The organism is Gordonia sp. VNK1 (genome assembly GCF_040049135.1).
In the GTDB taxonomy this organism is placed as follows: domain Bacteria; phylum Actinomycetota; class Actinomycetes; order Mycobacteriales; family Mycobacteriaceae; genus Gordonia; species Gordonia oleivorans.
Genome location: NZ_JBDZDJ010000002.1, coordinates 1 through 115,343, shown reverse-complemented (window position 1 = coordinate 115,343; position 115,343 = coordinate 1). Strand labels below are relative to the sequence as shown.

The window sequence follows — 115,343 nt, the reverse complement described above, 5'->3', positions numbered from 1 at the left end:
TTACCCGGCTTGTCGACGACGTGCTCCCCCTCGATCGGGGCGAGTTCGTCGATGATGTCATGGCCGTACTCCCCGCGAATGAGGATGCGTCCGAACGCTCCGGGATCACCGATGCGTTTGCTCGGCGCACCGCGATGGAGTTTGGCCGGTGGACAATCCGACAGATCGGGAAGGTGGCCCTCCCGGGTGTGGACGATGACCATGCCGGCCGCCCGGGCGGCCGCCAGCAACTCCATCAGGGGCGGCACCACCTTCTGCAGTTGACCGACGTCATTGCCCAGGGTTTCACCAAAACCCCCTGGCAACAGAAAGTCTCGTTGCATGTCGATGATGACCAGCGCGGTGTGGTCGAGGTCGAGATCGATGGGGGCGGGTTGTGCGGTGATGGACACCATGAGAATCCTCTCGGGGGTGGGTACGACGTCGGGAGTTGGCGGAGGGTCGGCGGTCAGGACGGGATGGGCGCACCGGTCGCGGTGTCGACGCCGACGGGCGCATGCGGCCGTGGCTCATCGAGTAACGCCGCAGCCAGACCCAGGGCGGCATCGTCGGTGAGCGCGTTGCCCAGGAGCATCGCACTGTGCGGCCGCCCGTCGGCCGTATGGCCCTGTGGCACCGCCACTCCCATCAGATCCAGGAGGTTGCCGAAATGGGTGTAGTGGCCGAGTGCGGTATTCGCCGCGATCGGCTCGGCGAGTACCTCCTCGACGGTGAAGGTGCGGCCGATGGTCGGGACCACGAGCACGTCGATCCCCCGCCACGTCTGCGCTGCAACACCTTTGAGGTCTTGCAGCCGCTGCATCGCGGTGAAGGCATCGACGGCGGTGTAGTCGAGTCCGCTGCGCAGGATGTCGCGGACGACCGGATGGATGGAGTCGGGATGTTCGGCCAGGAACGTCCCGAACACCACCAGCCGTTCGGCCACCCACGGTCCGGCGTAGAGTAACTCCCCCGCCGCGAGAAACGGCCCCAAAGAGACGTCGACGACGTCGATGGGGGTCGGCATTTCCATGTGCGACAACCGATTCCGGAACGCCAGGTGCGCTTCGCGCATCTGCTCGTCGCCGAAGAACTCCAGCTCGTCGACCGGGGGCAATCCGACCCGCAGCCGATCCCCTCCCCAGGCCGGACCGGCCGGCCGCGACCAGGGATCGGCGTCGTCGACGGCGGCCAGCACCGCCATCACACGATCGACATCGTCCACGCAACCGGCCATCAGGGTGATGCAGTCCAACGACTTGCATGCCGGCACCAGTCCGACCGCACTGATGAGACCGCGCGACGGTTTGTAACCGACGACGCCGTTGAGGGCGGCGGGCACCCGGCCCGAGCCGGCGGTGTCGGTGGCCACCGCGAACGGCACCTGCCCCAGCGCCACCGCCAGCGCGGAGCCGGAACTCGAACCGCCGGAGATCATTTCGTTCCCGTACACGCTGCGGGGAATGGTGTACGGAGTGCGGGTTCCGTTGAGGCCGGTCGCGAACTGATCGAGGTTGGTCTTGCCGACATACAGCGCACCGGCGTCGAGGAGACGCTGCACCGCGGGCGCGGTCTTCTCGGCGACGTAGGCGAAGTCCGGACACGACAACGTGGTCGGCACCCCCGCCACGTCGATGCTGTCCTTGACCCCGAACGGCACGCCGTACAGCGGTAGCCCACGAGCCCCCGGTCGAGACTCCAATTCTGCTGCCGCCGCGAGTAATTGATCGCGTGGAACGGTGGAGAGCCAGACTCCGTCGTCGCCACGTGCGTCGATGGCGTCGGCCACCCGACCGGCCGTTCGCGTCGGCGATCCGCTTCCACTGATGTGACTGTCGATGATCTCGGCCACGGATGGCCCCGATTGGGGCCCCTGACGCGTCGGTGAAATTCTCATAACGTCGATTGTCGACAGAATCATGGCGCCTGAGGAACGGTTATGTGTCGTTTGTGTTAGCGACTGTCCGCCGCGTCACGCACTGATCTGGTAGCTCTCAGGCGGACACGTCGGCGTCGTCGCCGGTCGCCGCCACGAGATCCAGATACCGGAGGTGCCCGTGATCGTGCATTGCCGCGACCACGGCGTCGGGATCATTGGATTCCAGCGCCTCGAGAATGGTCCGATGCCTGCGCAGTCCGTCGTCGGACCCGTGGTCGTCGGCCTCGGACCGAAGATTGACCGCCATCGGCAGTTGCAGTTTCAGCAGGATCGGCGCCAGGGCGATGTCGAGTTGCCGATTGTCGGCCAGCGCCACCACCGCCGCGTGGAATCGGCGGTGCGCATCGTCGCGTTCCAGGTCGTCCGACGCCCGCCGCAACTGTTCGTAGGCCTCGCGGACGGCCGCGAGCTGGGTGTCGGGGTCGCGCAACGGCAACGCCGACTCGATCGCGAAACGCTCGAGCAGCGCCCGGAGTTCGAACAGTTGCAGGATGTCACGCGGCGACCATTCCGCCACCCGCACACCCCGCCGCGGCAGGTGTTCGACCAGTCCCTGCTGCGCGAGGAGACGAAGCGCCTCACGGACCGGCGCACGGCTGAACCCGAGATCGGCGCACAGGTTCTCCTCGACGACCTTCTCACCGGGCTCGAGTTCCCCGGACAGGATCGCGTCGCGGATACGGCGGGCGGCGACGTCGACGAGGCTCTCCGGAAGCCCGCGTGTCCGCTCCGCCCCGTCGTGCCCCGCCATCGTCGAAACCGCTCCCTGGTGTCGGCGCCCGTCGGATTCGACGGCGCTCTCGTGCAAACTCCCGTCGAGTCTAGTCATGGACGATCGCGCCCAGCGGCCACGACGTCGCAGGCATCCGCCAATCGGGATGCACGGTGCGGTAATCTCGCTGCCCGGGCATGTTTCACGCCCCACGGGGCGGTAGCTCAGTCGGTTAGAGCCGCGGACTCATAATCCGTAGGTCGCGGGTTCGAGCCCCGCCCGCCCCACCATCGAGGCCGCAACAGGCCGGCGCACCGCCGTCTCGTCCGGAACCTCATCCGGGCGGTCCGGTCGACGACGCCGAAACCACGCGCGAAACGGCCGAGACATTGGCCGGCTCAAGCACATTCGCGGGTCGGCCGTCCACCACAGGTGTGGACGATCGCAGTCACCGGCGAGACCAAAGACCCCAATCCGCCATCGGAGGTCCCGACCTCGCCGAAAGCACTCCCAGCACCACATGTCCGGGCGTAGCGTCGCCGCCATGAACGCAATGTGGGTGATGCCGGCAGTGGCATTCGTGTCGTGTGTGATCATCGGGATCGGGTTCGCAATCGGAATCCCGGGCAACAAAGACTGACGACGACACGACGAGCCCGCGCCCGATCGCCGCGTCGGGTGAGGGCTCGGGTGCCGTCGCCGATCACGCAGCCGTCTCACTTCTGGACAGCCGCTCCCCCGTTGCACTCTGCTACAGTGGCGCATGTAGCAGAATGCAACACCGACAGTGGGAGTCCGTGATGGCCGATACGGCAGACAAGGTCACGCGTTTTTCGGCCGCCCTGGTCGAGGAGGCCGGCACCGAGGGAGCCCGCGAACACCGCTCGGCCCGTCAGCAACTCGAGCACTGGGCCCGCGTCGGTCGTGGCGTGTCGCTGCGCACCAGCGCCGCGCGACGACGGGTCGAGGCCGCATTGGCCGGCGCACTCCCGATCGGCGAACTCACCCCGGAGGAGTCGGTCGTCTTCGACGCCGAGATCGACGCGCATCTCGAAGAACGACTCGCCCGGACCGACGTGGTGACAGATCGTGCCGCACAGGGATTTTCGTCGGTGGCGCTCGATGAGCTCGGCCGGATGGTCGAGTACCGGCCGGACGGGTCGATGGTCATCCTGGAGTGAGTCCTCGCCTCGATCTGGTCATCGGATGTAACGGCGCGGGTAAATCGACTCTGGCGCAACGACATCTGATGCCGCTGCTGCACACGCCGTTCGTCAATGCCGACGAGATCGCACGCCTGCGCTGGCCCACCGCACCCGCCGAGCATTCCTACGAGGCGGCGCAGGTCGCCGCCCGCACACGCACGACGCTCATCGGGCTGCATAAATCGTTCATCGCCGAGACCGTCTTCTCCCACCCGTCGAAACTCGACGTCATCGACGCCGCCCACGAGCACGGGTTTCGCGTGATGCTGCACGTCGTCATGGTTCCCGAGGAACTCGCCGTTCACCGCGTTCGACTGCGCGTGACCAGTGGCGGCCATACCGTCCCGGAGGACAAGATCCGCGCTCGCTACGCCCGTGTCTGGCCGCTGGCGGCCGAGGCCGTACGCCGCGCCGACCAGGTCACCGTCTACGACAACAGCATGTCGCGACCCCGCATCGTGGCGCGCTTCGTCGACGGCACCCCGGTGGGCGCGCAGGACTGGCCCGAGTGGACGCCGCATGCTCTCCTACCGTCCCCGTCATCTGCCGAGTGATATACCCCACACCGGTCACGACGAGTGAAACGCTGCGCTCACTGCCCATCCGGACAGGTCACGCCCCATACTTTCTGGCAATCGAGGAGGAGCAGCGCCGACAGGCGATCAGGGGGCGAGGACACTCATGCGGAGTATCGATCACATCTGGGGACGGCCCGCGCCGATCCCCGATCGCTGCGGCACCATCCACACCTACGCCGGCGGATGCACCTACAACGCCGACGACCCGCACCGGCCCCTGTATCCGCCGGAACTGCGCCCGGGTAGTCGTCTCGACGACGCCGCCTGAAGGGTCCCGGTACGCCGCGTCCACGGCGGCCCGATGATCTCGAGGTCAGCCGGCGTCGGCGGCACCCGGGTCGACGGCCTGCTCCAACAGACTGCGGCGGTAGGCCTCGAGTGCCACGAGATCCCCGAAGACCGCGTTGTAGGCGTCGGGATCCTCACTGGGCGCCATGCGACGTAGCCGCGACTTGATGTCGGCGATCTGCGCGCCGACCCACACTTCCTGGAGCCGGGCCAGCACACTGTTGATGTAGCGCGGAATGTTCTCCTCCACCACCGGCATCGGCTCGACCGCGAGTTCGGTGACCAACGGTGAGAGCACCGGATCGTCGACCTCGTGATTGACCGCGTCCACCCATTGGGCGCCCCCCATGCCCGACGACGTGCCGCCGAGGTCGGCCATCACCTGACGCATGCGCGCGTACGCGGGATCGGTGAAGCATTCGCCGGGCAGCGAGTCGAACACGGTGCCGGCGATCGCCGGATACTGCAACGCCGCCTTGAGCGCCTCGCGCTGCGGCCACAGTCGCGGGTCGTCGGCGCGGGGCTTGCCCGGTCCGGGCGCCTTGGCGGCCTCGGGTCGCTCACGACGATTCGTCCGGATGCCCGTGGGCGGCGTCCGGCCGCTGGCTCTGGCATGCCGGGCCCCCTCCTCGCGGACCCGTGCGAGGACTTGCGGCACTTCTTCCCAGCCCACCCAGCCGGCCAGCTGACGAGCGTATTCGTCGCGCAGCGCAACGTCTTTGATGCGTGCGACGACGGGTACCGCCTCACGCAGCGCGTGTACGCGACCTTCGGCGGTGTCGAGGTCGTAGGCCGCGATCAGTGTTTTGATGGCGAACTCGAACATCGGTACCCGGCGGGCGATGAGATCGCGGACGGCGGCATCACCGCGTTCTTGACGCAGTTCGCACGGGTCCATCCCGTCGGGTGCGATGGCCACGAAGGTCTGGCCGGCGATCGACTGCTCACCCTCGAATGCCTTGAGTGCCGCGGCCTTTCCGGCGTCGTCGCCGTCGAAGGTGTAGATGACCTCGCCGCGGAAGTACGTGTCGTCCATCATCAGTCGCCGCACCAGCGCCAGGTGGTCCTCGCCGAAGGCCGTCCCGCAGGACGCCACCGCGGTGGTGACACCGGACAGATGCATCGCCATGACGTCGGTGTAGCCCTCGACGATCACCACCTGATGTCCCTTGGCGATGTTCTTCTTCGCCAGGTCCAGGCCGAAGAGCACCTGAGACTTCTTGTACAGCATGGTTTCCGGCGTGTTCATGTACTTGCCGAGGTTGTCGTCGTCGAAGAGTTTGCGAGCCCCGAATCCGATGATGTCGCCACCGAGATTGCGGATCGGCCACAGCAGGCGTCGATGGAACCGGTCGATGGGCCCCTTACGCCCCTGCTTCGACAACCCGGCCGCCTCCAGCTCGGAGAACTCGAATCCCTGCGACAGCAGGTGCTTGGTCATCGTGTCCCACCCGCCGGGGGCGTAACCGCACCCGAACTGGGCCGCCGCGGCCGCATCGAAATTACGGTCGGTCAGGTAGTCACGCGCCGTCTGCGCCTCGGGTGATTTCAGCTGCTCGACGTAGTACGCGTGCGCCGCGGCATTGGCCGCGGCCAGCCGGGCCCGCGTCCCCCGATCACGTTGGACGCTGGTGCCGCCACCCTCATAGTGGATCTGGTATCCGAGCCGGTCGGCGAGTTGCTCGACGGCCTCGACGAAGCCGATATGCTCCTGTTTCTGAAGGAAGCTGTAGACGTCGCCACCCTCACCGCATCCGAAGCAGTGAAAGTGCCCGTGATGCGGGCGGACATGAAACGACGGGGTCTTCTCGTCGTGGAAGGGACACAGTCCCTTGAGTCGATCCGGACCGGCTTGCCGCAACGCCACGTACTCGCCGATGACGTCCTCGATGCGGGTCTGCTCACGGATTGCCGTGATGTCGCGATCGGGGATTCGGCCTGCCACTTTGACCAGTGTAGTGACCGCCGTCGCGAGCGTCGGCGCGGTGTGCACAGCGCCCGAATGGGACGGGGCGACCCGGGATCGGGGCTACCGTCGGATGCGGAGCGACCGACCATCCTGGTCGCCGATCGACAAGGAGCACCATGACATCGCCGTCACCGACCGATGACCCGCCCGTCGACGCGCAGGCCCGCCTGACCAGCGGACACGACTTCTGGACGACCAAGCCCGAGGGTTCGTTGCCGTCGATCCTGATGACCGACGGCCCGCACGGTCTGCGTCGACAGTCCGGGGCCACCGACAACCTCGGGGTCTCCGGCAGCGAACCGGCGACGTGTTTCCCGCCCGCGGCCGGGTTGGCGCAGTCGTGGGATCGGTCGCTGGCGCGGCGGGTCGGTGCGGCCATCGCCGACGAGGCCCGCGCGCAGGGCGTCAGCGTCGTGCTCGGACCCGGCATCAACCTGAAACGCTCACCCCGCGGTGGACGCAACTTCGAGTACTACTCCGAGGATCCCCACCTGACCGCCGCGCTCGGCGGCTCCTGGGTGCACGGGCTGCAGAGTCGCGGGATCGGGGCATCGCTGAAGCACTTCGCGGTCAACAATCAGGAAACCGATCGGATGCGGATCAGCGCCGACGTCGACGAACGGTCCCTGCACGAACTGTATCTGCGGGCGTTTCGCCAGATCGTCATCGACGAGCAACCGTGGACGGTGATGTGTTCCTACAACCGCATCAACGGCGTGCACGCCACCCACAACCGTGAACTGCTGACCGAGATCCTGCGCGAGAGTTGGGGTTTCGACGGTGCAGTGGTCAGCGACTGGGGTGCGGTGGTCGACCGTGTGCGTTCGATCGCCGCCGGCCTCGATCTGACCATGCCGTTCCCCGGGCCACAGTCCGACGAGCGGGTCGCCGCGGCCGTCGCCGACGGCACCCTGGACGCCGACGCGCTGCGTGCCGCCGCGCATCGCGTGGTCGCGTTGGTCGGCAGGGCCACCGCGTCGACAGCCACTGGGTCGACAGCCACTGGGTCGACAGCCACTGGGTCGACAGCCACTGGGTCGACAGCCACGGATGCCCCGACCGCCCCCGTCGACCTCGATGCCCATCATGCTCTCGCCCGGGAGGCCGCCGCCGCGTCGATCGTGTTGCTGCGCAACGACGATGCCCTGCTGCCACTGTCGACCTCCGAACGCATCGGCGTCATCGGCGCCCTGGCGTCGCAGCCCCGGTATCAGGGTGGCGGCTCGTCGCATGTCAACGCCACCCGCGTCGATATGCCGCTCGACGAGATCGGTCACCGCGCCGACGGGGACGTGCCGTTCGCCGAGGGGTATCGACTCGACGGCACCGGCGATCCCGGTCTCTCCGAGGAGGCGGTGACGCTGGCACGGTCGGTCGATACGGTGCTGCTGTTCCTCGGTCTCGCCGACCGTCAGGAGTCGGAGGGTTTCGACCGCACCGACATCGACCTGCCCGCCGATCAGATCGCCCTCGCCGCCGCGGTGACGGCCGCCAATCCTCGCACGGTGATCGTGCTCGCCCACGGCGGTGTGCTGGCGGTGGCCCCGCTGGAGGCGCCGGCCATTCTCGACGGCGCACTGCTCGGGCAGGCGGTCGGTTCCGCTGTCGCCGACGTCGTGTTCGGCGAGGTGAATCCCTCGGGGCGACTCGCCGAAACCATTCCGATGCGGATCGAGGACACCGCCGACTTCCTGAACTTCCCCGGCGAGTCCGGGCACGTCCACTACGGCGAAGGACTGTTCATCGGATACCGCTGGTACGACGCCCGCGACCTGGACGTCGCCTTCCCCTTCGGACACGGGTTGTCCTACACCAGTTTTGACTACGCCGACCTGCGCGTGTCGGTCGACGCGGAGGCGACGATCGAGGCCAGGGTGACCGTCACCAACACCGGTCGCAGGCGCGGCCGCGAGGTCGTGCAGCTCTACATCGGTGTGCCCGGATCGGCGGTGAGCCGACCGATCCGAGAGCTGCGGGGATTCGCCGACATCGTCCTCGACCCCGGCCAGAGCGGCGACGCGACCATCGTCGTGGAGCCGGATGAACTGGCGTACTGGGATATTCGCGCCCACCGATTCGTGGTGGAGTCGGCAACTCACACCGTTTCGGTGGGAGCGTCGAGCCGCGACATCCGGGTGACCGCCACGGTGGATATCGTCGGCGATCAACCCCGCATCCCACTGACCATGGAATCCAGTGTGGCCGAGGTCCTCGCCGACCCGGTGGCCGCCGAGGGCATGGCACCGATCGTCGGCGCCATGTTCGACGGCGCCGACGCCGGTGAGGGCTTGGACCTGGTGACGATCATGGGATCGGTGCCGGTAGGTCGCATCGTCGACTTCTCGGCCGGCCTGCTGCCACCAGAGGTCTTGCGCGACATCCTCGATCGTGCCAACGCGGCACACTGAGCGGCGCACCGACCCGCCCGGCGACTACCCGAGGTGCGCTTGCGCCCCGGAGTTCTGCTTGTCCATCCGTTCCAGACGGCCCTCGGTCATCGACGCGATCTGATCGACGATGACCCGCTTGCGGGCCACGTCGTCGGCGGCCTGTTCCCAACTCGGCACGAACACTGGGTCAAGACCGCCGGGGGCCGCGGCGGTGAGCCACTCCCCCACCCGGTGAATCCGTTCCCGCTGCCGCGCCTGATGCGCCTTGTGCCGCGCGTTGGAGAAGATGAACCGTAGCGCAAGGGTTTTCAGGATCGCGACCTCGGCGGCGATCAGCGGCGGCACCGCCAGATCGGCGTCGTAGCGGGAGATCGAGCGCCCCCCGACGACCTCTCGGGTGCCGGTGATCGCGGCCGAGGCGAACCGGCCGATGAGCTCGCTGGTGAGACGCTTGAGTTTCACCGACGCATCCAGGCTGCCGTCGAACACGCCCACCGCCGCCACGATGTCCATCTGGGAAAGGCGTTGGGCCGCATCGATCAACGGCTCGGGTTCGAGTTCGGGAAACTCCTTCACGCCGATTTCGGCGAGGGTGCGCTGATCATCCGGGTCGGCCAGGGTCCGCAGATCGATGCGGTTGGCGATCACACCGTCCTCGAGGTCGTGCACGGAATAGGCGACGTCGTCGGCCCAGTCCATCACCTGCGCCTCGACACATTTGCGGTCCCCGGGTGCGCCACGCCGAATCCAGTCCAGCGCGGCGGCGTCGTCGGCGTAGGCACCGAACTTCACCTTCGGTGGCCGCCGCGTCCACGGATACTTCAGCGTCGCATCGAGCGATGCGCGGGTCAGGTTCAGCCCGGCGCTACGACCCTGATCGTCGAGGAGTTTCGGTTCGAGCCGGGTCAGGATGCGCAGATTCTGCGCGTTGCCCTCGAATCCGCCGATGTCGGAAGCGAAGTCGTTGAGCGCACGTTCGCCGTTGTGACCGTACGGCGGATGCCCGATGTCGTGGGCCAGACCGGCGAGCTCCACCAGGTCGGGTTCACATCCCAACCCGATTCCCACGCCGCGGCCGATCTGGCCGACCTCCAGCGAGTGTGTCAGCCGGGTTCGCGGCGTATCACCCTCGCGCGGCCCGACCACCTGCGTCTTGTCGGCGAGCCGACGAAGGGCAGCCGAATGCAGTACGCGCGCACGGTCGCGCGCGTACTCACTGCGGTGATCGGTCCGCGTCCCCGGGAGACTGGCCACCTTGGCACCCTCGGGCACCATCCGTTCGGTGGCCTCATCGCCGTAGAACGCGGTGGGCGGAATACCGGACCGCCCCGCGATGGGGGTACTAGTCAAGCACCCAGCCCCGGCCGACGGCGAAATCGGTGACGCGACGACGGATGGCGACGATCTGTGCGGCGGTCAGGTCGTCGGCGGAGTCGAGGAGCAGTTCGGTGAGTTCCTCGGTGAACGCCGCCGCGTCCAGGGAGCCGCTACCGCCGCGGGGACGGCGCGGGCGTTCGTTGCCGTGCCGGTCACCGCCGTGGCGATCGTTGTGCGAACGTCCACCGTGGTGATCGTCGCGGCGATGCGGGCGTGCACCGGCGGGCGCGTCGTCGGCCGGGGCACCCTCGGTTACGGCGACGTTGACCGCCTTGGCGCCGCGGTCGGTCTCCTCCACGTCGAAGGACACCTTGGCGCCCGGCTTCAACTCGTTCTCGTCGATGTCGATGTCGTTGATGTGCAAGAACACATCGGCCCCACCGGATTCCGGTGCCAGGAATCCGAATCCCCGATTCGCGTCGTAATGAACGACCTTGCCACTGACTGCCACGACTCTCCCACTCACTCTCTCACTCCGCGCACCACGGACCCCTTGCCCGTGCGGCGGTATGGACTCCAATTGTGACAGACAGCCGCAGGTCAGGCCCAGTCGGGAAATCCATGCCCGGTCCGGGCCCCGGTCAGGCGCCGAGCAGCTTGCCGCCGAGGTACTCCGCCACGCGATCCAGAGCGACACGTTCCTGGCTCATGGTGTCGCGCTCGCGCACGGTGACGGCCTGGTCGTCGAGGGTGTCGAAGTCGACGGTCACGCAGAACGGCGTACCGATCTCGTCCTGACGGCGATAGCGCTTGCCGATGCCCTGCGCGTCGTCGAACTCCACGTTCCAGTTCTTGCGGAGTTCGGCGGCGAGGTCCTTGGCCTTGGGCGAGAGTTTCTCGTTACGCGACAGCGGCAGCACCGCCACCTTGACCGGCGCGAGTCGCCGGTCCAGGCGCAGCACGGTGCGGGTGTCGGTGCCGCCCTTGGCGTTCGGCACCTCCTCCTCGGTCAGCGCGTCGCACAGGAAGGCCATCACCGAGCGGGTCAGGCCGGCCGCGGGCTCGATGACGTACGGGGTGTAGCGCTCACCGGTGGCCTGGTCGAAGAACGACAGGTCCTCGCCGGAGGCCTTCGAGTGCGTCGACAGGTCGAAGTCGGTGCGGTTGGCCACACCTTCGAGTTCACCCCACGGGTTGCCGGAGAACCCGAACTTGTACTCCACATCGACGGTCCGCTTGGAGTAGTGCGAGAGCTTCTCCTGGGCGTGCTCGTAGAGCCGCAGGTTCTCCGGATCGATACCGAGATCGACGTACCAGTCGAACCGCTGATCGATCCAGTACTGATGCCACTGCTCGTCCTCACCGGGCTTGACGAAGAACTCCATCTCCATCTGCTCGAACTCGCGGGTGCGGAAGATGAAGTTCCCTGGGGTGATCTCGTTGCGGAAGCTCTTGCCGATCTGGGCGATGCCGAACGGAGGCTTCTTACGCGCGGTGGTCATCACGTTCTTGAAGTTCACGAAGATGCCCTGCGCGGTCTCCGGACGCAGGTAGTGCAGACCCTCTTCGTCGTCGACCGGACCGAGGAAGGTCTTCATCAGGCCCGAGAACGCCTTGGGTTCGGTCCACTTGCCGGGCTGCCCGGTGTCCGGATCGTTGATGTCGGCCAGGCCGTTCTCCGGCGGGTGACCGTGCTTGATCTCGTACGCCTCGATCAGGTGATCGGCACGGTAACGCTTGTGTGTGTAGAGCGATTCGACCAGCGGGTCGGTGAACACCTCGACGTGCCCGGAGGCCTCCCACACCTGCCGCGGCAGGATCACCGACGAGTCGAGACCGACGACATCCTCACGAGAGGTGACCATGGTGCGCCACCACTGCCGCTTGATGTTCTCCTTGAGTTCGACGCCGAGCGGACCGTAATCCCACGCCGACCGGGTGCCGCCGTAGATCTCCCCACTGGGGTAGACCAGACCGCGCCGCTTGGCGAGGTTGACGACGGCTTCGACTTTGGACGGGGCGGCGGCCACGATGAATCGCACTCCAGGTGACGTTGGGACAGGTCACGGCCGATTCGCTGGTGATACCCACCGGCGATCGGCAACCCTTACAGGGTAGCCGCCGGGGTTGCGGCGGAAGAATCGTCGTCGGCGTTACCATCCCGGCATGGGGCGGACACCGTCGCGGCAGGCCTTTCCCGACGTCCTCGAGGCGGTGCAGGGCGGCGACACCGTCACCGTGCTCCGCCGGCTGCGCACCCTCGACGACACCACCATGATCGACGCGCGACGCTGGTATCGCGCGGTCGGACGCAAGACCGCACGCTCGGGGTGTTCACCAGGCGATTCAGGTGGGGTTGGCGATCGGCCTGTCCGAATGTTGGCGGTGCGGATGACGACCCGAGTCGACACATAGGGACACGCAGGAACGTGTCCCGACGGATCAGACCAGCGGCTTACCCAGCCGGTGCCGCACTCGGGTGTCGGCCAGCAGCAGCCGAAAGCCCAACTGCGACAACCACCGTGGCTTTCGCCGTTCCCGCGCGACGCATCCGGCGATGTACTCGTCGAACCACTGCTGGTCGTCGTCGGTCCAGTCCACCCGCATCGCGTCCCGGAACTCGGGCGGCAGATAGCCGACGGTGCGCCGGTACTTGACCGGGCCGAACCGCTTCTGCACCCATTCCGGCGCGTAGCCGAATCGCGCGATGCCGAGCAGGAAGTCGCGCACCTCGTCGCTGACCGAGATCCGGGAGACCCCCTCGGCCCAGTACTCGTCAAAGGCATCGCGGTCGGCCGGCCACATCTCGGCCGGCATCTGCAGGGTGGTACCCAGCACCTTGCCCTGCTGATAGAAGGTGTCCCGCAGTTCGCCGGCCAGGGGACCATGCACGCGTTCGTAGATGTCCTCGAGGCCGACATAGAGGCATGCGGCGACCCACAGCTGCAGGTCGGTGTTCATGGCGTTGTACTCGACCGGACTGTCCTCGGTGGAGCGGACCTGCGCGTGTTGCCGGTTGACCGCGTGACGAAAGCGACGTCGGTCGTCGGCGTTGCCGAGGATGGCCACGGCGAGATACGACGCGGTGGTGCGGGCCCGCTTGACCGGATGGCGATCCAGGCGGCCGCCCTCGACGGTGCTGCGTGCCACTCCGTACCCGACGGCCGGATTGGCGAGCTGCATGATGACGTTGGCGGTGCTCATCGTGTTGCCCATCGACATCAGCGATCGCGCGAAGACGTCGGAGGACAGGTTGTCGAGTTCGGTACGCGATAGACGAGCAGGTGCGGCCACAAGCATTCCCCATTCTGATAACGGACGTTTCCAGAATAACAGAGTCGGCGGTCATCGGGGCCGCGTCCGCAAATGACAACGACTTCCTTTAGCATGGACCCATGGAGCACCCCCCTCGGCCGTGCGATTCCGCGACTGAGCGCCGCGACGCCGCGGCCCGTGAAGCCGCCAGCGAACTCCTTCGCGCCCTGGCCGCCCCCACTCGCATCGCGATCGTGCTGTCGCTGCAGCAGGGCGCCAAGTGCGTTCACGAACTCGTCGGCAGCCTGGAGCTGAGCCAGCCGCTGGTGAGCCAGCACCTGCGTGTTCTCAAGGACGCCGGCGTGGTCCGTGGGCACCGCAACGGCCGGGAGATCATGTACGAACTCATCGACGACCACCTGGCCCACATCGTCACCGACGCGCTGGTGCATGCCACCGAGTCGCACGTCGCGTCCGCCGACCCCGATGTGGAGGCCGCCTCATGAGCGCCGACAGTTCCACTGCGCCCTCGCGCCCGGTCACCGGGGTGCGGTCCACCCGCCAGCGTGCGGCCATCGCCGATGCACTGGCCGCCAGCGATGACTTCCAATCCGCGCAAGAACTCCACGAGCGACTCAAGTCGCGTGGCGAGTCCATCGGCCTCACGACCGTCTATCGCAATCTGCAGGCACTCTCGCAGGCCGGCCAGATCGATTCCCTGTGGGACGGTTCCGGCGAAACCCGCTATCGACACTGCTCGAATGGACATCACCACCACCTGGTGTGCCGGGAATGCGGAACCACCGTGGAACTGCAGGCCGATACCGTCGAGCGGTGGGCCGCCGCCATCGCCAAGAAGCACGGATTCACCGACATCCACCACACCGTGGAGGTCTTCGGCGTGTGCGAGCGGTGTCAGGCCTTGGCGGCCCGGGAGTAGGGCACGCCTCACCGATCAGGCCGGTGTCACGTACCGACCAGCGCACCGGCGATGTCAGCACCGGTCACCAGCACCACATGCAGCACGGTGAGCAGCGCGACGTCGGAGATCCCGCCGATCGGGAAGGTGTAGTACAGCAGCACATCGGTGGTCACGCCGGTGGGATCGGAACGGCGTAGGCTCCCGAAACTCAGTGTGGCATCGTGACTTTCGACGTCATCGCGGAGATCGGAGGTGTTCGGGAGATTCACCGCGACAAGCTGGGTGACGCTGAGGACCTCGAGTTGCTCACCGAGTTCGACCACCCGGATCGACGCACGCGTCAGTCCCACCTGCACCACCACCGAGTCCGCGTCCCCCTCGACGACGTCACCCACCTCGGCCAGCAGGGCGGATATCCGCCCGATCGAGGTGCCACCGGTAGTACCCGCCGATGTCGAATCGTCGTGGCTCACCGGGGCTTCACTCCGCCGAAACGACGATCACGCGAGGCGTACTCGAGGCAGGCATCCCACAGATCACGGCGATCGAAATCGGGAAACAGCTTCTCCTGATACACCATCTCGGCATAGGCCGATTGCCAGAGCAGAAAATTGGAGGTGCGCCGCTCCCCGGAGGGACGCAAGAAGAGATCGACGTCGGGCATATCCGGCTCGTCGAGGTAGCGTGCGAACGACTGCTCGGTGATACGTTCCGGATCGATCTCGCCCGCCGCCGCACGACGAGCGATTTCCTTTGCGGCGTCCGCGATCTCGGCACGACCCCCGTAATTGACGCACATGGTCAGCGTCATCACGTCATTGTCCTTCGTGAGCTCCTCGGCCACCTCGAGTTCCTTGATGACGCTGCGCCACAACCGGGGTCGGCGTCCGGCCCATCGCACCCGCACCCCCATCTCGTTCATCTCGTCGCGGCGACGGCGGATCACGTCACGGTTGAACCCCATCAGGAAGCGGACCTCGTCAGGGCTGCGCGACCAGTTCTCGGTGGAAAAAGCATATGCCGACAGCCATTTCACGCCGATCTCGATGCACCCGCACACCGAGTCCATCAGCACGGCCTCACCGCGTTTGTGTCCCTCGGTGCGCGGCAACCCACGATCGGTGGCCCAGCGACCGTTGCCGTCCATCACCAGGGCGACATGATTGGGGACGAATTCGGCCGGGATCGCCGGCGGAATGGCTCCGCTGGGATGCGGGTCCGGTGGTCGTACCTCTGTCCGCGCCTCGGCGGTCTGCCGTTTGGCGGAGCTACCCGGCCGCAGCGCCATCGTCGACTCCTCTCGCACCCGATTCCACCAGCCTATGGGGAGCGGTGCGTTCGATGAGCGGCAGGGTGCGCAGCTGACGTTCCAGATGCCACTGCAGATGGGCTGCGGTGAGACCACTGGCCTGTCGCCGCAACGAATCACTGACCTCGACGGTGTGTTCCCACTGCCCACGGAACAAGGAATCCATCAGATCGAGCACGCCCGGCGACGGGGTGGCAGCGCCGGGCGGGCGGCAGTGCAGGCACACCGCGCCGCCGGCCGCGACGTGGAAGGCACGATGCGGGCCGGGCTGTGCACATCGCGCGCACACCTCCAGTGCCGGCATCCACCCGGCACAGTGCATGGCCCGCAGGAGGAAGGCATCGAGGATGAGTTGCCCGGGACGTCGGTTGTCGGCCAATGCCTCCAACGCGCCGACGGTCAGGCGCTGAAGTTGTGGGGCGGGTGCGCGTTCTTCGCCGGCCAGCCGTTCGGCGGTCTCGAGCACCGCGCAGGCGGTGGTGTAGCGGCCGTAGTCGGCGACGATCGCGTCGGTGAAGGCGTGCAGACTGTGCACCTGGGTGATGACGTCCAGGTTGCGACCCGGGTAGAGGTGGACGTCGATGTGGGCGAACGGCTCCAGCCTGGCCCCGAACTTCGACCGGGTCCGCCGCACGCCTTTGGCGACCGCGCGCACCAGACCGTGTTCGGCGGTGAGCATGGTGATGATGCGGTCGGCCTCGCCCAGCTTGTGCTGGCGGAGCACCACACCCTCATCCCGGTAGAACCTCACCGCGACATTCTGTCACCGACGGACGACAGGCACCGACGGTGACACACCCGAAGTCGACACACCCGAAGTCGACACACCCGAAGTCGACACACCCGAGTCGACACACCACGGCCCACCGGGATCCGCATCAGGTCCGCTCGACCGGCGAGTGATACGGCGCGGGTGAGGTGATGGTCGGTGTACCGGTCTTGTCCAGCTGCGCGGCGAGCCGCGTCGGCAGTGTCATCCCACCCGGATAGCGATGCCAGCCCTTCCGGTCGTACAGCCGGGTGCCCGCCCAGCCCAACAGCGCACCGATCGCCAGTCCGATGAATGTCTGGATGATCGACCGGCCCAGTCCCGCCGACCAGTCGGCATCGAAATAGAGGATGGCGCGCACCCCGAGGTAGATCAGATGCATCGGTTCGACCGCGGCGATCCAGGTGAACACGCGTGGACTGGCCTCGAGCGGCACCGTGCCACCCGAGGAGGGCAACCCCAGGATGACGAAGAAGATGAGGTTGAGGATGAGTCCGGGATTGCCGAATACGGCCATCATCGAACTCGCCGACACGCCCACCGCGAAGATGGCCAGGACCGAGAACGCCCACAGGCTGAAGGCATTGGGCAACGATGTGCCGACAAGCGTGCACACCCCGATGAACAGCGCCGACTGCACGAACGCGATGAGCGCCATGATGATCCACTTGGCGGCCAGTGTGCCCCACCGCGAGATCGCCAGCCGTACGCGCAGTTGGTAGAACGGCCCGAACTCGATGGGCGTCTGGCCCAGGATGGCGTCGACGACGATGCTCACCATCATCGCCCCGGTGAATCCGGCCAGGACGAGCAGCAGGGTGAAGTAGAACGCGGACAACCCGTTGGCCGACCCGGACGGCAGCGGCGACGGTTCGATGACCGACACCTCGACCGGTTTCCACAGGGCGAGTTGTGCCGCACCGGAGAAGGCCACGTCGGCCTTGGCAAGTTGTTCCCGCACGGTGTCGGTGAGTTGCCCGCCCATCTGGTCGTTGACCGCCGTCGACACCCGCTCGGCGAAGGTCGTGGTGACCGCCGAGGCGAAGGTTCCCGAGCCGCGGTTGATGAAGACGTCGATGGCCACCGGTTCCGGCCTGGCCTGCAGCACGGCCGCCTTGCCGAGCGCGATGGTCGAGTTGGTGAAGTTGGGACCGATGACGACCACGCCGTACACCCGCCCGCTGTTGAGTTCGTTCAGCGCGGTGGTGCGGTCGGTGCGGTGGACCGCGATCCCACTCTCGGCGGCACTGGTCACGATGCCGTCGGCCACCTGGTCGCCGTAGTTGACCTTCGCGGAGGTGCCGTCACCGTTGTCGAGAGTGCCGCCGGTGTCCTCGGCGACCATCGCGATCGGGAAGTCGTGCAGGTTCTTCTCGGGATCGGCGATGGCGCCCATGTACAGCGCCGCCATGAACGACATGATGACCACCACCAGCAGGAGCGGCAGCAGCCAGAATCGGGGTGATCCGAGTACTTCGGCGATCGTGGTGGCCGCCGACGCGTCCCGTTCGACCCCGGCGTGATCACCGAGGGCCGACGTGTCATCGACCTCATCTGATTCGTGCCTGCCCATCGACCGCCCTCCCTGTAGAACCGTGGTGCGCCGGCCCGAGGCTCCTCAGAAGCCCATGCGGCCCAACTGTTTCGGATCGCGTTGCCAGTCCTTGGCCACCTTCACATGAAGGTCGAGGTAGACCTTCACCCCCAGCAGCGCCTCGATCTGGCGGCGCGCCACGGTGCCGACCTCTTTGAGTCGCGCACCCTTGCGGCCGATGATGATGCCCTTCTGACTGTCACGCTCGACGTACAGAATGGCATGGACGTCAACCATCTCCGGCTGATCGGGGCCCCGATCGTCGCGCGGGATGATCTCCTCGATGACCACCGCCAGCGAATGCGGCAGTTCGTCGTGAACTCCCTCGAGCGCGGCCTCGCGGATGAACTCCGCCATCAGCACCTGCTCGGGCTCGTCGGTGAGTTCGCCCTCCGGGTAGAACGCGGGCCCCGGTTCCATCAGCGACACCAGCACATCGGTGAGCACGTCGACCTGCTTTCCCGACTTCGCCGAGACCGGGACCACCTCGGATTCCGGCCCTAGCAGTTCCGAGAGCGCCATCAACTGGGAGGCGACCTGCTCTCGTCCCACCCGGTCGATCTTGGTGACGATGCCGATCACGGTGGTGCGCGGCGCCATCTCCCGGACCTGGGTGATGATCCACCGGTCCCCCGGTCCGATCTTCTCGTCGGCGGGTACGCAGATGCCGATCACGTCGACCTCGGAGTAGGTGTCGCGGACGAGGTCGTTGAGCCGTTGCCCGAGCAGTGTGCGCGGTCGGTGCAGACCCGGGGTGTCGACGAGGATGAGTTGCGCGTCGGGACGATTGACGATGCCCCGGATGGTGTGGCGGGTGGTCTGCGGCCGGTTGGAGGTGATCGCGACCTTCTGGCCGACCAGCGCATTGGTCAGCGTCGACTTGCCGGTGTTGGGTCGTCCCACGAAACAGACGAAGCCGGAACGGAATTCGGTCATCGGCCGGCACCCAGCCGGTCCTGCACGCCGCCGGCGGCGTCGGTGATGATGAGATCCGCCGACGGGCTGATCTCGGCCAGCGTCGCCCGGCCCGGATCGTCGGGACCGCCACCGATCACGACGGCCGCCTCGAACGACTCGGCGCCACTGGACAGTGCGGTGGCCACGGCGACCTGCAACGCCGACAGCGACAGTGTCGTCGCCGCGACGTCCGCCCCGGCATAAGTGCGACCGTCGCCGTCCCGAACCGCCGCGCCGGTGGCCGATTGCGCCCGGCCGCGGGCTCCGCGGGCCAGCACGACCAGCTTCTGGTCCTCGTCGCTCAGTGGTTCGTGGGTGCGCGCTTCGGTCACATCGCCTCCTTGCGTTGTCTCGACGACCCGGCGTATTCGTCACGACGGTGGCCGTTGCCACCCGATCGCGACCGATCGGCGCCGCGGGCCTCGGCCTCCTCGGATCGGGTCACCAGCACCGTCGTGATGCGTTGGCGTCCCTGTCGATTAGGTCCGCCCTCGGCCACCAGGTCCAATCCGTGGGAACTCACCCGCGCACCGGGCAGCGGTACCCGGCCCAGCTCGAGGCCGACGAGCCCGCCCACGGTTTCCACATCCAGTTCGTCATCGTCGATGTCGATGTCGAAGAGCTCACCGAGGTCTTCGACGGGCAGTCGCGCCGACACCCGGTAGGTGCCGCCACCGAGATCCTCGATGGGGGCGACCTCACCGGAGTCGTATTCGTCGGTGATCTCCCCGACGATCTCCTCGAGGACGTCCTCGATGGTGACCAGGCCGGCGATACCGCCGTACTCATCGACCAGTAACGCCATGTGATTGTGGGTGCGGCGCATGTCCTCCAGCACCCGATCGAGCGGTTTGGAGTCCGGGATGAATTCGGCCGGGCGCATCACCTCGGCGACCGAGAACGCCCGCGCGTCATCACCGGCCAGCGACCGCTCCACGAGGTCCTTGAGGTACACCACACCGAGCACGTCGTCGGGGTTCTCGCCGATGACCGGGATTCGCGAATGTCCGCTGCGCACCGCGAGACTCGTCGCCTGCATCGCGCTCTTGTCCTGTTCGATCCACACCATCTCCGGACGCGGCACCATCACCTCACGGGCATTGGTGTCGCCGAGTTCGAACACGGACTGGATCATCCGGCGTTCATCGGCGGCCACCACTCCGCTCGCCTCGGCGAGATCGACGACCTCGCGGAGTTCGACCTCGGTGGCGAACGGTCCGTTGCGGAATCCCTTACCGGGGGTCAGTGCGTTGCCGATGAGGATCAGCAGTCGGGTGACCGGCCGCAGCAACACACCGGCGATCTGCAGCAGCGGCGCGGCGGCCAGCGCGATCGTGTACGCGTGCTGACGTCCCAGGGTGCGCGGGCCGACCCCGGCGGCGACGTAGGAGACCACGGCCATGCCCGCGATGGTGGCCACCAATCCCCAGCCGATGTCGAGTTCCTCGACGAGGACGACGGCGATCAGCGCGACCGCCGCGGTCTCGCACACCACCCGCAGCAGCACCGCCAGGCCCACATAGGTGGCGCGCGACGACAGCACACTCATCAGCCGTACCGCACCGGCGCGGCGTTCCTTGACCATGTCCTCGACGCGGGCGATCGACACCGTCGACACCGCCGTGTCGACGGCGGCGAACAGACCACTGATACCGACGAGGACGACCGCGCCGATGACGAACCAGGTGTACTGCGAGGCGGTCACTGCTTGTCCGGGCCCGTGTGCGGTCCACGCACCGAACCCTCGTCACCCCCCGCGTCGGTGAAGCCGATGTTGGTCAGGAGTCGGGTGTCGCGGTCGGATTGCCGCTGCTGCTGCGCCTGACGGTGCCGTTCGTCGTAGAAGCGCTCGAGCAGTTGGTTTTGCAGCCCGAACATCTCCTTCTCCTCCTCGGGTTCGGCGTGGTCGTAGCCGAGGAGGTGCAGGACACCGTGGATGGTGAGCATCGCCAGTTCGTGATCGAGTGAGCGCCGCGCCTCGCGGGCCTGCTTGGCGGCGAACTCCGGGCACAGCACGATGTCGCCGAGGATCGCCGGGCCGGGGTCGGCGGCGTCGGGACGTCCGCCCGGCACCAACTCGTCCATCGGGAAGCTCATCACATCGGTCGGTCCGGGCAGATCCATCCACTGCACGTGCATGTCGGCCATCGTCGACTCGTCGACGCACAGCACCGACAGTTCGGCGCCGGGATGCACATCCATTGCCTCCACGGCGAAACGTGCTGCGGCAAGGACCAATTCGGCGGGAACGTCGACGCCCGACTCGTTGGCGAATTCGATGGTCATGACCGCCGCCCCTGGTTGGCCGCCCGTCGGGCGGCCCGGTTACCGCCTCCGATCCGGTCGGAATCACGAAGTCTGCCACCGCGTTCGGCCTCCTCGGCGCGGCCGTAGGCGTCGACGATGTCGGCGACGAGCCGGTGGCGCACCACGTCGGCGCTGGTGAGGGTGGCGAAGTGGATGTCGTCGATACCGTCGAGGATCTGCGACGCGGCCACCAGGCCGCTGCGCGCACCGCCGGGCAGATCGACCTGGGTGGTATCACCGGTGACGACCACCTTGGAACCAAAACCCAAGCGCGTCAGGAACATCTTCATCTGTTCGCCGGTGGTGTTCTGCGCCTCGTCGAGGATGATGAAGGCATCATTGAGGGTGTTGTGCGTGAGCAGGAAGTCTTCGGTGACATATAGCGAATCCTCGGCGGCGACACGGATACAGACGGCCTCCTCGGTACCTGCGGGCTCGATGCTCTCGATGTAGCGCCTCGGCTGTTTATGGCCGGCACGTGCGTACTCCGCTGCCCTGTCCGGCGAACGGAATGGCGCAAGTTGCTCGGGCAACCCGATGTCAAGAACGTCACCCTTGACCCCGTCGAGGTCACGGGTATGTCGATCGACGACTCCGCCGAGGGACCGGACCAGGAATGCCATGTGATCGAGCCGTTGTGCCGACCGGCCGCGATACCGCACCACGACCGAGTCCGCCGACGCCTCCACCGACCCGTCACGGTCGAGCATTCCCTGCAGCACGCCCAACCTGACGGCGGGGCTGTTGAGGAGATACTCGTCGGGAATGCCGCGCTCGCCCGGCGCCAGGCCGAGCTGATAGGGATCGGTCATGACCGGCCGCGCATCGAATTCGACCGGGGCATCGAGTACCGGCAGCTCGTATCGATGACCGTGCGCCGCATGGAGATTGCCGATCATCTCCTTGGTCTCCAGAACCCGGGGGCCCTTGCCGCGGCGTCGATCCGATCGTGTGTACACCGACCAGAGGTGATCGGTGGAGCACAGTGTCGACGATCCGTCCTGAGTCGTCACGCGGACGATGTCCTTGAATCCCTGCGGGTACACACCGAGGACCTCGGTGGGTGTGCCGTTCGAGCCGATCACCTGGTCGCCCACCACCAACTCGCCGATGGCGCGGAAACCGTGCGGGGTCGCAACCTTGGTGGTCAACGGTTGTGCGCGACCACGCATATATGCCAGCGGTGCCACCTCGATGACCCCCGCAGCCATCAGCTTCGGGATCGACTCGGGATCCATCATGTCGTGCAGCGCGTCGTACAAGGGCCGCAGATACGGATCGATCTTCTCGCTGAGCGTGCCGGGCAGGAAGCCGAGTCGTTCGCCCGCCTCGACCGCCGGCCGGGTGAGGATGATCCGGTTGACGCTCTTGGACTGCAAAGCCTGGACGGCCTTGGCCATCGCGAGATAGGTCTTGCCGGTACCGGCCGGGCCGAGGCCGAACACGATGGTGTTGTTGTCGATGGCGTCGACGTAGCGTTTCTGGTTGAGCGTCTTGGGCCGAATGGTCTTGCCGCGCCGCGACAAGATATCGAGCGACAACACGTCCGCGGGCGACTCGCCCGATCCCTGCGACATCATCGAGACACTGTGGCGGACCAGATCCGGGGTCAGCGGCGTGCCACGACCGACGAGATCGACCAACTCGGCCAGGACTCTCTCGGAAACCGCGACGTCGGCGGAGGTACCGCGCAGGGTCACCTGATTACCGCGCACGTGGATGTCGGCAGGCAGAAGTTGCTCCAGCGTCCGCAGGTTGACATCGCTGGTGCCGAGAAGCCCGAACACCACCTCGGAGGGGACGTCGATGTTGGAGGTGACCACAGGTCTGCCCGTTGCGTTGCCACGCGTCGTCGCGCTCACGTCGGGGTTGTCGTCACTCACGTATCAGATCACTCCTGGTTGTCGGGTCTGCGATGTCGGTTCTGCCATGCGGCAATGCCCTAGTGTATCCCGCGTCAACCGCTGATCAGCGACCCATTATTCCGATCGCGGACGCTCGATGAGGACATGAGCGCCGTCAACGGAGTGGCGAGCGCCGTCAGTGACGTGGGAGGCGCTGTCAACGTGCAGCCGAGCGCTGTCGGGGACGGTCAGAGCCCGAGAGCACGGATCGTCTGGCGATTGCACACGCTGCGCGGATCGACGAAGGCGTCGTGGCCTTCATCGGCGACCACCACCAGTTCCACCGACTGACCACGCTCCCCGACGGCGCGGACGTACTCGCGGGCCAACTCGACGGGGATGGCGGTGTCCTTGTCGCCGTGGATCACCACGACGTGGGCGTCGAACGGCTCCTGATGCATGGGCGACGCCGCCCGGTAGCGGTCCGGGGCCTGATCGAAGGGTCGTCCCATCAATGCGCACACCGATTCGCGGCCGACCTGCCCGGCCGCCACCAGATCGAGCGCGGCACCCTGGGCGACGACGGTGGTGATCCGAGCCTTCTGCGTGTGCGCCCGCAGCTGGACCGTGGCCCAGATCGCGAGTTGCCCACCGGCCGAATGTCCCACCACCGCAACCGAATTCCAATCCACCCGATGCGCCACCGCTTCTGGGAGCCGATCGCGGACCGCGTCGTCGAACGCCCGGATCGCGGCGACGACGTCACGGCCGGTGTTGGGCCAGCCGCCACCGTCCTCGCCGACGCGGCGGTATTCGATGTTCCAGACCAGCGCGCCGCGTTCGGCGTACTGCCGGGCGATCGCCGACTCGATGGTCAGACCGAATTCCGTCGTCCAGTAACCACCGTGGATCAGCACGACCGGACGCATCACCGCGGGGAGGTCGGCCTCCTCGAGAGGGTGATAGATGTGCCCGAACTGCGACGGATGCTCGCCGTAGGCAACGCGCGTGCGATGCACCGCGCAACGCCGCACGCTCACCGCGCCCACCGGTGGGTGAGCACGCCGATCGCGCCGAGCGCCACCGCCGCCGCGGTGGAGGTCCGCAGGACCTCGGGCCCCAGCAGCACCGATTGTCCGCCGAGCGCGGTGAGGTCGGCGATCTCGGCGTCGTCGAGCCCGCCCTCCGGCCCGACCACCAACATGATCTCGGGGGCGTCGGCGCCGATCGCGTCGCGCAGCGAAGTCGTCGCATCCTCGTGCAGCACGGCCACCGATCCGCCGGCCGCGATGATGTCGGCGGCACGTGCCCGGATGTCGGTGGTCGTCGCGAGGTCGGTGACCTCGGGAATCCAGGCGCGTCGGCTTTGTTTGGCCGCCGCCGACGCCGCCGCCCGCCACTTGGCGACACCCTTGTCGGCCTTCCCCGCCCAGCGCGACACGCAGCGCACCGATTGCCACGGCACGATCCGATCGACGCCGGCCTCGGTGGCGAGGTCGACGGCGAGCTCGGAACGTTCCGACTTCGGTAAGGCCTGTACCGCGGTGACCACCGGTCGCGGACGGTCGGTGAAGTCGAAGCGGCGGACCACCGCGGTCAGCGTGTCCTTGCCGTGCACCTCGGATACCTCGCAGGTCCCCACGGAGCCGGCCCCGTCGCCGAGCGCGATGACCTCTCCGGGGTTGACGCGAGCGACCGTGACCGCGTGGCGACCCTCCGGGCCGGTCAATGTGGCGGTCGAGCCGGCGGGCGGAACCTCGTCGATCCAGAACAGCGGCGGACTCACGCGAGCCCGATCAGCGTCCGGCGAAGGCGTTGCGCAGACGCGAGAACAGCCCACCGGGGGCGGCCGCCGCCGACGTCGTCACCAGATCGATGGAGTCGTCGGACGCCTCACGCAACGCGGCGAGGGCCTCCGACTGTGCTTGGCTGAGTTTGGTCGGCACGGTCACGTCGAGGTGGATGTGCAGGGTGCCGCGCACACCGGTGTTCACGTGCGGCATGCCCTGGCCACGCAGCTTCACGACCTGGCCGGGCTGTGTGCCGGGTTCGATGGTCACCGTGGTGGTGTCGCCGAGAATCGTCGGGATGTCGAAGCTGCCGCCGAGCGCGGCCTCGGCGATGGGTACCCGAAGGGTGGCGTGCAGGTCGTCCTTGTCGCGGATGAACACCTCGTGCGGGCGTTCGCTGATCTCGACGTAGAGGTCGCCGGCGGGACCGCCGCCGAGGCCGATCTCGCCCTGTCCGGCCAGTCGCACGCGCATGCCGCTCTCGATGCCCGCCGGGATGCGGACGGTCATGGTGCGGCGCGACCGCACGCGCCCATCCCCACCACACTTGTGGCAGGGATCCGGGATGATCTCACCGGTGCCGTGGCAGGTCGGGCATTCGCGGACGGTCATCACCTGGCCGAGCAGCGACCGCTGCACCGCCTGGATCTCACCCGCGCCGCGGCAGGTGTCGCAGGTGACGGCCTTGGAATCACCGTTGGTGCCGGCGCCGTGGCACACATCGCAGAGGATGGCGGTGTCGACGGTGATCTCCTTGTTGACCCCGGACGCACATTCCTCGAGGTCGAGTTCGACGGTGACCAGCGCCGGTTCGCCGGGCTGCACCCGCGAACGCGGACCACGGTTACCACCGAAACCGCTTCCGAACCCACCGCCGGACCCGAAGAACGCCTCGAACACGTCGCCGAGGCCGCCGCCGCCGAAATTTCCGCCGAAGCCACCTGCTCCCGGACCGGCCAGCGGATCACCGCCGGCATCGACGATGCGACGCTTGTCCGGGTCGCTGAGCACCTCGTATGCGGTGGTGACCTCCTTGAAACGCTCCTCCTCGTTCGGATTCACGTCGGGATGCAGCTCGCGGGCCTTCTTGCGATAGGCGCGCTTGATCTCCTGGTCGGTCGCCCCCTGGGCCACGCCCAGGATTCCGTAGTAATCAGTTGCCACGGTCGTCTCGGTCCTTCGTCCTCACACACTCACGTTTGTTTCACCGGCCGGCCTCGCACGCGCGTCCCTGCGCGGCGGCCCGGGGTATACGGCCCCTGTGGTCACACCGGCTCGGTCGCACCGGGTGGGTCCCACCGGGAGGCCGCTCACCGCTCGGCGAGTACCTCGCCCACGTACTTTGCAACGGCGGCCACCGACGCGATGGTTCCCGGATAGTCCATGCGGGTGGGTCCGACGACACCCACACCGCCGAACACGGTGCCCGAAGCACCGTACCCCGTCGACACCACCGACGTTCCACGCAGGTTCTCGGTCTGGGTCTCCTCGCCGATCTGCACGGTCACCCGACCCATACGTTGGCTGGTGGCGAGCAGTTTGAGCACCACCACCTGCTCTTCCAGCGCTTCGAGGACGGAATCCATTCCGCCGTTCACCGGCGCGAAGTCGGCCGCCGCCCGGGCCAGGTTCGAGGTCCCCGAGAGCACCACGCGGTCTTCGCCGCGTTCGACGAGCGTCTCCACGAGCACCGTCGCGACGTTGACCGTGGCGTCGCGGATATCGGCCGGGGCGGAATTGGCCAGTTCCGCGACCGACACCGAGGCCTCCTCCAGCCGCTTGCCGTGCAGCGCGGTGGAGAACATGTCACGCAGCCGCACGATGTCGGACTCATCGAGGTCCTGCGCGAGGGCAACCATGCGTTGTTCGACCCGGCCGGTGTCGGTGATGACGATCAGCAGCAGCCGCGACGGCGACACCGTGATGACCTCGAGGTGACGGACCGTCGCGGTGGACAGCAGCGGGTACTGGATGACCGCGACCTGCCGGGTCAGTTGGGCGAGCAGGCGCACCGATCGGCGCAGCACGTCGTCGAGGTCGACTCCGGAGTCCAGGACCGACAGGATGGCGCGGCGTTCGGCCGCCGAGAGCGGCTTGACCTCGCTGATGCGGTCGACGAACATCCGATAGCCCTTGTCGGTGGGCACCCGACCGGAACTGGTGTGCGGCTGAGCGATGTATCCCTCCGCCTCGAGGACAGCCATATCGTTGCGTACCGTCGCGCTGGACACCCCGAGCGCGTGCCGCTCCACGAGCGCCTTCGAGCCGATCGGTTCCTGCGTCGACACGAAGTCGGTGACGATCGCCCGCAGGATCTCGAACCGCCGGTCATCGGTGGTCGACACGGCTGGACCTCCTCTCGAACCCGCTGCTGGCCTACAGTGAGTGAGTTCCATTCTACGAAACCGCAGCAAGAAGTCCGGTGCGGGCGAATCTCGGCGGTTCACCCCGGCGCGTCGCCCGACACCGACGGCAGGCAGGAAGAGTCGCGATGATCTTCAAGGGGGTCCGGGAGGGCAAGCCCTATCCCGACCATGGGGTGTCCCATCGCGGCTGGGCGACGATCCCGCCCCGCCAGTTCCGCCTCGACGAACTGATCACCGTGACCACCGTGTTGGCGCTCGACAAACTGCTCAGCGAGGATTCCACCTTCTACGGCGATCTGTTCTCGCATGTGGTGCGCTGGAACGGGGACCTCTATCTCGAGGACGGTCTGCACCGCGCCGTGCGGTCGGCGTTGCGCAATCGCACCATCATCCACGCCCGCATGCTCGACCTCGACGCACTGGACATGCGGCCCGGCGCGCCGTCGATCGATGAACAGCTCGCGGTCACCGACGAGTTGCCGCCCACCCGCGACACCACACCCCCACTGAGAGACATCTCGGGTGGTGGTTCGCATCGTCGGGCGACGCGCAGCACCGGGTGGACACCGCCGCAGCGCTGGTGACCGAACACCCGAATCCGCTTCAGCCCCAGAGGATCTGACGCACCACCCGGTCGGCGACCAGTCGTCCGGCATCGGTCAGCCGAACCCGGTCGGTGTCGGTCGCGAGGTGGCCCTCGACCCGTGCCCGGTGCGCCCGTCGCAGTTCGTCGGCGCCGAGATCATCATCGGCGGACAATCCCTCGCGACAACGCAGTCGCAGCATCACCGCTTCGACATGCTTGTCATCGGCAGCGAGAACCTCATGATCGTCGGCCGGGAACCGCCCCGCATCGAGGCTCTGGGCGTAGCGCGCCGGATGCTTGAGGTTCCACCACCGGACACCGTTGACGTGCGAATGCGCGCCCGGTCCGACACCCCACCAGTCGTGGCTGTGCCAATAGGCCTGATTGTGCCGGCACTCCGCACCGTCGCCGCGGGACCAGTTCGACACCTCGTACCAGTCGAAACCGGCGTCGCGCAGTCGCCGGTCCAGACGCAGATACCGGTCGGCGAGGACATCGTCGTCGGGTGCCGGGAGTTCCCCGCGCCGTACTCGGCGGGCCAGCGCCGTGCCGTCCTCGACGATCAGCGCATACGCCGACACGTGATCGACCGGTGTCGACAGGACAGCGTCGAGGCTGAGGTCGAGATCGGCGTCGGTCTCGCCGGGCGTGCCGTAGATGAGGTCGAGATTGACGTGGACGAAACCCGCCGACGCCGCCTCCCGCGCCGCGGCCACCGCACGGCCCGGGGTATGTGTGCGATCCAGGGTGGCCAGCACGTGCGGCGCCGCCGACTGCATACCCAGCGAGATGCGCGTGAACCCGGCACGCAGCAACCCGTCGAAGAACTCCGGCGACGTCGATTCCGGGTTGGCTTCGGTGGTGATCTCGGCACCGTCGGTGAGATCGAAGTGGCGGCGCACCGCATCGAGAAGCCGGGTCAGTCCGTCGGCGCCCAGCAGCGACGGGGTGCCCCCGCCGACGAAGATCGTCGACACCGGGCGCGACGGCCGCATCGTGGCCGCCGCGAGGGCCAGTTCGCGTTCAACGGCGGTGAACCAGGACTCCGGCGACGCCGAACTGCCCAGCTCACCGGCGGTGTAGGTGTTGAAGTCGCAGTAGCCGCAGCGCGAGGCGCAGAACGGGACGTGCAGGTACAGACCCAGCGGCGCGGCCGGGTCGACGGCCTCACAGGCCGCGTGGACCTCGGCCGGGATCGCCGGGACGGAAGTGCTCGTCACGCCTCCATGATGCGCGCCCGGACCGTCGGCGACCCAATCGCGACGCGGGGAATACCGGCGGCGCGGGCCGCCTTGCCCCTCATATCGCTGTGATGGCGACCCGTGCCGGCTCGGCCGGATCACCGGTGGCGATGTCGCTGCGGGGCGAGTTTGCCTCATCGTGGTCAAAAGTATTCCCAAGTAGACGCAAGGCGGATGGACGTGGCACTATGGACCGCGTGAATTTCCCCGGGGTGTGGCTCGCCGCTCGGCGCCACGTCGATCTCAAGCGCGTCTGCAGCGCTACCTGTCGTCCTTAGACGACGTCCGGCCCCGGAGAGTCCCCGCATTCTGTACGCGGGGTGCCGCCACGTCACAGCCCAAGACCGTGCGATAGCCGGTGCATGCGTGTGCCGGCCCAGGAGAATTCATGACGTCCACCACAGACATCACCGCGACCGGGGATTACGGCTCATCCGAGAAGCCCACGCCGCCGCGGGCCGCTCCCACCGCCCGGGCTCGTGCCGCCACCGACTCGGCGGCTACAGCAGGCGAACGCCCCGCACGCAAGAAGGCCCGCCCGGCCAAGCGTCGCGCGGAGGGCCAGTGGAAGCTCGGCTACCGCGAACCGCTCAATCCCAACGAGCAGGTCAAGAAGGACGACAACCCGCTCAACGTCCGCGCGCGTATCGAGAACATCTACTCCAAGCAGGGCTTCGACTCGATCGACAAGCAGGATCTGCGTGGCCGGATGCGCTGGTGGGGTCTCTACACCCAGCGCGCCGAGGGCTACGACGGCACCTGGACCGGCGACGAGAACATCGACATTCTCGAGGACAGCCACTTCATGATGCGCATCCGCTGCGACGCGGGTGCCCTCAACGTGGAGCAGCTGCGCACCCTCGGTCAGATCTCCACCGAATTCGCCCGCGACACCGCCGATCTCTCCGACCGCGAGAACGTGCAGTATCACTGGATCCGGATCGAGGACGTACCCACCATCTGGGAGCGGATCGAGGGCGTCGGACTCAAGACCACCGAGGCCTGCGGTGACTGCCCCCGCATCATCCTGGGGTCCCCGCTGGCCGGCGAGGCCGTCGACGAGGTCCTCGACCCGACGCCGGCGATCGACGAGATCGTCCGCCGCTACATCGGTGACCCGCAGTACTCGAACCTGCCCCGCAAGTTCAAGACCGCCATCTCGGGCCTGCAGGACGTGTCGCACGAGACCAATGACATCGCCTTCATCGGCGTGAACCACCCCGAGCACGGCCCCGGTCTGGACCTGTGGGTCGGCGGTGGGCTGTCGACGAATCCGATGCTGGCCCAACGGGTCGGCGCCTGGATTCCGCTCGACGAGGTCCCCGACGTGTGGGAGGCCGTGGTCTCGATCTTCCGCGACTACGGCTACCGTCGCCTGCGCACCAAGGCGCGCCTGAAGTTCCTGATCAAGGACTGGGGCATCGAGAAGTTCCGTCAGGTCCTCGAGGACGAGTACCTGGGACGCAAGCTGATCGACGGCCCGGCACCGGAACCGTTGACCCAGCCCCGCGACCACGTCGGTGTGCAGAAACTGAAGAACGGCCTCAACTCGGTCGGATTCGCCGCCATCGCCGGCCGTGTGACCGGCACCAAGCTAACCGCGGTGGCCGACGCCGCGGAGCGGGCAGGTTCGGACCGCATCCGGTTCACCCCGTACCAGAAGCTGGTCGTCCTTGACGTCCCCGACGACAAGGTCGAGGAACTCATCGGTGACCTCGCGAAGCTGGGCCTGCAGGCGCGGGCGTCGAACTGGCGTCGAAACCTGATGGCGTGCAGCGGGATCGAGTTCTGCAAACTGTCCTTCACCGAGACCCGTAAGCGTTCACAGGTCCTCGTCCCCGAACTCGAGGAGCGGCTGGCCGACATCAACGCCGACCTCGACGTGCCGATCACCGTCAACATCAACGGTTGCCCCAACTCGTGCGCGCGGTCGCAGATCGCCGACATCGGATTCAAGGGTCAACTGATCGAGGACGGCGAGGGCGGACAGGCCGAAGGCTTCCAGGTCCACCTCGGCGGAAGCCTGGGCCAGGACGCCGGATTCGGCCGCAAGCTGCGTCAGCACAAGGTCGCCTCCACCGAGATCGGCGACTACATCGACCGCGTGACGCGCAACTTCGTCGCACAGCGTGAGCCCGGAGAGCGGTTCGCGCAGTGGGCGGTTCGCGCCGACGAGGAGGCACTGCGATGACCACCGGAACCACCACCCGCACCACCAACGGGCGCCGGTTCAGTGAGGACGAACTGCGGTCACTCGCCGAACACGGTGCCGCCGAACTCGGACCCGACGCCACCCCGGAAGAGCTGTTCGCCTGGACCGCACGCACTTTCGGCACCAACTTCGTCGTCGCCTCCAACATGCAGGACGCCGCACTGGTCGACCTCGCGGTCAAGCACGTCGACCGCGACCTGATCGACGGTGACCCGGTGAAGGTCCTGTTCCTCGACACCGGCTATCACTTCGCCGAGACCATCGGCACCCGCGACGCCGTCGAGCAGGTCTACGGCGTCGAGATGGTCAACCTCACCCCCGAGCACAGTGTCGCCGAACAGGATGAACTGTTGGGCCGCAACCTGTTCGCCCGCGATCCGGGCGAATGCTGCCGACTGCGCAAGGTGGTTCCGCTGAAGGCCGGTCTGTCCGGCCACGACGCATGGGTGACCGGCATCCGCCGCGTCGAGGCGCCCACCCGCGCCAACGCGCCGCTCATCTCGTTCGACGAGGGTTTCGGTCTGGTGAAGATCAACCCGATCGCACCGTGGTCCGACGACGAGATGCAGGACTACATCGACGCCAACGGGGTGCTGGTCAATCCGCTGGTCGACGAAGGCTATCCGTCGATCGGCTGCGCCCCCTGCACCGCCAAACCCGAACCCGGATCCGATCCCCGCAGCGGCCGCTGGGCCGGCCGCGCCAAGACAGAATGTGGGCTGCACGCATCATGACCATCACCGAGACCACCGGCATCGAATCTCTCGAGGCCGACGACTTCAGCACCCTCGACGCCCTCGAGTCCGAGGCCATCCACATCTTCCGCGAGGTCGCCGGCGAGTTCGAGCGTCCGGTGATCCTGTTCTCCGGCGGCAAGGACTCCACCGTCCTGCTGCACCTCGCGCTCAAGGCGTTCTGGCCTGCGCCGCTGCCGTTCTCGCTGTTGCACGTCGACACCGGGCACAACCTGCCCGAGGTACTCGAGTTCCGCGATCAGGTCGTCGAACGCCACGGTTTGCGTCTGCACGTCGCCAAGGTGGAGGACTACCTCGCCGACGGCCGGCTCACCGAGCGTCCCGACGGTGTCCGCAACCCGCTGCAGACCATCCCGCTGCTCGACGCGATCACCGAGAACCGCTTCGACGCGGTGTTCGGCGGCGGTCGCCGCGACGAGGAACGCTCCCGCGCCAAGGAGCGGATCTTCTCGCTGCGCAACGCCTTCGGCCAGTGGGATCCGAAGCGTCAGCGCCCCGAGTTGTGGAACCTCTACAACGGCAGGCATGCGCCCGGCGAGCACGTCCGCGTGTTCCCGCTGAGCAACTTCACCGAACTCGACGTGTGGCGCTACATCGCCCGCGAGCAGGTGTTGTTGCCGTCGATCTACTACGCCCACGAGCGCGAGGTCTACCAGCGTGACGGCATGTGGATGACCGCCGGGGTGTGGGGCGGACCACGTGACGACGAAGAGGTGCAACGACTTTCGGTGCGTTACCGCACCGTCGGCGACGGCTCGTCGACCGGCGCGGTGCTCTCCGATGCCACCACCAACGAGGCCGTGCTCGCCGAGGTCGCCGCGTCCCGGCTGACCGAACGCGGCGCCACCCGCGGCGACGACCGCGTCTCCGAGGCCGCCATGGAAGACCGCAAGCGCGAAGGATACTTCTGATGACCCACTCCCCCGACCTCCTCCGCATCGCCACCGCGGGCAGCGTCGACGACGGTAAGTCCACCCTGGTGGGCCGGCTGCTCTACGACACCAAATCCGTTCTCGCCGACCAGATCGACGCGGTCACCCGCGCCTCGGTGGACCGCGGCCTGCAGGGCCCGGATCTGTCGCTGCTCGTCGACGGTCTGCGTGCCGAGCGTGAGCAGGGCATCACCATCGACGTGGCCTACCGCTACTTCGCCACGCCCGCACGGTCATTCGTGCTCGCCGACACCCCCGGCCATGTGCAGTACACCCGCAACACGGTATCCGGCGCGTCGACCGCGCAATTGGTGATGTTGCTCGTCGACGCCCGCAACGGTGTCGTCTCCCAGACCCGCCGCCACGCCGCGGTGATGGCGCTGCTCGGCGTGCCGCAGCTTGTGTTGGCGGTCAACAAGATCGACCTGGTCGACAACCCCGCCACGGTGTTCGCGGAGATCTCCGCGGAGTTCGCCGAACTGACCCACACGCTGGGCTGGTCGCCCGAGCAGGTGCAGGCCATCCCGGTCTCGGCGCTGCACGGCGACAACGTCGCCACCCGCTCGGACAAGACCCCGTACTACGACGGCCCGACGCTCATCGAGCACCTGGAGACCGTGCCGAACGTCACCGACCGCAAGCAGGTCGGACTGCGCTTCCCAGTGCAGTACGTGATCCGGCCCCGCACAGCGGAATTCCCGGATTACCGCGGCTACGCGGGTCAGATCGCCGCGGGCCGGGTGTCGGTGGGCGACGAGGTCGTCGTGCTGCCGTCGGGTGTGCGCACCACCGTCACCCAGATCGACACCGCCGACGGCCAACTGGCGACCGCGCACACCGGTCGCAGCGTCACGCTGTTGCTCGCCGACGACGTCGACATCTCCCGCGGTGATCTCATCGCTGCGGTCGCCGATGCTCCCGAACCCACCCAGCAGTTCACCGCGACGGTGTGCTGGCTGGCGGACAAGCCGCTGCGGCCGGGTGCACGGGTGCTGCTCAAGCACGGCACCCGCACCACGCAGGCCATCGTCGGCGCCCTCGACGCGCTCTTCGACGAGCAGAACCTGTCGGTGTCCGAGGCACCGGATACGGTGGAGCTCAACCAGATCGGACGTATCTCGATCCAGACCGCCGAGCCGATCCCGGCCGACGACTATCAGGTCAACCGCGAGTCGGGCAGCTTCCTGCTGATCGATCCGCAGGGCGGTAACACCCTCGCGGCGGGGCTCGTCGGCGACGCGCTGGCCTCGTTGCACCTCAAAGAGCTGGTGTGAGTCCGACCCTTCTGCTGGTCGCCCACGGGAGTCGGGATCCGCGATTCGGCGACACCGCTCGGCGCGTGAGAGCGGCTGTGGCCCAGCAGCTCCCGCACGTCGAGGTGGTGTTGTCGTTCCTGGATCTCGACAGCCCGACGGTTGCCGGGTGCCTCACCGGACTCGGCGACGACCGCGAGGTGGTCGTCGTGCCGTTGCTGCTCGCACCCGGTTACCACAGTGAGGTCGACCTGCCCGGCATCGTCGCCGAGGCCGACGCCGCCGCTTCGGTGACGATCACCGACGTCGTGGGTCGCGCCTCGCTGACCGACGCACTCGGGGACCGCTTGCACGAAGCGGGTCTGCGACCCGACGACGGGATCATCCTGACCGCGGTCGGCTCCACCAATCCGGCGGCCGAGTTACTCGTCCGACGCCGCGCCGTCGAACTATCCACCCGGCTGCACCGCCCCGTCGACGTCGTCTTCGCCACCCGACTCGGCAGCGGAGACCGTCACCTGCGCAACGCCATTCGACGCCTGGGCACGGCCGGCGCCGCGCGGATCGCGGTGAGTCCCTATTTCCTGTCGGCCGGCCTGTTGACCGAACGCGTCGAGACCGCCCTGGACCGTCTCACCCCGGATTGCCTGGTGGCCGGTCCGATCGGTGCCCACCCGGCACTCGTCGATGCGGTGGCGACCGCCTACCGTCGGCACGCGTGGGCGGGTATCTCCGTCCACTGACGGCACCCTCGCTCACGTTGACAGCGCCCTCCTCAGCACTGACAGCGCTCTCCCCCACACTGACAGCGCTCTCCCCAACGTTGACAGCGCCCTCGACGCTCAGATCTCCGAGAGTGCCGCCACCTTGGTGGCCCGCGCGTACACGGTCTCACCGGCGTTGAGGTTCAACGCGTTCTGGTCGCCGCGGGTGATCTGGGCCGCGAATTCCTCGCCGGTGGCCGCCGACGTCAACTCGACGCGGGTCTCGAATCCGAGGTTCACCACCCGGTTCACCGTCGCCTTGATGACCCCGGTGTCCAGGCTCGGGTCCGCGGCGGGCAGTGCCAGTTCGGGTTTGCGTCCGATGCGGATGTCGTGGGGCCGCACCAGTTCTCCGTTGAGGCGCACCGTCGATCCGAGGAAGGATGCGACGAATTCGTTGGTCGGTCGGTCGTAGAGATCGTCGGGCGTGCCGACCTGCTCGATGCGGCCCTTGTTCAGTACCGCGATCCGGTCACTGACGTCGAGCGCTTCCTGCTGGTCGTGGGTGACCAGCACGGTGGTCACGTGGACCTCGTCATGCAGGCGACGCAGCCAGCGGCGCAGGTCGTCACGCACCTTGGCATCGAGGGCACCGAAGGGTTCGTCGAGGAGCAGCACCTTCGGGTCGACGGCGAGCGCGCGTGCCAACGCCATCCGCTGCCGTTGGCCGCCGGAAAGCTGTGAGGGAAAGCGCTTCTGGAACACCGTCAGACCGACCACCTCGAGCAGTTCGTCGACCTTCGCGTCGACCTCGGCCTTCGGTCGCTTGCGGATCTTGAGGCCGAACGCGATGTTGTCGCGCACCGTGAGGTGTTTGAACGCCGCATAGTGCTGGAACACGAAACCGATGTCCCGCTTCTGTGGTGCCTTGCCGGACACGTCGTTGCCGTTGATGACGACCGTGCCGGAATCGAGGGTGTCCAGCCCTGCGATGGCCCGCAGCAACGTCGACTTCCCCGACCCGGACGGCCCGAGCAGCGAGGTCAACTGACCGTCGGCGATCTCGATCGAGACGTCATCGAGGGCGGCGAAATCGCCGTACCGTTTGTTGGCACCGATCACCGAGATGGACATGTCAGACGCCTTTCTTGCCTGCGGCGGAGTGGGAGTGGGTGTGGACGACCTGCTCGGCGTCGAGCGATTCGGGGCCGTGCGGGACCGTCAGTTCCGGTTCGACGGTGTCCACCTCGCCGGTGACGGACGTACTGGCATCGGCCAGACGCGATTTGGCCCGTCGTTCGATCAGCGACATCAGCACCAGCACCAGGATCGCGACCATCATCAGCAGTGTTGCGGCCGCGTAGGCGCCGAATTCGTTGTAGTCGTCGGTGTAGCGGGAGTTGACGAGCAGCGTCAACGTCTGCGAGATACCCGGATAGTTCGACGACACCATCGTCACCGCGCCGAACTCGCCGAGAGCGCGGGCGACGGTCAGCACGATGCCGTAGGTCAGGCCCCATCGGATCGCCGGCAGGGTGACCCGCCAGAACACCTGCCAGGCGTTGGCGCCCAACGTCGCCGCGGCCTCTTCCTGTTCGGTGCCGATCTCGCGCAGGACGGGTTCGACCTCGCGTGCCACGAACGGCAGGGTGACGAAGAGGGTGGCCAGCACCAGTCCGGGGAAACCGAAGATGACACGGAAGCCGAGGCTTTCGACGCCGCCGAACCAGCCGCCGTAGCCCCACAGCAGGATCAGCGCGACACCGGCGACGACCGGGGACACCGCGAACGGCAGGTCGACGACGGCCTGCAGCACCCCCTTGCCGGGGAAGCGGCCGCACGCCAGGGCCAGGGCGATCAGCACCCCGAAGATGACGTTGAGCGGCACCACGATCACCACGATGAGCAGGCTCAGTTGCAGCGCCGAGATCGCCGCCGGGGTGGTGATCCACTCCCAGAACTGCACGATGCCGTGCTCGAAGGCGCGGTAGAAGATCGTCCCGACCGGCACGATCAGCAGGATGAACAGGTACACCAGTGCGATCGTGCGCAGCCCGTACCGGGTCAGTGGCGAGACTTTCATCGGTCCGCATCCTCCCGCTTGGACTGCCAGCGACCGGCGATACGCAGGATCAGCAGGGTGACGAAGGCGATGAGCAGCAACACCACCGAGATCGCCGCGGCGCCGACCGGGTTGTCGATCTCGATCTGCTGCTGGATGTACTGCGAGGCGACCTGCGTGTCGCCGGGGATGTTGCCGCCGATGAGGACGACCGAACCGAACTCACCGATCGCGCGGGTGAACGCCAACCCGGCGCCGGTCAGGATGGACGGCAGCAGCGCCGGCAGGATGATCTTGCGGAAGGTCGTCCAGTTGCGCGCGCCGAGCACCGCCGCGGCCTCTTCGACGTCGACGTCGAGTTCGATCAGCACCGGCTGCACCTGACGCACCACGAACGGCAACGTCACGAAGGTCAACGCGATGATCAATGCCGGCTTGGTGGCGTTGAGATGGATGTCGATCGGACTGTTCGGACCGTACAGACTCAGCAACACCAGGCTCGCGACGATGGTCGGCAAGGCGAACGGCAGGTCGATGATCGCGTTGACGAATCCCTTGCCGGGGAAGTCATCCCGAACGAGCACCCAGGCGATCAGGGTGCCGAAGACGACATTGATCAGTGCGGCGACGAGCGAGACGAGCACCGTGATCCAGAGGGTGTCGAGTGCTGCGGGAGCGGTGACCGCGTCCCAGAATCCACTCCACCCGTCGTCGAAGGACTGCACGGTGATCGCGGCCAGCGGCAGCAGCACGATGAGGCTCAGCCACAGCCACGCCACCCCGATGGTGATCGGACTGACGCCGGCGAAGGTCCGCGAACGTCCGAGGAATCCGCCCGGCGGCTGCGAACCCACCGCCTCCGGTCGCGGGGCCGGTACGGTTTCCGAGGTCACTGGACACCCCCTGCGTCGTAGATCTTGGTGATGGCGCCCTTGGTGCCGAAGAGTGCGCTGTCGACGGCCTTCCACCCGGTGAGGTCCACGCCGTCGTTGTCCGCGGCGGTGCCCTGGCCGAGGACCTTGCCGAGCTCCTTGATCGTCCACAGCTTCTCGATGTCACCCGGGAAGAGGTTCGCGGTGGCCGCGGCGACCGCCGGCACCACCGGCCGGAAGCCCTGCTGCGCCCAGATGTACTGCGCCTCATCGGTGAACAGGTAGTTGACGAAGGCGCGCGCGGCGGGCAGGTCATCGGAGGTATTGACCACCGCGACCGGGTTCTCGATCTTGAACGTCTGTGGCGGAATGACGTACTCCACCTGCGCGGACGGCGCCGCCGTGGCATTCGCCCGGTCGAGCATGATCGCCTCGTTCTCGTAGCTGATCAGCACATCGCCCTGTCCCTGCTCGAAGGCGGTGGTCGCTTCGCGGCCTGATTTGGGGACCACGCGCACGTGATCGCGGACGAGTTCGGCGACGTAGTCGAGGCCGGCCTGGGAGTTCTGACCCCCGTTGCTCATCGCGGCATACGGTGCCAGCAGGTTCCACTTCGCCGATCCGGAACTGCCGGGATTGGGTGTCACCACCTGTACGCCGGGGCGCAGCAGATCGTTCCAGTCGTGGATGTTCTTGGGATTGCCCTTGCGCACGACCAACGCCACGACCGACCCGAACGGAGTGCTGTTGTAGGGCGCCTGGGTCTTCCAGTCCTTGTCGACCAGACCCGCTTTCACCAGTCGGGTGATGTCGGGTTCGACGGAGAAGTTGACGACGTCGGCGGGGACGTGGCGGGCCACCTTGCGGGATTGGTCTCCGGAGGCCCCGTAGGAGGCCGAGAACCCGATGTCGTGGCCTTCGGGGGTGGCACGGAAGGCCGGGATGATGTGGTCTAATCCGAGCTTGGGCGTCGCGTAGGCGACGAGGTCCAGGTGGCGGGAGCCGCTGGAGATGTCGACGCCACCGGGTTCGTCGGTCGATCCGCCGCCACAACCGGCCACCGCGACCATCGCCAGGGCCAGCAGACACACCAGTATCGGCGTCCTGCGTCGCGGGATGGATGCAGCGTTCACTACAGGCTCCTCCGAGGATGTGATTTCGACGCCGGCCGACATGGGCCGCGACCAGCGGACGAATTACGCTAACAACCCTCGTGGGGCTCACCGAAACCTGCGAGCAACCTTCTGGCCCTCGCCGGCGGAAGGTGCTATCGAGTGAGGAGCCAGGCCAAGAGAACGAGAACGATGAGCGCGACGAGCGCCCAGGTCACACGCGAGCGGAACACCACCTACAAACCTTTCTGGTCGTCGTCGGCGAACCGGCGACGATCAATCACCGACATCACGCCGTCGACCAGCGCATTCAGCGCGATCGCGGCGGCGATGGCGCAGGGAACCAGGACCACCAGGGTGACCAGGAGTTGGGGAACGAAGGCCAGACCGGTCAGCCATTCCTCGACACCGTCCCACCAGGCGAGTACCCCGTTCACACCCATCACCTCGTCAGTCCCCGCTCGGCTGTGGACTTTCATTCAGCCTGATTCGAACTCTCCGATCCGGCCGTCGCCACTCAAGTAGCGGCATTGCGGACCGGTCGCAATGATATATCCATGACGGCCACAGACGACTCCGCCCTCGACTCGGATATCACCGATGCGGCGGTGGCCGAGCCGGATGTACCGCCCATGCCGGTCGAGCCGGAGGCCGCAGCCTTCTCCCCGGCGACGCATACCGTCACCTCCTTCCCGCCGATCGGCGACTACGCGTTCCTCTCCGACACCGAGACGAACTGTCTCATCGCCCGCAACGGGTCAGTGGAATGGATGTGCGCACCACGACCCGACTCGCCGAGTGTGTTCGGGGCGATCCTCGATCGCAGCGCGGGCCACTTCCGTCTTGCGCCGTACGGCGTGAACGTTCCCGTCGATCGTCGGTATCTGCCGGGCAGCCTGATGGTGGAGACCACCTGGCAGACCGACACCGGGTGGATCGTCGTGCGTGACGCGCTGGTGATGGGCCCCTGGCATGACAACGAGCGCCGCTCGACCACTCATCGCCGTACACCGACCGATTGGGACGCCGAGCACATCCTGCTCCGCACCGTGCGCTGCGTGTCGGGCACCGTCGAGTTGGCGATGAGTTGCGAACCGGCCTTCGACTATCACCGTGCCCGCACGAAGTGGGAGTACTCGGGTCCCGCGTACGGCGAGGCGATCGCCACGGCCATCAACACCGACGCCACCTGTCCGACACTGAAGTTGACCACCGATCTGCGGCTCGGCCTCGAGGGTCGCGAGGCTCGGGCGCGGACCCGGCTGGTCGAGGGTGACGACCGGTTCGTCGCCCTGAGTTGGTCCAAACAGCCCGCCCCGCAGAACTTCACCGAGGCCGCGCAGAAGATGTGGGCCACCTCCGAATGCTGGCGGCAGTGGATCAACATCGGGTCCTTCCCCGACCATCCGTGGCGTACACATCTGCAGCGTTCCGCGTTGACGCTCAAGGGGCTGACCTACTCCCCGACCGGCGCACTGTTGGCCGCGGCCACCACATCACTGCCGGAAACACCTCACGGCGAACGCAATTGGGACTATCGGTACGCCTGGGTGCGTGATTCGACCTTCGCACTGTGGGGGCTCTACACCCTGGGCCTCGATCGCGAGGCCGACGACTTCTTCTCCTTCATCGCCGACGTCTCCGGCGTGACCAGCGGCGAACAGCATCCGCTGCAGGTGATGTACGGGGTGGGTGGCGAACGCACCCTGGAGGAGGAGGAACTCGGGCACCTGACCGGCTACGACGGCGCCCGACCGGTGCGGATCGGCAACGGCGCGTACAACCAGGCGCAGCATGACATCTGGGGCACGATGCTCGACTCCGTGTACCTCAACACCAAGTCCAGCGAGTCGGTGCCAGAGACGCTGTGGCCGGTGCTCAAGGCGCAGGTCGACGAGGCGGTTCGCAACTGGCGCAAGCCCGATCGCGGCATCTGGGAGGTCCGCGGTGAACCGCAGCACTTCACCTCGTCGAAGGTGATGTGCTGGGTGGCCCTCGACCGCGGCGCCCGACTCGCGGCGTTGCACGAGGAGAAGGAGTACGCCCGGGAGTGGGCGGAGATCGCCGATGAGATCCGGGAGGACATCCTCGCGTTCGGCGTCAACGACCGCGGCGTGTTCACCCAACGCTACGGCGACGACGCTCTGGACGCCTCGCTGCTCCTGGTTCCGCTTCTGCGATTCCTGCCATCGGACGACTACCGCGTCCGCAACACCGTCCTGGCCATTGCCGAGGAACTCACCGATAACGGCCTCGTCCTGCGCTACAAGGTCGAGGAGACCGACGACGGCCTGTCCGGCGAGGAGGGCACCTTCACCATCTGCTCCTTCTGGCTGGTGTCGGCGTTGGTCGAGATTGGCGAGTTGGAACGCGCAAAGACCTTGTGCGAGAGGCTGTTGTCGTACTCGAGTCCACTGAAGTTGTACGCCGAGGAGATCGACGCCAAGACCGGTCAGCACCTGGGAAACTTCCCGCAGGCCTTCACCCACCTGGCGTTGATCAACGCGGTCATGCACGTCATCCGCGCTGAGGAGGCCGCCAGCCATGGGCAGTTCCAGCCGGCCAATCACTGAGTCGGTGCGCCCTCTCGCCTTGCGGCGAGCTCCGTCGAAACGGAGGACCGTGACCGCCGGGCCGAGCTTGTCGAGGTCGAGACCACGCAACCCAATGCTGGAACCGACTGCAGCACAACCCAACTCCCGCCGGTCGAGGTGCTTTACCCCGCCGGTCGAGCCGCCTCGTGCGAGCTTGCGAGCCCGTGGCGTGTCGAGACCACCCAACATGGAGCTGGAAACCGATTGCAGCGCAACATGACTCCCGCCGGTCGAGGCGCGAGGAGCCCATAGGCGACGAGCCTCGAGACCACCCAACCCGACGCTGGAAACCGACTGCAGCGCAGCACCACCCGACGGTAGTGACCTACCGCGGATAGGTGGTGATGGTCTCCCCGGACACCGGATCACGCCACACGACAGCCCGATCCGACAACATGGTGGGGATCAACAACCCCATATGCTTTCGCTGATGGTCCGGGGTGCACAACGGCATCAGGTTGAATTCCACGGTCCAGCCACCGGTGATCGGATCCTGGTGCACGAATTTCACCAGGTGATCGATCTGGCATTCACTGGCCGGGCGCCCGCAGTGCGGGTACCGGCAGGTGCCATCCAACTCGATGATCTTCTCCCGCAACCAGGCCGGTATCCGATACGTCAACGCACCCGAGGGTGGGAGCAGATGTCCGCCGTGCCCGGTGGGGTCGATCGGTGCCGCGGGGAACGGATCGTCGAGACGACGCCACGCCGCCGGTATCCGATCCAGTGAGGTGACGGTGCTGACGCTGGGGATGTCCAGGGCGGGAAACTCGCTGACGGTGACCAGCTGTCCCGAACTGATCAACGCTCTGGCGTGAGCGTCGTCGACAACGCCGAAGTACTCCAACCGGGCTTCACGTTGCCCGGACGGGTCGGTGATCAACGACAGCGACAACTGCGAATCGGTGTTGGTCTCGGTGTCGGGTTGCGCCTCAACGGTATCCGTTGCCTCGCCCTCAGCGTCGTCGGCGGCGGCGACGTCAGCGCCCGACTGGGAATCGTCGGTCATCTCGGGATCGTCGGTCACGTCGGCGTCCGCATCGACATCGTCGGACAGATCAGTTGCGACGCCGTCGACATCGATGTCGAGATCGGTCAGACCACTCGGCTCCTCCGGCAACGGGACCGCCCGCGAACAGTCGCCCCGACCGCACTCACACGACAGCTGCGCGCCGGGCAGTCCTTGGATTTCGGCGAATGCCGCGACCTGTACCTGACCCTGGCGACGCGGATCACGCGGGCAGATCCGCTCACTGATCATCTTCGCGATCCGCGCCGCCAGGTGCGCACCCATCTCGCCCGGTGCGTAGACGGAGATACTGCAGTGCCCGTTGGTATCTCGGCGGACCCGAACGTTCTGATCACGTGCAGCGGCCTCCTCCCGGCGGTCGGCTGCACCGTCGGGATCCAGGGCGATCACCATCTCGACGACCTGATCCCGCAGGGTCTTATCCGCCTGATTGCGTTCGGCCAGTTGCAGTGCACGGGTTTCGGCGAACGCGCGGACGTCGTCGTCGGACAGGACGACGATCTCGTTGGCGATGATGCGGATACGTTCCAGCGAGTGGTCACCGTCCAAGAACGCCGCAGTCACCGTCGGGAGCGTCGACAGCAGAAAGCTCAACGTCATCCACGCCGTCGCTTGCGGCACCGACACTCCGAGAGCGGTGGATACCTTGCCGGTGGCACTCTTGTCGACGGCACCGGTGGTGTGCACGTTGGTCATGTGACCCGAGAGCAGCATCTCGTCGTACACGGTGTGCCCGATCCGCGCCGCGGAGAGCACCTTCCGGGCGATCACCTGCCGTTCCTGGCGCTGCAGAGATCGAGCCAGGGCGGTGGCCGCCTCGACGGGAAGGTGATCGATCATGGCCGCGTCGTCGGCGGTCATCGACAGTTCCGGAACTTGCTTGGTCTGAATAGTGGTGTCGGCCATGATGTTCACCCCCTCTGCTCCGTCGGATCAACTGAACTGAGTCAAGTGTAGCGACGACCACTGACAAAACTGATCGCCGTGGAAGCGGTTGGGGGTGAACGCTGTCCGCGTCGGGAGATCTGTGTTCAGTTGGCGGCGGGCTGGTTTGGCTGTCGGGTTGCGGAGGTCTCGACACGGTCCTGCGCTATCGCTCCGGACCGGCTCGACCAGCGGGAGGGCTACTCGGGCAGAGGGACGCACGGACCGGCTCGACCAACGGAGGGTGCGTGCGCTTGACCAGCGGGCGTTGCCCACCGCTGGCCGAGTGGGGCGGAGCTTGCGGAGCCCCGTATCGAGGCCACCATGGTGAGTGGAAGCTGTTGCTTACGTGCTGTTTTCAGCTCACGGAAGTGGTCTCGACCTCGACAAGCTCGGCCCGGCGGATACGCGACGAGCTCGCTTCGCTCGCGCGGCGCACTCGGCCAGCGGGGGAAGCTGCCGCTCGAGCAGGGTCACGCCCCGCCCGACTCCGAACCCGCCGCCACCAACCCGCGCCGACGCATCAACGGACCGATCTGCGGCGTATGACCGATCAGATGCTCATGCGCCACAAGTGGATCCACGCTGTCGCCGCGCGACAACGTCGAGTCGGCGAAGCGTTTGCCGTTGTTGCGTAGCAAGCCGCCCTCGGCGAGGAACCACTGTTCGGTCTCGGCGTCGAGAACCTCGGACCAGATGTAGGAGTAGTAACCGGCCGAGTAGCCGCCACCGAAGATGTGGTTGAAGTAGGCGCTGCGGTACCGCGGTGGGATCAACTCGGTACCCACACCGGCCTCACGTAATGCGGTGGCCTCGAACACCTCCACATCGTCGACGGCCGCGGCCTGCTCGACGGAAAGCCGATGCCAGGCCAGGTCGAGGGCAGAGGCAGCCAGGTATTCGATGGTGCCGTGCGCGGTGTCGGCGCCCGCGTTCGCGCGCGCCGCGTCCGCGAGTTCTGTCGGGATGGATTCTCCGGTCTCGTAGTGGCGTGCATAGTTCGCCAGGACGTCGGGATGCAATGCCCACATCTCGTTGACCTGCGACGGGAATTCGACAAAGTCCCTGGGCACCGACGTTCCCGACTGCGAGGGATAGTCCACCGCCGACAGCAGCCCGTGCAGTGCGTGGCCGAATTCGTGGAACAGGGTGGTGAGCTGATCGATACTCAGTAGTGCCGGTGAATCCCCGTCCGGCTTGGGCACATTGAGCACGTTGACGATGATCGGCTGGGTTGCCAGGATCGTCGACTGATCGACGATGTTGCTCATCCATGCCCCGCCCCGCTTGGACGGCCGCGCGAAGTAGTCACCGAGGAATAACCCGATGCTCGTGCCGTGCTCGTCGAAGACCTCCCACACGCGGACGTCGGGATGGTAGGCGTGCAGATCGGGTCGTTCGGTGAAGCTCAGTCCGTAGAGCTTGCCCGCCGCGTAGAACACCCCGCGGGTGATCACGGTGTCGAGTTCGCAGTAGTCGGCGAAGGCATCGAGGTCGATCTCCGACGACGACCGCCGCTGTCGTCCAAGCCAATACGTGACGTCGGCGGCCCTGATCTTCGCATTGGGGTCGACCGAACGCGCGAACTCGGTCAGGGTGGTGAGTTCGGCACCACCGGCACGCATCGCAGCCGTGATCAGTTCGCCGAGAAGATCATCGACGGCCGCCGGATTCGGTGCCGTCTGTTCGGCGATGACGTACCCCGCATGATCGCGGTACCCGAGCAACTCGGCACGCCGCGCCCGCAGGCGCACGATCTCCAGAACGGTCTCGCGCGTATCGAAGTCATTGCCACGCGAACACCGACCGACCGATGCGTCGAACACCCGCTGCCGCGTGCCGGCATCACCCAACTCGGTCAGCACCGACTGACTGGTCGGGAGTTCCAACGTCAGAAGGTAACCCGATTCGTGGCCGGCGTCCGCCGCGGCACGGCGGGCCGAGGCGATCGCTCCCTTCGTCATCCCCGCGAGTTCCGCGACGTCGGTGACGAGGACCGCCGAATCGTTGGTGTCGTCAAGGATCTTCTGCGAGAACGTGGTGCTCAGATACGCCAGACGCGACGAGATCTGACGCATCTCATCCTGCTCGGTCCCGTTGAGTCCGGCGCCCGCCCGCACCGCGTCGCGGTAACGAGTATCGAGCAGCCGCCGCTGCGCCTCGGTCAGGCCGAGATCGTCGGCCTTCTCGTGCAGAGATGAGATCCGTTTGAACAGTTCCGGATTCATCGCGATGGAGTTCGCATGATCGGTCAGCCGGGTCGAGAGCTCCTGCGAGATCTCGTTGCGCTTCGGATTCGTATCCGGGCCGACGAGATTGAAGAAGATTCCCGAGGCCCGCGCCAGGTCGCGGCCGGAGAACTCCAGCGCCTCGATGGTGTTGGCGAAGGTGGGCGCCACCGGGTTGCCGGCAATCTCGGCGATCTCGTCGAGATGCGTGGCCATCGCCTCACCGAACGCCGGCAGAAAATCGTCGTCGGTGATCGACGCGAAGTCCGGTAATCCGTGCGGCAGATCGCTATGGGCGAGAACAGGGTTGACTGCAGGTCCGGCTGAGGTCATCACTTCCCCTTCGGTTTGTCACCCATCGAGTCGGTCGACAACGCCGCAACGAACGCCTCCTGCGGCACATCCACGCGACCGATGGTCTTCATGCGCTTCTTGCCTTCCTTCTGCTTCTCGAGCAGCTTGCGCTTGCGGCTGATGTCGCCGCCGTAACACTTGGCGAGCACGTCCTTGCGGATTGCCCGGATATTCTCGCGCGCAATGATCTTCGAGCCGATGGCGGCCTGCACCGGCACCTCGAACTGCTGCCGCGGGATGAGTTCCTTGAGTTTGGTGGCCATCTTGTTGCCGTAAGTGAACGCCGCGTCGCGGTGCACGATGGCACTGAATGCGTCGACCGCCTCACCCTGCAGCAGGATGTCGACCTTCACCAGGTCGGCCTCCTGCTCACCGGCCTCCTCGTAGTCGAGGCTGGCATAACCGCGTGTCCGCGATTTCAGCGAGTCGAAGAAGTCGAAGATGATCTCGGCCATCGGCATCGTGTACCGCATCTCGACGCGGGTTTCCGACAGGTAATCCATCCCGCCCAGTTCACCACGCCGCGACTGACACAGTTCCATGATCGCGCCGATGAACTCACTCGGTGCGATGATGGTGGTCTTGACGATGGGCTCGAAGATGTTGCGGGCCTTGCCGTCCGGCCAGTCCGACGGATTGGTCACGACGTGCTCTTCGCCGTCCTCCATGACCACCCGATAAACGACGTTGGGGGCAGTGGAGATCAGGTTCAGGTCGAACTCACGCTCGAGGCGTTCCCGGGTGATCTCCATGTGCAGCAAACCCAGGAAACCGCAACGGAATCCGAACCCCAGCGCCACGGAGGTCTCTGGCTCGTAGGTGAGTGCGGCGTCATTGAGTTGCAGCTTGTCCAAGGCGTCGCGAAGCACCGGATAGTCCGATCCGTCCACCGGGTACAGACCCGAGTAGACCATCGGACGCGGTTCCCGGTAGCCGGTCAGCGGCTCGGTGGCGCCGTGCCGGGCGGTGGTCACCGTGTCACCGACCTTGGACTGACGCACGTCCTTCACGCCGGTGATGAGGTAACCGACCTCGCCGACGCCGAGTCCCTTGGACGGTTTCGGCTCCGGCGAGACGATGCCCACCTCGAGCAGTTCGTGGGTGGCGCCGGTCGACATCATCGCGATCTTCTCGCGGGGCACGATCTTGCCGTCGACCACACGCACGTAGGTGACCACGCCCCGGTAGGTGTCGTAGACGGAGTCGAAGATCATCGCGCGGGCCGGGGCGTCGGGATCACCCTGCGGCGCCGGTACCTGCCGGATCACCTCGTCGAGCAACTCCGGGACACCCGCACCGGTCTTGCCGGACACCCGCAGCACCTCGTCGGGTTCGCATCCGATGATGTGCGCGATCTCGCCGGCGTACCGGTCGGGGTCGGCGGCGGGCAGGTCGATCTTGTTGAGCACCGGGATGATGGTGAGGTCGTTCTCCATCGCCAGGTACAGATTGGCCAGGGTCTGCGCCTCGATCCCCTGGGCCGCGTCGACGAGCAGCACCGCACCCTCGCATGCCTCGAGCGCCCGCGACACCTCGTAGGTGAAGTCGACGTGGCCGGGGGTGTCGATGAGGTGCAGGACGTAGTCGTCGTCGCCGACCTTCCAGGGCAGCCGGACGTTCTGCGCCTTGATGGTGATGCCGCGTTCCCGCTCGATGTCCATCCGGTCGAGGTACTGGGCACGCATCTCACGTTCCTCGACGACGCCGGTCAACTGCAGCATGCGGTCGGCCAGCGTCGACTTGCCATGGTCGATGTGGGCGATGATGCAGAAGTTCCGGATCTGCGCGGGATTGGTGAAGGTGGTGTCGGCGAAACTGGGGATGTCACTCACTCCTTGGACGGCGGGCCGGGACACCGGCACATATCACCTCTGAGTTTCTCACGCCGCCACCCGTCCCAGCGAACTCGACGCCACTCACTGCCCCTCAGCCTTGACAGGCGTACACCGAGAACGCAGCGGTGGCGGTACGGTTCACGCCCCGTCGGGTGGCGTGAGGTCCGCCATGACGACGACGAGCGGATCGACTTCGACGACCGCGGACAATTCCCTCGACCCACTGAATTAAGTTGGCTGGCATGATCACCGAGTCCCGCTCCGCCGACGGCGTCGTCGCCGATGTGCACCGACCCGACACCGAACCGATCGGCGTCGTGATCCTCGCCCACGGCGCCGGCGGCAATCGTGACGCGAAGATCCTGCACGCCTACGCCGACGAGTTCTGCCGCCGCGGCTATGCGGTGGCGCGAATCGACCTGCCGTATCGGCAACGACGACCCAAGGGCCCACCGAGTCCGTCGACGGCCGCCGCCGACCGCGACGGCATCCGCGCGGCGATCACACTGCTGCGCGACGAGGCGTCCGGGCCGCTCGTCGTCGGTGGGCACTCCTACGGCGGACGCCAGGCGTCGATGGTGATCGCCGACGACGGCGGTGGCGCGGACCTGTTGCTCCTCAGCAGCTACCCGTTGCATCCGCCCGGCAAACCCGAACGGGCCCGTACCGAGCACCTGCCCGACATCAGCGTCCCGACGGTGATCGTGCACGGCTCGACCGACCCGTTCGCCACCACCGACGAGATCACCGCCGCCATCGCACTGATCGGTGCGCCGCACCGACTCGTCGAGATCGACAAGGCCGGGCACGACCTCAAACCCGACCGCAAGCCCACCGCTCCCCTGGCCGCCGACGCGGTCGCCGACCTGCTCACCGGAGGAACCCGATGACCCCGACGCCGCAATACCGGCCCACTGCCGACCTCGCGCGCCACGTCGTCTACGCCCCTGACATCGACGGCGCAGCCGACCCGGGCGAAATCGTGTGGACGTGGGTGGTGTACGAGGACGACCCGCATCAGGGCAAGGACCGGCCGGTCCTGGTGATGGGCCGCACCGCCCGCGCCGACGCCGACGCCGACGACATGCTGCTCGGGCTGATGTTGTCGAGCCGGGACCGCCGGCGCGACGACGAGAACTGGATGGAACTCGGCAGCGGCACATGGGATGCCGAGGGCCGGGACAGTTTCGTGCGCCTCGACCGCATCATCCTCGTCGCCGAAACCGGCATCCGGCGGGAGGGCGCGATCCTCGAGCGCGCGCGCTTCGATCGCATCGCCGCCCGGCTGCGCAGCGAATACGGCTGGGCCTGAGCACGGCCGACACCAAGGGCCCGCGGCTCAGGCCAGTCGGGTGATCTCTACGACGACGTCGAGGTCGGTGGCCTGACCACCGGTGTAGATGCCCTTGAGCGGCGACACGTCGGAGTAGTCGCGTCCGACACCCACCGACACATGCTGTTCGCTGATCGGGGTGTCGTTGGTCGGGTCGTACCCCCACCAACCACCGGTCCACGCATCGATCCACGCGTGACTCTGGCCCTCGACGGTCTTGTTGATCGCCGCATTCGGTTTCGGATGCAGATAGCCCGAGACGTATCGCGACGGGATGCCCAGGCCACGCAGCATCAGCAGCGTCAGGTGGGCGTAGTCCTGGCACACACCCTTGCGTTCGTTCCACGCGTCGACGGCGGTGGTATGCACGCCGGTGGTGCCCGGAACGTACTCCATTTCCTGGTGGACGTACCGGCAGATCGTTTCCACCGCCTCCTCCGGATCCAGCCCCTTGGTCAGGCGCCGGGCAGTGGCCACCAGCGACCGGTTGCGTGGCACATAGGCGGTGTTGGACAGCATCTCGTCGTAGCGGTCCTCGACCTCCGCGTTGCGGATGCCCTCCCAATCGCGTTTGCGGTCATCATCGGGGCGTTCGCCGGGCTCGGTCTCCACCACCGACATCCCCGACACCTCGAGTTCCTCGTGCGGGGCGTGCAGGTCGAAGGCGGTGACCGCCGACCCCCAGTAGTCGGTGTAGCGGTAGGAACGGGTGGCCGGCACCGTCTCGACGCGGTTGACGATGACGTTCTGCCGGTTGTCGCTGCGCGGAGTCAACCGGGCCTCGTTGTACGACGAGGTCACCGGACTCTTGTAGGCGAAGCCCGTCGAATGCACGACCCTCAGTCGCCAGCTCACAGTTCACTCTCCTCGATGACGTGCTCTTCGCCGTCGCTCACCCGGGCATCGGCCCACGACACATACGGCGACACATGGAAGTACTGGCCGGTGACGGCTTCGTTGACCGCTCGGCAGGTGTCCTGCAGGTCGAGCAGACGGTCCTGTAATCCGTCGAGCAGATCACCCGGCTCCAGGAATTCCAGCGAGCTACGCGCCCGACCCAGCAACAGCACCGCCTCGGCCTGGGCGCCGGTGCGGCTGGGGCCCTTCTCCAGGTCGGCGAGGTTGTGTTCGGCAACCGACAGCGCATGGAACACCGACCTCGGGAACAGGCGATCGAGCAACATGAACTCGACGATGTTCTCGGCGTTGAGCACGCCTCGGTAGGTGCGCAGGAAGGTGTCGTGGGCACCCGCCGACACCAGCACGTTGACCCACGCGGGCGAACCGGCCCGGTCACCGGCACGGGCCAGCAGCATGCGGATGGTCATGTCGACGCGTTCCACCGACCTCCCCAGCAGCAGATAGCGGTAGCCGTCGTCGTGGCTGAGGGTCGCGTCGGCCAGGCCGGCGAACATCGCGGCACGATTCTTGACGTAGCTGAGGAACTCGTGCGGACCGAGGCGCCGGGCCCGGCGCTCGGAGTCGGCGAGGCCGTTGTACGTGGTGTTGAGGCACTCCCACATCTCGCTGGAGGTGACCTCCCGGGCGCCGCGGGCATTCTCGCGGGCCGACCGGATCAGATCGACGATCGATCCGACGGCATCCTTGTTGTAGACGACCCGCTCGGTCAGCGCCCACACGTCGAGGTCGTCGTCGACGTCGGGAACCTCGAGACCGAGGACCTTGATCACCAGGCGCACATGTTCGTCGACATCGGCCGTGGTGTCCTCGAGCAGCTGATGAATCGCCACGTCGAGAATGCGGGCCATGTCGTCGGCTCGTTCGACGTACCGTCCGATCCAGTAGAGCGACTCGGCGTTACGCGCGAGCATCATCGGAGATCACCGCCTTGTCGGGAACGCTTCTGCGACTGGGATTGGGATTGGGACTGCGATTGCGTGTGACCCTGCCCCGACTGCTGTTGTTGCTGCGTCTGCTGGAGCAGCGGATCCGGGGCACTCTCGGCCGGGCGTGCCGCGGCCACCCCGCTCTTGTTGACCACCTTCACCCCGGCGAGTTCACGCTCCCCCTCGGAGCTGCGCGAGGCCAGCACCCAGGTGTCCTTCGATCCACCGCCCTGACTGGAATTGACCACCAGCGACCCCTCCGGCAGGGCGACTCGGGTCAACCCGCCGGGCAGCACCCACACCGACTCGCCGTCGTTGACCGCGAAGGGCCGCAGATCCACGTGCCGCGGGCTGAGCTGATCGCCGGCCTTCGTCGGCACCGTCGACAACTGCACCACCGGCTGCGCGATCCAGCCGCGCGGATCGTTGCGGACCTTGCGTGCCAGGGTGTCGAGTTCGGCCTTGGTGGCGTCGGGACCGAAGACGATCCCGTATCCGCCGGAACCCTCCACCGGCTTGACGACGAGTTCGTCGATGCGATCGAGAACCTCCTCGCATTCCTCGGGCAACCAGCACCGCAGGGTGTCGACGTTGGAGATGATCGGTTTCTCACCGAGGTAATAGTCGATGATCTCGGGCACATAGGTGTAGATCAGTTTGTCGTCGCCGACGCCGTTGCCGACCGCCGAGGAGATCACCACGTTGCCCGCCCGTGCCGCGTTGAGCAGGCCTGCCACGCCGAGCATCGAATCCGGACGGAACTGCATCGGGTCGAGGAAGTCGTCGTCGATGCGTCGGTAGATCACGTCGACGCGTTGCTCACCCTCGGTGGTGCGCATGTAGACGACGTTGTCGCGACAGAACAGGTCTCGGCCTTCGACGAGTTCGACGCCCATGAGCCGGGCGAGCAGCGAATGCTCGAAGTAGGCCGAGTTGGCCACACCCGGGGTGAGCACGACGATGTTGGGATCGGCCTCGTTGAAGGCCGCCGACGCGCGCAGGGCGCGCAGCAGGTGGCCGGGGTAGTCGGCGACGGCCCGGACCCGGTGGGAGGAGAACAGGTCGGGGAAGACCCGGGCCATGGTGCGCCGGTTCTCCATGACGTAGGACACGCCCGAGGGTGATCTCAGGTTGTCCTCGAGCACCCGGAAGTCGCCGTTGGCATCGCGGATCAGGTCGATTCCGGCGACGTGGATACGAACGCCGTTGGGCGGGCGGATGTTTGCAGCCTGCCGATGGAAATGTTCACACGAGTGCACCAGGCGTTTGGGCAGCACGCCGTCACGCAGGATCTCCTGCTCGCCGTAGATGTCGTCGAGAAACAGTTCCAGTGCCTGCACCCGCTGGGTGATCCCGGCCTCGAGTTTGGACCACTCCGATGCCGAAATCACGCGTGGCACAACATCCAACGGGAAGGGACGTTCCTTTCCCGACAGCGAGAAGGTGACGCCCTGATCGATGAAGGCGCGTCCGAGCGCGTCGATACGCGCGTCGATGTCGGCGCGTTCGGATTGCGCCATGACCTTGAAGATGCCGCGGTAGGCCGGGCGGACCTCGCCGTCGGCGTCGAACATCTCGTCAAAGGCCCGGCCGAACGACTTGGCATTCTTGTAGCCCGCAAAAATCCCTGTCGCCGTGGGATTTTCGGACACCTTGACCGATTTCGACCGACCGCCCCGCCCATTCGACGCCGACTTGGCATCCGCGGACTTCGGGGTGGAGGCCTTTCCGGCGGCAGTCTTGCGCGCCTTCTTGGCCGACGAATCAGTCGATGTAGGGCTCATGGGTGACATGTTGCCTCAGATCGCCCGACTCGGCATGGTGGTCGGGCCGCGCGTCGCGGCCACCACCACCATCACGCGTCCCGCGAAACCCTCCGCAGGCCGAGCAGGCGTCGTCGGGAGCGCCGCACGACATCCTTCGCCCGCGTGCGCAGACGCCGCGCTTCGACCGGGATCGGCATGACCTTGATCACCTCGGCCAACGTGTCCAGTGCCACATCGAGGACCTCGTCGGTGGACGGTTCGAGCGTCGCCGAGTCGACGTCACGGCTCACCCCGAGATCGGTGATGCTGCCGACCACCCGATATCCCGCCGAGGTGATCGCCGCGGTCATCGCCTGGGCCTGACTGGCCGCCCACACCCGGTGCGATGCCGAGAGTCCCTGCGCCGGCCCCCGGGGTTGAGCGCCCATGATCTGCGCGACGACGATCTTCTTGACGATGTTCTCGTAGCGCTGCCACTCGATGTCCTCGGGCTGCAGCCGCAGGTTGAGCGCGCGGACGCAATCCGCCTGCGCGGCCGACAACGACAGGTTCAGCTCGGCCACCTCAACGGTCAACGGGTCGGGATCGACGCCGAGGACACCCAGGAATCGCTCCCACAGGCCGTCACCTGCCACCCCGCGGGTGCGTGGCACCGTCACCACGTGGACCCGATCGCCGCCGACCTGCGCGGCCCATCGCGCCAGGATCGCGACGTAGTCCTGGAATTCCCAGAAGGGTTCCTCCTCGACCGCCACACCGGCGGGCAGGTCGGCGGGAGCGGGTTGCCCCGGCCCCGGCCGCGAATGCGCACGCACCGACTCGACGAACTCGGTGAACGAGGCCCGGCGCTGATTCTTCACATTCTCCTGCCACGACGACGGAAGCTGGCGGGCGAGGTCACGAACGGTGGCGATCACGTGCACCTCGTCGGCGAAGGACACGTCGTCGAGCAGGGTCGCGATCTGTGCCTCGTTGGCCGTCGAAAACAACTCGTGAGAGATCAACGACGACCCCGGCCACGCCTTCATCTGAGCGACCATCGTCGGCCAGACGTCGGCGAACGCCGGATCGACCCAGTCCAGATACCGCTCGGGCTGCAGATGAACGGCGGCGTGGAAGTGATCAGCCATCGAGTTGCCCGGATACAGCAGTCCGGACTCCCGCAGCGCGAGGTCACGGTTACGCCAGAGCCGGTTCTGCACATGGGTGGTGCCGGTCTTGGGAAGTCCTACATGGATGTATACAACTGACATGATGGGAGTCACCGTAGCGGTGATTCCCCTACGTTCACTGTGCACCGCCCCGGAGGTGCTCCCGCGACGATTTGGGTGCGCCGGTTTCCGGCTGGTAAACTCGATCGCTGTCGCAGTGTCGATCCGGACCGTCCCTGGCCACCGTATCCGACCTGCTCGGGGCTGGACCCGGACGCGGCGCGCGAGCGCAACTCCGGAACCCGCCGACGAAGACCAGACACCGAACGACCAACAACACCGAACGAACAGACGAGGTAGACACGCGTGGCAAACATCAAGTCGCAGATCAAGCGTAACCGGACCAACGAGGTCCGCCGTCAGCGCAACCAGTCGGTGCGCTCGTCGCTGCGTACCGCCATCCGCGGATTCCGCGAGGCCGTCGACGCCGGCGACAAGGACAAGGCCGGCGAGCTCCTCGCCAGCACCAGCCGCAAGCTGGACAAGGCTGCCGGCAAGGGCGTCATCCACGCCAACCAGGCCGCCAACAAGAAGTCGGCGATGGCGCTGGCTCTCAACAAGCTCTGATCCTCGACTGAGCCGACAACGGCCCGCAGCGCGCCCCAACCGAGCGGCAGCGCCGGGACGTTGACACGCACCTTCCACCCCGGTGACTCCCACGCGGTCACCGGGGTGGAGTGCGTGGTGGCGCCACGACATGTCGACGCGACGCCGAGCACTGGAGCAGGTCGGGCGACGATGCGCCGGAATTCGCCTCGCTCAGCCGGCGCGGCGCCGGCCACCCGGACGCAGCGAGGCCACCCGCGCCACGGCGTCCGTCAGTGCGAAGTCCGCGTCGGCAGCCTGACCCTTCACATCCCCGTTGAGGCCGGCCACCACGACCACCGCCGCGGCGATCGACTCCGAATCCCACGCCCGGCCCTGCGCCTGGGCGTTCTTCACGCGTTTCGGTGACATGCCGAGTTCGGCGGCCGCGGAGGCGTCGACGTTGCCCAGGGCCCGGACCCGGGCGATGGCGTGCACGGCCTCGGCGAGCGCATCGGCGAGGAGCACGCGGGGGACACCGTGATGCATCGCCCAGGCCAACGACTCCAGCGCTCCCGACCGATCCCCCGCCACGGCCTTGTCGGCCACCTCGAATCCCGTCACCTCCGGCCGGCCCTGGTAGTACAGACGCACCGAGTCCTCGTCGACCTTGCCGCCGGTGTCGGCCACCAACTGACTGCACGCCGCGGCCAGTTCTCGAAGCTGAGCCCCCACCGACTCGACGATCAATTCCACGACGTCGTTGGACACCCGCACCCCCAGGGTGCGGAACTCGTTGCGTACGAAGGCAATCCGCTCCGACGGCCACCGGGGCGCGACACATTCGTGTTCGACGGCACCGGCCTTGCGCAGATCGCCGGCCAACGCCTTGGCCCGGCCGCCGCCGGTGTGGATCACCAGCAGGGTGATGCCGTCGGGCAGAGCGCGTGCCGTCTCGGCGATCAGCGCGGCCGGTTGTTTCCCCGCCTCGGCGGCGGACTCGATCACCACGATCCGCTCGTCGGCGAACAACGACGGACTGAGCAGTTCGGCCAGCTCGGGACCGGTGACATCACCGGCCCGCACCCGGGTCACGGGCACGTCGACCCCACTCGCCGCCGAGCGTTCGGCGGCGACGGCGTCGACGACGCGGCCGGTCAGGAAATCGTCGTCGCCGGTGAGCAGATGCAGACGTTCGGTCACGGCGCCCATCGTGCCAGACCGCGCCGACACCGGGCGAGGGCTCCTCGCCCCACCGCAACGCCATGCGGTGCACCGAACCGGATGAGGACCGCCGCCACCACCGTGGCCACCCCGACCCACAGCGCGCCCATCGCACCGTCGGGCACCTCGAACACCGCCCACCGCAGCCCACCGAGGTGACGCGCGCAGCCGATCAGCCACCACATCTCCGGTGCCATCGTGCGAATCAGGAACTCCGAGACCATGATCGGCAGCCCGTCGTCGACGCCGAAGGCACCGACGACCGCCGCCGACGTGCCCACCAGCCCGATCACCGCCACCACCGGCGCCACCGCCACATTGGCCACCACCGACACCACACTCACGGTCCCCGTCAGATACGCGATCATCGGCGCGGACACGAGTTGCGCGGCGATGGCCATCGCCGCCAGCTCCGCCACCCCGGCCGGAACCCGAATTCGCCGCAGTCCGTCGCGCAATCCCGGCGCCAGCACAACCAGTCCCGCGGTCGCCACCACCGACAGCACGAATCCCGGTTCCCTGGACAACTCCGGCCACCACAACACCGCACCGATCACCGCGGCACCGAGCGCCGGCAACGCCTGCGCGCGCCGCGCCGACAGCACCGCCAGCAGGCCGACGGCGCCCATGATCGCGGCACGCAGCACGCTCGGCGACGGCCGCACCAGAATCACGAATCCGAGGATCGTCACCGCCCCCGCGACGGCGACCACCCGGGGCGAACCACCCGCGAGCCGCACGGCCACGATCACCACACCCACCACCAGCGAGAAGTTGGCGCCGGAGACGGCCGTGAGATGGAGCAGTCCGGCGGCGCGGAAGTCCTCCCGCAGATCCTCGGACACCGCGCTCTCGTCTCCGAGGACGAGCCCGGGAAACAGTCCCGACGCGTCGGGGGCCAACGCACGGGACGCGCTCTGCTGCAGACGGTTCCTGATGTGGGAAGCGGCCCGCTGCAGCGGCGGCGGACGGCCGAGGAGGTGGGGCGCTCCGACCGCGTCAAGTCGGGCCACCGACAGGGTGGCGGGGCGGGGTGGACGCACCGAGACCACCACCTGCAACCGCTGTCCGGGCACCAGCCCCACCCAGTCCTCGGTTCGTCCGGTGAGTTCGGCACTCGCCCGCCGGACCGGCCGACGGGCCAGGGTCTCGATCTCGACCCGGGCCCGGATCCGTCCCGCCGCCGCCGGACCGAACGCGGTCGGATCCTCACGCAGCGTGATCACCATCGTCGTCTTGCCGTGCACGTCGGTGACGGGGTGACGATCGGACACTTCCAACCGCAACGCGATGGCAGTCGCGGCGCTCACCGCCAGTCCCGCACAGATCACCACGGGGCCGACGAGATCCCACCGCAGGGTCCCGGACCACCACAGCCCGGCCATCACGACCCCGCCGACCGCGGCGATCACGGCCACCGTCATCGCTCCGGCCGGCGAACACGACAGGCAGAGCGCCGTCACCGCCCAGACCACCACCGCGGGCCCCACCAACCGCGCATCCGCGTCCCGCATTCACACGGTGACCAGATCGCGCAGCTTGGCCAGGCGGGCCGGACCGATTCCGTCGACCTCGCCGAGCTGATCCACCGAAGAGAATCCCCCACTGCGGCTGCGCCACTCGATGATCGCCTTGGCGGTCACCGGCCCGACACCCGGCAACGCATCCAATTCGGTTTCCGACGCCGTGTTCAGATTGACCAGCCCACCACCGGACGCCGTCGCACCCGACCCACCCGCGCCGGAGCCCGGTGCCCCGCTTGATGCGGTCCCGGAATCCGTTGCGCTCGAAGCGGTTCCCGCGCCCGACACGACAGCACTGCGCATCGTCATCCGACCTTCCGGCCCGGCATACCCGACCAGCACCTGATCGCCGTCCCGCAGCACCTGCGCCAGATTGAGCGACACGGTGTCGGCACCCGCGCGCGCACCGCCCGCGGCCGCGATCGCATCGGCCACCCGGGCCGAGGAGCGCAGCGTCACCAGTCCCGGACGGTGGACGAGCCCGACGACGCTGACCACCAGGGTGGCCGTCGGCGTCGGCGGTGCCACCACCTCCGAGGATGCCGAGGCGCCCGGTGACGCCGGCGCCGGTGCCGGCGGTGAACTCGCCCCCGGTGCCGGGAAGTCCACGGCCGGGGCCGCTTCCGATGTCCGAAGAAGTCCGAATCCTGCTGCGGCACAGGCGATGATGCCGATCAGAATGATGGCGATGGCCGCCGGGGGCGCCACCGCGAACCGCCGCGCCGGCGGATCGCCGTCCGGCTCGTCATCGTCGTCCCGCCCGTCGGGATCATCGAGGTCACCGATCCCGAAACCGGTCGGACCGGGCGACGACGACAACGGCGACGACGAACGAGGCGATCCGCCGGCCGGGGTCAGCCAGGCCGGCGTCGCCACCACGGGCCACCCGTCGCCATCACCGCCCGGGCCAGGCCCCGCGTCACCATCCACATCTTCCTCGGTGGAATCATGTTCGGGCGCAACATATTCTGGAGGAACATACTCTGGAGGCACGTACTCTGGAGGCACATGGTCGGGCTCGCCGTGGTCCGGTGCACGATAGTCCGGCACTCGGGAATCCGCATCGCCCGGATCGGGGCCGTCACCTCCCGCCGCTGCGCGGCCGACCACCTGCCGGGCGGGGACCGCGGCCAATCGATCCAGCGCGGATCGGCGTCGAGGGTTGCGGTGACCGCCATCGCCGCCCGATCGAGGGATCTGTGCCGAATCGCTCATGGCGACGACGGTAGGAGATCACCCTCGCCCCGATCGTGCGGATTCCGCCCGGCCCGCCCGATCCTGTGGACGCAGGCCCGATTGTGGACAGTCGCTCGTCGCGCAACGCGGTGCCGTCGGTGTCAGGACAGGTCGTCGGCGCCCACGATCGGGTCGAGATGGCTGGTCAGCACCACCCCGACCGCGCCCGGCCCGATGTGGCTGCCGAGGATCGGTCCCAGATCGACGGTCAGCTGAGATGTCACCCCGCGGAGTCGACCGCGCAGCGTCTCGGCGACCTCGGCCGCGAGGTCGGGGGCCTGACAGTGCTGGATACCGAGGGTCATCGGGCGGCCGTCGGCGAACTCGACGGCGGCGTCGACCATCCGCGACATCGCCTTCGAGAAGGTACGCTGCCTCTCCCGCAGGACCAGCAAGCCGTCGTCGATCGCCAGGATCGGTTTGATCGACAGGGCCGATCCCAGCAGTTTGCTGGCCGCGCTGATCCGTCCGCTGTTGCGCAGATTGTCGAGATTCTGCACACAGATCATCGACTCCGTCACCGACGCCTGCCGGATCGCGGCCTCATACACCCGGTCGCGATCGTCACCGGCCGCGGCCCCCTGAGCGGCCCCGATGGCCGCGAACCCCAGTCCCAGCCCCACCGCACGCGAGTCCACCACCCGGATCTGCCCGGGATACTCCTCGGCCGCCAACCGCGCCGCACTCCAGGTGCCGGACAAGCGCCGCGACATCATCACCGCCACCACACCGTCACCTGCGCCGGCGTCCACCGCCCGGCCGAATACCTCGGTCAACTCCCGCGGATTGGCACCCGAGGTGGTCACCCCGGCACGGGTGATCAGGTCGTCGGGGATGTCGTCGACGCCCTCCCGGAAATCGTCGCCGTCGAGCGCCAAATGCAACGGCACCACCGAGATCCGGTAGTGATCGGCCACCGCTTGCGGGATCCGCGACGAGGAATCTGTGACGACAACGACAGGCACCCGTCTACGTTAGCCGGTGCATCCACACCCGCTGTCGACGGTGCAGATCACCGCGGCACCCCCGGACATGACGCACCCGCCTCATCGGCGGAGTGCGGTCTCCGCGACCGCGGCGACGGCGTCGGCGATCTGACGATGGCAGTCGAAGCCCCAGTGGATGCCGTCCGGATTCATCTCGGCCGCCGGATCGGCGAAGGCATCACGGGTGATCGGATGGAGATCGACGATCGGCAGGTCATGCTCACGAGCCCACCGTCGCATCGCCGCGGTCGTCGGGATGCGCCCCGAATGCACGTGGCCGTAGTACGGGCTGCGATGCGTCGACGGCAGACACACGACGATGGGCAGATCGGGCCGCAGATGAGACAGTGCCGCACGCGCCTTCTCGAGGTACTCGACGGTGACACGCGGCGGCAACGCCATCGGCCACCCCACGCGGGAGGCCCGCGGTTGCACCCACTGATAGCCGTCACGCACCACCTGCCGCAAGCGCGCCGGGCGCACATAGCGAATCTGCTCCCGCAGCGCCGTCGGCAGCGGCGACGGCAGACTGTCCATGCCACCCACCGCCAAGATCGCCACCCGGGCGCTCGGGACCGCCGCCCAGATGTTCGGGTCCTGCGTCAAAGCCCACCAGATGTCACGACTGGTCCAGCCGACCCGACCGAACAGGCGGGTCCGCAAGCCGAGCCGTCGCCCCACGATCGACGGCCAGATGCGCTCGTCGTCGGCGGGCAGCCCACCGGCAGGACCGTAATACGCCAAGGAATCCGACAACACCAACAGCCCGGACTCCCCGACCGGACCCGTCCGCCGGTCCCCCGTCGACACCGACGTCACTGGATCGCCGAATCGGCCACCTCGGCCGAGGCATTCCAGACATCCAGACGCCACTTCGGCGGTTCACCCGCCGGACCGTGACCCGACAGCTGCACCCAGCTCGTGTTGGCCAGGCCGCCGAGCACCGGCCACCGCGCCACCGGCAGATCCAGCAACGCCGCCGTCAACGCCGCGATGATCCCACCGTGGGCGACCAGCACCACCGGACCCTCGCCCGACTCACCCGTACCCCAATCCTGCGCTGTCGCAACCAGTTCAGCCACCACCGGCACCGACCGGGCCGCCACGTCGACGCGACTCTCCCCACCCGGCGGACGCCACGTCGCATCGTCACGCCACACCGCACGCGCACCCGGCATCGCCGCATCGACCTCCAGATGCGTCATCCCCTGCCAGTCACCGAGATGGGTTTCACGCAACCGCTCGTCGGTGCTCACCTCCAGCCCCGTCGCCCGCGCCAACGCCTCCGCCGTGTCCCGGGCACGACGCAGATCCGACGACCGGATGCTGATCGGATTCTTCTCGGCCAGAGCCGAAGCGACCGTTTTCGCCTGCTGCACACCGAGTTCGGACAAATCAGTGTCCAACTGTCCCTGCATCCGGCTCGTCGCGTTGTACCCGGTCTGGCCGTGCCGCAACAGAATCAACCGACGCACCACCGGCGTGAGTCGTTCGACCGAGGTATCCCCCTGGTCGGGATCGCCGCTCACTGTCCGGAACCGATCTCGGGGTCGGACACCTCGGTATCGGACACCTCGAGGTCGGACACCTCGGTATCGGACACCTCGAGGTCGGACACCTCGGTATCGGACTCGGCGGTATCGGACTCAGCGGCGATCTCGACAGTCGGACAGTCCTTCCACAACGCCTCGAGCGCATAGAACGCACGCTCGTCGCTGTGCTGGATGTGGACCACCACATCGATGTAATCCAAAAGCGCCCAACGACCTTCGCGAGTACCCTCGCGGCGCACCGGTTGATATCCGGCCTCGCGCATCTTGTCCTCGACCTCATCGGTGATCGCATTGACCTGCCGCTCATTGTCGGCGGATGCGATCACGAACAGATCGGTGATGACGAGCTGCTCGGACACATCGATGACCGACACGTCATGGCCGAGTTTGTCCTCGGCGGCCAACGCGGCCACCCGCGCCATCGCCAATGCCTCCGGTGATGCAGTCACACAAGTCCTTTCACTGCGTTGCACTCCACTGCCGTCGGCGCCGAACACCCGACGACCGATACTTCCGTCACGGCGCCGACACCCTCGGCGAGTTATTCCGGAGCGGACGGTACAACCGACGTTTCGCGATGTATTGCACCACACCATCGGGCACCAGGTACCACACCGGGCGGCCCTGCGCCGCCCGCTCACGGCACTCCGTCGACGAGATGGCCAGGGCCGGGATCTCCAGCATCTGCAGGGTATCCGGCGGCAACTTCTGCAGATGCTGGGCCAGATGGCTGGCATTGAGCTCATATCCGGGGCGAGACACACCCACAAAATTCGCGAGCTCGAACAATTCTTCCCAGTTCTGCCAGCCCAGAATCGACTCCAACGCATCCGCACCGGTGATGAAGTACAACTCGGCATCGGGCAGGATCGCCCGCAGATCACGCAACGTGTCGACCGTATAGGTGAAACCCTCCCGATCGATGTCCACCCGACTCACCGAGAACCGCGGATTCGACGCCGTCGCGATCACCGTCATCAGATACCGATCCTCGGCCGGACTCACCGACCGGCTGTGATCATCCTCGCCGGACGCCGTCGCAGCGCCATCAGACCCATCGGCCCCGCTCGCTCCGCTCCCGGCGTCGGCCACACTCGACCCGCTCGCTCCGCTCCCGGCGTCGGCCACCTTCTGCCACGGCCGCCCCGTCGGCACGAAGATCACCTCATGCAGCGAGAACCGGTGCGCGACCTCACTGGCGGCCACCAGGTGACCGTTGTGGATGGGATCAAACGTCCCACCCATCACACCGATACGACGGCGCACCTGCGGGCGGTCGGAGGACATGAAGGGTCAGTCTAGCCGGTCGGGCGGCGCGAGCCGCCGATCACGGCGCTCATACCGGCAGCAACTCGCCGATCACCTTCGCCAACTGCGTGGCGTTGCGGCACTCGAACATGTCGATGACCTCGGCATACTCATCGGCGGCGGAGTCGCCGGTGCCCCAGTCGCGCCCCTCCTCCGGGTTGAGCCAGTACGCATGGCGGGCCCGTTCCACCAGCTGTGCCAGCAACTCCACCCGCGCGAACCCGAAGTTGGTGCGGGCATCACCGAGGATCAGCAACGCGCCACGATGGGTCAACGAATCGGCGTACTCGTCGACGAACCCGCGCAGCATGTTCCCGTAGTCGGAGTGGCCGTCGCGGGTGATCAACCGGGCGGTCGAGATCATCCGGTGCATCGCCGCCTTCGCGTCACCGCCGAAGCCGACATCGGCGTCGTTGCGCGGGTCGAAGAGATCGGTCACCTCGTCGACGGTGTCGATGAAGGCGAACACCCGCACCTTGGAGAACTGCTGACGCAGCGCGTACACGAGATTGAGGGTGAACTGCGAGAATCCCGCCACCGACCCCGACACGTCACAGATCACGATCAGCTCGGGCTTGCCAGGCCGCGGTTTGCGGTGCCGCAGGTCGATCGGCACTCCCCCGGTCGACATCGACGCACGCAACGTCGACCGCACATCCACCGCACCCCGATGGGCGCGTCGACGGCGGATCTCCAGACGAGACGCCAACAACCGCGCCAGCGGATCGATCGTCCGACGCAATTGCGCCTGCTCCCTGGCACCCGCGGTGAGGAAGGTGATGTTCTCCGGCAACGACGGAACCGCATACTGCCCGACCCGTTCACGACCATTGCGGCCGGCCATCCGACGCTGCGTCTCCCGCTCGATCGCGGCCCGCACCGCAGCCGCCCGATCCCGCGCGGCGCGACGGAACATCGGTTCGGTACCGACCTCGAGATCGGCCGGGGCCCCACCGGCCATGGCCGCCGCGATCCGCGCGATCAGGGTCTGCGGATCGATGGACGACAATGCCTGATACGCCGAATATGCTTGACCCCGAACCGATTCGTACCGCCCGAGCTGCTCGACGATCTCGGCGACCATCGCATCGAGACGGCCGTCGGAGTCAGCCTCCGGATCGGCGAGCAACGCCGCCAGCGCATCCCGCGTGGCCGCGATGTCGACCTCACCGTCTTCGGTGGTCGGCAACTCGTCGACGACGGTCCGCGCACCGGGTGCGGCGGGGAACCACAGATCGAAGAGCCGATCGAAGGCCGGACGATGCAGATGATCGTCGAGCAGGGTGGCGGCCAGGCCCTCGCGCAGACTGGTGCGGTCGAGCAGGTCGAGCACCTCCACCGCGCGCGCCGCATCGATCAGATTCGACGGACCCACCACCATCCCGCGGCGACGCAACTCGTCCACGAAGCCCGTCAGATGCGCGATGAACGGCGCGGTCTGCACCTCGGCACCCATCACCGCCTCCGATCCCGAGGTGTCACCCCAGTTTGAGTTCTTTGATCGCTGTCGTCAGATCCGGCCGATGCTTGAGCACCACGCCCAGGGTCCGCGCGATCAGTCCGCTGTCCAGACCCCGCCCGGACGGGGCACCCTCGACGCCGTCACCGACACCGAGGGCCAGCAGCGTGTTCGCCCAATCGATGGTCTCGGCCACCGACGGCTTCTTGCGGATGTCGAGGGTGCGCAGCACGCCGACGACGCGCACCAGTTCCGCCGCCAGCGAATCCGACAGCGCGGGCACCCGGGACGCCAGAATTTCCTTCTCCCGCTTGGCATCCGGGAAATCGATGTAGAGATACAGGCAGCGACGTTTGAGAGCCTCCGACAACTCACGGGTGGCATTGGAGGTCAGCAACACCACCGGACGTCGCGCCGCGACCACCGTCCCCATCTCCGGGATCGTGACGGCGAAATCGCTCAGCACCTCCAGTAGCAGACCTTCCATGTCCACGTCGGCCTTGTCGATCTCGTCGATCAACAGCACCGTCGCCCCCGGCCGCGAGATCGCGGTCAGCAGCGGCCGCGGCAACAGGAACTCCTCGGAGAAGATGTCGGTCTTCGCCTCGGCCCAGTCACGGGTGCCGGTGGCCTGGATGTGCAGGATCTGCTTGGCGTGATTCCACTCGTAGAGCGCGCGGGCCTCGTCGATACCCTCGTAGCACTGCAGGCGCACCAACTCGGCGTCGGTCGCCGCCGCGATGGCGCGGGCGAGTTCGGTCTTGCCGACGCCGGCCGGCCCCTCCACCAGCAGCGGCTTGCCCAGCCGGTCGGCCAGGAAGGTGGCGGTGGCCGTCGCGTCGTCGGCGAGATAGCCGGTGTCGCGCAACCGGGCGGCCACATCGGGAACGCCGGAAAACGACGGCTGCACAGACGATTCGGTGGCAGTCATGACGTCGACTCCCCTCACGCCGGCCGGATGTGGCCGTCGCCCCACACGACCCACTTGGTGGAGGTCAGCTCCGACAGCCCCATCGGCCCACGGGCATGCAGCTTCTGCGTGGAGATACCGATCTCGGCGCCGAAGCCGAACTGCTCACCATCGGTGAACGCGGTCGACGCGTTGACCATCACTGCGGCCGCATCCACCCGGTCGGTGAACTCTTGTGCCGCAGCCAGATCCGTGGTGATGATCGCCTCGGTGTGTCCGGTGCCGTAGGTGTCGATGTGACTGATCGCGGCGTCGATGTCGTCGACGACCTTCATCGCGATATCCAGGGACAGGTACTCCTCCGCCCAGTCGGTGTCGTCGGCGGGTTCCATGTCCGACTCGTCGCCGTGGATCACCACCCCCTGCGACCGCAGGGCCTGGGTGATCTTCGGCATCGCCTCGGCCGCGATCGTCTTGTCGATGAGCACGGTCTCGGCGGCATTGCAGACACTCGGCCGCCGCGTCTTGGCGTTGAGGACGATGCGTGTCGCGACGTCGACGTCGGCGAGGGCGTGAACGTATACGTGGCAGTTGCCGGTGCCGGTCTCGATCGTGGGCACCGTGGCACCCGCCACCACCGCCTGGATCAGGCCCGCACCGCCGCGCGGGATCACCACGTCGACGAGCCCGCGGGCGCGGATCAGTGCGGTGACGCTGGACCGATCCTCGCTGGGCAGCAACGCCACCGCATCCGGGGTCACCCCGTTGTCGCGCAACACCTCCCGCAGGATGCGCACCAGTTCGGCGTTCGACGACGCCGCCGACGACGATCCGCGCAGCAGCACCGCGTTGCCGGATTTGAAGGCAATGCCGAAGGCGTCGACGGTGACGTTGGGCCGCGCTTCGTAGACGATGCCGACCACACCGAGCGGCACGCGTTCCTGACGCAACCGCAGCCCGTTGGGAAGGGTCTTGCCGGCGATCACCTCACCGATCGGATCCGGTAGAGCCGCCACCTGCCGCAGTCCACCGGCGATGCCCGCGACGCGTTCGGGCGTCAGGCGCAGCCGGTCCAGGAGACTGTCCTCCATACCGGATTCCTGCCCGCGCTCGAGATCGTCGGCGTTGGCGGCGACGATCGACTCGGTGGCCGCCTCGATCGCATCGGCAGCGGCGATCAACGCCTCGTTCTTGGCGATCGTGGTCAGCCGGCCCAGCGATCGTGACGCGGACTTGGCGGCCTTGGCCAGCGCGGTGACCTCCTGCTCGACGTCGGTGTCGGCGGGGCTCACGGCGGGTGCGCTCATCGGTTCCTCCCGGGGGATCTCGCACGGTCGGGCGCGGACTATGTCGACCACCAGACTACGTGCGGTGTGCCCCTCACCCAACGACGACCCCGACTCCCACATTCCGGTGTCCACACCGACGCGATCGGGTCAGTCCTGCACCCGGAAGACCCGGCTGTGCCATCCGGTGGCGCCGTCGGGGATGGGCGGCACCCGATCCTCCGGTTGAGTGGCACCGGTGGCGTCGGTGGCCCGGCATTCGACGGTGTGCAGTCCCGGTGCGGCGTCCCACTCCCAGGACCATTGCCGCCACGTGTCGGTGGAGTACTCGCGGGCGAGCGTCGCCGTCTGCCACGGTCCGCCGTCGACGCGGACCTCGACCCGACGCACCCCGCGATGCTGTGCCCACGCGGTACCGGCGACAACCACCGGGCCGGGCGGCAGGACCGCCAGCGGGGCCGGCCGGTCGATGCGGGAGGCGGTCTTGATCGGCGCCCGCACGCCCCACCCGCGTCGCGTCCAGTAGGCCTGCGCCTGATCGAAGCGCGTGATCTCCCAGTCGACCACCCACTTGCATGCCGAGACATAGCCGTAGAGGCCGGGAATCACCTGCCGCACCGGATAGCCGTGTTCCAACGGCAACGGCTCACCGTTGAGTCCGATCGCCAGCATCGCGTCACGACCGTCACGGACCGCCGACAGCGGGGTGCCGCCCGTCCACCCGTCCACGCTCGTCGACAACAGCATGTCGGCGTCCGGGTGGATCCCGGCCCGCTCCAGCAGCGGCCGCATCGCGTACCCCAGCCAGCGACCGTTACCCGCCAGGTCTCCGCCGACCTCGTTGGAGACACACGTCAGGGTCACGATTCGCTCCATCGCCGGTAGTGCGGTGAGGTCCTCCCACGTCAGTGTCACCTCCTCGTCGACCATGCCGTGAATCCGCAGCGACCACTCGTCGGTGGTCAGCGACGGCACCGCGAGCGCGGTGTCGATGCGGTAGAAGTCCGCGGCCGATGTGAGGAAAGGGGTGGTGCCCGGCACACCGATGTCGACGCCGTCTCCGATCGGCGGCGCCGGGTCGGCTGCGCCGGGCAGTCGTAGTCTCATCCGTTCGGCCATCGCGCCACCGGCAGCCGAGATCGCGCGCACCGCATACTCGGTGGCCGCGATGGCCCCGGCCAGTACCACCGCCACGCCGAGGAATCGGCGCCGCGACCATCCGGCGGCAATCCTCGGATGCCCGCCACAGGTGTCATCACCGGTGTCGTGCCCGGCCGCACCCCGCGCAGACCGGATCGCCGACCGGCCGAACAGCAGCAGGACCACCGCACAGACCACCCCCGAGATCAGCGGCGGCAGCACATAAAGCCAGGTGCCGGCGGGACGCAGTACTCCGGCGGTCACTCCGACCGCGGTGAAGGCCCCCACCAACCCCACCGCCACGACCGGAGCGCGGGGGTACACCAGACCGGCGACGGCGGACAGCACGACGACGGCCGCACCGACACCGATCAGCAGCGCGATCTTGTCGTGCACCCCGAACGTGTCGATGGCCCACTCGCGGGCGAACGCGGGTGCGTGGTCGACCAGCAGCGCCCCCACCACGCTGATCGGTGCGGCCCGCGGCGCGACCAGGGCCGCGAGCAGATCCCCGACCGCCAGCCCCGCGCCCACCGCCAGGACACCGGCCACCGCGGCGCGTGGCCGGCTCACCTGTCCGGCCGGCGGCCGGTCGTGCTGCGTGCCGTGCACATCGACTTGTCGGGTCATGCCCGGGCATTCGACTGCCGACACGGCTCGGATGGGTCGGGCGCCGGGCCGGCGACCCGGGCGTCGATGTCGGGAGATTCTCGTCGGTGACCCATCCGCCCGCCGCCGCCGCCCGAATCACCGTGTGAGACCGGCCAACAGGCCGGCCTCACGTCCACAGACGGGAATCTCCCATGCGTTTCACATCATCCACCCGGATCACCATGGCCGCAGCCGCTCTCGTGCTCGGCGCCGGACTCATCACCGGCTGTTCCAGCGATTCCGATTCGTCGTCGTCAACCGGCGACATGTCGTCGATGACGGGGATGTCGTCGATGCCCATGTCATCGATGCCGATGTCGGGCTCGGCGATGAGCAGCGCCGCCCCCGCCGCGGATCTCGTCGGAAGTGGTTGTGCCGCTTACGCTGAAGCCAACCCCACCGGTCCGGCGTCGGTGGACGGGATGGCGACGGCCCCGCTGGCGACCGCGGCAGCCGCCAATCCGATGCTGAAAACCCTGACACAGGCCATCTCCGGCGAGCTGAACCCACAGGTCAACCTGGTCGACACCCTCAACAACGGGCAGTACACGGTCTTCGCACCGACCGATGACGCGTTCGCCAAGCTGCCCGCCGCCACGGTCGACAGTCTCAAGACGGACTCGGCGATGTTGACCAAGATCCTGACGTATCACGTTGTGTCCGGCCAGGTTCCGCCGTCGGAGATCGACGGTACCCACAAGACCCTGGAGGGTCAGGAGGTCACCGTCACCGGGTCGGGTGACGACATCAAGGTCAACGACTCCTCCTCGGTCGTGTGTGGTGGGGTGAAGACCGCGAATGCCACGGTGTACCTGGTCGACACCGTGCTGATGCCCCCGAACTGACAAGGCCCGTCGTGGCCGGCGCACCGAGGTGGCCGCGCCGGTCACGGCTTCTTTCAACTCGATTGTGGCTCAATCGGATTCCTGCTCAACAGGAATCCGGCTCGGCGTGATCGCCGCGATCGCGCCGCAGGACGTGGTGACGCGGATCGTCGATCGGGTTGTCCGGCGGGATGTCTCCGGTCGCGACGATCCGGAACCCGGCCCGCTCACAGGCCCGCCATGATCGACGATTCGCGGCCACGACCGCGACGACGACGCATGGGGCGTCCGGGTATCTGTCGAAGGTGTCGCGGGCCGCGGCATCGATCATCGCGGCTCCGACGCCGTGACCGCGGTCGGCCGGTGCACCGACGAGATAGTCGAGGGTCCGGGCGCCCACCGGAAGGTCGGGAAGCAACCGACGGAAGTGCGCCTCGTCCTCGGGGTAGTCGCCGACACGACTGCGTTGTACGAGACCCACTGCCCGCCCGTCGATCTCGGCGACGAGGTCCTCGCCGGGCTCGTCACCGTCGACACCGGCACCGAAGTCGCGTTCGACCGCCGCGAGGTCACTGTCGTGGCACCACCAGCGCGCCACCTCGGGATCGGCCAGCCATTCGCCGAGCAGGCCGAAGTCGACGCGGGTCAGGCGGCGGAAGGTCCATCCCATGGAGAGGTTCCATCCCATGATCCCGATGGGACCAGATCATCGCCGTCGGCGACGACGTTTTGCGCCGACAGGTTCTCAGCAGTCCTCGAGTGCATCATGCAGCACCTGCACCGAGCCCGCATCCAGCGACAGTCCGTATCCGGCGGACACCTCGACGAACTGGACCGAGTAGCGGCACCGGAACCCCGAGAGTTCCGGCATCCAGCGGGCGGGTTCGGAATCGCTCTTGTCCTGGTTGGATGCGGCATCCACCGCCACCAGGTTCGCCGGGTCGTTGGCGAAGTCGGCGCGGCGTCGCGCCGGCCATGACCACGCTCCCATGTCCCAGGAATATGCCAGCGGGACAATGTGATCGATCTGCACCGCGCCGGCGGCGCGGTCACGCCGGAAGGTGACGTGGTCGCCGGTGTAGGGGCTACGGAACTCACCGGCGAGCACCGCCGCCGGGCAGCTGCGCACCGCGCCGGTGGTCTGCTCGGCCAGGTCCCGCGCCAGGATGTCGTTTCGTGTGTCGCACCCGTTACCGCCGCCGGTCACCGACACCGCATCACTCCACGCGGCCCCGAAGGCGGTGCGTTGATAGTCGTCGCGGGAGGGTCGCTGCGCGAGGATCGGCACACCGGCCAGGACGGTGAGCGCGTGCTGGGCGGCCGCGCGGAGTCCGTCGTCGGCGGGTGGTCGGTCGAGGTTCACCGTCACCGCGACCGCGACCGCGGTGCCCACCACCGCGATCAGAACGGCCCAGCGCCGAATCGGCCAGCTGATCTGCGGGGTGCTCAGCCCACTACGACTTGTCCAGGTAGTCGATCTTGTCCGCCACCAGGATCGAACTGACCAGCGCAGCCATCTCGCGGTGGTGGCGCAGCGTGAGATCCTCCTCGACCACCTGCTGCGCGAGGGCCCGTGCGTCGGCGAGGACGTCGCCGTCCTCGAGCAGCGACAGGAAGTGCAGTGACGTCTTGGCGCCGGACTGCAGCGAGCCGAGGACATCACCCTCCTTTCGGTGCATCAGGTCGATCCGGGCCAGTTCGAATCCATCATTGGTCGCGGCGACGGCCTGTAACCGTTGCATCGACGGAGATTGGGGATGAATCCGGGTCATCAACAGGCACAGCCCCGGTAGTCCCCCGCGTCCGACGCGGCCACGGAGTTGGTGTAGCTGGCTGACGCCGAACCGCTCGGCGTCCATGATGACCATCGTCGTCGCGTTCGGGACGTCGACACCGACCTCGATCACCGTCGTCGACACCAGGATGTCGATCTCGCCGCGCGAGAACGCATCCATGACGGCGGCCTTGTCCTCCGACGCCATCCGGCCGTGCAGCAGCCCGATCCGGCGGGCACCGAGCGGTCCGGCGAGGAGTTCCTCGTACTGTTCGACCACCGAGATGGTGTCGTCGTCGGGGGCCGACGCGGCCTTCTTCTTCGGTTTCGCGGGCGCGTCGGGGTCGTCACCGATCCGCGAGCACACCACGTACACCTGCCGCCCGGCGGCGACCTCCTCGTCAACCCGCTCCCAGGCGCGTGCCACCCATGCCGGTTTGTCCGCGGGTACCACGGTGCTGGTGATCGGTTGCCTGCCGGCCGGTAACTCGGCGAGCTCCGAGGTGTCGAGGTCGCCGAACGCGGTCATCGCGACGGTCCGGGGAATCGGCGTCGCGGTCATCACCAGCAGATGCGGCACGGCGCCGTCACGACCTCGCCCGCGCAACCTGTCCCGCTGTTCGACACCGAAACGATGTTGTTCGTCGACGATGACCAGGCCGAGATCGAAGTAGGTGACGTTCTCCTCGAGGAGCGCGTGGGTGCCGATGATGATGCCGATCTTCCCGGTCACCACATCGAGCAGCGTCTGCCGTTTCTCCTTGGTCTTCATCGACCCGGTGATCAGGGCGACGGCGGTGGCACCCTCCGCCGCGTCGATGCGATCCCCGTATCCGAGATCGCCGAGCATCGTGGTTATCGACCGAAAATGCTGCGCGGCAAGAACTTCGGTGGGTGCCATCAGCACGCACTGATGGCCGGAGTCGATCACCCGCAACATCGCGAGCAGCGCCACCAGCGTCTTACCCGATCCGACCTCCCCCTGAAGCAGGCGGTTCATCGGTTCGGTCCGCGCGATGTCGATGTCGATCTCGTCGGACACCGTCACCTGACCGCGGGTCAGCGTGAACGGAAGCCGTTGCCGCAGGCGGTCTTCGAGACCGCCTTCGACCTGCGGGCAGGCCGGCGCCGCGGCGTCGCGGCCCACCAGCCGACGCTGCGCGAGCACCAGCTGGATCGCCAAGGCCTCGTCGAACTTGAGTCGGTCCTGCGCCGGGACGATATCCGATTGGCGATCGGGCAGATGCACCGTGCGGATGGCCTCGTCGGTCGTCATCAGGCCACGCCGGCGCCGCTCGCCGTCGTCGAGGGCCTCCGGCAGCGGCCCCAGCATGTCCAGCACCTGCCGCACCGCCGTCCAGATCTCCCAGCTCTGGATCTTGCTGGTGGACGGGTACATCGGCATGATCGGCCGCTCGAAGATCTTCGCCGGGTTGGGTGCGCCGCCATCGTCGCCGAGACGATCCCGCTCGAATTCCCACAACTCGGTCAGCATCGCCGAGCCCCTGACCTTGCCGTCGGGATCGTCGTCGGTGGGTAGCAACAGCCACTGCGGATGTGTCAACTGTGCTTGCCCGCGAAAGAATTTCACGGTTCCGGCGAGCATCACCCGGGTTCCGGGAACCATGATGCGACCGATGAGATGAGCGTTGAAGAACGTGGCCTCGTACACCTGCCGGTCGTCCTTCACGACCACCTTCAGGAAGCTGCCGCGACGGGTCGTCATCCGCTTCGTGGTGGAACTGACGACCTCCCCGACGATCGAGAGCCATTCTCCCGCTTCGATGTCCTGCGCTTGGGACACCTGCCCGCGCCGCACCCACCGGCGCGGCGCGTACCGGACCAGCGCGCCGACGGTGGTCACTCCGATGGACGCGAGACCGGCCAGCGTCGTGGGCCCGAACACGCCGTCGAGCGGATCCGACAGATCCAGCACTATTCGATCCCGATCTGGATGAGGTCATCGGATTGACCGGTGTCGTAGGTGGCGAGTTCGACGCCGGCGAAGTTACGCCGGAGATGCGCATCGAGCGCCTCGACGACGCCCGGATCGACGTCGGCACCGACGAGGACGGTGACCAGCTCGCCACCGGTGGCGAGCATCAGATCGATCAGGGCCGTCGCCGCCCCGGTCTGATCGGGTGCGATCACCAGCACGTCGGAACCGATGAGTCCCAGGACATCCCCGACGTCACAGGTGCCGGCCAACGTCATCATCCTGACCTCGGCGCGACGCAGCGATCCCCACCGGGCTCCCGCGGCGGCCTCGGCCATCGCGTAGGCGTCGGCGTCGGCCGATTCGCTCGGGTCGTGGACGGCCAGCGCCGCCAGGCACTGCGCCATCGACGACGTCGGCAACGACACCACCGAACGCTGGCTCGATCGGACCTCGGCGGCCACCGACACCAGGTCCTGGCTGGTCATCGCCCCGTTGGCCATCACCACCACGTGTGCGGCGTCGGTGGCGCGGATGGCGTCGGTCAGCTCCTCGGCGGTGACGCCGTCGTCGGCGCGGATCACCGCGGCGCCGGCGTCGGCGAACAACGCCGCCGCGCCCTCGCCCTTGACGATGGTCACGATGGCCCGCTTGTGCCGCGGCGGCGGTTCGGCGGTGTCGACCTGGGAGCGGATGGCGTCGAGCGCGAAACAACTGATCCGGATCTCCGAACACGCGCCGGCGGCGAGCCCGGCCTCCACCGCGCGCCCCGGTTCGCAGGTGTGCACGTGTACGGAGAACCGTTCCCCGTCGCCGCCGGAACTGTCGCCGACGATGACCACCGCGTCACCGATCTCGTCGAGTTCGGCGCGCAGCACCCCGATGGACTCGCTCGCCGCGCGGTCGAGCAGGTACATCACCTCGAAATCCATCTCCGAGGATCCGGTGCACGTGTCCTGATCCGGGTGGCCGGGCAGGCCGCCACCCATCAGGGAGCCGCGGTACCGCCGCCGGCGTGCCGCCACCCCGGTGACCACCAGCACCATCGCGTCGAGGATGACGAGGAAGCCGCGGGCACCGGCGTCGACGACCCCGGCCGAGGCCAACTCGGGAAGCTGGGCGGTGGTCTCGTCGAGGGCCAGGGCGCACTCGTCGGCGACCGCACGGACGAGGTCGGCGGGCGCGTCGTCGGCATGGCGGCTCGCGGTCTCCGCCGCCACCCGGATGACGGTCAGGACGGTGCCCTCGCGGGGATCGCTGACCGCACGTCGGGCGGCCAGACCGGCCAGCCGCAGACCCGCCGTCGCCAGATACGACAGGCTCAGCTCACCGGGCGAGGCGAGTTCCACCGCGTCGGCCACGCCGACGAGGACCTGGGACAGGATGATGCCGGAGTTGCCCCGCGCCGCGGCGACCGCGGCGTCGGCGAGGGAACGGGCGACGAGCGCGAGGTCGGCGTCGGCGGGAAGATCGGCGACGGCCGCGGCGGCCGCGGCCATGGTGAAGGCCATGTTGCTGCCGGTGTCGGAGTCCGGGATGGGGAACACGTTGAGGTCGTTGATCTCGCCGCGCACCGCCTCGAGGCCGTCGGCACTGGCCTGCGCCCAGTCACGCAGCAACTGCGGACTCATCGTGTGCGTCAGGCCGCCGTCGAACGCCGCCACATCCACCTCCTCGATCCCACTGCGGATGAGGCGGACCTGCCGCCCGCCGCCACGTCCGAAGAACTGTGGTCGAGGTTACTCGTGGACTCCGACGTGGCGGTTGCGGGCGCCCGGTGGCGGCCCCGGCGCCGAGCGTCACGGGTGAGGATTTGGTCGGGACATGCGATGCCCGCTATCCTTGCAGGGTTGCCTTGCCGCGAGTCGCGGTGGTCGTTTCGGTTGATGCCCCTCGGGGACGCGCCGATCGCTTCCCATACCGACGGCGGGCCGAGAAGAGAACATCATCCATTTACCCTCGAGGAGTTCGATATGGCTGCCGTCTGTGACGTCTGCGGCAAGGGTCCGGGCTTCGGCAAGTCCGTTTCGCACTCGCACCGCCGCACCAACCGTCGCTGGAACCCGAACATTCAGTCGGTCCGCGTCGAGGTCGCCCCGGGCAACCGGAAGCGCAAGAACGTGTGCACCTCCTGCCTGAAGGCCGGAAAGACCACTCTCGTCTGATCGCCTCTGGTCCTCGGACCAGTGGATATCGTCGCGCAGACCCGACCCACCGAGCAAACGCTCGGCCCGGGGTCGGGTCTTTTGCGTGCCGAGGATAAGGTGACCTGCATGACAGGGACCACCGAAGCACCGACGACGACCGACACCGCGACGACCGACACCGCGACCACCTCACCGGTGACCCAGACCGGATCGGTCCTGACGATCGCCGTGTCGAGTCCGGCCGCCGGAACCTCCCTCGATGACCGTGCCCTCGCCGACGGCACCGCCGCCCTGCACGAGGTGGCCCGCGGCGAACGTGAGGTCGGCGCCATCCTGCTGCGCGGAACCGGTGCGAACTTCTGCGCCGGCGGCAATGTCCGTGCCTTCGCCGCCGCCGAGCACCGCCCGACCTACCTGCGGGGCCTCGCCGACAACTTCCACGCCTTCGTCCTCGCACTGGCCGCCGCCGACCGCCCGGTGGTCGCCGCGGTGAGCGGCTGGGCGGCCGGCGCGGGCATGAGCATCGTCCTGCACGCCGACATCGCCATCGGCGGTCCCGCCACCAAACTCCGGCCGGCCTATCCGGGTATCGGTCTCACCCCGGACGGCGGGATGTCGTGGATGCTGCCCCGCGTCGTCGGTCTGGCGCGCGCACGCGACATCATCCTCACCGACCGTGTGATCGACGCCGAGGAGGCCCTCGCGATCGGCATCCTCTCGCGCATCGTCGACGACACCGAGGTGGCCGCCGAGGCCACCGCCGTCGCCGAGAAACTCGCCGCCGGCCCCCGCTCGGCGCTGTCGGCCACCCGTCGGCTGCTGACCGCGTCGACCACCGATTCCCTCGCCGAACATCTCGTGGCCGAAGCGGCGTCGATCTCGGCGCGCAGCGGCGAACCGGAGGGCACCGAGGGTGTCGACGCCTTCAGCGGGAAGCGACGTCCGGATTTCGGTGCCGCCCGCGGACACTGACGCCGAGACCGGCTTCGGACCCGACTTCCTCGCCGAGCTCGACGTACTGCTCCGGTTGCGTCGCGACGTTCGTCGTTTCCGAGTCGATCCGCTCGACCCGGAACTGCTCGAGTCGATTCTCGAGCGCGCCGAACTCGCACCCTCGGTGGGCAATTCGCAGCCCTGGCGATGGGTCGAGGTCTCCTCGGCGTCGGCTCGTGCGCAGATCCGCGCGAACTTTGTCGCGGCCAACGCCGACGCCCTCGCCGGCTATCACGGGGACCGGGCCCGCTCCTACGCCGACCTCAAACTCGCCGGCCTCGACGAGGCGCCCACCCACCTTGCGGTGTTCACCGACGAGGCCTGCCTGCAGGGTCATGGTCTCGGCCGCGCCACCATGCCGGAGACACTGGCCTACTCGTCCGTCGCGGCGATCCAAACACTGTGGCTCGCGGCGCGGGCCCGTGGGATCGGTCTGGGATGGGTGTCGATCCTCGACGCCGACGCCGCGACAACGACATTGGCGGTGCCCGACTCGTGGCGATTGACCGCCTACCTCTGCCTCGGATATCCCGAAACCACCGGCGAGGTACCCGAACTCGAACGCGTCGGATGGCAGGCCCGTACCGACCCGCACGCGCGCAGGTTCGTCCGCTGAACAACCGGCCCCGGGCGACCGGCGCCGGTCAGGGCAGCCGCCAGTCGACGGGATCGCCACCGAGGTCGGCGAGTTCGTCGTTGGCGCGGCTGAACGGCCGCGATCCGAAGAATCCCCGACTCGCCGACAGCGGCGACGGGTGCGCGGAGATGATCGTGGGAACGTCGGGCATCCACTGCGCCAGATCGGCGGCATCGCGCCCCCACAGGATCGCGACGAGAGGCTCGTCACGATCCACCAGCGCCTTGATCGCGCATTCGGTGACCGCCTCCCACCCCTTGCGTCGATGCGATGCCGACTGCCCCGGGGCGACGGTGAGGACGCGGTTGAGCAGCAGCACTCCCGCCCGGGACCACGGCGTGAGGTCACCGTTGCTCGGACGCGGGTACCCGAGGTCGTCGCAATACTCGGTGTAGATGTTGGCAAGTGACCGCGGAATCGGCGAGACATCGGGCGCGACAGAGAAACTCAGCCCCACCGCGTGTCCGGGTGTGGGGTACGGATCCTGCCCGACGATGAGCACCCTGACCTCGTCGAAGGGTTGGGTGAACGCGCGCAACACATTCTGCCCGGCGGGCAGATAGCCACGGCCCGCGGCATTCTCGTCACGCAGGAACTGTCCCATCGCGGTGATCACGTCGGCCACCGGTTCCAGTGCCCGGGCCCAGCCCGGATCGATCAGTTCGGCAAGGGATTTGGGCGCCATGGTCAGTCGATCCTCCGCAGTGCGGTCCGGTAGTGCGTCGCGTTGTGGAAGTACATGTCCACGTTCAGGTCGATGTGCCCGACCGGAACCCGGTATCCCTCCCGCACCCGAGCCGGAACCCCCAGCGCCATGCAGTGTTCGCCGATCTCGGCGTTGAACGGCACCACCGCGCCGGCGCCGACGATGGAACCCTCCCCGATGCGGGATCCGTTGAGCACCACCGATCCCGACGCGATCAGGCAGTGATCACCGATCGTGGCGCCCTCGATGTGCGCGTTGTGGCCGACCACACATCCCGCACCGATCACCGTCGGGTCGACCGGTGTGCAATGGATGACGGTGCCGTCCTGGATGTTGGTGCGGCTCCCGATGGTGATCGTGCCGTAGTCACCACGTAGGACCGCACCCGGCCACACCGACACCCCGTCGGCCAGTGTCACCGCACCGATGACGGTCGCGTCGGGGTGGACGTAGACGTCCTCTCCCAGATCGGGTACTCGGTCGTCGAGTGCGTAAATCGCCATACCGAGGATCTAATCACCCGGCGAGCGGGGCCTCGCCCACCCCACCCCGGGGTGAGCTCAGCCGAAGGCCTGCCAGCCGTGCATCGTGTCGGCCCGCCGACCGTCGACGGTGACCGACGCCGGCCCCGGCGACACCTCGCCGATCACCACCCAGCCGGATGGCACGGCCGCGGGCGGCAGCGCCGCCAGCAACTGGTGGTCCTCCCCTCCGGTGAGCACCCACTCGTCGGCGTCGGCACCGAGCAGCGCGGCCACGTCGGTCACCGCCGGCAGCCGCGGAATCAGTTCACTGCGGACCGCGAGAGCAACCCCCGACGACACCGACATGGTCACCAGCTCTTCGACGAGGCCGTCGGAGATGTCGGTCATGGCGTGCGCGCCGGCGCGTGCCGCCCGGATCCCCTCGCCGAGATCGGGTGCGGGAACCAGGAATGCCTCGGTGACCGTGGCCCGGGGATCGGCGTCGCGACGCCAGCGCGCCAACGGGGCCGGCCCGGACCGGCCGATCACCGCCAGACCCGCGGCCGCCGCACCCAATGGTCCACTGACGGCCAGCACATCCCCGGCGCGGGCCCCCGACAGCGTGACCGGGGCCAGTCCGTCGAGTGCTCCCACCGACGTGATACCCACCACGATCTCGTCGGCGCCGACCAGATCACCGCCCAGCACACGGGCACCGAGCGCGTGGGCGGCGTCGACGATCCCCCCGTTGAGGTCGAGCAACCATCCCACCCCGATGTCCGCCGGACAGGCCAGCGAGACGACGACGCCGACGGTGCGACCACCCATCGCGGCGATGTCGGCGGCACTCTGCACCACCGCGCGCGCACCGATCTGGGCCGGAGTGGACCACTCGAGCCGGAAATGGCGCCCCTGCACCACCGTGTCGGTGCTGATCACCGTCGGTCCCACATCGAGGACGGCGGCGTCGTCACCCGACCCGATGACGATGTCCGGACCACCGTCGGCGGCCGCTGTGGTGAACATCGCGATGATCGCGCGCTCACCGACCTCAGCCAGCGTCTTGGCGCGGTCGGGTCCGGGTACATCGGGGTCGCGGACGGCGTCGGACGGCACGATGAGCCCCTTCGATTCTGCTGCCGACTCGCCTCCCGCGAGGTTGTCAGCGACAATGTGTGCCAGCAGTGTAGTGGTCCGCGGGTCTGTCTCCCCCGATCGCCACCGCACCGCGGCGGGGTCATCAGCCCGATTCCCGCGACGTGGCAGACATCGAGAGGATGGCCGTGGTTCAGGCATACATACTGATCCAGACCGAGGTCGGACGGGCGGCACTGGCCGCAGCGACCATCGCAGAGATCTCGGGGGTCGCCTCGTCCGAGGAGGTCAGCGGACCTTACGACGTGATCGTCCGTGTGGATGCTGCCGACGCCGCGCACCTGAGCAACGACGTGGTCCCCCAGATCCAGAAGGTCGACGGCATCACCCGGACCCTGACCTGCCCGGTGGTGACCACCGGCCACTGAGCGCCACGAGGCCCGGCGTCGGGGCGGTGCGATGCAGATCCCGGGTCGATCCGGACCGGAACAGTGTGTACGGAGACATGCCCTAGGGTGGGCTGGTGAGTTCTCCCGACACCGGGTCCGGTCCCCGCTTGAGTCCGGCACTGATCGCCACCCTCGTCGCCGTCCCGGTGATGGTCATCGTCGGATTCATCACGTTCGCGGCGATGAAATCGGCCCAGTCGAGCGACACACCCATCGCCTCCTACGCCTCCGCCGAGTCGGCGGTGAGCGCTGATTGTGCGAAACTGCTTGCCGCGCTGCCCAACACCTTCGAGGGATTCGGGTCGAAGTCGGTCAACGGCGACACCGCGACCTGGTCCGGCACCGACGACGGTGACCCGGTGACGGTGCGTTGCGGGGTCGATCGTCCCGCCGAACTCGCCCCGTCGAGCCGCCTGCAGACGGTCAACGGCGTCCAGTGGTTCATCACCGACACCATCGACGGACGGGGCCAGGCCTACGTGTGCGTCGACCATCGTCCCTACGTGGCCCTGTGGGTGCCGGTCAGCGGCGGCAACGCCTCGATCACCGATGTCTCCGCGGCGATCGGCAAGGTGTTGCCGTCGGGCCCACTCGATTTCGGCTGACGCAGACAGGGCACCGCGAGGCGGCGGCACCAGGGTCAGCGGCACCAGGGTCAGTCCCGGTACACCTCGGGTTTGGTGGTGCGCCCCAACAGTGACGCCACCGCATCGGCCACCGACACCCCGGAGTGGCACACCCCGTGCACCGCATCGGTCAGCGGCATCGACACTCCGTGCTTCTCGGCGAGGGCACGCACCGACGTACACGACTTCACGCCCTCGGCGACCTGACCGTGGGTGGCCTCCTGGGCCTCCTCCATCGTCGCCCCCTCACCGAGGCGGGCACCGAAGGTCCGGTTGCGCGACAACGGCGACGAGCACGTCGCCACCAGGTCACCGATTCCGGCCAACCCGGCGAGTGTCTCGATCTCGGCGCCGAGCGCCGCACCGAGCCGGATGACCTCCGCCAGCCCGCGGGTGATGATGGTGGCCAGGGTGTTCTGGCCGAAACCGACACCGCTGGCCATCCCGCACGCCAGCGCGATGACGTTCTTGGCGGCCCCGCCGATCTCACAGCCGACGACGTCGGTGTTGGTGTACGGACGGAAATACCCGGTGGCGAAGGCGGATTGGAGGGTGGTGGCACGCGCCTCGTCGACGCACCCGATCACCGTCGCCGCCGGCTGCCCCTCGGCGATCTCCCGCGCCAGATTGGGCCCGGTGAGCACCGCGATCTGGGCCTCGTCGAATCCGGTGACCTCCGCGATGACCTCACTCATCCGCATCAGCGTGTGGGTCTCGATACCCTTCGCCAACGACACCAGGGTGGCATCCGATCGCAGATGCGGGGTCCAGTCGCTCAGATTGTCCCGCAACGACTGTGAGGGCACCGCGCACACGACGATGTCGGCGTCGGGCAACACCTCGGCGATGACGCTGGACGCGCGCAGTTGTTCGGGCAACGAGATACCGGGGAGGTAATCGGGATTGGTGTGCTCGGCGTTGATCCGCTCGGCCAGTTCGGCCCGCCGTGCCCAGATCGTCGTATCGGTGCCGGCGTCGACGAGGACCTTCGCCGCCGCCGTACCCCAGGAACCGGCACCCATCACCACCGCGCGCACGTGTCACATCCTTCGCTGCTCACCGAACGTCGCTCTCACCCTAGTGTCCCGCCGCCGCCGCGTCGTGAACTTTCCGTCGAATCCCGATCCCGGCGCCCCGGCCCGGGTTGCCCACACCCGCTCGTCGGGCTCGTCGCCCGTCGTCCATCATGGTGACGTGAGACCCGAAGGCGTGGTGCGTGGCGACAGCGCGGCACCGCATGCCCTCGGCGGCGCGATCGGCAATGGGGTCGGCGGTGGGATCGGCGCGGTGTTGGTGGTCAAGAACCTCGACGCGGCCAAGACCCGACTCGCGGCGTCGCTGCCGATCGCGGGCATCGGGCGGGGACCGGTGGATCACCGTGCCCTGGTGCTGGCGATGCTCCTGGACACCATGACCGCCGTCCACCTCGCCGGTCTGGACCCGATCGTCGTGGTGAGCCCCGATGCCGAGGTGCTGGGTGAGGTCACCGCCGCCGGCGCCCACGCGGTCCGCGAGGTTCCGCGCACCGATCCGTCGCTCAACCACGCCTACGCCGAGGGCATCGATTGGATCCGCCGTCATCGACCCGAGTGCCCACGGGTGCTGCTGGTGCAGGCGGACCTGCCGGCGGCCGACGCACACAGCATCCGGCAGGTCATCGACGCCGCCGGTGCCCTGCCGCAGGCCCTGGTCACCGACGCCGCGGGCGACGGCACCGCGATGCTGTTGCGCCCGGTCGAACTGAACGTGTTGCCGCGCTTCGGAATCGACTCGGCGGCCGCGCACCGCGCCGACGGGGCCGTCGATCTCGACGCCACCCGGAGCCGCTGGGCGGATCTGCGCACCGACGTCGACACCGCCGCGGATCTGCGTCGCGCCTGGACGCTGGGACTCGGGCGGCACACCCGGGCGGCGCTGGGGATCGACCCGTCCCACGATGCCGGCGGACGTGGGTGAAGCACCGAAGGTGACAGGTGCGGCTGCGCGAGAATCCGATGATGCGTCATCATTGACCGGTGACCCCAGCAGACGACACCGGGACGCAGACCGTGACGGCGATCCCCGGCGCCCCACCCGCAGCGACGTTGACGCCGGAAGAATCGGCCGATCTGCCCGAAGACCGGTACCTGAACCGGGAACTGAGTTGGCTGGACTTCAATTCGCGGGTGTTGGCACTCGCCGAGGACACCTCCCTTCCGCTGCTCGAGCGGGCCAAGTTCCTGGCGATCTTCGCCTCGAACCTCGACGAGTTCTTCATGGTGCGGGTCGCCGGCCTCAAACGGCGTGACGAGACGGGCCTGTCGGTCCGCTCCGCCGACGGCCTGTCGCCGCGCGAGCAGCTGCTGCGCATCGCCGGCCGCACCCAGACGCTGGCCGACCGGCATGCCCGCGTCTTCCTCGACTCGGTGCGGCCCTCCTTGGTGGCCAACGGAATTCATGTGGTCACCTGGGCCGAACTCGATGACGATCAGCAGACGCGGATGGTCGAGTACTTCCACGAGCAGGTGTTCCCCGTCCTGACCCCGCTGGCCGTCGACCCCGCCCACCCCTTCCCCTACATCTCGGGGTTGTCGCTGAACCTGGCGGTCACCGTCAAGGATGCACACGAGGGCGGCGAGCACTTCGCGCGAGTCAAGGTGCCCGACAACGTCAATCGGTTCGTGCGTGTCGACCAACTCGCGCCGGGCTCGGCCGAGACCGACGCGCGCGGACATCATCCCGCGGTGCTCCTGCCGATGGAAAACCTGATCGCGGCCAACCTCGAGCATCTGTTCCCCGAGATGCAGATCGTCGACCACCACGTCTTCCGGATCACCCGCAACGCCGATTTCGAGGTGGAGGAGGATCGCGACGAGGACCTCCTGCAGGCACTCGAACGAGAACTCGCCCGTCGGCGGTTCGGGTCACCGGTCCGTCTCGAGGTGGCCGACGACATGAGCGAGCACATGCTCGAGTTGTTGCTGCGCGAACTCGACGTCAACCCGGCCGACGTCATCCAGGTACCCGGATTGCTGGATCTGTCGGCATTGTTCGAGGTGTACGCGCTCGACCGACCCCACCTCAAGGACCGGCCCTTCGTCCCCGGAACGCATCCGGCCTTCGGCGAACGGGAAACCCCCAAGAGTGTGTTCTCCACGCTGCGCGAGGGTGACGTCCTCGTCCATCACCCCTACGACTCGTTCTCCACGAGCGTGCAGCGGTTCATCGAGCAGGCCGCCGCCGACCCGCAGGTCCTCGCGATCAAGCAGACGCTGTATCGCACCTCCGGCGATTCGCCGATCGTCAACGCGTTGATCGACGCCGCCGAGGCCGGCAAGCAGGTGGTCGCCCTCGTGGAGATCAAGGCGCGTTTCGACGAGCAGGCCAACATCAAGTGGGCCCGGCAACTCGAGCAGGCCGGCGTGCACGTGGTCTACGGCCTGGTGGGCCTCAAGACGCACTGCAAGACATGTCTGGTGGTCCGTCGCGAGGGCTCGACGATCAAGCGGTACTGCCACATCGGCACCGGCAACTACAACCCGAAGACCGCGCGGCTCTACGAGGACGTGGGTCTGCTCACCGCCGCACCGGACATCGGCGCGGACCTGACCGACCTGTTCAACACGCTCACCGGATACTCGCGGAAGAAGGAGTACCGCAACATCCTGGTGGCCCCGAACGGGATTCGCTCGGGCATCATCGAACGTATCAACCGGGAGATCACCGCCTTTCACGAGGGCAACGAGCGTGCCCGAATTCGTTTGAAGGCCAACGCGCTTGTCGACGAGCAGGTGATCGACGCGCTGTATCGGGCGTCGCAGAACGGGGTGCCCGTCGAGATCGTGGTCCGCGGGATCTGCGCGTTGCGACCCGCCATGCCGGGCGTCAGCGACAACATCACGGTGCGCTCGATCCTGGGCCAGTTCCTCGAGCACTCCCGCATCCTGCACTTCGGTGCCGCCGACGAGTACTGGATCGGCAGCGCAGACATGATGCACCGCAACCTCGATCGACGGATCGAGGTGATGGTGCAGGTGCGTGACGAACGGCTGACCGGAGAACTCAACGACATCTTCTCCTCTGCCCTCGATCCCCGAACCCGCTGCTGGGTGCTGCACTCCGACGGCAGCTGGGTGGCGTCGCCGGCGGCCGGCGAGGAGGTCCGTGATCACCAGCGACAGATGATGCGGCGCAATCACCGCCGGGATCAGGGTGCGTGAGTACGCCCGGGTGCGGGCGCATCGTGCCGCCTGCCGACACCTGCCGATAACCCGCGCGTACTAGTATCTGCGGCGATGTCGAAGTCACAGGGATCATCCGCAGACCGGGAACGCACGTCCGGATCGTCCCCGGGCGCCAAGACGATCTGGGCGGCGGGCGGTGTGTTGTGGCGCCACAGCGGTGAGTCCGTGGAGATCGGGCTGGTCCACCGCCCGCGCTACGACGACTGGACGCTCCCCAAGGGCAAGACGGATGACGGCGAGACCCTGATCGACACCGCGGTGCGCGAGATCGCCGAAGAGACCGGTCACCACACCCGGTTGGGGCGCCTGTTGTCCACGGTGTCCTACGATCTCCCCAACGGGCGCAAGCACGTCCGCTACTGGTCGGCGGAGTCGACAAGCGGTCGATTCGAGCCCAACCACGAGGTGGATGCCATCGAGTGGTTGCCGGTGGATCAGGCGGATCACCTGCTCAGCTACCGACTCGACCGCAAGGTGCTCCGCGAGTTCGTCCGCCTGCCGGTGGATCTGACGACCTTCGTGATCATCCGGCATGCCCGCGCAGGCCGCCGGTCGAAGTACCGCGGAGACGATCGGCTACGCCCGCTGGACACACTGGGCCGCGCGCAGGCCGCGGCACTGGCGCCGCTGCTGAATGCATACGGCGTCACCGAACTCCACAGCGCCGACCGGGTGCGGTGCGTGCAGACCCTCGAACCCACGAGCAGCGCGACCGGGCTGCCGATCGTCGACGAGCCGGCCCTGTCCGAGGAGGCCTACGCCGCCGATCCGGAATCGACCCGCCGTCGGTTCCGCGAACTCGCCACCACGTCGGGTCCGGGCCAGGTGCGGGCAGTGTGCAGTCAGGGCAAGGTGATTGAGCCACTCCTCGCGTGGTGGGCCGGGCTCGACAACGTCGAACTGCCGCCGGCGCGCAACCGCAAGGGCAGCGTGTGGGTGCTGTCCTTCGACGACGGTCGGCTGGTGGCCGCCGACCACGTCGACAGTCCGCTTCCACTGCAGACCGGCTGAGTCGTCCGGGGCATCGGCCGGCATCGACCGCCCGCGTGCCGCTCCGCCGCCGGAAGTGCCGTCTCCACACAGCAACTCACCCCTGACGAGGGAAGGGCGTCAGGGGTGAGTTGTGCGGTGTGTCGAGTCGCCGACGCGAACGTCAGCGGCGCGTGGTCTTCTTGGCGGGAGCCTTCTTGGCCGCAGTCTTCTTGGCGGGAGCCTTCTTTGCCGGGGCCTTCTTGGCCGCGGTGGTCTTGGCCGGGGCCTTCTTCGCCGGGGCCTTCTTGGCCGCGGTGGTCTTGGCGGGAGCCTTCTTCGCCGGGGCCTTCTTGGCCGCGGTGGTCTTGGCCGGGGCCTTCTTGGCCGGGGCCTTCTTGGCGGCCGTGGTGGTCTTCTTCGCCGCGGTCTTCTTGGCCGGGGCGGCGGCACCGGCGCCACGCTTCACCGCGGGGCCCGAGGCCGACAGCTTCTGCTTGCCGGCGACGACGGCCTTGAACTGCGCGCCCGGGCGGAACGCCGGAACCGAAGTGGCACGCACCTTCACGGTCTCGCCGGTGCGCGGGTTACGGGCGACGCGCGGTGCGCGGCGACGCTTCTCGAAGACACCGAATCCGGTGATGGTCACACTCTCGCCGCGGTTGACCGCGCGGACGATGGTGTCGACGACGAGCTCGACGGCTTCGGTCGCAGTCTTGCGATCCGCGTCGAGCTTCTTGGTCAGCTCATCAATGAGCTCTGCCTTGTTCATGGGAATACCTCCGCAAGCTGTTCTGACCGATCGGTTGAGGCCAGCTAACCCCACACGGTAAACGTCGAAGACGAAAACGTCCATCTTCCACGCCAATCGACGGGCCGTGTTGCGAAAATGTGAGGTGCGCAACCACGTTCCGTCGATGGCCTCGCGGGGTTGTGCCGCGGGCAGATCCCGAACTCTACATGGTCACCGGCTTGAAAGACGGACGGCCGCTTTCGTACTCGGAAATGGCTTCTACCTGCCGCAATGTCAGTCCGATGTCGTCGAGACCCTCCATCAGACGCCAGCGGGTGTAGTCGTCAATTGTCAACGGCACCACGAGGTCTCCGGCGGTCACGGTCCGCTCCGGAAGGCTCACCGTCAATTCCAGACCCGGCTGCTCCTCGAGTCGCTTCCACAGCAGTTCGACGTCGGATTGCTCGACCTGCGCGGCGACCAGGCCGGCCTTGCCGGCGTTGCCGCGGAAGATGTCGGCGAACCGGGACGAGATGACGACCCGAAAACCGAAGTCGGACAGCGCCCAGACGGCATGCTCGCGCGACGATCCGGTTCCGAAGTCCGGTCCGGCCACCAGAACCGAGCCGTGGCTCCAGGGCTCGGCGTTGAGGATGAAGTCCGGGTCGCTACGCCATCCGGCGAAGAGTCCGTCCTCGAAACCCGTTCGCGTCACCCGCTTGAGGTAGACGGCAGGGATGATCTGATCGGTGTCGACGTTGCTGCGGCGCAACGGCACCCCGATCCCGGTGTGGGAGATGAAGGGTTCCATGGGGGTGGCTCCGCTCTGTGAGGTGAGGTATGCCTGAGGCAGGGTTGATCTGGAGTTGAGAAGCGCCTGAACGAATCCGGAGCTTCGGACCGCTAGCCGCCCTAAAGGTCGGCCGGGGAGGACAGGGTTCCGCGGACGGCGGTCGCGGCCGCCACGGCCGGCGAGACCAGGTGCGTCCGACCGCCCTTGCCCTGTCGGCCTTCGAAATTCCGGTTCGACGTCGAGGCGCAGCGCTCGCCGGGAGCGAGCTGATCGGGGTTCATTCCCAGGCACATCGAGCATCCCGCCTGCCGCCATTCGGCTCCCGCCGCGGTGAAGATGTCGCCGAGCCCTTCGTCGTCGGCCTGCGCCCGCACCCGCATCGAACCCGGGACGACGAGCATCCGCATACCGTCGGCGATCTTGCGGCCCTTGAGGATCTCGGCGACCGCACGCAGATCCTCGATGCGGCCATTGGTGCACGATCCGACGAAGACGGTGTCGACGGAGACCTCGCGCAGCGGGGTTCCGGGGGCCAGATCCATGTACTGCAAGGCCTTCGCCGCGGCGGTGGCGGCGTTCTCGTCACCGAAGTCGGCGGGGTCGGGCACCACCGAGCCGAGCGGCGCGCCCTGTCCGGGGTTGGTACCCCAGGTGACGAACGGCGACAACCGTGTGGCGTCGATGTGCACCTCGGCGTCGAACTGCGCCCCGTCGTCGGTGCGCAGCGAATCCCAGTAGGCCACTGCGGCATCCCAGTCGTCGCCCTGCGGCGCGTTCGGACGTCCCTTGAGGAAGTCGTAGGTGATGGCGTCGGGCGCGATCATGCCGGCGCGCGCACCCGCCTCGATCGACATGTTGCAGATGGTCATCCGGGCTTCCATCGACAGTTTCTCGATGGCCGGGCCGCGGTACTCGAGCACATAACCCTGTCCGCCACCGGTTCCGATCTCGGCGATGACCGCGAGGATCAGGTCCTTGCTCGTGACGCCGGGGGGCAACTCACCGTCGACGGTGATCGCCATCGTCCGGAACGGACGCAGCGACAGCGTCTGCGTGGCGAGCACATGCTCGACCTCGGAGGTGCCGATGCCCATCGCCAGCGCCCCGAACGCGCCGTGCGTGGAGGTGTGGGAATCGCCACACACCACCGTCATTCCCGGTTGCGTCAGCCCCAGTTGCGGGCCGACCACGTGCACGATGCCCTGCTCGGCATCGCCCATCGGATGCAGCCGGATGCCGAATTCCTCGCAGTTACGGCGCAGGGTCTCCACCTGGGTGCGCGAGACCGGATCGGCGATCAGGTCGGTCTTGATGGTCGGGACGTTGTGGTCCTCGGTGGCGATCGTCAGGTCGCGGCGCCGCACCGGACGCCCGGCGAGGCGCAGACCGTCGAAGGCCTGCGGACTGGTCACCTCGTGCACGAGGTGCAGGTCGATGTAGATGAGGTCGGGTTGATCGCCGTTCCCGCGAACGACAACGTGGTCGTCCCACACCTTTTCGGCAAGCGTGCGCGGTGCGCCGTGCTGCGCGGCGCCGGTCGGGCTGTTCGTCATGGCTGCACTCACATCCATCTCGGTCACGTCGGGGCGGCGACCGAAGTGGGCTGAAATCGGCCATCGACGTGCATCTCACTATTTGGACAGTTAGTATCGTCCTATGGGAAAGGATAGCGCATCGGAACCGACCAGCGGAATCGGAGTCCTCGACAAGTCGGTGACCGTGCTGCGCGCCATCGCCGAAACACCGTGCAATCTCACCGAGTTGTGTGACCGCACCGCACTGCCCCGGGCCACCGCCCATCGTCTCGCGGTCGGCCTGGAGACCCATCGCCTGCTCGCACGCAACGCCGCGGGGCGCTGGTACCCGGGTCCCGCACTCAACGAACTGGCCTCCTCCGCACACGATCTCGTCCGCGAGGCATCCCTGATGGTGCTGCCACGCCTGCGCGAGATCACCGGCGAATCGGTACAGGTCTATCGCCGCGAGGGCTCCGAACGCGTCTGCATCGCCGCGATGGAACCACCGACCGGACTGCGCGACACCGTGCCGGTGGGTACCCGGTTCCCGATGAGCGCGGGGTCGGCGGCCAAGGTCTTGCTCGCCTGGGCCGACCCGCACACCCAGCGTTCACTGTTGGCCGACAGCGTGTTCAGCGACCGTGCGCTGCACGAGATCCGGCGGCGTGGGTGGGCGCAGAGCGCGGGCGAACGGGCCGCCGGCGTGGCCAGCGTCTCGGCCCCGGTGCGCGACGCCGACGGCGAGGTGATCGCGGCGATCTCGGTGTCGGGCCCGATCGACCGGATGGGCCGCCGCCCCGGGGCCCGGTGGGCCGCCGACCTTCTCGCGGCCGCCGACGCGATCCACAAACGCCTCGTCACCCAGGGCTGAGTTCGCGCCAGAAACGTGATCTGGGTTACCACACCCGGATTCGACCCACTAGCGTCAACGGGCATGGGAACCAATCAGAGACAGCAGATCGTCATGTCCGACGACGAGATCACCGACTTCATCGCCCGCAGCCGCACCGCGACCCTGGCCACCACCGGCCCGCAGGGCCAGATCCATCTGGTCGCCATGTGGTACGGCGTCGTCGACGGTGAGATCTGGTTCGAGACCAAGGCCAAGTCGCAGAAGGCGGTCAATCTGCGCCGCAGTCCCGCGTGCTCGGTGATGATCGAGGACGGCGACACCTACGACACGTTGCGCGGCATCGCGATCGAGGGCACCGCGGAGATCCTCGACGATCCGGACTCCTGCCTGAAGGTCGGGATCTCGGTGTGGGAGCGCTACACCGCGCCCTACACCGAGGAGTCCAAACCCTTCGTCGAGCAGATGATGAACAAGCGGGTGGCGGTGCGCTTCATCCCGAACCGGACCCGGTCCTGGGATCACCGCAAGTTGGGTATCCCGGCCATGCCGGCGTCGGGGTCGACCGCCGAATACCTCTGACCCCGTCGAGTGGGCGTCCGAATGCGTCGAGTGTGCGCCCGAACGCGTTCACCGTGCGTTGCTCGCACAGCACACCGCGCTCACTCCTCCGGGAAACCGGGACCGCAGAAGGGGATGACCTCGTCGACGCGCCGCCAGAGCAGTGACTCGGCGAAGGTCACCTCGTCGGCGGTGACCCGAACCCAGGTGATCTGGCCGTCCTAATGCAGGAGCACCAGGTCGACTCCATGCCGCCAGGTCTTCTCGGCGGCGATGATTCGCTGCAGATCGGTGAGAATCTCTTCGCGCGGGCCGTCGTAGAACTTCTTCTCCGACCGACTTGCCAGGGGCAGGCCCGGCCGACCGTCCCGGTCGTGGCCGAAGTGATACTGCTCACGCCACTTGAGCACGAACCATTCGGGCAACCCGAGGGGGAGGTCTTCGGACATCAGCAGTGACCGATACCCCACAGGTCCCCCTCTGATCGGCGCGCCGCATGCGCGAACGCGTAAGAAAAAGGCCCCCTCCCCGGTGTTCCGGGAAGGGGGCCTTCTTGTAGCCCCGACGGGATTCGAACCCGCGCTACCGCCTTGAGAGGGCGGCGTCCTAGGCCGCTAGACGACGGGGCCATGGACCTTGTGTGGTCGCTGGGGTACCAGGACTCGAACCTAGAATGGCTGAACCAGAATCAGCTGTGTTGCCAATTACACCATACCCCAAGGTTTTCTCTTTTCCTCTCGGAAAAGAACCTGCGATAGATTAGCAGAGGTCTACCGGGCAACCACAAATCGGCTGGTCAGGGCCTATTTTCCGGCCAGTTCGCGGGCCGCTCGCAGCCGGGCCAGGCTGACCTCGCGGCCCAGCAACTCCATCGACTCGAACAGCGGCGGGCTCACCGCGGAGCCCGTCACGGCCACCCGCACCGGCCCGAACGCCTTGCGTGGCTTGAGGCCCAGATCGTCGATCAGCGCGGCGTTGAGGGCATCGTGCAGCGCCGTCGTCTGCCACGAGTCCAACGACTCCGTCGCCGCGATGGTGGCGTCGAGGACCTCGACGGCGTCGGCACCGAGATTCTTGGCCGCGGCCTTCTCGTCGATGGTGAAGTCCGCCTCGTCGACGTAGAGGAACGAGATCAGTCCCCACGCATCGCCGAGGACCTGGATGCGGGTCTGCACCAGCTCCGCGACGACGGCGAACGCCGCGTCATCGACGCGGGCCGGCAGGTGCCCGTGCTCGGTCAGGTAGCTCTTGAGGCGCGCGGTGAAGTCGCCGAGTTCGAGCATCCGGATGTGTTCGGCGTTGATCGCGTCGGCCTTCTTCTGGTCGAAGCGGGCCGGGTTGGAGTTGACGTCGCCGACCTCGAACGCGCCGATCATCTGCTCGAGGGTGAACACGTCGGTCTCGTGGGAGTATCCCCACCCGAGCAGCGCCAGGTAGTTGAGCAGGCCCTCGGGCAGGAAGCCGCGATCGCGGTGGTGGAACAGGCTGGATTGCGGGTCCCGCTTGGAGAGCTTCTTGTTGCCCTCCCCCATCACGAACGGCAGGTGTCCGAACTCGGGAACACGCTCGGCGACACCGATACCCATCAACGCCTCGTAGAGCGCGATCTGACGCGGCGTGGAACTGAGCAGGTCCTCACCGCGCAGGACGTGGGTGATCTTCATCATCGCGTCGTCGACGGGATTGACCAGGGTATAGAGCGGATCCCCGTTGGCGCGGGTGAGCGCAAAGTCGGGCACCGTGCCGGCCTTGATGGTGGTGGTGCCGCGCACCAGATCGTCCCACGCGATGTCGCGATCCGGCATGCGAAGTCGCACAACGGGATTGCGTCCCTCGGCGCGGTAGGCGGCGCGCTGCTCGTCGGTCAGTTCCCGATCGAAGTTGTCGTAGCCGAGCTTGGGGTCACGGCCGGCGGCACGGTGGCGGGCCTCGACCTCCTCGGGGCTGGAGTACGCCTCGTAGGCCGCACCGGATTCCAGGAGGCGACGCACCACGTCGAGGTGGATGTCGCGTCGCTGCGATTGGCGGTACGGACCGTAGGGACCGCCGACCTCGGGGCCCTCGTCCCAGTCCAGACCGAGCCACCGCAGCGACTCCAGGATGGCGTCGTAGGACTCCTGGGAGTCACGTGCGGCGTCGGTGTCCTCGATGCGAAAGACGAAGGTGCCCTTGTGGTGACGCGCCGCGGCGAAGTTGAACAATGCGGTGCGCACCATGCCGACGTGGGGCGTACCCGTGGGCGACGGGCAGAAACGAACCCGGAAGGCGTCGGTGCTGACTGGATCGGTACTGGCCATGGCGCTCAGCGTATCGAATGCGCCGATGCCGAGGTCAGTCCCGGTGGCGGTCGCAGAAGTCGACGATGAGCTTGTTCACCTCGGCGGGTTGCTCGAGATAGCCGAAGTGGCCGGCCCGGGCGACCTCGGCATACTCGGCGCCGGGGATCGCCTCGGCGACCTCGCGGGCCAGTTTCGCCGGCAGGGTGCGGTCGTCGGCGAAACCCACCACCAGGGCCGGCCGGGAGATCTGGCGGTAGGCGGCCAGACGGTTGAGCTCGCCGTGGTGCAACTCGAGCTGCGCCCGCACCCCCGGCGTCACCGTCTGCGGGGAGAACCCGATGATGTCGAGCCAGTCGCGGGCGGCGCGATCGTCGTCGAGGGTGTGCGGTGAGAGGTTGAGGTGCGCGGTGATCGCGGCCGCGTAGTCCGGCGGCAGGGTGATGCCCTGGTCGTAGAGCGCGCGCTCCCCCGCCGAAATCGCTTCCTGCAGTGGAGTATTGCGGCCATAGGTGGCCAGCATGACCGCACCGCGGACGAGGTCGGGGCGAGCCAGGGCCAGTTCCTGGGCGATCCGGGCACCCAGTGACGTCCCGACGACCAACGCCGGTCCGCCGAGATGCTCGATCAGCGCCGCGGTGTCGGCGACCATGTCGTCGAGGGTGAAGCCCTCGGCGCACTCCGACGACGGCGCGATACCCCGGTTGTCGAAGAGCGCCACGCGATAGCCGGCCTTGCGCAGCGCCGGTTCCTGATTGGCCTTCCACACCCGGCCCGGACTTCCGGTGCCCATCACCATCACGACCAGTGGACCGGTTCCCGCGACCTCGTAGGCGATGTCGATCCCGTTGACTCGCACGGTCTGCGCGGGCGCGGTCACGGCTTGTCCACCACCGGATTGGTCAGGGTGCCCAGGCCTTCGACGCTGACCGACACCCGTTGTCCGGCCACCATCGGACCGACCCCGTCGGGTGTGCCGGTCAGGATGACGTCGCCGGGCAGCAGCGTCATCACCCGGGAGATCCATTCGATGATCGCCCCCACGTCGTGCAGCATCAGTGAGGTGCGGCTGCGCTGACGGACCTCACCGTCGAGTTCGGTGGTGATCTGGGCGTCGGCGGGATCGAAGTCGGTGTCGATCCACGGGCCGAGCGGGCAGAAGGTGTCATAACCCTTGGCCCGGGTCCACTGACCGTCGATCGACTGCTGATCACGCGCGGTGACGTCGTTGGCGATCGTGTAGCCGAGGATCGCGCTCTTGGCATCGGCGGCCTTGACGTCCTTGCAGGGCCGTCCGATCACGACGGCCAACTCCCCCTCGAAGTCGACCCGCTCCGACGACGGCGGCCGCACGATCGGCACCTCGGGACCGATGATGGAGGTGTTCGGCTTGAGGAAGATCACCGGCGATGCGGGTGCCTGCCCACCCATCTCCGCCACATGTGCCGCGTAGTTCTTGCCGATGCAGATGACCTTGGTGGCCAGGATGGGCGCGAGCAGTCGGACGTCGGCCAACGGCCACGAGCGTCCGGTGAACGTCGGTGTGCCGAACGGATGCTCGGCGATCTCCTTGGCGACGATCCCCTCCGGGGAATCGTCGAGGGAGACAAAAGCGACACCGTCCGGACTGGCGATTCGACCTAGGCGCATAGGTGCGAGGGTATCGCACCCCAGATGTCCACACTTCGAGACGTCGGTTGGTCCCGCGGCACGATCCGGTTCTAGAATGTGGAAACGAATTCTCATTATTTGAGATTCGCCCGATCCTGCGGAGGTGTGATGCGCACTGTCGAGAACGTCGGCACCACCCGGAGGTGGGTGATGCTCATCTGCTCGCTGGTCGCCGCGATGACGACCACCTGCGTGGTCAGTGGCGTCGCCTATCTCATCCCGGCACTGCACGCCTCGGGCATGACCGTCTCGCAGGCATCGGTCCTGGCCGCCGTTCCCACCGTCGGTCTGATGCTGGCGATCCTCGGCTGGGGTGCCCTGCTCGACCGCCACGGCGAACGGCTGATCCTGACGGCGTCCCTGTCGATCACCCTTCTCGGCGCGGTGGCCACCGCGATCGCCGCCGCCACCTCGGCACCGTTCTCGGTACTGGCGATCTGCCTGTTCATGGGCGGGCTCGGGTCGGGCGCGGCCAACGGGGCATCCGGGCGGATCGTGGTCGGGTGGTTCCCACCGCAACAACGCGGCACGGCGATGGGTGTGCGGCAGATGGCACAGCCGTTGGGCATCGCCGTGTGCGCGCTGACCATGCCGGTACTCGCCGAACGGCACGGAATCGCTGCGGCCCTGGTGGTTCCGGTCGCCGTCACGCTCATCGGGCTGCTCGCATGCCTGCTGGGAATCGCCGATCCACCGCTGCGCCGAGCCGACGGCACCGCACCGGAATCCACCCGAAATCCCTACCGGCAGAGCTGGTTCCTGGCCCGGGTACACGCGGTCAGTGTGCTGCTGGTGATCCCGCAGTCGATGCTCTGGACGTTCGTGCCGACGTGGCTGATCGTGGCACGGCAATGGTCTCCGGCGACGGCGGGGATCCTGGTCACCATCACCCAGACCATCGGGGCGTTCGGACGGATCGCGGCCGGTCGATGGTCGGATGCGTGGCTGTCGAGAATGCGTCCGATCCGGGTGATCGCCGTGGCCGCCGGACTGTCGATGGGCGTGTTGGCGTTCACCGATTGGCGCGACAGTTCGATGTCGGTGGTGCTCATGGTGATCGCGTCGATCGCGTCGGTGGCCGACAACGGCCTGGCGTTCACCGCGATCGCCGAGTTCGCCGGCCCGCGCTGGAGTGGACGCGGACTGGCCGTGCAGAACACGGCGCAGTACCTCGCGACCGCGGTCACCACACCGATCTTCGGGGCCGTCATCACCGCCGTCGGATTTCCCCTCGCCTTCGCCGCCGGGGCGATCGCCCCGGCCATCGCCGCACCGTTGGTACCCGATGACCCGGCACCCCGGCCGGAGCCGGTGAGCCGGTAGAGCAGGAACTCCGGCTACGTCATCTCCTGCGCCACAGTCGCATTGATGAGCCCCGCGGCCACCGCGGCGTCGTCGACGACGACGAGGTCACGCCGCCCGTCGGATCGGGTGACCAGCAACGCGTCTCCGGATCGGAGCACGAATCCCTGTGCGCCGGCGAGGGGTCCGCGTATGGCGATCCGCTGACCGTAGCCGCCGAAGTCACGCAGCGCGTGCACCCTCACCACCTCGGCGCGGACGATGTCGGTCATCGGGACCCGGATTCGCGGCCATCCGATCGCGTTCTGCACGGCGAGGTGGTTGCGGTCGACGGTCACCCGTACCGACCAGAATGCCGCCATCAGCATGGTGAGCACCGCCACCAGGATGAGCAACCACCACAGCCCGGTCACGGCCGCGACGATGATCACCGTTCCGAATGACGCGATCACGACGATCATCGGGATCGTCGACATCGCCACCCGGCGCTGCCACAGAAAGCGTTCTGCCGCACCGAGTTGCGCGGTGGGCACCGTACCGACGGGATCACGTCGGGGCGACGGCCACGACGGTACCGCGATCGCCGACAGCGCCGCGGCGCTCAGCCCACACACCGCCGCGACGACGATCGCGAGGGCAGGTACCGACACCCGATGGATGTCGGTGACGCCGCGCTGCGCCTCGATCGCACCGAGCAGCAGCACGGTCACGAAGACGGACAAACCGTTGGCCAGGGCCAGGATCCATCGCAGTGCGCGCGAGTCGGCCACTCGGCCGGTGGCCGCACCGACCACCGCGAGGCCGCCGACGACGGCTCCGACGACGATTACCGCGGCGAGGGTGACGCATACGCCGAACAGGCTGCTGGTGCCGTCGACTCCACTTGAACCCCAATGGGAGGCAACGGGATCGGGCAGGTCGGGCCACCACGATGTCAGGGCGAGGGCACCGGTGAGGGCCATCGTCACCGCCGGAACGGTCACGATCGCCACCACAATGCACAGCGACCGTGACGTCGGGGCCGGTCGAACGTCGTTCATGTCATCCTCCTCGTGATCTCCGCAGCCAGTTCGGGTGCGCTCACGCCGAACCGCCGCGCCACCTCCACCAGACGGTCGAGCGCATCACCCATCTCGGCGCGAACCGGTGCGTGCGCGGAGACCACCGCGCCGCGGCCCCGTCGCAACTCGACCAGTCCGTCGTCGCGCAGAATCTGGTAGCCGCGCAACACCGTGTGCATGTTGACGTCCAGGGACGCGGCCAACTCGCGTGCCGCCGGCAGTCGCTCTCCGGGATGCACCTCTCCGTCCGCGATCGACCGGCGGACCGATGACGCGATCTGGGCGAAGATCGGCGTCCGATCGGTCGGATCGATGCGAATCAACACACCCTGATCCTATAGTTCTAGTGCAACTAGAACAAGTGGAGCCGACCGAACACCGATGGCCGGTCCCCTGTTCGGGACCGGCCATCGGTGTCTGATGAACGAAAGCTACGCCGAAGCGGTTGCGCTACAGCCGCTCTCGGATGCGCTTGCCGATCTCGGACGTCGACAGCTGCGCGCCGTCGCGCTCGAGGAGATCGTCCGCGACCGCCTTCTCGACGCGGCGCGCGTCATCGGACCGGCCGACGTGGTCGAGGAGCAACGCCACCGACAGGATCGCCGCCGTGGGATCGGCCTTGCCCTGCCCGGCGATGTCGGGCGCGCTGCCGTGCACCGGCTCGAACATCGACGGGTTGGTGCGGGTGGCGTCGATGTTGCCCGACGCCGCCAGGCCGATACCGCCGGACACCGCGGCCGCGATGTCGGTGATGATGTCGCCGAACAGGTTGTCGGTGACGATGACGTCGAAGCGTCCCGGATCGGTCACCAGGTAGATGGTGGCCGCGTCCACATGGCAGTAATCGGTGGTGACGTCGGGGAACTCCTTGCCCACCTCGGCGACCGTGCGACTCCACAGCGATCCCGCGAACGTCAGCACGTTCGTCTTGTGGACCAGGGTGAGGTGCTTACGGCGGCGGGTGGCCCGTTCGAAGGCGTCGCGCACCACACGCTCCACCCCGAATCGGGTGTTGACGCTGACCTCGGTGGCCACCTCGTGCGGGGTGTCGACCCGGATCGCACCGCCGTTGCCGGTGTAGGGACCCTCGGTGCCCTCCCGGACCACGATGAAGTCGATGTCGGGATCACCGGCCAGCGGTGAGGTCACCCCCGGCAGACGCCGCGACGGACGCAGATTGACGTGATGATCGAGCGCGAACCGCATCTTCAGAAGCAGACCGCGTTCGAGGATGCCCGAGGGCACCGACGGATCACCGATCGCGCCCAGCAGGATCGCGTCGTGCTCACGCAGCGAATCGAGGTCGGCGTCGGTCAGCAGTTCACCGTTGCGGTGGTAACGACGCGCACCGAGGTCGTAGTCGGTGGTGTCGACGTCGGGAACCACCGCGCGCAGCACCTCGAGTGCCTCGCCGATGACCTCGGGTCCGATGCCGTCGCCGGCTATTACTGCGAGTTTCATGACAGATCCACCTGTTCGATGAGGGTTGCGCCGACCGCCGCCGAGATCGCGTCGACCAGCGAGTCGTCGAGTTTGCGGCTGATGCGCAGCACCATGGTGGCGCCGCCGCCCTCGGCATCCTGCGACAGGCCGGCGGCCAGGATGTCGACCCCGGCATCACCGAGCAGGGTGCCGATCTTGCCGAGCGAACCCGGCTGATCGGCGTAGCTGACCAGCAGGTTCAGGCCTTCGGCACGCAGATCGAAATTGCGCCCGTTGATGTTGACGATCTTCTCCACCTGATGCGGTTCGGTGAGTGAACCGGCCACGTTGTGCACCGAACCGTCGGCGAAGACCGCCTTGACGTCGACCACGCTGCGATGGTTGGGGCTCTCGGTGGCGACGGTGACCTCGCTGGTCACACCGCGATCCTCGGCCACCTTGGGGGCGTTGACAAAGGTCACCGGCTCCTCGAGGGCCGCCTCGAACAGACCGCGCAGGGCCGACAGACCGAGCACGTCGACCTTGCTCGACGCCAACTCACCGCGGACATCGACGACGATCGAGCTCGGCAGTTCGGAGCTGATCGCGCCGACGAGCACACCGAGCTTGCGGGCCATCTCCAGCCACGGGGCGACCTCTTCGTCGACGGCACCGCCGACGATGTTGACCGCGTCGGGCACGAAGTGTCCGGCCAGGGCCAGCCGCACGCTCTTGGCGACGTCGGTGCCGGCGCGGTCCTGTGCCTCACTGGTCGAGGCTCCCAGGTGCGGAGTCACGACGACCTGCGGGAGCTCGAACAGCGGGGAGTCGGTGCACGGCTCGGTGGCATAGACGTCCAGGCCGGCGGCGCGCACCTGTCCCGAGGTGATCGCGTCGGCCAGGGCCTGCTCGTCGACGAGGCCACCGCGGGCGGCGTTGACGATGACGACCCCCTTCTTGGTGCGGGCGAGCTGCTCGGCCCCGATGAGTCCCAGGGTCTCCGGCGTCTTGGGCAGGTGCACGGTGACGAAGTCGGCGCGCTCGAGGAGTTCGTCGAGGGAGACCAGTTCGATGCCGAGTTGGGCGGCACGCGCCGGCGACACGTACGGGTCGTAGGCGATCACGTGGGTCTCGAAGGCCCCCAGCCGGGCGGCGACGAGCTGCCCGATGCGGCCGAGTCCGACGACGCCGACGGTCTTGTCGAAGATCTCCACACCGTTGAACGAGGAGCGCTTCCAGGTGTGCTCGCGCAGCGTCGCATCGGCGGCCGGGATCTGTCGCGCCGCCGACATCAGCAGGGCGATCGCATGCTCGGCGGCGGTGTGGATGTTGGAGGTGGGCGCGTTGACCACCATCACGCCACGTTCGGTGGCGGCGGGCACGTCGACGTTGTCGAGTCCGACGCCGGCACGTGCGATGATCTTCAGCTTCTTACCGGCGTCGAGCACCTCGGCGTCGACGGTGGTGGCGGATCGAACCAGGATCGCGTCGGCGTCGACGACGGCCTCGAGAAGTTTGGGACGGTCCGGACCGTCCACCCAGCGCACCTCTACGCCGTCGCCGAGGGCTTCCACGGTGGATGGGGCCAATTTGTCGGCGATGAGGACGACCGGCAGGCCTGCTGAGGTCACGTTTGTTCTCCAGAATCGGTTGCGAGATCGGGTGCGATGTCGTAGGGACATCCGCCCCACAGCTTAGAGGCCGCCGCATCGACGTCGGACAACCGGGCGGCCAACTCGGTCTCGACGCTCAGGTTCGACGTGTACATTGTGAGCGGCATTACGGAAGCATTCCAATGCGGTAGCGGAATCCTTGCGTGAGATCGATGCCTCTCCAGCGCCGGTACGGTGGCTGTTCGGGGGGGGTGACGTCGCCCAGTCGATCACGTGTGTCGATCGCTATGAATTGGTCCACCACCCGCGCCGGTCGCCGTGGATCAAGAACAAGAGTGGAGTGTGTGGATGAAGAAGAAGCTGACAGTACTGTTGGCTGTTCTGGCGGCAACGGTACTGGCCGGCTGGGGGGCTCCGGGCACGGCCACGGCTGCGCAACCGAAGATCTACCTCGGTGGCGGCTCGGGAATCCTGGTCCTCGAGGGCGGCAACTCGGCGGCCGCGTGCACACTGACCACCATTGGCCACGCCAAGACCGGTGAGTTGATCGGCATCACCGCCGGACACTGCGGCCAGCCCAATCAGCAGGTGCTCTCCGAGAGCTTCTCCGATCGCGGCGTGGCAGGGGTCATCACGCATTCCGATCCCAAGGAAGACATCGCGATCATCAAGTTCAACAGCAATGTCGTTCCGTTGCGCACGGTACAGGGTGTCACCATCAGCGGCATCGACACGCGACCGATCGGCTTCCCGACCATCGCCTGCAAACAGGGACGCACCACCGGCAACACCTGCGGCGTGGCGTGGTTCTCCGACGGCGACGTCCACCTCACCCAGATGTGCGTCATCGAAGGCGACTCCGGCAGCCCGGTGGTCGTCGGCAATCGCCTCGTCGGCATGGTCAACGCGTACTACCTGCTCGGCTGCGTCGGACCGGAGAAGGGCACCAACGCCGCCGCGATTCTCAACTACGTGAAGTCCACCAACTACAAGGGCTTCACACCGATCTGATCGGGACGGATCACCGTCGACGACGAGACCCGGGACGCGCGCGTGCGTCCCGGGTCTCGTCGTCTCATCCCCGGCGCCGTCACAGACGGGAACTGCGCCCGCTGTTGATCTCCCAGTTGTTGATCTCCCAGTTGTTGATCTCATCGTCGAGCTGGGCGCGCACCCAGGCTCCGATCCGGTTCAGGTCCGCCGGCGCCAGTCCCCCGCTGCGCCACGACCATCCGCCGGTGTCGATCCATTCGTCCATCGCCACCGCGAGGCGACGCCGGTACTCCGCCTCGCGTACCCGCTCGTCGGCGCAGAACAGCGCGTAATCGTCGGAGCGCCATTGTGCGGGCATCGGGAAGACGGTGTCGGTGATCGTCTCATCGCCCAGTGCGCCGACGACATCGCGGATCTCCGCCCGGTTCCGTGGATCGGCTCCGAGATCACGAAGCACCGCAAGATATTCCGCGGGAATCGGGGTGTCGGCTCCCCGGTCGGCCGGATCATCGGACATGGCGACCGGCGTCCTCGACGAGCGAGCCCGTGCGCAGCCGCCCCGTCGCCCGGATGTCACCGAGTTCGTCGCGCAACTCGGGGTGGCGGGCATAGAAATCGATGAGCCAGAAGGTCCCGGATGCCCCCAGATGCAGCGGGTCCAGCCGGATCTCGCCGGCGCGGATCGCTGTCGCGTCCTTCTCCGCGGTGGTGGTCATCCGGACGCCCTCGCGTCGGCTCGCCGCCGTCGGTACCGCCCGCACCGCGACCACCTCGCCCCAGGGGAGGAAGCGACGCCGGCCGGCCAGGGCACCGACGTCGACACCGTCCGGGGACACCGTGACCGCCGATCTGCCACGACGGATCACCAGCAGCGCCTCGACGGCCCCGACGACACCGACGGCGAGAAAGGTGTAGGCGGTCGGATGCCGCGGCGAGTCCTGCATCCACGACATGTCGAGGTCACCGCGCCACACCGCGACGAACGCGAGGACACCCGCCGCACCCATGCCCAGCGCCGAGGCGATGTCGCAGCACAGCGCCACCGGGTCGACGCCGAGACGCAGCGCATGCCGGTGGAAGCGGACACCCGCCAACTCGATCCGCCCGCTGCGCTGCCGCCGGCCGGTGCGACACCACGACCACGCCCACAACGCCACCCCGGCACTCCCGGATGCCGCGGCTGCGGCGGTCAGCGGATGGCCGCCGGCCAGGGTGTGCACGGCCGCCCAGCCGAGCAGCACGGCGGCACCGGCCAGGAGATATCCGAACAGGCTCAGACGCCACGAGCGGCCCAACCACGCCGACGGGACCGGGTATCCGGCAGCCGATTCGGCCGAGATCTGTTTGTTCACACCGGAATCCTCACTTGCACACCAACTGTCCGACCACGTTGCCCAGGGTCGACGCACCGAGACTGGTGCCGGTGCCGACCAGAAATGCCTTGCCCGCCGTCATCTCCGGCATCGTGGCCAGCGCCACCAGGTCGACGCCGAGCGATACCCCGCCCGCGACCCCCGCCTTGCAGACCTCGTACTGGTTCTCGGCGGTGGCGACGCTCAGTGCGGTGGACAGGATCGTCAGGCCCGGGCCGGCGACCTTGGCGCCGGCCTGCAGCTGCTGGGCCTGCACCGCCGACAGATACGGCAACCCTCGGGTCACCTGGGATTCCGTTGCCGCCATCCCACCGGCGGCCAACGCCACGGTGATGTCCTGGGAACTGGGAATCGGCGCCTGGAATCCGTCGATGTCGGCGACCGCGGTGCCGTCGGCGCGTTCGGTGACGATCACCGGGGACCGTCCCTCACGCATCAACTCGATCCGCGTCGTACCGTCGGGATTGGGTGTGCGGATGGCGGTTCGGCGGCCGGTGGGATCGAAGAACTCGGTGCGTTCACCGCCGGGTCCGGAGATGTAGACCTGCGAACTCCCGTCCAGCATCGAGACGGTGGTTTCGGTGATGCCGTCGTGGGTGGTGGTCGACGACTCGACCACACTGCCCAGCAGGTGCTCGGTCAGACGCCGGTTTTGATGGGTGCGTCCCAGTTCGGGATTCTCCCCGCGTGTGGTGTCGGCGTACGGATCCTTGGTGAAGTCCTGGGGTGCGCGTGGGTCCAGGTGGAGTTCGGGAAGCTCGATCCCGAGGTCATTGCGCGTCACCTGGTGGCGGATGAAGTTGCCCAGGTCATAGTCGGCGTAGCCCAGCGCGGTCAACTTCGGGTTCAGTTGATCCTGAAAGCCGGCGGCGGCCAGGGCGAGTGCCTTGATCACCTGCGGCGCATAGCGTTTCACCCGCGGCAGCACCACCCAGTCGTCGGCGACGAACAGATCGCCCGACTCGATCACGCCCAGCAGGTGCCGGATGCCGGTGGTGGCCTCCACCAGCTGCGGCCCGAAGCGCCCGATCCCGACGGCCGATCCGGTGGCGATCGCGACGATCTGGTTCACCCGTTCGCGACCGACCTCGACGGCCTCCTCGGCGGCGACCTGCGCCGGACCGGTCCACAACCCGTCGTGGGCGAGTCCGAGCACCTCGTACCAGGAATCGGCGACGGTGTCGGCGAATCCCTCGGCGTCGGCCCGCAGCGTGTCCCCCGCCGCGAGGAGCGCCTCGGGCCGCCATCCGTCGAAGACCGTGCGGCTCGGGATCATTCGGATGCGCCTGCAAGAGAACGGAATCGGGCGGCGAGGGCGTCATCGGCCACCTCGTAGGTGCCCGCTGCGGTGTACACCGCGTCCGCGACGCCCTGGAAGTACCGCGCCACCGCCCGCAACGGTTCACCGATCGCCTCGGCGGCGGTCGCGGCGGAATACTGCGTCGACGATCCCGGGAGGCAGTCGGCGACGGCCGCCAGATCGGCGGGCATGGGAGCCGCCGGGATCCGGCCCGCCAGGCCGGTCACCGATGCCGAGAACTGTCGCAGCGCTTCGGGATTGACGTCCACCCCACACCCCCTCGTGATTGTCGTCTGATCCGACACGATAGGTCATCGGGGCCGAATCGGCGGTCAACCATCCACAGGCCGCTCCCGCTCACGAGTCCCACCGACGGCCGCGAGACGAACCCGGAAACGACCGTGGCCCCGACTCCGGGCGGGAGTCGGGGCCACGACGGGGCGAAGGAGATCAGGCGGTCTCGGTGATCGGGCGATCCACCCAGCTCATCAGGTCGCGCAGCTTCTTGCCGGTGACCTCGATGGGGTGCTCGGCGTTCTTCTTGCGCAGCGCCTCGAGCTCGGCGTTACCGCCCTCGACATTGGCGACGAGTCGCTTGACGAAGGTGCCGTCCTGGATGTCCTTGAGGATGCCGCGCATGCGCTCCTTGGTGTCGGCGTCGATGACGCGCGGACCCGACAGGTACCCACCGAACTCCGCGGTGTCGCTCACCGAGTAGTTCATCCGGGCGATGCCACCCTCGTACATGAGGTCGACGATCAGCTTGAGCTCGTGCAGCACCTCGAAGTAGGCCATCTCCGGGGCGTAACCGGCCTCGACCATGACCTCGAAGCCGGTCTTGACCAGTTCCTCGGTGCCACCGCAGAGCACGGCCTGCTCGCCGAAGAGGTCGGTCTCGGTCTCTTCCTTGAAGGTCGTCTTGATGATGCCGGCGCGGCCACCACCGATGGCCGACGCGTAGCTCAGGGCCAGGGCTTGGCCTTCACCCTTGGGATCCTGGTCGACGGCGATCAGGCAGGGCACGCCCTTGCCGTCGACGAACTGACGACGCACCAGGTGACCGGGGCCCTTCGGGGCGACCATTCCGACGGTCACGTTGGCCGGAGCCTTGATGAGACCGAAGTGGATGTTGAGGCCGTGCCCGAAGAAGATGGCGTCGCCGTCCTTCAGGTTCGGCTCGATGTCTTCGGTGAAGATCTTCGCCTGGCTGGTGTCGGGCGCCAGGATCATGATGACGTCGGCCCAGGCTGCCGCCTCGGCGTTGCTCATCACCTTCAGGCCCTGCTCGGCGGCCTTCTCCCGCGACTTGCTGCCCTCGCGCAGACCGATCGCCACGTCGACGCCCGAGTCACGCAGACTCAGCGAGTGCGCATGTCCCTGGCTGCCGTAGCCGATGACCGCGACCTTGCGGCCCTGGATGATCGACAGATCCGCATCGTCGTCGTAGAACAATTCGATCGCCACAGTTGGATTCCCTTCGATATGTGTTGTGCCCCAGGCGAATCAGTTCTGCACGCGAGGGGCGCGTTGGTGGTGCGTACGTCAGCGGTTGGCCGACATGCTCTTGGGTCCGCGTCCCAGGGTGACCGCCCCCGACTGGGCGATCTCACGGATGCCGTACGGATCGAGCATCCGCAGCAGCGCCTCGAGTTTCTCCGAGGTGCCGGTGGCCTCGACGGTCAGCGACTCCGGCGAGACGTCGATGACCTTGGCGCGGAACAGGTTCACGACCTCGATGACCTCGGTGCGCACCGTGGAGTCGGCGCGGACCTTGACCATCATCAGCTCTCGGGACACCGAGTTGGACGGGTCCTGCTCGACGATCTTGATGACGTTGATCAGCTTGTTGAGCTGCTTGGTCACCTGTTCGAGCGGGAAGTCCTCGACCGAGACCATGATGGTCATCCGCGAGATGCCCTTGAGCTCGGTCGGTCCGACGGCGAGGGATTCGATGTTGAATCCGCGCCGGGAGAACAAACCGGACACGCGGGCGAGGACGCCCGGACGGTCCTCGACGAGGACGCTGAGGGTATGGGTACTCATTTCTTCTCACCCTCCTGGCCGAGATTGGTGTTCTGGTTGACGACCTCGTGGATGTCGGCCGGATCCGACGCCGACGCGTCGTCGTCGAACAGCGGCCGGATGTCACGCGCGGCCATGATCTGGTCGTTGCCGGTGCCCGCGGCGACCATCGGCCACACCTGGGCGTCGGCACCGACGATGAAGTCGATGACGACCGGGCGGTCGTTGATCGCGCGTGCCTGGGCGATGACCTCGTCCACCTCTGATTCGTTCTCGACGCGGAAGGCCGCGCAGCCCAACGCTTCTGCGAGCTTCACGAAGTCCGGGATGCGCATCGAATGCGTCGCGAGGTCGGTGTTGGAGTACCGCTCCTCGTAGAACAGCGTCTGCCACTGACGCACCATGCCCAGGTTGCCGTTGTTGATCAGCGCGACCTTGATCGGGATGCCCTCGATGGCGCAGGTCGCCAACTCCTGATTGGTCATCTGGAAGCAGCCGTCACCGTCGATGGCCCACACCTCTTTCTCGGGTGCGGCCATCTTGGCGCCCATCGCGGCCGGAACCGCGTAGCCCATCGTGCCGAGTCCGCCCGAGTTGAGCCAGGTGCGCGGCTTCTCGTAGGAGACGAACTGTGCCGCCCACATCTGGTGCTGGCCGACGCCGGCGCAGTAGACCGCATCCGGTCCGGCGAACTTGCCGACCTGGGAGATGACGAACTCCGGCGACATCGAGCCGTCGGCGGGCCGGTCGTAGCTCAGCGGGTAGGTGCGACGGATGCCGTCCAGATACCGCCACCACGCGGTCAGGTCGGGGGTCTCGTCGGTGGTCGCCTGCTCGGCGCGCAGCGTCTCGATCAGGTCGACGATGACGGCCTTGCAGTCGCCCACGATCGGCACGTCGGCGTGCCGGTTCTTGCCGATCTCGGCGGGATCGATGTCGGCGTGGATGACCTTGGCGTCCGGCGCGAACGAGTCGAGCTGGCCGGTGACGCGGTCGTCGAAGCGGGCACCGAGGGTGATCAGCAGGTCGCTGCGCTGCAGTGCGGCCACCGCGGCGACGGTGCCGTGCATACCCGGCATGCCGAGGTGCTGCTGATGCGAATCGGGGAACGCGCCCCGCGCCATCAGCGTCGTCACCACCGGGATGCCGGTCAGTTCGGCCAGTTCGAGCAGTTCGGCCGACGCGTTCGCCTTGATGACGCCGCCACCGACGTAGAGGACGGGATTCTTGGCGGCGTTGATCAGGCGGGCGGCCTCACGGACCTGCTTGCCGTGGGGCTTGGTCACCGGACGGTAGCCCGGCAGATCGATCTGCGGCGGCCACGAGAAGGTGGTCTGGGCCTGCAGGATGTCCTTCGGGATGTCGACGAGAACCGCTCCGGGACGGCCACTTTCGGCGATGTGGAATGCCTCGGCGATGACCTGCGGGATGTCGGCGGCGTTGCTCACCAAGAAGTTGTGCTTGGTGACCGGCATGGTGATGCCGGAGATGTCGGCCTCCTGGAATGCGTCGGTGCCGATGAGTGCGCGACCGACCTGCCCGGTGATCGCGACAACCGGGACCGAATCCATCTGCGCGTCGGCCAGTGGCGTGACGAGGTTGGTGGCACCGGGACCCGACGTCGCCATCATGACGCCGGCGCGGCCGGTGACCTGCGCGTAGCCGGTGGCCGCGTGACCGGCGCCCTGCTCGTGGCGCACCAGGACGTGCCGGACCTTCTTGGAGTCGAGCAGCGGATCGTAGACGGGGAGCACCGCACCGCCGGGGATACCGAATACGACCTCGACACCGAGCTCCTCGAGCGATCGAACCACCGACTTCGCGCCACTGACGCGTTCGGGGGCGACGGTGTTCTGCCGCACCGCGCGGAGGCTGCCGCCCGCCGGGGAATCCTGGCGTGGGGCGGACGCTTTTCCGCTGGTGTCCGTACGTGCTGTTGGTGCGCTCACTGCACGGTCCTTCATCTTGGTGATCATTGGGCGGGTGGATCCTGGCAACAAAAAACCCCCGACAGCGAGGCTGTTCGAGGGTGGCGCGTCGATGCTGGGGTCTCGTAAGTGACCGGTCAGGCGACGACGCGCCGGCCGACTACTACGAGAAGTTCGTCATGCATCACGTCACTCACGGTAGGACTGCAGATACTGAAGAGTCAAACCACGGTCGTCGTCATCCCACGATCTGGGAATGCACTGGTCTGCGGCACCTCACGCAGGGGCGGTCCCGCGAGAGTGCCAGAATGGTGGCGTGTCTGCTTCAGCCCCGGAACCGCAATCGTCCTCCTCGGGTTCTGCGTCCCGTCGCTCGGCGTCGGCGGCCGGCGATGCCGAACCCGCATCCGACGAGCTGGCGTTGCCGCAGGTGTTCCGGCTCAGCAAACTCGCCTACTTCGCCGTTCCGGCGGCGTTGCTGGTCGCCCTGATCCTGGCCGGCACGAGCCTGGCGTGGCTCGGCTGGACATTCGTTCTGCCGGTGCTGCTCGCGGTGTGGATCGGGCGGATCAGGACGGTGGTGACCGAGGACGGTCTGCATGTGGTGGGCACGTTTGGCGCCCGGGACGTGGCGTGGGCCGAGATCGACGGACTCCGGTTCACCCGATGGGGGCCGGTGCGCGCGGTGCTCGTCGACGAGACGTCGGTGCGGTTGCCCGCGATCACCTTCCAGGACCTGCCACGCCTGTCGGCCGCCAGCCGGGGCCGCATCCCGGACCCGTTCGCGGCGGCGGCAAACGCCGATTCGTGACATACCGGCGACCACATTGCGCCGCCCGTCGACCGTGGGTTTACCGGCGGTGCCTTAACGATCGGTTTCACCGCATGCAGATTCCGGCCACCGCTGGTTAACGTTCTCGGGTGGTCACGCACGCGGTCCGCCCGCACCAGGTCAAAGAGCTCATCGCCAGGGGCGAGCTCGCCGAACTCACGGATCTGATCGCCACGATGCCGCCCGGCGAGATCGCGGCGGTGGGCAACCGGCTTCCGCGTCGACAGGCGAGCATCGCGTTCCGGCTCCTCCCGAAGGACGTCGCGCTCCAGGTCTTCGAGGACCTCAGCCCCAAGGTGCAGTATCGGCTGATCGAACAGCTGGGTACCAGCGAGGTGGGCGAGTTCTTCGGGAGTCTCGATCCCGACGATCGCGCGGAACTCCTCGACGAGCTGCCCGCACCCGTCGCACACGACCTCGTCGCATCCCTGGAACGCAGCGAGCGTGAGGCGACCGGGCTGGTTCTCGGGTTTCCGGCGGGCTCGGTGGGACGTCGGATGAGTCCGGAGATTGTGCACGCCTACACCGACGATTCGGCCGCGGCAGCGCTGGACCGGGTGACCGAGGTCGGCCACCAGGTGGAGACCATCTACATGGTCCCCGTCGTCGATCGCGACCACGTCCTGGCCGGGGTGGTGAGCCTGCGCGATCTGCTGCTCGCCGATCCCGACACCCTGTTGTCGAGCCTGATGCGCACCCCGATCTCGGCCGCTGCGAGCGACGATGCCGAGCAGACGGCGTTGCTCTGCGTGGAGCGCGGCATCCTTGCGATCCCCGTCCTCGACAGCGAGCGCCACGTCATCGGCGTGTTCACCCTCGATGATGCGGTCGAGGTGATGAGTCAGGCCCGCGACGAGGACCAGGCGCGTGCCGGTGCCAGCGAACCCCTGAACGAGCCGTATCTGGTGGCGTCGGTGCTCTCGATCACCCGCTCGCGCATCGTCTGGTTGTTCGTGCTGGCCGTGTCGGCCATCCTGACGGTCAACGTGCTCGAGATCTTCGAGGCCACGCTGGATCAGATGGTGGCGTTGGCGCTGTTCATCCCGCTGCTCACCGGCATCGGTGGCAACACCGGTTCGCAGGCCGCGGTCACCGTTACCCGCGCGCTGGCCGTCGACGAGGTGTCCCCGCGCGATGTGGCAATCGTGGTCGGCAAGGAACTGCGCGTGGGTCTCACCCTGGGTGTGCTGCTCGGCCTCGTCGGATTCGGCGTCGCGTCGCTCGCCTACGACATGGACATCGGCGCGGTGATCGGTCTGACCATCCTGTCCATCTGCACGATGGCGGCCACCGTCGGTGGTGTGATGCCACTGATCGCAAAGTCCATCGGAGTCGATCCGGCGGTCTTCTCGACACCGTTCATCTCGACGTTCTGCGACGCGACGGGGTTGATCATCTACTTCTCCATCGCCAAGGCGGTTCTCGGAATCTGAGACGGCAGTGCCGTCACAAGGGATGGCCGGTTTTGTTTGCCCACGTCAGGCAGGAGTACCGTGGACGCTCGGTGAGATCGTCGACGCACAACGCCGACGATCGTGGTCAGCGCCGGTCGGATGGTGACACGCCCCACCCCGTCCCGATCGGTTCCGCCCGCGAATATCCGCGGCGGTGCATGCGTTGACCCGCATCAGTCCACGCGCACGTCGCACGTACGCGCGAAGAACCACCCGATCGAGGAAAAGCCATGCCAGCCTTGAGGTCACGTACCACCACCGTCGGACGAGAAGCCGCCGGAGCCCGTTCCCTGTGGCGTGCCACCGGAATGACCGACGACGACTTCGGTAAGCCGATCGTGGCGATCGCGAACTCCTACACGCAGTTCGTGCCCGGCCATGTGCACCTCAAGGACGTCGGTGAGATCGTGGCGGAGGCGGTGCGTGCCGCCGGTGGCGTGCCCCGCGAGTTCCACACGATCGCCGTCGACGACGGCATCGCGATGGGCCACGGCGGCATGCTCTACTCGTTGCCGAGCCGCGAGATCATCGCCGACTCCGTCGAGTACATGGTCAATGCGCACACCGCGGATGCGTTGGTGTGTATCTCCAACTGCGACAAGATCACTCCGGGCATGCTCAATGCCGCGATGCGCCTGAACATCCCGACCGTGTTCGTTTCCGGCGGACCGATGGAGGCCGGCAAGGCGGTCGTCGTCGAGGGTGTCGCGCAGGCGCCGACCGACCTGATCACCACCATCTCCGCATCGGCCAACTCCGATGTCGACGACGACGGCCTCTCCGAGGTCGAGCGGTCGGCGTGCCCGACGTGTGGATCGTGCTCGGGCATGTTCACCGCCAATTCGATGAACTGCCTGACCGAGGCCCTCGGACTCGCGTTGCCCGGCAACGGTTCGACGCTGGCCACCCACGAGGCCCGCCGCGCCCTGTTCTCGCGTGCCGGTCAGGTGGTCGTGGAGGCCGCCACCCGCTGGTACCGCGACGACGATGCGTCGGTCCTGCCGCGCAGCATCGCCTCGGCCACGGCGTTCCGCAACGCGATGGCCCTCGACGTCGCGATGGGCGGATCCACCAACACCGTGCTGCACATCCTGGCCGCCGCGCAGGAGGGCGAGGTCGCCGACTTCGACCTGTCGGTGATCGATCAGATCAGCCGCAACGTTCCCTGCCTGTCGAAGGTCTCGCCGAACTCCGACTACCACATGGAGGACGTGCACCGGGCCGGCGGAATCCCGGCCATCCTCGGCGAGTTGCGCCGCGCCGGCCTGATCGACGACACCACCTCCACCGTCCATTCGCCGACCCTCGCGAAGGCCCTCGACGACTGGGACATCCGCAGCGGCACCGCCACCGACGAGGCGTTCGAGCTGTTCCACGCGGCGCCCGGCGGTGTGCGCACCACCACCCCGTTCTCGACGGCCAACCGCTGGAGTTCCCTCGACACCGACGCCGAGGGCGGCTGCATCCGCGACTTCGATCACGCCTACACCGTCGAGGGTGGACTGTGCGTGCTCAAGGGCAATCTCGCCGACGACGGTGCCGTGCTCAAGACCGCCGGCATCAGCGAGGACCTGTGGCACTTCGAGGGCCCGGCGCGCGTGGTGGAAAGCCAGGAGGAAGCCGTCCAGGTCATCCTGAGCAAGACCATCCAGGCCGGCGAGGTCCTCGTCGTCCGCTATGAGGGCCCGTCCGGCGGCCCGGGCATGCAGGAGATGCTGCATCCGACCGCCTTCATGAAGGGCACCGGGATGGGCAAGAAGTGCGGCCTGATCACCGACGGCCGCTTCTCCGGCGGTTCGTCGGGTCTGTCGGTCGGCCACATCTCCCCCGAGGCCGCCGCCGGTGGCGTCATCGGCCTCATCGAGGACGGCGACCCGATCCTGATCGACGTGAAGACCCGACGCCTCGAGGTCCTCGTCGACGATGAGGTGCTCGCGGAGCGTCGCGCCAAGATGGAGGCCTCGGAGCGTCCGTGGCAACCCAAGGACCGTCAGCGTCCGGTCACGACCGCGCTGCGTGCCTACGCGAAGCTGGCGACCTCAGCCGACAAGGGAGCCGTCCGCAATGTCGACTGAGTCGGCTCCCCCGGCGGCGACGTCCTCTCGTCACCGGTCGGGTCCCTCGCTGGTCGAGGTGCGAGGAGCGCTAGCGACGAGCCTCGAGACCTCCGTCAGCCGATGCTGGAACATCACCGGGACACCTGCGGCGAGACGCTACACTCACCCCGGATTACCCGGCGACTCAAGCGGATTGGCGCCATTGAGGAAGATCCACACGACGACAGCTGCAGCGATCGCCAGCGCGAGCCACACCACCGACCCGATGAACGGCCGTCGGGCCCACTTGCGTGGTCGGTCCAGGGAGTACAGCCCGGGCCCGGTGAGGATCAACGCAGCAGCCGCGACGGCCAGCAGGATCTCGTACTCGACGCCACCGGCAGAGGCGAAGTAGGAGAACCCGCCGGCCAGGGTGACCCGGAAAGTCGTGGCCAACAGCATCACCGACAGGATCGCGCAGGCACCGATCGGCGTGAACAGTCCGAGGATGATGAGTGCGCCACCGACGACCTCGGTCACGCCGCCGGCGATCGCCAGGATGTGCACCGCGTCGGGATGGAATCCGAGCGCGGGATTGGCGTCGTTGGCGAGGAAGTCCTGATATCCCGAGATGCCGGGCCCACCCCACCACCCGAACAGATGCTGCAGGCCGTGCGCCACCGCTGCGACGCCGAGACCGAGGCGCAGGATCAGCAGGCCCAGATCGAGGGTGCCGCGCGGTTCGTGGACCGCGGCCACCGTCACGGGTTCGCGGTCGCGGTCGAGGTCCGGCTGATCGGACTGCTCGTGCGGTTCGTCAGTGTCGTAGGCGGCGAGGGCCGCCGGGGCCGGCATCGCCGCGGTGCGGTTATCCCCGTCGTCGGAGGTGTCGAGGTCCTCATCGGTCAGTGCCCGGGTGGGCGCAGGGCCGTCGGACTGGGCGTCCTCGCGACGCGTCTTCGCAAGCTCCGGGAAGGTTTCCTCGACCGAGGGGATCGGCGTGGGAGGCTGCCGTGTGGTTGCCTCGGCGTCGATCTTCTCGGTCTCCTGCGCGGCGGTCTTCGCGGTCGTGGTCTTCTCCGTCGCGGCGGCCGACGTCGGCACGGCTTGTGCCGTCGGCGCCCCCTTCTCCGCTGACGGCGCCCGGTCCTGCGCTGACGGCGCCCTGTTCTCCGTTGACGGCGCTCGCTTGTCCGCTGACGGCGCCTTCGGCCGACCGGCGGGGGTCGCCGACTTCGGCGCAGTGCCGATCTTGGCGGTGGGCGCGGTGTCCGCCGCCGAGGGTCCGCCCGTGGACGAGGCGGGCGGGTCGATCGATGTCACCGGCGGCATCGGCACCGGGTTGCGCCGATTGGCCGACGGCGGCACCTGCAGCGGCCTGGTCTCGACCTCGTCGGGTCCGATGTCGTCGAGGGATTCCACCCTCGAGACCGGACCGGGCCGACGCCGGTGACGTTCGTAGAAGGCGTCGCGGTCGGCTTCGCTGATCTCGGGTACCCGGAACGAGCCCGTCGGTTCGTCGTACGGGCTCGGCGGCTGAAAGTTCTCGCCACCGGCGTCGGACTGTCCACGCTCGCTCACATGGCCGATGCTAGAGGTTTCGACGGTGGAGGCGGTCGACCGCCGCGCGGTCGGAGGGCAACGATTGGTGATCGCTACTGTGGTGGGCATGCGACAGGGGCGGCATATTCACCGACGAGGCCGGAATTCACGGTCCCGGCAGAATGCCGCCTCCATCCGCAATCGTGTTGCCGTATTGCTGGGAATCCTCGGACTCGTCGTCGCGCTGGCCGGTTGTGATTTCTCTCAGCAGGACCGCGATCAGGCGGCGGGGCAGTTCAGTGAGAACGACGAGAACTTCAACCTCCCATCGACTCCGCCGCAGTCGACTCCGCAGGAGGGGCCCAGTCCGTCGCCTCCGCCGCCGGGGCCGTGCGTTGATCCGGACCCGGCGGTCATCGCCACCTGCCTCGCCTCCACCGGCGGCCTGCGTGCCGGCGACGATCAGGGTGAGGTGACAATCGTCGCCGAACGCACCACCGGCAAGATCATCACCACCAAGCGCTACGGACCGCCGCGGACGGTCGCGACCTTCCCGGTCGACGGTTCCGGCGACGGTGGTCTCATCGACTTCGCCTTCTCCCCCACTTACGACCAGGATCAGCTCGTCTATGCGTTGATCACCACTCCCAGCGACAACCGGGTGGTGCGGTTGGCGCCGGGCGATGTCCCCAAACCGATCCTGACGGGAATCCCGAAGGGCGCCACCGGAAACATGGGCGCCATGCTGTTCGCCTCGCCCACCGAACTGGTGGTGGCGACGGGAAATGCGGGTAACCCGGCAGCGGCCAACGACCCTGCCTCGTTGGCCGGAAAGCTGCTCTCGATCACCGATCTGTCGTCCGGCGGCAATGCTCGCCCGAAGGTCCTCACCTCCGGGCTCGGCTCCAATGTGTCGTTGTGCCCCAACACTTCCGGCACGTTGTACATCGCCGACCAGGGCCAGACTGAGGACCGCCTGCAGTCGGTCGACGAGTCGGGGACTGCCACCGTGCTGTGGACCTGGCCGGACAAGCCGCAGATCGCCGGATGCGCGGCCACCACCGGTCAGGTCTTCGTCAGTGAGACACGGGGCCAGCGGATCGAGGCGATCACCGCCCCGACGCGCGACAACCCCACCGTCAATCCGCCGACCGTGGTGTTGGACAAGCGGTATGGGGCTCTCGGCAAAATGACCGCGCTGGAGAACGGCGTCATCCAGTTCGCGACGGTCAACCGCGCCTACGGTCAACCGGTCAGCACCGATGATCGTGTCGTCCGCTTCATCGCACCGCCGGCGGGTGAGAGTCGGACGTAGTCCGGACCACCAGGGCCCCTGGTGTATGCCATCCGTCCGGACTACATTCGCAGCCCCACCAGCGGTTTGCCGGTAATGTGCCGATGCACAAACAACGCGGAGGTGATGGGTGGCGCTCCAACCGGGCGACGAGTTCGCGGGATACCGGATCATCTCCCTCCTCGGCCGCGGCGGCATGGGCCAGGTGTACCTCGTCGAGAATCCGCACCTGCGCCGCCGCGAGGCGTTGAAGGTCATCTCCGCGGCCGGCGCCCACGACGCCGACTTCCAACGCCGTTTCACCCAGGAAGCCCAAACCGCGGCCGCACTCAGCCATCCCGCGATCGTCACCATCTACCACTACGGCGTCGAGGACGAGACCCCGTGGTTCACCATGGAGCATCTCGACGGCGCCAACCCCACCCACCAATCACTGACCACCGATGAGGTCATCGAGGTCGCCGGACACGTGGCCGCAGCCCTCGACTACGCCCACCGCCGCCACGTCGTCCACCGAGACATCAAGCCCGCCAACATCATCGTGCTCCGCGACGACGACGGGAGAATCGAACGCGCCGTCGTCCTCGACTTCGGCATCGCCAAACTCCTCGACGCCACCGGCCTGACCGCGAGCAGCGCGTTCATCGGAACCCTCGCCTACACCGCGCCGGAGATCATCGACGGACATCCGGCGTCGCCGGCGTCGGATCAGTATGCGCTGGCCTGCACCATTTACGAACTGCTCTGCGGTACAACACCCTTCACCGGTACGACGCCTTCGGCGTTGATGATGGCGCATATCTCGAAGACTCCGCCGTCCCTCCAATCACGCGAGCGCACGTTGACGCGATTCGACGGAGCCTTCGCGCGCCCGCTCTCAAAGAACCCAACTGGTCGATATCGCGACTGCCGTGCCTTCGCATGGGAGATTTTCAATAGCGGGACGGCGGGAACCCAATCGCCGCGGAACCCTTCAACACCAAAACCCTTCGTATGGAACTCCGGTCCGTCACATGCGCCGACTGAACGTCGACCAGCGCACACGTCTTTAGCAGGCGCTACACAGATCTCGACACCGAACCAGTCCCACCAAATGCAACGACGGCCTTCCATGGCAACATCGAAAAGACGACGTTCCCTTGGAAGAGTCCCACTTTGGACGATCATCGCAGCGATCGTTGCACTTGTCGCCGCAGGCTCCATCTATCGATTCACCATGCCACAGGAAGCCAGCGACGTCGACGTCGGACCATTCACCGAAGTAAGCGCCATCGCTACCAGCAGCATGAAGCACCCCAGGTTTCGTGCCACCTCGTTGGTGGGCTACCTGCTGGTAGTGACCCCAGCGTAGTAGGTTGCCTCGTACTCGTTGGGCGGGACCAGGCCGATCGACCCGTGTAACCGGGTGGAGTTGTACCAGCCGACGTAACCCAGCGTGGCGTACTCGACGTCTGAGAGGCCCGTGTACGGCCCCGCGTGGAACACGGTGGTCTGGATGCACTCGGTCTTGTACAAGCCGTTTGTCGACTCGATCAGGGCGTTGTCGTAGGCGTCGCCGACCGATCCGATGGACGCGGCGATCCTTTCCAAGTCCAGCTTTCCGGTCAGTGCTACCGACGTGTACTGCGATCCCGCGTCACTGTTAACAGGAATTCGGTTTAGCAGCGATTATGCCGGGGTCTGTGTTAAGCCGAGGATCGGCGAGTCGTGTTGTGCGGGTTGGGGTGGGTGACTGATTCCTCGGCTTAACGATTGCGCGGGGTCTGGCTAGCTAGCGTCGATGCG

General features: G+C 67.5%; 108 protein-coding genes, 3 tRNA genes and 1 pseudogene (1 of these 112 running past the window's edge). 36 read left to right on the top strand and 76 right to left on the bottom strand.

The annotated features are described in order from the left end of the window. The 3 genes from ABLE94_RS02450 to ABLE94_RS02440 form a co-directional block, all read right to left on the bottom strand. Nucleotides 1-395: the 5' portion of a cysteine hydrolase family protein gene (locus ABLE94_RS02450; RefSeq protein ID WP_348807950.1), read on the bottom strand. 301 nt of this gene lie to the left of the window's left edge; 395 of the gene's 696 nt are visible here — the first part of the coding sequence; the start codon lies at nt 393-395; its stop codon lies off the left edge, out of view. Nucleotides 396-448: 53 nt separating this feature from the next. Beyond that, nucleotides 449-1,876: an allophanate hydrolase gene (locus ABLE94_RS02445; RefSeq protein ID WP_348807949.1), complete on the bottom strand. Its 1,428-nt coding sequence runs from the start codon at nt 1,874-1,876 to the stop codon at nt 449-451. Between the two features lie 97 nt (nt 1,877-1,973). Continuing rightward, nucleotides 1,974-2,669 (bottom strand): GntR family transcriptional regulator, encoded by a 696-nt coding sequence (locus tag ABLE94_RS02440; RefSeq protein WP_348807948.1) that lies wholly within the window; start codon nt 2,667-2,669, stop codon nt 1,974-1,976. 174 nt (nt 2,670-2,843) lie between these two features. Between ABLE94_RS02440 and ABLE94_RS02435 the strand changes: the two genes are divergently transcribed. From ABLE94_RS02435 to ABLE94_RS02420, 4 genes are all read left to right on the top strand, one after another. Then, nucleotides 2,844-2,920: transfer RNA gene (locus ABLE94_RS02435), tRNA-Ile, on the top strand. 510 nt (nt 2,921-3,430) lie between these two features. Next, the gene (locus ABLE94_RS02430) at nt 3,431-3,811 is read left to right on the top strand and encodes a TA system antitoxin ParD family protein (protein ID WP_348807947.1); all 381 of its coding nucleotides are present in this window, start codon (nt 3,431-3,433) and stop codon (nt 3,809-3,811) included. Continuing rightward, on the top strand, nt 3,808-4,389 hold the full coding sequence (locus ABLE94_RS02425; RefSeq protein ID WP_348807946.1) for an ATPase: 582 nt from the start codon (nt 3,808-3,810) through the stop codon (nt 4,387-4,389). The genes ABLE94_RS02430 and ABLE94_RS02425 overlap by 4 nt, the downstream gene beginning before the upstream one ends. Before the next feature lie 127 nt (nt 4,390-4,516). Beyond that, nucleotides 4,517-4,681 (top strand): hypothetical protein, encoded by a 165-nt coding sequence (locus tag ABLE94_RS02420; protein WP_348807945.1) that lies wholly within the window; start codon nt 4,517-4,519, stop codon nt 4,679-4,681. 45 nt (nt 4,682-4,726) lie between these two features. Here the strand turns inward: ABLE94_RS02420 and dnaG are convergent, their stop codons facing one another. Further along, nucleotides 4,727-6,646 carry a DNA primase gene (dnaG, locus tag ABLE94_RS02415; RefSeq protein ID WP_348807944.1) on the bottom strand — a complete coding sequence of 640 codons (1,920 nt, stop codon included), beginning with the start codon at nt 6,644-6,646 and terminating at the stop codon, nt 4,727-4,729. 140 nt (nt 6,647-6,786) lie between these two features. Between dnaG and ABLE94_RS02410 the strand changes: the two genes are divergently transcribed. After that, a complete protein-coding gene (locus ABLE94_RS02410; RefSeq protein ID WP_348807943.1) occupies nt 6,787-9,078 on the top strand; it encodes a glycoside hydrolase family 3 C-terminal domain-containing protein in 2,292 nt (763 codons plus the stop codon). Nucleotides 9,079-9,102: 24 nt separating this feature from the next. Here the strand turns inward: ABLE94_RS02410 and ABLE94_RS02405 are convergent, their stop codons facing one another. From ABLE94_RS02405 to ABLE94_RS02395, 3 genes are all read right to left on the bottom strand, one after another. Beyond that, entirely contained in the window at nt 9,103-10,410 is a 1,308-nt protein-coding gene (locus ABLE94_RS02405; RefSeq protein WP_348807942.1) for a deoxyguanosinetriphosphate triphosphohydrolase, read from the bottom strand. Then, nucleotides 10,403-10,888: a cold-shock protein gene (locus ABLE94_RS02400; RefSeq protein WP_348807941.1), complete on the bottom strand. Its 486-nt coding sequence runs from the start codon at nt 10,886-10,888 to the stop codon at nt 10,403-10,405. The genes ABLE94_RS02405 and ABLE94_RS02400 overlap by 8 nt, the downstream gene beginning before the upstream one ends. A gap of 130 nt (nt 10,889-11,018) precedes the next feature. Continuing rightward, nucleotides 11,019-12,419 carry a glycine--tRNA ligase gene (locus ABLE94_RS02395; RefSeq protein ID WP_348807940.1) on the bottom strand — a complete coding sequence of 467 codons (1,401 nt, stop codon included), beginning with the start codon at nt 12,417-12,419 and terminating at the stop codon, nt 11,019-11,021. Between the two features lie 124 nt (nt 12,420-12,543). On the opposite strand from ABLE94_RS02395, the gene ABLE94_RS02390 reads away from it, so the two are divergent. Further along, nucleotides 12,544-12,792: a hypothetical protein gene (locus tag ABLE94_RS02390; protein WP_348804223.1), complete on the top strand. Its 249-nt coding sequence runs from the start codon at nt 12,544-12,546 to the stop codon at nt 12,790-12,792. A 27-nt stretch (nt 12,793-12,819) separates the two neighbouring features. Here the strand turns inward: ABLE94_RS02390 and ABLE94_RS02385 are convergent, their stop codons facing one another. Further along, nucleotides 12,820-13,599, bottom strand: a complete 780-nt coding sequence (locus ABLE94_RS02385; RefSeq protein ID WP_348804264.1) for an oxygenase MpaB family protein — start codon at nt 13,597-13,599, stop codon at nt 12,820-12,822. Between the two features lie 173 nt (nt 13,600-13,772). Here ABLE94_RS02385 and ABLE94_RS02380 point away from each other — a divergent pair, with 173 nt between their 5' ends. Both ABLE94_RS02380 and ABLE94_RS02375 read left to right on the top strand, forming a co-directional pair. Next, a complete protein-coding gene (locus ABLE94_RS02380; protein WP_348804224.1) occupies nt 13,773-14,138 on the top strand; it encodes an ArsR/SmtB family transcription factor in 366 nt (121 codons plus the stop codon). After that, nucleotides 14,135-14,572: a Fur family transcriptional regulator gene (locus tag ABLE94_RS02375; protein ID WP_348804225.1), complete on the top strand. Its 438-nt coding sequence runs from the start codon at nt 14,135-14,137 to the stop codon at nt 14,570-14,572. Before ABLE94_RS02380 ends, ABLE94_RS02375 begins: the two co-directional genes overlap by 4 nt. A 26-nt stretch (nt 14,573-14,598) precedes the next feature. Here ABLE94_RS02375 and ABLE94_RS02370 read toward each other — a convergent pair whose 3' ends face one another. From ABLE94_RS02370 to hrcA, 13 genes are all read right to left on the bottom strand, one after another. Then, nucleotides 14,599-15,027, bottom strand: a complete 429-nt coding sequence (locus tag ABLE94_RS02370; RefSeq protein WP_348804226.1) for a hypothetical protein — start codon at nt 15,025-15,027, stop codon at nt 14,599-14,601. Further along, on the bottom strand, nt 15,024-15,842 hold the full coding sequence (locus ABLE94_RS02365; protein WP_348807939.1) for an isoprenyl transferase: 819 nt from the start codon (nt 15,840-15,842) through the stop codon (nt 15,024-15,026). The genes ABLE94_RS02370 and ABLE94_RS02365 overlap by 4 nt, the downstream gene beginning before the upstream one ends. Continuing rightward, nucleotides 15,823-16,614, bottom strand: coding sequence for a DNA repair protein RecO (gene recO, locus ABLE94_RS02360; protein WP_348804228.1), 792 nt, complete (start codon nt 16,612-16,614; stop codon nt 15,823-15,825). Before recO ends, ABLE94_RS02365 begins: the two co-directional genes overlap by 20 nt. A gap of 127 nt (nt 16,615-16,741) precedes the next feature. Then, nucleotides 16,742-18,205 carry a YhgE/Pip domain-containing protein gene (locus ABLE94_RS02355; RefSeq protein WP_348807938.1) on the bottom strand — a complete coding sequence of 488 codons (1,464 nt, stop codon included), beginning with the start codon at nt 18,203-18,205 and terminating at the stop codon, nt 16,742-16,744. A 45-nt stretch (nt 18,206-18,250) separates the two neighbouring features. Further along, nucleotides 18,251-19,162 (bottom strand): GTPase Era, encoded by a 912-nt coding sequence (era, locus tag ABLE94_RS02350; protein WP_348804230.1) that lies wholly within the window; start codon nt 19,160-19,162, stop codon nt 18,251-18,253. Beyond that, nucleotides 19,159-19,515, bottom strand: coding sequence for a cytidine deaminase-like protein (locus ABLE94_RS02345; protein ID WP_348804231.1), 357 nt, complete (start codon nt 19,513-19,515; stop codon nt 19,159-19,161). Before ABLE94_RS02345 ends, era begins: the two co-directional genes overlap by 4 nt. Further along, nucleotides 19,512-20,888, bottom strand: a complete 1,377-nt coding sequence (locus tag ABLE94_RS02340) for a hemolysin family protein (RefSeq protein ID WP_348807937.1) — start codon at nt 20,886-20,888, stop codon at nt 19,512-19,514. The genes ABLE94_RS02345 and ABLE94_RS02340 overlap by 4 nt, the downstream gene beginning before the upstream one ends. Next, nucleotides 20,885-21,469 (bottom strand): rRNA maturation RNase YbeY, encoded by a 585-nt coding sequence (ybeY, locus tag ABLE94_RS02335; protein ID WP_348804233.1) that lies wholly within the window; start codon nt 21,467-21,469, stop codon nt 20,885-20,887. Before ybeY ends, ABLE94_RS02340 begins: the two co-directional genes overlap by 4 nt. Continuing rightward, nucleotides 21,466-23,373 (bottom strand): PhoH family protein, encoded by a 1,908-nt coding sequence (locus tag ABLE94_RS02330; RefSeq protein WP_348807936.1) that lies wholly within the window; start codon nt 23,371-23,373, stop codon nt 21,466-21,468. Before ABLE94_RS02330 ends, ybeY begins: the two co-directional genes overlap by 4 nt. 209 nt (nt 23,374-23,582) lie before the next feature. Further along, nucleotides 23,583-24,353, bottom strand: a complete 771-nt coding sequence (locus ABLE94_RS02325) for an alpha/beta hydrolase family protein (RefSeq protein WP_348808097.1) — start codon at nt 24,351-24,353, stop codon at nt 23,583-23,585. A 17-nt stretch (nt 24,354-24,370) separates the two neighbouring features. Then, nucleotides 24,371-25,120: a 16S rRNA (uracil(1498)-N(3))-methyltransferase gene (locus ABLE94_RS02320; RefSeq protein WP_348807935.1), complete on the bottom strand. Its 750-nt coding sequence runs from the start codon at nt 25,118-25,120 to the stop codon at nt 24,371-24,373. 10 nt (nt 25,121-25,130) lie between these two features. Next, on the bottom strand, nt 25,131-26,288 hold the full coding sequence (dnaJ, locus tag ABLE94_RS02315; protein ID WP_348807934.1) for a molecular chaperone DnaJ: 1,158 nt from the start codon (nt 26,286-26,288) through the stop codon (nt 25,131-25,133). Between the two features lie 146 nt (nt 26,289-26,434). Continuing rightward, complete coding sequence (gene hrcA, locus ABLE94_RS02310) at nt 26,435-27,469, bottom strand: heat-inducible transcriptional repressor HrcA (protein ID WP_348807933.1); 1,035 nt, start codon at nt 27,467-27,469, stop codon at nt 26,435-26,437. Nucleotides 27,470-27,615: 146 nt separating this feature from the next. On the opposite strand from hrcA, the gene ABLE94_RS02305 reads away from it, so the two are divergent. Beyond that, nucleotides 27,616-28,074 (top strand): type II toxin-antitoxin system VapB family antitoxin, encoded by a 459-nt coding sequence (locus tag ABLE94_RS02305; protein WP_348807932.1) that lies wholly within the window; start codon nt 27,616-27,618, stop codon nt 28,072-28,074. 19 nt (nt 28,075-28,093) lie between these two features. Here ABLE94_RS02305 and hemW read toward each other — a convergent pair whose 3' ends face one another. Then, a complete protein-coding gene (hemW, locus tag ABLE94_RS02300) occupies nt 28,094-29,296 on the bottom strand; it encodes a radical SAM family heme chaperone HemW (protein ID WP_425476119.1) in 1,203 nt (400 codons plus the stop codon). 409 nt (nt 29,297-29,705) lie between these two features. On the opposite strand from hemW, the gene ABLE94_RS02295 reads away from it, so the two are divergent. Genes ABLE94_RS02295 through ABLE94_RS02275 form a run of 5 tightly spaced genes read left to right on the top strand, consistent with a single transcriptional unit; the run spans nt 29,706 to nt 35,212 of the window. After that, on the top strand, nt 29,706-31,508 hold the full coding sequence (locus ABLE94_RS02295; protein ID WP_348807930.1) for a nitrite/sulfite reductase: 1,803 nt from the start codon (nt 29,706-29,708) through the stop codon (nt 31,506-31,508). Next, a complete protein-coding gene (locus tag ABLE94_RS02290) occupies nt 31,505-32,263 on the top strand; it encodes a phosphoadenylyl-sulfate reductase (protein ID WP_348807929.1) in 759 nt (252 codons plus the stop codon). The genes ABLE94_RS02295 and ABLE94_RS02290 overlap by 4 nt, the downstream gene beginning before the upstream one ends. Beyond that, complete coding sequence (cysD, locus tag ABLE94_RS02285) at nt 32,242-33,195, top strand: sulfate adenylyltransferase subunit CysD (protein WP_348804241.1); 954 nt, start codon at nt 32,242-32,244, stop codon at nt 33,193-33,195. Before ABLE94_RS02290 ends, cysD begins: the two co-directional genes overlap by 22 nt. After that, on the top strand, nt 33,195-34,490 hold the full coding sequence (locus ABLE94_RS02280) for a sulfate adenylyltransferase subunit 1 (protein WP_348804242.1): 1,296 nt from the start codon (nt 33,195-33,197) through the stop codon (nt 34,488-34,490). The genes cysD and ABLE94_RS02280 overlap by 1 nt, the downstream gene beginning before the upstream one ends. Continuing rightward, a complete protein-coding gene (locus tag ABLE94_RS02275; protein ID WP_348804243.1) occupies nt 34,487-35,212 on the top strand; it encodes a sirohydrochlorin chelatase in 726 nt (241 codons plus the stop codon). The genes ABLE94_RS02280 and ABLE94_RS02275 overlap by 4 nt, the downstream gene beginning before the upstream one ends. A gap of 99 nt (nt 35,213-35,311) precedes the next feature. On the opposite strand, the gene ABLE94_RS02270 is transcribed toward ABLE94_RS02275, so the two are convergent. The 5 genes from ABLE94_RS02270 to ABLE94_RS02250 all read right to left on the bottom strand — a co-directional run bounded on the left by ABLE94_RS02270 (nt 35,312) and on the right by ABLE94_RS02250 (nt 39,656). After that, on the bottom strand, nt 35,312-36,307 hold the full coding sequence (locus ABLE94_RS02270) for a sulfate/molybdate ABC transporter ATP-binding protein (RefSeq protein ID WP_348804244.1): 996 nt from the start codon (nt 36,305-36,307) through the stop codon (nt 35,312-35,314). A gap of 1 nt (nt 36,308) precedes the next feature. After that, on the bottom strand, nt 36,309-37,256 hold the full coding sequence (gene cysW / locus ABLE94_RS02265) for a sulfate ABC transporter permease subunit CysW (protein ID WP_348807928.1): 948 nt from the start codon (nt 37,254-37,256) through the stop codon (nt 36,309-36,311). Beyond that, on the bottom strand, nt 37,253-38,128 hold the full coding sequence (gene cysT / locus ABLE94_RS02260) for a sulfate ABC transporter permease subunit CysT (protein ID WP_348804246.1): 876 nt from the start codon (nt 38,126-38,128) through the stop codon (nt 37,253-37,255). Before cysT ends, cysW begins: the two co-directional genes overlap by 4 nt. Next, on the bottom strand, nt 38,125-39,282 hold the full coding sequence (locus ABLE94_RS02255) for a sulfate ABC transporter substrate-binding protein (protein ID WP_348807927.1): 1,158 nt from the start codon (nt 39,280-39,282) through the stop codon (nt 38,125-38,127). Before ABLE94_RS02255 ends, cysT begins: the two co-directional genes overlap by 4 nt. A 173-nt stretch (nt 39,283-39,455) precedes the next feature. Next, complete coding sequence (locus ABLE94_RS02250) at nt 39,456-39,656, bottom strand: hypothetical protein (RefSeq protein WP_348807926.1); 201 nt, start codon at nt 39,654-39,656, stop codon at nt 39,456-39,458. 195 nt (nt 39,657-39,851) lie between these two features. On the opposite strand from ABLE94_RS02250, the gene ABLE94_RS02245 reads away from it, so the two are divergent. Further along, nucleotides 39,852-41,792: a glycoside hydrolase family 15 protein gene (locus tag ABLE94_RS02245; protein ID WP_348808095.1), complete on the top strand. Its 1,941-nt coding sequence runs from the start codon at nt 39,852-39,854 to the stop codon at nt 41,790-41,792. 346 nt (nt 41,793-42,138) lie between these two features. Here the strand turns inward: ABLE94_RS02245 and ABLE94_RS02240 are convergent, their stop codons facing one another. The 3 genes from ABLE94_RS02240 to lepA all read right to left on the bottom strand — a co-directional run bounded on the left by ABLE94_RS02240 (nt 42,139) and on the right by lepA (nt 48,181). Then, a complete protein-coding gene (locus tag ABLE94_RS02240; protein WP_348807925.1) occupies nt 42,139-43,749 on the bottom strand; it encodes an HNH endonuclease signature motif containing protein in 1,611 nt (536 codons plus the stop codon). Nucleotides 43,750-44,240: 491 nt separating this feature from the next. Next, nucleotides 44,241-46,328 carry a M3 family metallopeptidase gene (locus ABLE94_RS02235; RefSeq protein WP_348807924.1) on the bottom strand — a complete coding sequence of 696 codons (2,088 nt, stop codon included), beginning with the start codon at nt 46,326-46,328 and terminating at the stop codon, nt 44,241-44,243. Further along, entirely contained in the window at nt 46,328-48,181 is a 1,854-nt protein-coding gene (gene lepA / locus ABLE94_RS02230) for a translation elongation factor 4 (protein WP_348807923.1), read from the bottom strand. Before lepA ends, ABLE94_RS02235 begins: the two co-directional genes overlap by 1 nt. 245 nt (nt 48,182-48,426) lie before the next feature. Here lepA and ABLE94_RS02225 point away from each other — a divergent pair, with 245 nt between their 5' ends. Together ABLE94_RS02225 and ABLE94_RS02220 are read left to right on the top strand one after the other, a co-directional pair. Then, nucleotides 48,427-49,074: an alpha/beta hydrolase family protein gene (locus ABLE94_RS02225; RefSeq protein ID WP_348807922.1), complete on the top strand. Its 648-nt coding sequence runs from the start codon at nt 48,427-48,429 to the stop codon at nt 49,072-49,074. Continuing rightward, on the top strand, nt 49,071-49,496 hold the full coding sequence (locus tag ABLE94_RS02220; protein WP_348807921.1) for a type II toxin-antitoxin system PemK/MazF family toxin: 426 nt from the start codon (nt 49,071-49,073) through the stop codon (nt 49,494-49,496). Before ABLE94_RS02225 ends, ABLE94_RS02220 begins: the two co-directional genes overlap by 4 nt. A 27-nt stretch (nt 49,497-49,523) precedes the next feature. Here the strand turns inward: ABLE94_RS02220 and ABLE94_RS02215 are convergent, their stop codons facing one another. The 4 genes from ABLE94_RS02215 to ABLE94_RS02200 form a co-directional block, all read right to left on the bottom strand. Continuing rightward, entirely contained in the window at nt 49,524-50,372 is an 849-nt protein-coding gene (locus ABLE94_RS02215) for a transglutaminase family protein (protein WP_348807920.1), read from the bottom strand. Continuing rightward, complete coding sequence (locus tag ABLE94_RS02210; protein WP_348807919.1) at nt 50,369-51,352, bottom strand: alpha-E domain-containing protein; 984 nt, start codon at nt 51,350-51,352, stop codon at nt 50,369-50,371. Before ABLE94_RS02210 ends, ABLE94_RS02215 begins: the two co-directional genes overlap by 4 nt. Then, nucleotides 51,349-53,148: a circularly permuted type 2 ATP-grasp protein gene (locus tag ABLE94_RS02205; protein WP_348807918.1), complete on the bottom strand. Its 1,800-nt coding sequence runs from the start codon at nt 53,146-53,148 to the stop codon at nt 51,349-51,351. Before ABLE94_RS02205 ends, ABLE94_RS02210 begins: the two co-directional genes overlap by 4 nt. A gap of 71 nt (nt 53,149-53,219) precedes the next feature. Continuing rightward, nucleotides 53,220-54,383 (bottom strand): sulfotransferase family protein, encoded by a 1,164-nt coding sequence (locus ABLE94_RS02200; protein WP_348806725.1) that lies wholly within the window; start codon nt 54,381-54,383, stop codon nt 53,220-53,222. Between the two features lie 264 nt (nt 54,384-54,647). Here ABLE94_RS02200 and rpsT point away from each other — a divergent pair, with 264 nt between their 5' ends. Next, the gene (rpsT, locus tag ABLE94_RS02195; RefSeq protein WP_348806724.1) at nt 54,648-54,908 is read left to right on the top strand and encodes a 30S ribosomal protein S20; all 261 of its coding nucleotides are present in this window, start codon (nt 54,648-54,650) and stop codon (nt 54,906-54,908) included. Between the two features lie 192 nt (nt 54,909-55,100). On the opposite strand, the gene holA is transcribed toward rpsT, so the two are convergent. The 12 genes from holA to ABLE94_RS02135 all read right to left on the bottom strand — a co-directional run bounded on the left by holA (nt 55,101) and on the right by ABLE94_RS02135 (nt 68,121). Next, complete coding sequence (gene holA / locus ABLE94_RS02190) at nt 55,101-56,078, bottom strand: DNA polymerase III subunit delta (protein ID WP_348807917.1); 978 nt, start codon at nt 56,076-56,078, stop codon at nt 55,101-55,103. Continuing rightward, complete coding sequence (locus ABLE94_RS02185) at nt 56,066-57,604, bottom strand: ComEC/Rec2 family competence protein (protein ID WP_348806722.1); 1,539 nt, start codon at nt 57,602-57,604, stop codon at nt 56,066-56,068. The genes holA and ABLE94_RS02185 overlap by 13 nt, the downstream gene beginning before the upstream one ends. Next, nucleotides 57,605-58,828, bottom strand: a complete 1,224-nt coding sequence (locus ABLE94_RS26385) for a ComEA family DNA-binding protein (protein ID WP_425476118.1) — start codon at nt 58,826-58,828, stop codon at nt 57,605-57,607. Nucleotides 58,829-58,950: 122 nt separating this feature from the next. Beyond that, nucleotides 58,951-59,814, bottom strand: a complete 864-nt coding sequence (locus tag ABLE94_RS02175) for a DegV family protein (protein WP_348806721.1) — start codon at nt 59,812-59,814, stop codon at nt 58,951-58,953. 81 nt (nt 59,815-59,895) lie between these two features. Continuing rightward, a complete protein-coding gene (gene octT, locus ABLE94_RS02170) occupies nt 59,896-60,645 on the bottom strand; it encodes a diglucosylglycerate octanoyltransferase (RefSeq protein ID WP_348806720.1) in 750 nt (249 codons plus the stop codon). A gap of 5 nt (nt 60,646-60,650) precedes the next feature. Further along, on the bottom strand, nt 60,651-61,364 hold the full coding sequence (locus ABLE94_RS02165; RefSeq protein ID WP_348806719.1) for a histidine phosphatase family protein: 714 nt from the start codon (nt 61,362-61,364) through the stop codon (nt 60,651-60,653). Then, nucleotides 61,361-61,837, bottom strand: coding sequence for a ribosome silencing factor (gene rsfS / locus ABLE94_RS02160; RefSeq protein WP_348807916.1), 477 nt, complete (start codon nt 61,835-61,837; stop codon nt 61,361-61,363). Before rsfS ends, ABLE94_RS02165 begins: the two co-directional genes overlap by 4 nt. A gap of 67 nt (nt 61,838-61,904) precedes the next feature. After that, nucleotides 61,905-62,675 carry a nicotinate-nucleotide adenylyltransferase gene (gene nadD, locus ABLE94_RS02155; protein ID WP_348807915.1) on the bottom strand — a complete coding sequence of 257 codons (771 nt, stop codon included), beginning with the start codon at nt 62,673-62,675 and terminating at the stop codon, nt 61,905-61,907. Between the two features lie 49 nt (nt 62,676-62,724). After that, nucleotides 62,725-64,152 carry a vWA domain-containing protein gene (locus tag ABLE94_RS02150; protein WP_348807914.1) on the bottom strand — a complete coding sequence of 476 codons (1,428 nt, stop codon included), beginning with the start codon at nt 64,150-64,152 and terminating at the stop codon, nt 62,725-62,727. A gap of 22 nt (nt 64,153-64,174) precedes the next feature. Next, a complete protein-coding gene (locus ABLE94_RS02145) occupies nt 64,175-65,086 on the bottom strand; it encodes an AAA family ATPase (RefSeq protein ID WP_348807913.1) in 912 nt (303 codons plus the stop codon). A gap of 14 nt (nt 65,087-65,100) precedes the next feature. After that, nucleotides 65,101-66,372, bottom strand: a complete 1,272-nt coding sequence (locus ABLE94_RS02140; protein WP_348806714.1) for a glutamate-5-semialdehyde dehydrogenase — start codon at nt 66,370-66,372, stop codon at nt 65,101-65,103. Nucleotides 66,373-66,501: 129 nt separating this feature from the next. Then, a complete protein-coding gene (locus ABLE94_RS02135; RefSeq protein ID WP_348807912.1) occupies nt 66,502-68,121 on the bottom strand; it encodes a molybdopterin-dependent oxidoreductase in 1,620 nt (539 codons plus the stop codon). Nucleotides 68,122-68,294: 173 nt separating this feature from the next. Between ABLE94_RS02135 and ABLE94_RS02130 the strand changes: the two genes are divergently transcribed. After that, nucleotides 68,295-68,987 (top strand): fasciclin domain-containing protein, encoded by a 693-nt coding sequence (locus ABLE94_RS02130; RefSeq protein WP_348806712.1) that lies wholly within the window; start codon nt 68,295-68,297, stop codon nt 68,985-68,987. An 85-nt stretch (nt 68,988-69,072) separates the two neighbouring features. Here ABLE94_RS02130 and ABLE94_RS02125 read toward each other — a convergent pair whose 3' ends face one another. The 4 genes from ABLE94_RS02125 to ABLE94_RS02110 are packed head-to-tail and all read right to left on the bottom strand — an operon-like array spanning nt 69,073 to nt 74,307. Further along, nucleotides 69,073-69,654 carry a GNAT family N-acetyltransferase gene (locus ABLE94_RS02125; protein WP_348806711.1) on the bottom strand — a complete coding sequence of 194 codons (582 nt, stop codon included), beginning with the start codon at nt 69,652-69,654 and terminating at the stop codon, nt 69,073-69,075. Nucleotides 69,655-69,711: 57 nt separating this feature from the next. After that, a complete protein-coding gene (locus ABLE94_RS02120; RefSeq protein ID WP_348806740.1) occupies nt 69,712-70,416 on the bottom strand; it encodes an HNH endonuclease family protein in 705 nt (234 codons plus the stop codon). Between the two features lie 4 nt (nt 70,417-70,420). Continuing rightward, complete coding sequence (gene recG, locus ABLE94_RS02115) at nt 70,421-72,676, bottom strand: ATP-dependent DNA helicase RecG (RefSeq protein WP_348807911.1); 2,256 nt, start codon at nt 72,674-72,676, stop codon at nt 70,421-70,423. Beyond that, nucleotides 72,676-74,307, bottom strand: a complete 1,632-nt coding sequence (locus tag ABLE94_RS02110; RefSeq protein WP_348806739.1) for a DAK2 domain-containing protein — start codon at nt 74,305-74,307, stop codon at nt 72,676-72,678. Before ABLE94_RS02110 ends, recG begins: the two co-directional genes overlap by 1 nt. 342 nt (nt 74,308-74,649) lie before the next feature. Between ABLE94_RS02110 and rpmB the strand changes: the two genes are divergently transcribed. The 3 genes from rpmB (at nt 74,650) to bluB (ending at nt 76,432) form a co-directional block, all read left to right on the top strand. Then, the gene (gene rpmB, locus ABLE94_RS02105; protein ID WP_020792652.1) at nt 74,650-74,841 is read left to right on the top strand and encodes a 50S ribosomal protein L28; all 192 of its coding nucleotides are present in this window, start codon (nt 74,650-74,652) and stop codon (nt 74,839-74,841) included. Nucleotides 74,842-74,949: 108 nt separating this feature from the next. Then, on the top strand, nt 74,950-75,795 hold the full coding sequence (locus tag ABLE94_RS02100; protein ID WP_348807910.1) for an enoyl-CoA hydratase/isomerase family protein: 846 nt from the start codon (nt 74,950-74,952) through the stop codon (nt 75,793-75,795). Then, nucleotides 75,776-76,432 carry a 5,6-dimethylbenzimidazole synthase gene (gene bluB / locus ABLE94_RS02095; protein ID WP_348806708.1) on the top strand — a complete coding sequence of 219 codons (657 nt, stop codon included), beginning with the start codon at nt 75,776-75,778 and terminating at the stop codon, nt 76,430-76,432. The genes ABLE94_RS02100 and bluB overlap by 20 nt, the downstream gene beginning before the upstream one ends. A gap of 28 nt (nt 76,433-76,460) precedes the next feature. On the opposite strand, the gene ABLE94_RS02090 is transcribed toward bluB, so the two are convergent. The 3 genes from ABLE94_RS02090 to ABLE94_RS02080 are packed head-to-tail and all read right to left on the bottom strand — an operon-like array spanning nt 76,461 to nt 78,742. Next, complete coding sequence (locus tag ABLE94_RS02090; protein WP_348806707.1) at nt 76,461-77,138, bottom strand: uracil-DNA glycosylase; 678 nt, start codon at nt 77,136-77,138, stop codon at nt 76,461-76,463. Nucleotides 77,139-77,140: 2 nt separating this feature from the next. Beyond that, a complete protein-coding gene (locus ABLE94_RS02085) occupies nt 77,141-77,662 on the bottom strand; it encodes a gamma carbonic anhydrase family protein (RefSeq protein WP_348806706.1) in 522 nt (173 codons plus the stop codon). 57 nt (nt 77,663-77,719) lie between these two features. Further along, nucleotides 77,720-78,742 (bottom strand): thiamine-phosphate kinase, encoded by a 1,023-nt coding sequence (locus ABLE94_RS02080; RefSeq protein ID WP_425476130.1) that lies wholly within the window; start codon nt 78,740-78,742, stop codon nt 77,720-77,722. A 158-nt stretch (nt 78,743-78,900) separates the two neighbouring features. Between ABLE94_RS02080 and ABLE94_RS02075 the strand changes: the two genes are divergently transcribed. After that, nucleotides 78,901-79,146: an Lrp/AsnC ligand binding domain-containing protein gene (locus ABLE94_RS02075; RefSeq protein WP_348806738.1), complete on the top strand. Its 246-nt coding sequence runs from the start codon at nt 78,901-78,903 to the stop codon at nt 79,144-79,146. A 92-nt stretch (nt 79,147-79,238) separates the two neighbouring features. Beyond that, a complete protein-coding gene (locus ABLE94_RS02070) occupies nt 79,239-79,772 on the top strand; it encodes a DUF3515 domain-containing protein (RefSeq protein ID WP_425476129.1) in 534 nt (177 codons plus the stop codon). A gap of 50 nt (nt 79,773-79,822) precedes the next feature. Here the strand turns inward: ABLE94_RS02070 and ABLE94_RS02065 are convergent, their stop codons facing one another. Continuing rightward, nucleotides 79,823-80,830 (bottom strand): NAD(P)H-dependent glycerol-3-phosphate dehydrogenase, encoded by a 1,008-nt coding sequence (locus ABLE94_RS02065; RefSeq protein ID WP_348806703.1) that lies wholly within the window; start codon nt 80,828-80,830, stop codon nt 79,823-79,825. Between the two features lie 157 nt (nt 80,831-80,987). Between ABLE94_RS02065 and cofC the strand changes: the two genes are divergently transcribed. From cofC to ABLE94_RS02050, 3 genes are all read left to right on the top strand, one after another. After that, entirely contained in the window at nt 80,988-81,749 is a 762-nt protein-coding gene (gene cofC / locus ABLE94_RS02060) for a 2-phospho-L-lactate guanylyltransferase (RefSeq protein ID WP_348806702.1), read from the top strand. A gap of 59 nt (nt 81,750-81,808) precedes the next feature. Further along, nucleotides 81,809-83,992, top strand: a complete 2,184-nt coding sequence (locus ABLE94_RS02055) for an RNA degradosome polyphosphate kinase (RefSeq protein WP_348807909.1) — start codon at nt 81,809-81,811, stop codon at nt 83,990-83,992. Between the two features lie 75 nt (nt 83,993-84,067). Then, the gene (locus ABLE94_RS02050; RefSeq protein ID WP_348807908.1) at nt 84,068-85,027 is read left to right on the top strand and encodes an NUDIX domain-containing protein; all 960 of its coding nucleotides are present in this window, start codon (nt 84,068-84,070) and stop codon (nt 85,025-85,027) included. Nucleotides 85,028-85,169: 142 nt separating this feature from the next. Here the strand turns inward: ABLE94_RS02050 and ABLE94_RS02045 are convergent, their stop codons facing one another. From ABLE94_RS02045 to leuC, 3 genes are all read right to left on the bottom strand, one after another. Next, complete coding sequence (locus ABLE94_RS02045) at nt 85,170-85,757, bottom strand: HU family DNA-binding protein (RefSeq protein ID WP_348807907.1); 588 nt, start codon at nt 85,755-85,757, stop codon at nt 85,170-85,172. Between the two features lie 184 nt (nt 85,758-85,941). Further along, nucleotides 85,942-86,529: a 3-isopropylmalate dehydratase small subunit gene (gene leuD, locus ABLE94_RS02040; RefSeq protein ID WP_348806698.1), complete on the bottom strand. Its 588-nt coding sequence runs from the start codon at nt 86,527-86,529 to the stop codon at nt 85,942-85,944. 101 nt (nt 86,530-86,630) lie between these two features. Continuing rightward, entirely contained in the window at nt 86,631-88,064 is a 1,434-nt protein-coding gene (leuC, locus tag ABLE94_RS02035; RefSeq protein ID WP_425476117.1) for a 3-isopropylmalate dehydratase large subunit, read from the bottom strand. A 103-nt stretch (nt 88,065-88,167) separates the two neighbouring features. Between leuC and ABLE94_RS02030 the strand changes: the two genes are divergently transcribed. Beyond that, a complete protein-coding gene (locus ABLE94_RS02030) occupies nt 88,168-88,899 on the top strand; it encodes an IclR family transcriptional regulator (RefSeq protein ID WP_348806696.1) in 732 nt (243 codons plus the stop codon). A gap of 63 nt (nt 88,900-88,962) precedes the next feature. Then, complete coding sequence (locus ABLE94_RS02025; protein WP_348806695.1) at nt 88,963-89,460, top strand: PPOX class F420-dependent oxidoreductase; 498 nt, start codon at nt 88,963-88,965, stop codon at nt 89,458-89,460. A gap of 200 nt (nt 89,461-89,660) precedes the next feature. On the opposite strand, the gene ABLE94_RS02020 is transcribed toward ABLE94_RS02025, so the two are convergent. The 6 genes from ABLE94_RS02020 to ABLE94_RS01995 all read right to left on the bottom strand — a co-directional run bounded on the left by ABLE94_RS02020 (nt 89,661) and on the right by ABLE94_RS01995 (nt 93,365). After that, nucleotides 89,661-89,888, bottom strand: coding sequence for a hypothetical protein (locus ABLE94_RS02020; protein WP_348807906.1), 228 nt, complete (start codon nt 89,886-89,888; stop codon nt 89,661-89,663). A 107-nt stretch (nt 89,889-89,995) separates the two neighbouring features. After that, nucleotides 89,996-90,068: transfer RNA gene (locus ABLE94_RS02015), tRNA-Glu, on the bottom strand. 18 nt (nt 90,069-90,086) lie between these two features. Beyond that, a tRNA-Gln gene (locus ABLE94_RS02010) sits at nt 90,087-90,158 on the bottom strand. 84 nt (nt 90,159-90,242) lie between these two features. After that, nucleotides 90,243-91,736, bottom strand: a complete 1,494-nt coding sequence (gltX, locus tag ABLE94_RS02005) for a glutamate--tRNA ligase (RefSeq protein ID WP_348807905.1) — start codon at nt 91,734-91,736, stop codon at nt 90,243-90,245. Nucleotides 91,737-91,770: 34 nt separating this feature from the next. Further along, nucleotides 91,771-92,595 carry an alpha/beta fold hydrolase gene (locus ABLE94_RS02000; protein ID WP_348806692.1) on the bottom strand — a complete coding sequence of 275 codons (825 nt, stop codon included), beginning with the start codon at nt 92,593-92,595 and terminating at the stop codon, nt 91,771-91,773. Continuing rightward, nucleotides 92,592-93,365, bottom strand: coding sequence for a fumarylacetoacetate hydrolase family protein (locus tag ABLE94_RS01995; RefSeq protein ID WP_348806691.1), 774 nt, complete (start codon nt 93,363-93,365; stop codon nt 92,592-92,594). Before ABLE94_RS01995 ends, ABLE94_RS02000 begins: the two co-directional genes overlap by 4 nt. 129 nt (nt 93,366-93,494) lie before the next feature. Here ABLE94_RS01995 and ABLE94_RS01990 point away from each other — a divergent pair, with 129 nt between their 5' ends. Next, nucleotides 93,495-94,709, top strand: coding sequence for an MFS transporter (locus ABLE94_RS01990; RefSeq protein WP_348806690.1), 1,215 nt, complete (start codon nt 93,495-93,497; stop codon nt 94,707-94,709). Nucleotides 94,710-94,723: 14 nt separating this feature from the next. Here the strand turns inward: ABLE94_RS01990 and ABLE94_RS01985 are convergent, their stop codons facing one another. The 4 genes from ABLE94_RS01985 to serA all read right to left on the bottom strand — a co-directional run bounded on the left by ABLE94_RS01985 (nt 94,724) and on the right by serA (nt 98,802). Beyond that, complete coding sequence (locus ABLE94_RS01985; RefSeq protein WP_348807904.1) at nt 94,724-95,728, bottom strand: DUF1648 domain-containing protein; 1,005 nt, start codon at nt 95,726-95,728, stop codon at nt 94,724-94,726. After that, nucleotides 95,725-96,075 (bottom strand): GntR family transcriptional regulator, encoded by a 351-nt coding sequence (locus tag ABLE94_RS01980; RefSeq protein WP_348807903.1) that lies wholly within the window; start codon nt 96,073-96,075, stop codon nt 95,725-95,727. Before ABLE94_RS01980 ends, ABLE94_RS01985 begins: the two co-directional genes overlap by 4 nt. A 124-nt stretch (nt 96,076-96,199) precedes the next feature. Beyond that, the gene (locus tag ABLE94_RS01975) at nt 96,200-97,210 is read right to left on the bottom strand and encodes a 3-isopropylmalate dehydrogenase (protein ID WP_348806687.1); all 1,011 of its coding nucleotides are present in this window, start codon (nt 97,208-97,210) and stop codon (nt 96,200-96,202) included. Further along, nucleotides 97,207-98,802 carry a phosphoglycerate dehydrogenase gene (serA, locus tag ABLE94_RS01970; RefSeq protein WP_348806686.1) on the bottom strand — a complete coding sequence of 532 codons (1,596 nt, stop codon included), beginning with the start codon at nt 98,800-98,802 and terminating at the stop codon, nt 97,207-97,209. The genes ABLE94_RS01975 and serA overlap by 4 nt, the downstream gene beginning before the upstream one ends. Before the next feature lie 330 nt (nt 98,803-99,132). Between serA and ABLE94_RS01965 the strand changes: the two genes are divergently transcribed. Then, nucleotides 99,133-99,795 carry a trypsin-like serine protease gene (locus tag ABLE94_RS01965; RefSeq protein ID WP_348806685.1) on the top strand — a complete coding sequence of 221 codons (663 nt, stop codon included), beginning with the start codon at nt 99,133-99,135 and terminating at the stop codon, nt 99,793-99,795. 79 nt (nt 99,796-99,874) lie between these two features. Here the strand turns inward: ABLE94_RS01965 and ABLE94_RS01960 are convergent, their stop codons facing one another. The 7 genes from ABLE94_RS01960 to ABLE94_RS01930 all read right to left on the bottom strand — a co-directional run bounded on the left by ABLE94_RS01960 (nt 99,875) and on the right by ABLE94_RS01930 (nt 106,421). Further along, nucleotides 99,875-100,294, bottom strand: a complete 420-nt coding sequence (locus tag ABLE94_RS01960; RefSeq protein WP_348806684.1) for a hypothetical protein — start codon at nt 100,292-100,294, stop codon at nt 99,875-99,877. Then, complete coding sequence (locus ABLE94_RS01955; RefSeq protein ID WP_348806683.1) at nt 100,284-101,129, bottom strand: PH domain-containing protein; 846 nt, start codon at nt 101,127-101,129, stop codon at nt 100,284-100,286. Before ABLE94_RS01955 ends, ABLE94_RS01960 begins: the two co-directional genes overlap by 11 nt. A 10-nt stretch (nt 101,130-101,139) precedes the next feature. Continuing rightward, nucleotides 101,140-102,426, bottom strand: a complete 1,287-nt coding sequence (locus ABLE94_RS01950; RefSeq protein ID WP_348806682.1) for a hypothetical protein — start codon at nt 102,424-102,426, stop codon at nt 101,140-101,142. Further along, nucleotides 102,423-102,719 carry a type VII secretion target gene (locus ABLE94_RS01945; protein ID WP_348806681.1) on the bottom strand — a complete coding sequence of 99 codons (297 nt, stop codon included), beginning with the start codon at nt 102,717-102,719 and terminating at the stop codon, nt 102,423-102,425. The genes ABLE94_RS01950 and ABLE94_RS01945 overlap by 4 nt, the downstream gene beginning before the upstream one ends. Nucleotides 102,720-102,900: 181 nt before the next feature. Continuing rightward, nucleotides 102,901-103,914 carry a ketol-acid reductoisomerase gene (gene ilvC / locus ABLE94_RS01940; protein ID WP_348806680.1) on the bottom strand — a complete coding sequence of 338 codons (1,014 nt, stop codon included), beginning with the start codon at nt 103,912-103,914 and terminating at the stop codon, nt 102,901-102,903. A 78-nt stretch (nt 103,915-103,992) separates the two neighbouring features. Further along, nucleotides 103,993-104,493: an acetolactate synthase small subunit gene (gene ilvN, locus ABLE94_RS01935; RefSeq protein ID WP_348806679.1), complete on the bottom strand. Its 501-nt coding sequence runs from the start codon at nt 104,491-104,493 to the stop codon at nt 103,993-103,995. Then, a complete protein-coding gene (locus ABLE94_RS01930) occupies nt 104,490-106,421 on the bottom strand; it encodes an acetolactate synthase large subunit (RefSeq protein ID WP_348807902.1) in 1,932 nt (643 codons plus the stop codon). Before ABLE94_RS01930 ends, ilvN begins: the two co-directional genes overlap by 4 nt. Before the next feature lie 295 nt (nt 106,422-106,716). Between ABLE94_RS01930 and ABLE94_RS01925 the strand changes: the two genes are divergently transcribed. The 3 genes from ABLE94_RS01925 to ilvD all read left to right on the top strand — a co-directional run bounded on the left by ABLE94_RS01925 (nt 106,717) and on the right by ilvD (nt 110,761). Further along, on the top strand, nt 106,717-107,211 hold the full coding sequence (locus tag ABLE94_RS01925) for a PH domain-containing protein (protein WP_425476116.1): 495 nt from the start codon (nt 106,717-106,719) through the stop codon (nt 107,209-107,211). 110 nt (nt 107,212-107,321) lie between these two features. Beyond that, nucleotides 107,322-108,665, top strand: a complete 1,344-nt coding sequence (gene mgtE, locus ABLE94_RS01920; protein WP_348807901.1) for a magnesium transporter — start codon at nt 107,322-107,324, stop codon at nt 108,663-108,665. Nucleotides 108,666-108,916: 251 nt separating this feature from the next. After that, nucleotides 108,917-110,761: a dihydroxy-acid dehydratase gene (gene ilvD / locus ABLE94_RS01915; RefSeq protein WP_348806677.1), complete on the top strand. Its 1,845-nt coding sequence runs from the start codon at nt 108,917-108,919 to the stop codon at nt 110,759-110,761. Between the two features lie 144 nt (nt 110,762-110,905). Here ilvD and ABLE94_RS01910 read toward each other — a convergent pair whose 3' ends face one another. Then, nucleotides 110,906-112,303, bottom strand: a complete 1,398-nt coding sequence (locus tag ABLE94_RS01910) for a DoxX family membrane protein (RefSeq protein ID WP_348807900.1) — start codon at nt 112,301-112,303, stop codon at nt 110,906-110,908. 88 nt (nt 112,304-112,391) lie between these two features. On the opposite strand from ABLE94_RS01910, the gene ABLE94_RS01905 reads away from it, so the two are divergent. Then, entirely contained in the window at nt 112,392-113,579 is a 1,188-nt protein-coding gene (locus ABLE94_RS01905) for a PQQ-dependent sugar dehydrogenase (protein WP_348807899.1), read from the top strand. A 109-nt stretch (nt 113,580-113,688) separates the two neighbouring features. Continuing rightward, entirely contained in the window at nt 113,689-114,909 is a 1,221-nt protein-coding gene (locus tag ABLE94_RS01900; protein ID WP_348807898.1) for a serine/threonine-protein kinase, read from the top strand. Here the strand turns inward: ABLE94_RS01900 and ABLE94_RS01895 are convergent. Continuing rightward, nucleotides 114,882-115,202, bottom strand: a pseudogene (locus ABLE94_RS01895) (integrase core domain-containing protein); the annotation flags it as partial. The gene ABLE94_RS01900 and the pseudogene ABLE94_RS01895 sit on opposite strands and share 28 nt — an antisense overlap. Nucleotides 115,203-115,343: the final 141 nt, after the last annotated feature.

Excerpts from the sequence above, each read along its gene's own strand:
- ABLE94_RS02185 (WP_348806722.1), bottom strand. The coding sequence starts at position 57,604 with ATGCGGGACGCGGATGCGCGGTTGGTGGGGCCCGCGGTGGTGGTCTGG.
- ABLE94_RS02090 (WP_348806707.1), bottom strand. The coding sequence starts at position 77,138 with ATGGCGCCCAAATCCCTTGCCGAACTGATCGATCCGGGCTGGGCCCGG.
- holA (WP_348807917.1), bottom strand. The coding sequence starts at position 56,078 with ATGGGCGCCGTGACCGAACGTCTGCATCTGCTCACCGGCGACGACGAT.
- ABLE94_RS02355 (WP_348807938.1), bottom strand. The coding sequence starts at position 18,205 with ATGGGCAGGCACGAATCAGATGAGGTCGATGACACGTCGGCCCTCGGT.
- ABLE94_RS02150 (WP_348807914.1), bottom strand. The coding sequence starts at position 64,152 with ATGGGTGCCGAGGTGCAGACCGCGCCGTTCATCGCGCATCTGACGGGC.
- leuD (WP_348806698.1), bottom strand. The coding sequence starts at position 86,529 with ATGGAACCCTTCATCTCCCACACCGGGATCGGGGTGCCGTTGCGCCGC.
- ABLE94_RS02045 (WP_348807907.1), bottom strand. The coding sequence starts at position 85,757 with ATGAACAAGGCAGAGCTCATTGATGAGCTGACCAAGAAGCTCGACGCG.
- ABLE94_RS02295 (WP_348807930.1), top strand. The coding sequence starts at position 29,706 with ATGACGTCCACCACAGACATCACCGCGACCGGGGATTACGGCTCATCC.
- ABLE94_RS02130 (WP_348806712.1), top strand. The coding sequence starts at position 68,295 with ATGCGTTTCACATCATCCACCCGGATCACCATGGCCGCAGCCGCTCTC.
- ABLE94_RS02050 (WP_348807908.1), top strand. The coding sequence starts at position 84,068 with ATGTCGAAGTCACAGGGATCATCCGCAGACCGGGAACGCACGTCCGGA.
- gltX (WP_348807905.1), bottom strand. The coding sequence starts at position 91,736 with ATGGCCAGTACCGATCCAGTCAGCACCGACGCCTTCCGGGTTCGTTTC.
- ABLE94_RS02210 (WP_348807919.1), bottom strand. The coding sequence starts at position 51,352 with ATGATGCTCGCGCGTAACGCCGAGTCGCTCTACTGGATCGGACGGTAC.
- ABLE94_RS01960 (WP_348806684.1), bottom strand. The coding sequence starts at position 100,294 with ATGTCCGATGATCCGGCCGACCGGGGAGCCGACACCCCGATTCCCGCG.
- ABLE94_RS02280 (WP_348804242.1), top strand. The coding sequence starts at position 33,195 with ATGACCCACTCCCCCGACCTCCTCCGCATCGCCACCGCGGGCAGCGTC.
- ABLE94_RS02385 (WP_348804264.1), bottom strand. The coding sequence starts at position 13,599 with ATGTCGATGGGCAACACGATGAGCACCGCCAACGTCATCATGCAGCTC.
- ABLE94_RS02365 (WP_348807939.1), bottom strand. The coding sequence starts at position 15,842 with ATGGCGCTGCGGCCGGGTAGCTCCGCCAAACGGCAGACCGCCGAGGCG.
- ABLE94_RS01975 (WP_348806687.1), bottom strand. The coding sequence starts at position 97,210 with ATGAAACTCGCAGTAATAGCCGGCGACGGCATCGGACCCGAGGTCATC.
- ABLE94_RS02030 (WP_348806696.1), top strand. The coding sequence starts at position 88,168 with ATGGGAAAGGATAGCGCATCGGAACCGACCAGCGGAATCGGAGTCCTC.
- ABLE94_RS02375 (WP_348804225.1), top strand. The coding sequence starts at position 14,135 with ATGAGCGCCGACAGTTCCACTGCGCCCTCGCGCCCGGTCACCGGGGTG.
- era (WP_348804230.1), bottom strand. The coding sequence starts at position 19,162 with ATGACCGAATTCCGTTCCGGCTTCGTCTGTTTCGTGGGACGACCCAAC.
- ABLE94_RS02245 (WP_348808095.1), top strand. The coding sequence starts at position 39,852 with ATGCCGGTCGAGCCGGAGGCCGCAGCCTTCTCCCCGGCGACGCATACC.
- ABLE94_RS02110 (WP_348806739.1), bottom strand. The coding sequence starts at position 74,307 with ATGAGTCCGCAGTTGCTGCGTGACTGGGCGCAGGCCAGTGCCGACGGC.
- ABLE94_RS26385 (WP_425476118.1), bottom strand. The coding sequence starts at position 58,828 with ATGAGCGATTCGGCACAGATCCCTCGATCGGGCGGCGATGGCGGTCAC.
- ABLE94_RS02380 (WP_348804224.1), top strand. The coding sequence starts at position 13,773 with ATGGAGCACCCCCCTCGGCCGTGCGATTCCGCGACTGAGCGCCGCGAC.
- ABLE94_RS02290 (WP_348807929.1), top strand. The coding sequence starts at position 31,505 with ATGACCACCGGAACCACCACCCGCACCACCAACGGGCGCCGGTTCAGT.
- ABLE94_RS02445 (WP_348807949.1), bottom strand. The coding sequence starts at position 1,876 with ATGAGAATTTCACCGACGCGTCAGGGGCCCCAATCGGGGCCATCCGTG.
- ABLE94_RS02440 (WP_348807948.1), bottom strand. The coding sequence starts at position 2,669 with ATGGCGGGGCACGACGGGGCGGAGCGGACACGCGGGCTTCCGGAGAGC.
- ABLE94_RS02390 (WP_348804223.1), top strand. The coding sequence starts at position 12,544 with ATGGGGCGGACACCGTCGCGGCAGGCCTTTCCCGACGTCCTCGAGGCG.
- ilvN (WP_348806679.1), bottom strand. The coding sequence starts at position 104,493 with ATGAGTACCCATACCCTCAGCGTCCTCGTCGAGGACCGTCCGGGCGTC.
- ABLE94_RS02205 (WP_348807918.1), bottom strand. The coding sequence starts at position 53,148 with ATGAGCCCTACATCGACTGATTCGTCGGCCAAGAAGGCGCGCAAGACT.
- ABLE94_RS02410 (WP_348807943.1), top strand. The coding sequence starts at position 6,787 with ATGACATCGCCGTCACCGACCGATGACCCGCCCGTCGACGCGCAGGCC.
- ABLE94_RS02125 (WP_348806711.1), bottom strand. The coding sequence starts at position 69,654 with ATGGGATGGAACCTCTCCATGGGATGGACCTTCCGCCGCCTGACCCGC.
- ABLE94_RS01965 (WP_348806685.1), top strand. The coding sequence starts at position 99,133 with ATGAAGAAGAAGCTGACAGTACTGTTGGCTGTTCTGGCGGCAACGGTA.
- ABLE94_RS02270 (WP_348804244.1), bottom strand. The coding sequence starts at position 36,307 with ATGTCCATCTCGGTGATCGGTGCCAACAAACGGTACGGCGATTTCGCC.
- ABLE94_RS02220 (WP_348807921.1), top strand. The coding sequence starts at position 49,071 with ATGACCCCGACGCCGCAATACCGGCCCACTGCCGACCTCGCGCGCCAC.
- ABLE94_RS02140 (WP_348806714.1), bottom strand. The coding sequence starts at position 66,372 with ATGAGCGCACCCGCCGTGAGCCCCGCCGACACCGACGTCGAGCAGGAG.
- ABLE94_RS02240 (WP_348807925.1), bottom strand. The coding sequence starts at position 43,749 with ATGGCCGACACCACTATTCAGACCAAGCAAGTTCCGGAACTGTCGATG.
- rpmB (WP_020792652.1), top strand. The coding sequence starts at position 74,650 with ATGGCTGCCGTCTGTGACGTCTGCGGCAAGGGTCCGGGCTTCGGCAAG.
- ABLE94_RS02235 (WP_348807924.1), bottom strand. The coding sequence starts at position 46,328 with ATGACCTCAGCCGGACCTGCAGTCAACCCTGTTCTCGCCCATAGCGAT.
- cysD (WP_348804241.1), top strand. The coding sequence starts at position 32,242 with ATGTGGGCTGCACGCATCATGACCATCACCGAGACCACCGGCATCGAA.
- ABLE94_RS02020 (WP_348807906.1), bottom strand. The coding sequence starts at position 89,888 with ATGTCCGAAGACCTCCCCCTCGGGTTGCCCGAATGGTTCGTGCTCAAG.
- nadD (WP_348807915.1), bottom strand. The coding sequence starts at position 62,675 with ATGTCCTCCGACCGCCCGCAGGTGCGCCGTCGTATCGGTGTGATGGGT.
- ABLE94_RS01905 (WP_348807899.1), top strand. The coding sequence starts at position 112,392 with ATGCGACAGGGGCGGCATATTCACCGACGAGGCCGGAATTCACGGTCC.
- ABLE94_RS02305 (WP_348807932.1), top strand. The coding sequence starts at position 27,616 with ATGATCTTCAAGGGGGTCCGGGAGGGCAAGCCCTATCCCGACCATGGG.
- cysW (WP_348807928.1), bottom strand. The coding sequence starts at position 37,256 with ATGAAAGTCTCGCCACTGACCCGGTACGGGCTGCGCACGATCGCACTG.
- ABLE94_RS01990 (WP_348806690.1), top strand. The coding sequence starts at position 93,495 with ATGCGCACTGTCGAGAACGTCGGCACCACCCGGAGGTGGGTGATGCTC.
- ABLE94_RS02255 (WP_348807927.1), bottom strand. The coding sequence starts at position 39,282 with ATGTCGGCCGGCGTCGAAATCACATCCTCGGAGGAGCCTGTAGTGAAC.
- ABLE94_RS02145 (WP_348807913.1), bottom strand. The coding sequence starts at position 65,086 with ATGACTGCCACCGAATCGTCTGTGCAGCCGTCGTTTTCCGGCGTTCCC.
- ilvD (WP_348806677.1), top strand. The coding sequence starts at position 108,917 with ATGCCAGCCTTGAGGTCACGTACCACCACCGTCGGACGAGAAGCCGCC.
- ABLE94_RS02100 (WP_348807910.1), top strand. The coding sequence starts at position 74,950 with ATGACAGGGACCACCGAAGCACCGACGACGACCGACACCGCGACGACC.
- ABLE94_RS02225 (WP_348807922.1), top strand. The coding sequence starts at position 48,427 with ATGATCACCGAGTCCCGCTCCGCCGACGGCGTCGTCGCCGATGTGCAC.
- ABLE94_RS02200 (WP_348806725.1), bottom strand. The coding sequence starts at position 54,383 with ATGTCAGTTGTATACATCCATGTAGGACTTCCCAAGACCGGCACCACC.
- ABLE94_RS01995 (WP_348806691.1), bottom strand. The coding sequence starts at position 93,365 with ATGCGCCTAGGTCGAATCGCCAGTCCGGACGGTGTCGCTTTTGTCTCC.
- ABLE94_RS02430 (WP_348807947.1), top strand. The coding sequence starts at position 3,431 with ATGGCCGATACGGCAGACAAGGTCACGCGTTTTTCGGCCGCCCTGGTC.
- ABLE94_RS02025 (WP_348806695.1), top strand. The coding sequence starts at position 88,963 with ATGGGAACCAATCAGAGACAGCAGATCGTCATGTCCGACGACGAGATC.
- ABLE94_RS01985 (WP_348807904.1), bottom strand. The coding sequence starts at position 95,728 with ATGAACGACGTTCGACCGGCCCCGACGTCACGGTCGCTGTGCATTGTG.
- ABLE94_RS02420 (WP_348807945.1), top strand. The coding sequence starts at position 4,517 with ATGCGGAGTATCGATCACATCTGGGGACGGCCCGCGCCGATCCCCGAT.
- ybeY (WP_348804233.1), bottom strand. The coding sequence starts at position 21,469 with ATGACCATCGAATTCGCCAACGAGTCGGGCGTCGACGTTCCCGCCGAA.
- leuC (WP_425476117.1), bottom strand. The coding sequence starts at position 88,064 with ATGACGAACAGCCCGACCGGCGCCGCGCAGCACGGCGCACCGCGCACG.
- ABLE94_RS01950 (WP_348806682.1), bottom strand. The coding sequence starts at position 102,426 with ATGATCCCGAGCCGCACGGTCTTCGACGGATGGCGGCCCGAGGCGCTC.
- ABLE94_RS02085 (WP_348806706.1), bottom strand. The coding sequence starts at position 77,662 with ATGGCGATTTACGCACTCGACGACCGAGTACCCGATCTGGGAGAGGAC.
- ABLE94_RS02135 (WP_348807912.1), bottom strand. The coding sequence starts at position 68,121 with ATGACCCGACAAGTCGATGTGCACGGCACGCAGCACGACCGGCCGCCG.
- ABLE94_RS02075 (WP_348806738.1), top strand. The coding sequence starts at position 78,901 with ATGGCCGTGGTTCAGGCATACATACTGATCCAGACCGAGGTCGGACGG.